The sequence below is a fragment of the Kineosporiaceae bacterium genome (assembly GCA_016713225.1).
GTDB lineage: Bacteria > Actinomycetota > Actinomycetes > Actinomycetales > Kineosporiaceae > JADJPO01.
The window spans coordinates 1-115,343 of sequence record JADJPO010000001.1 but is presented as its reverse complement, the minus strand read 5'-3'; the positions used below and the strand labels follow the sequence as shown (position 1 = coordinate 115,343).

General features: G+C 70.1%; 96 protein-coding genes, 2 tRNA genes and 1 pseudogene. 52 read left to right on the top strand and 47 right to left on the bottom strand.

Features of this window, described 5'->3' with window-relative positions:
• Window positions 1-258 precede the first annotated feature (258 nt).
• A pseudogene (locus IPK24_00495) lies at window positions 259-369 on the top strand (membrane protein insertase YidC).
• A 2,120-nt stretch (window positions 370-2,489) separates the two neighbouring features.
• Here the strand turns inward: IPK24_00495 and rsmG are convergent.
• Genes rsmG through rpmH form a run of 6 tightly spaced genes read right to left on the bottom strand, consistent with a single transcriptional unit; the run spans window position 2,490 to window position 6,099 of the window.
• Window positions 2,490-3,224: a 16S rRNA (guanine(527)-N(7))-methyltransferase RsmG gene (gene rsmG, locus IPK24_00490; protein ID MBK8074051.1), complete on the bottom strand. Its 735-nt coding sequence runs from the start codon at window positions 3,222-3,224 to the stop codon at window positions 2,490-2,492.
• A 32-nt stretch (window positions 3,225-3,256) separates the two neighbouring features.
• A complete protein-coding gene (locus tag IPK24_00485; GenBank protein ID MBK8074050.1) occupies window positions 3,257-4,069 on the bottom strand; it encodes an RNA-binding protein in 813 nt (270 codons plus the stop codon).
• On the bottom strand, window positions 4,050-5,087 hold the full coding sequence (gene yidC / locus IPK24_00480) for a membrane protein insertase YidC (GenBank protein ID MBK8074049.1): 1,038 nt from the start codon (window positions 5,085-5,087) through the stop codon (window positions 4,050-4,052). Before yidC ends, IPK24_00485 begins: the two co-directional genes overlap by 20 nt.
• A gap of 15 nt (window positions 5,088-5,102) precedes the next feature.
• Window positions 5,103-5,510, bottom strand: coding sequence for a membrane protein insertion efficiency factor YidD (gene yidD, locus IPK24_00475; GenBank protein ID MBK8074048.1), 408 nt, complete (start codon window positions 5,508-5,510; stop codon window positions 5,103-5,105).
• Window positions 5,507-5,941, bottom strand: coding sequence for a ribonuclease P protein component (gene rnpA, locus IPK24_00470; protein MBK8074047.1), 435 nt, complete (start codon window positions 5,939-5,941; stop codon window positions 5,507-5,509). The genes yidD and rnpA overlap by 4 nt, the downstream gene beginning before the upstream one ends.
• 20 nt (window positions 5,942-5,961) lie before the next feature.
• A complete protein-coding gene (rpmH, locus tag IPK24_00465; GenBank protein MBK8074046.1) occupies window positions 5,962-6,099 on the bottom strand; it encodes a 50S ribosomal protein L34 in 138 nt (45 codons plus the stop codon).
• Between the two features lie 634 nt (window positions 6,100-6,733).
• Here rpmH and dnaA point away from each other — a divergent pair.
• The 5 genes from dnaA to IPK24_00440 all read left to right on the top strand — a co-directional run bounded on the left by dnaA (window position 6,734) and on the right by IPK24_00440 (window position 13,280).
• The gene (dnaA, locus tag IPK24_00460) at window positions 6,734-8,254 is read left to right on the top strand and encodes a chromosomal replication initiator protein DnaA (protein MBK8074045.1); all 1,521 of its coding nucleotides are present in this window, start codon (window positions 6,734-6,736) and stop codon (window positions 8,252-8,254) included.
• 952 nt (window positions 8,255-9,206) lie between these two features.
• On the top strand, window positions 9,207-10,325 hold the full coding sequence (gene dnaN / locus IPK24_00455) for a DNA polymerase III subunit beta (protein MBK8074044.1): 1,119 nt from the start codon (window positions 9,207-9,209) through the stop codon (window positions 10,323-10,325).
• 136 nt (window positions 10,326-10,461) lie between these two features.
• Entirely contained in the window at window positions 10,462-11,382 is a 921-nt protein-coding gene (gnd, locus tag IPK24_00450) for a decarboxylating 6-phosphogluconate dehydrogenase (GenBank protein MBK8074043.1), read from the top strand.
• 58 nt (window positions 11,383-11,440) lie between these two features.
• Window positions 11,441-12,655: a DNA replication/repair protein RecF gene (gene recF, locus IPK24_00445; GenBank protein ID MBK8074042.1), complete on the top strand. Its 1,215-nt coding sequence runs from the start codon at window positions 11,441-11,443 to the stop codon at window positions 12,653-12,655.
• An 85-nt stretch (window positions 12,656-12,740) separates the two neighbouring features.
• Window positions 12,741-13,280, top strand: coding sequence for a DUF721 domain-containing protein (locus IPK24_00440; protein MBK8074041.1), 540 nt, complete (start codon window positions 12,741-12,743; stop codon window positions 13,278-13,280).
• 6 nt (window positions 13,281-13,286) lie between these two features.
• Here the strand turns inward: IPK24_00440 and IPK24_00435 are convergent, their stop codons facing one another.
• Window positions 13,287-13,748, bottom strand: coding sequence for a hypothetical protein (locus tag IPK24_00435; GenBank protein MBK8074040.1), 462 nt, complete (start codon window positions 13,746-13,748; stop codon window positions 13,287-13,289).
• Window positions 13,749-14,156: 408 nt separating this feature from the next.
• Between IPK24_00435 and gyrB the strand changes: the two genes are divergently transcribed.
• Window positions 14,157-16,238, top strand: coding sequence for a DNA topoisomerase (ATP-hydrolyzing) subunit B (gyrB, locus tag IPK24_00430; protein ID MBK8074039.1), 2,082 nt, complete (start codon window positions 14,157-14,159; stop codon window positions 16,236-16,238).
• Between the two features lie 86 nt (window positions 16,239-16,324).
• Complete coding sequence (gyrA, locus tag IPK24_00425) at window positions 16,325-19,006, top strand: DNA gyrase subunit A (GenBank protein ID MBK8074038.1); 2,682 nt, start codon at window positions 16,325-16,327, stop codon at window positions 19,004-19,006.
• 177 nt (window positions 19,007-19,183) lie between these two features.
• Here gyrA and IPK24_00420 read toward each other — a convergent pair whose 3' ends face one another.
• Window positions 19,184-19,636, bottom strand: a complete 453-nt coding sequence (locus tag IPK24_00420; GenBank protein ID MBK8074037.1) for a hypothetical protein — start codon at window positions 19,634-19,636, stop codon at window positions 19,184-19,186.
• On the opposite strand from IPK24_00420, the gene IPK24_00415 reads away from it, so the two are divergent.
• The 5 genes from IPK24_00415 (at window position 19,548) to IPK24_00395 (ending at window position 21,868) form a co-directional block, all read left to right on the top strand.
• Window positions 19,548-20,054, top strand: a complete 507-nt coding sequence (locus tag IPK24_00415) for a DUF3566 domain-containing protein (GenBank protein ID MBK8074036.1) — start codon at window positions 19,548-19,550, stop codon at window positions 20,052-20,054. The genes IPK24_00420 and IPK24_00415 overlap by 89 nt on opposite strands.
• A 161-nt stretch (window positions 20,055-20,215) precedes the next feature.
• A complete protein-coding gene (locus IPK24_00410) occupies window positions 20,216-20,965 on the top strand; it encodes a hypothetical protein (protein MBK8074035.1) in 750 nt (249 codons plus the stop codon).
• Between the two features lie 85 nt (window positions 20,966-21,050).
• A tRNA-Ile gene (locus tag IPK24_00405) sits at window positions 21,051-21,124 on the top strand.
• 244 nt (window positions 21,125-21,368) lie between these two features.
• Window positions 21,369-21,614 carry a type II toxin-antitoxin system prevent-host-death family antitoxin gene (locus IPK24_00400; protein MBK8074034.1) on the top strand — a complete coding sequence of 82 codons (246 nt, stop codon included), beginning with the start codon at window positions 21,369-21,371 and terminating at the stop codon, window positions 21,612-21,614.
• Window positions 21,611-21,868, top strand: a complete 258-nt coding sequence (locus IPK24_00395; protein MBK8074033.1) for a Txe/YoeB family addiction module toxin — start codon at window positions 21,611-21,613, stop codon at window positions 21,866-21,868. The genes IPK24_00400 and IPK24_00395 overlap by 4 nt, the downstream gene beginning before the upstream one ends.
• Window positions 21,869-21,923: 55 nt before the next feature.
• On the opposite strand, the gene IPK24_00390 is transcribed toward IPK24_00395, so the two are convergent.
• Window positions 21,924-22,214 (bottom strand): hypothetical protein, encoded by a 291-nt coding sequence (locus tag IPK24_00390; protein MBK8074032.1) that lies wholly within the window; start codon window positions 22,212-22,214, stop codon window positions 21,924-21,926.
• A 158-nt stretch (window positions 22,215-22,372) separates the two neighbouring features.
• On the bottom strand, window positions 22,373-24,598 hold the full coding sequence (locus IPK24_00385; GenBank protein ID MBK8074031.1) for a SpoIIE family protein phosphatase: 2,226 nt from the start codon (window positions 24,596-24,598) through the stop codon (window positions 22,373-22,375).
• A gap of 108 nt (window positions 24,599-24,706) precedes the next feature.
• Here IPK24_00385 and IPK24_00380 point away from each other — a divergent pair, with 108 nt between their 5' ends.
• Window positions 24,707-25,414 (top strand): HAD family hydrolase, encoded by a 708-nt coding sequence (locus IPK24_00380; GenBank protein MBK8074030.1) that lies wholly within the window; start codon window positions 24,707-24,709, stop codon window positions 25,412-25,414.
• 20 nt (window positions 25,415-25,434) lie between these two features.
• Here the strand turns inward: IPK24_00380 and IPK24_00375 are convergent, their stop codons facing one another.
• The 5 genes from IPK24_00375 to IPK24_00355 form a co-directional block, all read right to left on the bottom strand.
• Window positions 25,435-29,514, bottom strand: coding sequence for a DUF4062 domain-containing protein (locus IPK24_00375; protein MBK8074029.1), 4,080 nt, complete (start codon window positions 29,512-29,514; stop codon window positions 25,435-25,437).
• A gap of 172 nt (window positions 29,515-29,686) precedes the next feature.
• The gene (locus IPK24_00370; GenBank protein MBK8074028.1) at window positions 29,687-32,956 is read right to left on the bottom strand and encodes a tetratricopeptide repeat protein; all 3,270 of its coding nucleotides are present in this window, start codon (window positions 32,954-32,956) and stop codon (window positions 29,687-29,689) included.
• 322 nt (window positions 32,957-33,278) lie between these two features.
• Window positions 33,279-35,051: a hypothetical protein gene (locus IPK24_00365; GenBank protein ID MBK8074027.1), complete on the bottom strand. Its 1,773-nt coding sequence runs from the start codon at window positions 35,049-35,051 to the stop codon at window positions 33,279-33,281.
• Window positions 35,052-35,064: 13 nt separating this feature from the next.
• Window positions 35,065-36,234, bottom strand: a complete 1,170-nt coding sequence (locus IPK24_00360) for an FxsB family radical SAM/SPASM domain protein (protein MBK8074026.1) — start codon at window positions 36,232-36,234, stop codon at window positions 35,065-35,067.
• 636 nt (window positions 36,235-36,870) lie between these two features.
• Window positions 36,871-37,962: an AAC(3) family N-acetyltransferase gene (locus tag IPK24_00355; protein ID MBK8074025.1), complete on the bottom strand. Its 1,092-nt coding sequence runs from the start codon at window positions 37,960-37,962 to the stop codon at window positions 36,871-36,873.
• Between the two features lie 53 nt (window positions 37,963-38,015).
• Here IPK24_00355 and IPK24_00350 point away from each other — a divergent pair, with 53 nt between their 5' ends.
• The 5 genes from IPK24_00350 (at window position 38,016) to IPK24_00330 (ending at window position 43,248) form a co-directional block, all read left to right on the top strand.
• Window positions 38,016-40,832 (top strand): hypothetical protein, encoded by a 2,817-nt coding sequence (locus IPK24_00350; GenBank protein MBK8074024.1) that lies wholly within the window; start codon window positions 38,016-38,018, stop codon window positions 40,830-40,832.
• Window positions 40,833-40,872: 40 nt separating this feature from the next.
• Window positions 40,873-41,154: a DUF427 domain-containing protein gene (locus IPK24_00345; protein MBK8074023.1), complete on the top strand. Its 282-nt coding sequence runs from the start codon at window positions 40,873-40,875 to the stop codon at window positions 41,152-41,154.
• Window positions 41,155-41,244: 90 nt separating this feature from the next.
• Complete coding sequence (locus IPK24_00340) at window positions 41,245-41,472, top strand: CopG family transcriptional regulator (protein ID MBK8074022.1); 228 nt, start codon at window positions 41,245-41,247, stop codon at window positions 41,470-41,472.
• Window positions 41,472-41,903, top strand: a complete 432-nt coding sequence (locus IPK24_00335; GenBank protein MBK8074021.1) for a PIN domain-containing protein — start codon at window positions 41,472-41,474, stop codon at window positions 41,901-41,903. Before IPK24_00340 ends, IPK24_00335 begins: the two co-directional genes overlap by 1 nt.
• Before the next feature lie 52 nt (window positions 41,904-41,955).
• Window positions 41,956-43,248 (top strand): competence/damage-inducible protein A, encoded by a 1,293-nt coding sequence (locus IPK24_00330; GenBank protein ID MBK8074020.1) that lies wholly within the window; start codon window positions 41,956-41,958, stop codon window positions 43,246-43,248.
• On the opposite strand, the gene vsr is transcribed toward IPK24_00330, so the two are convergent.
• Window positions 43,249-43,671 carry a DNA mismatch endonuclease Vsr gene (gene vsr, locus IPK24_00325; protein MBK8074019.1) on the bottom strand — a complete coding sequence of 141 codons (423 nt, stop codon included), beginning with the start codon at window positions 43,669-43,671 and terminating at the stop codon, window positions 43,249-43,251.
• Window positions 43,672-43,948: 277 nt separating this feature from the next.
• Between vsr and IPK24_00320 the strand changes: the two genes are divergently transcribed.
• The gene (locus IPK24_00320; protein ID MBK8074018.1) at window positions 43,949-44,569 is read left to right on the top strand and encodes a hypothetical protein; all 621 of its coding nucleotides are present in this window, start codon (window positions 43,949-43,951) and stop codon (window positions 44,567-44,569) included.
• Window positions 44,570-44,618: 49 nt separating this feature from the next.
• Here the strand turns inward: IPK24_00320 and IPK24_00315 are convergent, their stop codons facing one another.
• Entirely contained in the window at window positions 44,619-45,836 is a 1,218-nt protein-coding gene (locus tag IPK24_00315) for a DNA cytosine methyltransferase (GenBank protein MBK8074017.1), read from the bottom strand.
• A gap of 603 nt (window positions 45,837-46,439) precedes the next feature.
• Here IPK24_00315 and IPK24_00310 point away from each other — a divergent pair.
• The 4 genes from IPK24_00310 (at window position 46,440) to IPK24_00295 (ending at window position 50,817) form a co-directional block, all read left to right on the top strand.
• Window positions 46,440-47,942, top strand: coding sequence for a hypothetical protein (locus IPK24_00310; GenBank protein ID MBK8074016.1), 1,503 nt, complete (start codon window positions 46,440-46,442; stop codon window positions 47,940-47,942).
• Between the two features lie 74 nt (window positions 47,943-48,016).
• Entirely contained in the window at window positions 48,017-48,607 is a 591-nt protein-coding gene (locus IPK24_00305) for a hypothetical protein (protein MBK8074015.1), read from the top strand.
• Window positions 48,597-50,105, top strand: a complete 1,509-nt coding sequence (locus IPK24_00300; protein MBK8074014.1) for a HAMP domain-containing protein — start codon at window positions 48,597-48,599, stop codon at window positions 50,103-50,105. Before IPK24_00305 ends, IPK24_00300 begins: the two co-directional genes overlap by 11 nt.
• A 34-nt stretch (window positions 50,106-50,139) precedes the next feature.
• Window positions 50,140-50,817: a response regulator transcription factor gene (locus tag IPK24_00295; GenBank protein MBK8074013.1), complete on the top strand. Its 678-nt coding sequence runs from the start codon at window positions 50,140-50,142 to the stop codon at window positions 50,815-50,817.
• A gap of 277 nt (window positions 50,818-51,094) precedes the next feature.
• Here IPK24_00295 and IPK24_00290 read toward each other — a convergent pair whose 3' ends face one another.
• Window positions 51,095-51,430, bottom strand: a complete 336-nt coding sequence (locus IPK24_00290) for a hypothetical protein (protein ID MBK8074012.1) — start codon at window positions 51,428-51,430, stop codon at window positions 51,095-51,097.
• A gap of 118 nt (window positions 51,431-51,548) precedes the next feature.
• Between IPK24_00290 and IPK24_00285 the strand changes: the two genes are divergently transcribed.
• From IPK24_00285 to IPK24_00265, 5 genes are all read left to right on the top strand, one after another.
• Window positions 51,549-52,067 carry a hypothetical protein gene (locus tag IPK24_00285; protein MBK8074011.1) on the top strand — a complete coding sequence of 173 codons (519 nt, stop codon included), beginning with the start codon at window positions 51,549-51,551 and terminating at the stop codon, window positions 52,065-52,067.
• An 83-nt stretch (window positions 52,068-52,150) separates the two neighbouring features.
• On the top strand, window positions 52,151-53,137 hold the full coding sequence (locus IPK24_00280) for an FAD:protein FMN transferase (protein ID MBK8074010.1): 987 nt from the start codon (window positions 52,151-52,153) through the stop codon (window positions 53,135-53,137).
• Window positions 53,127-53,933: a ferric reductase-like transmembrane domain-containing protein gene (locus tag IPK24_00275; protein MBK8074009.1), complete on the top strand. Its 807-nt coding sequence runs from the start codon at window positions 53,127-53,129 to the stop codon at window positions 53,931-53,933. The genes IPK24_00280 and IPK24_00275 overlap by 11 nt, the downstream gene beginning before the upstream one ends.
• Window positions 53,930-55,516 (top strand): proton-conducting membrane transporter, encoded by a 1,587-nt coding sequence (locus IPK24_00270; GenBank protein ID MBK8074008.1) that lies wholly within the window; start codon window positions 53,930-53,932, stop codon window positions 55,514-55,516. Before IPK24_00275 ends, IPK24_00270 begins: the two co-directional genes overlap by 4 nt.
• Complete coding sequence (locus IPK24_00265) at window positions 55,516-55,752, top strand: ferredoxin (protein MBK8074007.1); 237 nt, start codon at window positions 55,516-55,518, stop codon at window positions 55,750-55,752. The genes IPK24_00270 and IPK24_00265 overlap by 1 nt, the downstream gene beginning before the upstream one ends.
• A 21-nt stretch (window positions 55,753-55,773) precedes the next feature.
• On the opposite strand, the gene IPK24_00260 is transcribed toward IPK24_00265, so the two are convergent.
• Window positions 55,774-58,050, bottom strand: coding sequence for a hypothetical protein (locus tag IPK24_00260; GenBank protein MBK8074006.1), 2,277 nt, complete (start codon window positions 58,048-58,050; stop codon window positions 55,774-55,776).
• Window positions 58,051-58,420: 370 nt separating this feature from the next.
• Here IPK24_00260 and IPK24_00255 point away from each other — a divergent pair.
• Window positions 58,421-58,493 (top strand) — tRNA-Ala (locus tag IPK24_00255).
• Between the two features lie 60 nt (window positions 58,494-58,553).
• On the opposite strand, the gene IPK24_00250 is transcribed toward IPK24_00255, so the two are convergent.
• From IPK24_00250 to IPK24_00235, 4 genes are all read right to left on the bottom strand, one after another.
• Window positions 58,554-59,018: a hypothetical protein gene (locus tag IPK24_00250; protein ID MBK8074005.1), complete on the bottom strand. Its 465-nt coding sequence runs from the start codon at window positions 59,016-59,018 to the stop codon at window positions 58,554-58,556.
• Window positions 59,015-59,878, bottom strand: a complete 864-nt coding sequence (locus IPK24_00245) for a hypothetical protein (protein MBK8074004.1) — start codon at window positions 59,876-59,878, stop codon at window positions 59,015-59,017. Before IPK24_00245 ends, IPK24_00250 begins: the two co-directional genes overlap by 4 nt.
• 20 nt (window positions 59,879-59,898) lie before the next feature.
• On the bottom strand, window positions 59,899-60,615 hold the full coding sequence (locus IPK24_00240; protein ID MBK8074003.1) for a maleylpyruvate isomerase family mycothiol-dependent enzyme: 717 nt from the start codon (window positions 60,613-60,615) through the stop codon (window positions 59,899-59,901).
• Window positions 60,616-60,733: 118 nt separating this feature from the next.
• Window positions 60,734-61,810 (bottom strand): hypothetical protein, encoded by a 1,077-nt coding sequence (locus IPK24_00235; GenBank protein MBK8074002.1) that lies wholly within the window; start codon window positions 61,808-61,810, stop codon window positions 60,734-60,736.
• Between the two features lie 295 nt (window positions 61,811-62,105).
• On the opposite strand from IPK24_00235, the gene IPK24_00230 reads away from it, so the two are divergent.
• A complete protein-coding gene (locus tag IPK24_00230) occupies window positions 62,106-63,074 on the top strand; it encodes an SMP-30/gluconolactonase/LRE family protein (protein MBK8074001.1) in 969 nt (322 codons plus the stop codon).
• A 125-nt stretch (window positions 63,075-63,199) separates the two neighbouring features.
• On the opposite strand, the gene IPK24_00225 is transcribed toward IPK24_00230, so the two are convergent.
• Entirely contained in the window at window positions 63,200-64,666 is a 1,467-nt protein-coding gene (locus IPK24_00225; GenBank protein ID MBK8074000.1) for an acyl-CoA synthetase, read from the bottom strand.
• A gap of 50 nt (window positions 64,667-64,716) precedes the next feature.
• On the bottom strand, window positions 64,717-65,031 hold the full coding sequence (locus IPK24_00220; protein MBK8073999.1) for a MarR family transcriptional regulator: 315 nt from the start codon (window positions 65,029-65,031) through the stop codon (window positions 64,717-64,719).
• A 189-nt stretch (window positions 65,032-65,220) separates the two neighbouring features.
• Between IPK24_00220 and IPK24_00215 the strand changes: the two genes are divergently transcribed.
• From IPK24_00215 to IPK24_00180, 8 genes are all read left to right on the top strand, one after another.
• A complete protein-coding gene (locus tag IPK24_00215) occupies window positions 65,221-66,207 on the top strand; it encodes a TerC family protein (GenBank protein ID MBK8073998.1) in 987 nt (328 codons plus the stop codon).
• Window positions 66,204-67,394 carry a hypothetical protein gene (locus IPK24_00210; protein ID MBK8073997.1) on the top strand — a complete coding sequence of 397 codons (1,191 nt, stop codon included), beginning with the start codon at window positions 66,204-66,206 and terminating at the stop codon, window positions 67,392-67,394. The genes IPK24_00215 and IPK24_00210 overlap by 4 nt, the downstream gene beginning before the upstream one ends.
• An 84-nt stretch (window positions 67,395-67,478) precedes the next feature.
• Entirely contained in the window at window positions 67,479-67,739 is a 261-nt protein-coding gene (locus tag IPK24_00205) for a hypothetical protein (protein ID MBK8073996.1), read from the top strand.
• Between the two features lie 26 nt (window positions 67,740-67,765).
• A complete protein-coding gene (gene glmS, locus IPK24_00200; protein ID MBK8073995.1) occupies window positions 67,766-69,631 on the top strand; it encodes a glutamine--fructose-6-phosphate transaminase (isomerizing) in 1,866 nt (621 codons plus the stop codon).
• 230 nt (window positions 69,632-69,861) lie between these two features.
• Complete coding sequence (locus IPK24_00195) at window positions 69,862-71,046, top strand: hypothetical protein (protein ID MBK8073994.1); 1,185 nt, start codon at window positions 69,862-69,864, stop codon at window positions 71,044-71,046.
• A gap of 50 nt (window positions 71,047-71,096) precedes the next feature.
• A complete protein-coding gene (locus IPK24_00190) occupies window positions 71,097-71,630 on the top strand; it encodes a GNAT family N-acetyltransferase (GenBank protein MBK8073993.1) in 534 nt (177 codons plus the stop codon).
• Window positions 71,627-72,454 (top strand): nicotianamine synthase, encoded by an 828-nt coding sequence (locus IPK24_00185; GenBank protein MBK8073992.1) that lies wholly within the window; start codon window positions 71,627-71,629, stop codon window positions 72,452-72,454. Before IPK24_00190 ends, IPK24_00185 begins: the two co-directional genes overlap by 4 nt.
• 50 nt (window positions 72,455-72,504) lie before the next feature.
• Entirely contained in the window at window positions 72,505-72,687 is a 183-nt protein-coding gene (locus IPK24_00180; protein ID MBK8073991.1) for a hypothetical protein, read from the top strand.
• A 23-nt stretch (window positions 72,688-72,710) separates the two neighbouring features.
• Here the strand turns inward: IPK24_00180 and IPK24_00175 are convergent, their stop codons facing one another.
• A complete protein-coding gene (locus tag IPK24_00175) occupies window positions 72,711-73,010 on the bottom strand; it encodes a hypothetical protein (GenBank protein MBK8073990.1) in 300 nt (99 codons plus the stop codon).
• Between the two features lie 118 nt (window positions 73,011-73,128).
• Here IPK24_00175 and IPK24_00170 point away from each other — a divergent pair, with 118 nt between their 5' ends.
• The 4 genes from IPK24_00170 to IPK24_00155 all read left to right on the top strand — a co-directional run bounded on the left by IPK24_00170 (window position 73,129) and on the right by IPK24_00155 (window position 76,633).
• Window positions 73,129-73,611 carry a hypothetical protein gene (locus IPK24_00170; protein MBK8073989.1) on the top strand — a complete coding sequence of 161 codons (483 nt, stop codon included), beginning with the start codon at window positions 73,129-73,131 and terminating at the stop codon, window positions 73,609-73,611.
• A 497-nt stretch (window positions 73,612-74,108) separates the two neighbouring features.
• On the top strand, window positions 74,109-74,450 hold the full coding sequence (locus IPK24_00165) for an antibiotic biosynthesis monooxygenase (protein MBK8073988.1): 342 nt from the start codon (window positions 74,109-74,111) through the stop codon (window positions 74,448-74,450).
• 8 nt (window positions 74,451-74,458) lie between these two features.
• On the top strand, window positions 74,459-75,991 hold the full coding sequence (ilvA, locus tag IPK24_00160; GenBank protein ID MBK8073987.1) for a threonine ammonia-lyase, biosynthetic: 1,533 nt from the start codon (window positions 74,459-74,461) through the stop codon (window positions 75,989-75,991).
• Between the two features lie 198 nt (window positions 75,992-76,189).
• Window positions 76,190-76,633, top strand: a complete 444-nt coding sequence (locus tag IPK24_00155) for an isoamylase early set domain-containing protein (protein ID MBK8073986.1) — start codon at window positions 76,190-76,192, stop codon at window positions 76,631-76,633.
• Here the strand turns inward: IPK24_00155 and IPK24_00150 are convergent.
• Window positions 76,620-78,329: a heparinase II/III family protein gene (locus IPK24_00150; protein MBK8073985.1), complete on the bottom strand. Its 1,710-nt coding sequence runs from the start codon at window positions 78,327-78,329 to the stop codon at window positions 76,620-76,622. The two genes, IPK24_00155 and IPK24_00150, sit on opposite strands and share 14 nt — an antisense overlap.
• Window positions 78,330-78,661: 332 nt before the next feature.
• Here IPK24_00150 and purL point away from each other — a divergent pair, with 332 nt between their 5' ends.
• Window positions 78,662-82,666, top strand: coding sequence for a phosphoribosylformylglycinamidine synthase (gene purL / locus IPK24_00145; GenBank protein ID MBK8073984.1), 4,005 nt, complete (start codon window positions 78,662-78,664; stop codon window positions 82,664-82,666).
• Between the two features lie 148 nt (window positions 82,667-82,814).
• Here the strand turns inward: purL and IPK24_00140 are convergent, their stop codons facing one another.
• The 6 genes from IPK24_00140 to IPK24_00115 form a co-directional block, all read right to left on the bottom strand.
• A complete protein-coding gene (locus IPK24_00140) occupies window positions 82,815-83,420 on the bottom strand; it encodes a rhomboid family intramembrane serine protease (protein MBK8073983.1) in 606 nt (201 codons plus the stop codon).
• 101 nt (window positions 83,421-83,521) lie between these two features.
• The gene (locus IPK24_00135; GenBank protein MBK8073982.1) at window positions 83,522-85,339 is read right to left on the bottom strand and encodes a hypothetical protein; all 1,818 of its coding nucleotides are present in this window, start codon (window positions 85,337-85,339) and stop codon (window positions 83,522-83,524) included.
• Window positions 85,340-85,454: 115 nt separating this feature from the next.
• Entirely contained in the window at window positions 85,455-87,428 is a 1,974-nt protein-coding gene (locus IPK24_00130; GenBank protein ID MBK8073981.1) for a Zn-dependent oligopeptidase, read from the bottom strand.
• A gap of 43 nt (window positions 87,429-87,471) precedes the next feature.
• Complete coding sequence (locus tag IPK24_00125; GenBank protein MBK8073980.1) at window positions 87,472-89,190, bottom strand: GGDEF domain-containing protein; 1,719 nt, start codon at window positions 89,188-89,190, stop codon at window positions 87,472-87,474.
• 1 nt (window position 89,191) lies between these two features.
• Complete coding sequence (locus tag IPK24_00120; protein MBK8073979.1) at window positions 89,192-90,022, bottom strand: YwiC-like family protein; 831 nt, start codon at window positions 90,020-90,022, stop codon at window positions 89,192-89,194.
• On the bottom strand, window positions 90,019-90,234 hold the full coding sequence (locus tag IPK24_00115; GenBank protein ID MBK8073978.1) for a hypothetical protein: 216 nt from the start codon (window positions 90,232-90,234) through the stop codon (window positions 90,019-90,021). The genes IPK24_00120 and IPK24_00115 overlap by 4 nt, the downstream gene beginning before the upstream one ends.
• Window positions 90,235-90,395: 161 nt before the next feature.
• Between IPK24_00115 and IPK24_00110 the strand changes: the two genes are divergently transcribed.
• Entirely contained in the window at window positions 90,396-91,265 is an 870-nt protein-coding gene (locus IPK24_00110) for a hypothetical protein (protein ID MBK8073977.1), read from the top strand.
• A gap of 66 nt (window positions 91,266-91,331) precedes the next feature.
• Window positions 91,332-93,152 (top strand): DEAD/DEAH box helicase, encoded by a 1,821-nt coding sequence (locus IPK24_00105; protein ID MBK8073976.1) that lies wholly within the window; start codon window positions 91,332-91,334, stop codon window positions 93,150-93,152.
• Between the two features lie 129 nt (window positions 93,153-93,281).
• Here IPK24_00105 and IPK24_00100 read toward each other — a convergent pair whose 3' ends face one another.
• The 6 genes from IPK24_00100 to IPK24_00075 form a co-directional block, all read right to left on the bottom strand.
• Entirely contained in the window at window positions 93,282-94,511 is a 1,230-nt protein-coding gene (locus tag IPK24_00100; GenBank protein MBK8073975.1) for an inorganic phosphate transporter, read from the bottom strand.
• A gap of 235 nt (window positions 94,512-94,746) precedes the next feature.
• Window positions 94,747-97,839 carry a LysM peptidoglycan-binding domain-containing protein gene (locus IPK24_00095; GenBank protein ID MBK8073974.1) on the bottom strand — a complete coding sequence of 1,031 codons (3,093 nt, stop codon included), beginning with the start codon at window positions 97,837-97,839 and terminating at the stop codon, window positions 94,747-94,749.
• Window positions 97,836-98,297, bottom strand: a complete 462-nt coding sequence (locus IPK24_00090) for a hypothetical protein (protein ID MBK8073973.1) — start codon at window positions 98,295-98,297, stop codon at window positions 97,836-97,838. Before IPK24_00090 ends, IPK24_00095 begins: the two co-directional genes overlap by 4 nt.
• Window positions 98,294-98,755, bottom strand: coding sequence for a pilus assembly protein (locus tag IPK24_00085; protein MBK8073972.1), 462 nt, complete (start codon window positions 98,753-98,755; stop codon window positions 98,294-98,296). Before IPK24_00085 ends, IPK24_00090 begins: the two co-directional genes overlap by 4 nt.
• Window positions 98,756-98,757: 2 nt before the next feature.
• On the bottom strand, window positions 98,758-99,090 hold the full coding sequence (locus IPK24_00080) for a pilus assembly protein (protein ID MBK8073971.1): 333 nt from the start codon (window positions 99,088-99,090) through the stop codon (window positions 98,758-98,760).
• Window positions 99,091-99,173: 83 nt separating this feature from the next.
• Entirely contained in the window at window positions 99,174-99,362 is a 189-nt protein-coding gene (locus IPK24_00075; GenBank protein ID MBK8073970.1) for a hypothetical protein, read from the bottom strand.
• A gap of 307 nt (window positions 99,363-99,669) precedes the next feature.
• Here IPK24_00075 and IPK24_00070 point away from each other — a divergent pair, with 307 nt between their 5' ends.
• The 3 genes from IPK24_00070 to IPK24_00060 all read left to right on the top strand — a co-directional run bounded on the left by IPK24_00070 (window position 99,670) and on the right by IPK24_00060 (window position 102,558).
• Window positions 99,670-100,989, top strand: a complete 1,320-nt coding sequence (locus tag IPK24_00070; protein MBK8073969.1) for a class I SAM-dependent methyltransferase — start codon at window positions 99,670-99,672, stop codon at window positions 100,987-100,989.
• Between the two features lie 105 nt (window positions 100,990-101,094).
• Window positions 101,095-101,934, top strand: coding sequence for a Type 1 glutamine amidotransferase-like domain-containing protein (locus IPK24_00065; GenBank protein MBK8073968.1), 840 nt, complete (start codon window positions 101,095-101,097; stop codon window positions 101,932-101,934).
• 6 nt (window positions 101,935-101,940) lie between these two features.
• Window positions 101,941-102,558 (top strand): hypothetical protein, encoded by a 618-nt coding sequence (locus IPK24_00060; protein MBK8073967.1) that lies wholly within the window; start codon window positions 101,941-101,943, stop codon window positions 102,556-102,558.
• An 85-nt stretch (window positions 102,559-102,643) separates the two neighbouring features.
• Here the strand turns inward: IPK24_00060 and IPK24_00055 are convergent, their stop codons facing one another.
• Window positions 102,644-103,885, bottom strand: coding sequence for an AGE family epimerase/isomerase (locus IPK24_00055; protein MBK8073966.1), 1,242 nt, complete (start codon window positions 103,883-103,885; stop codon window positions 102,644-102,646).
• 234 nt (window positions 103,886-104,119) lie between these two features.
• On the opposite strand from IPK24_00055, the gene IPK24_00050 reads away from it, so the two are divergent.
• The 3 genes from IPK24_00050 to IPK24_00040 all read left to right on the top strand — a co-directional run bounded on the left by IPK24_00050 (window position 104,120) and on the right by IPK24_00040 (window position 108,155).
• The gene (locus IPK24_00050) at window positions 104,120-105,715 is read left to right on the top strand and encodes a hypothetical protein (protein MBK8073965.1); all 1,596 of its coding nucleotides are present in this window, start codon (window positions 104,120-104,122) and stop codon (window positions 105,713-105,715) included.
• Window positions 105,716-105,838: 123 nt separating this feature from the next.
• Window positions 105,839-107,734: a hypothetical protein gene (locus tag IPK24_00045; protein MBK8073964.1), complete on the top strand. Its 1,896-nt coding sequence runs from the start codon at window positions 105,839-105,841 to the stop codon at window positions 107,732-107,734.
• 217 nt (window positions 107,735-107,951) lie between these two features.
• Window positions 107,952-108,155 (top strand): cold-shock protein, encoded by a 204-nt coding sequence (locus IPK24_00040; GenBank protein ID MBK8073963.1) that lies wholly within the window; start codon window positions 107,952-107,954, stop codon window positions 108,153-108,155.
• Window positions 108,156-108,256: 101 nt separating this feature from the next.
• On the opposite strand, the gene IPK24_00035 is transcribed toward IPK24_00040, so the two are convergent.
• From IPK24_00035 to IPK24_00005, 7 genes are all read right to left on the bottom strand, one after another.
• On the bottom strand, window positions 108,257-108,979 hold the full coding sequence (locus tag IPK24_00035; protein MBK8073962.1) for a hypothetical protein: 723 nt from the start codon (window positions 108,977-108,979) through the stop codon (window positions 108,257-108,259).
• A gap of 235 nt (window positions 108,980-109,214) precedes the next feature.
• On the bottom strand, window positions 109,215-110,405 hold the full coding sequence (locus IPK24_00030) for an amidohydrolase (protein MBK8073961.1): 1,191 nt from the start codon (window positions 110,403-110,405) through the stop codon (window positions 109,215-109,217).
• On the bottom strand, window positions 110,405-111,433 hold the full coding sequence (locus IPK24_00025) for an ABC transporter ATP-binding protein (GenBank protein ID MBK8073960.1): 1,029 nt from the start codon (window positions 111,431-111,433) through the stop codon (window positions 110,405-110,407). The genes IPK24_00030 and IPK24_00025 overlap by 1 nt, the downstream gene beginning before the upstream one ends.
• The gene (locus tag IPK24_00020; GenBank protein ID MBK8073959.1) at window positions 111,430-112,332 is read right to left on the bottom strand and encodes an ABC transporter ATP-binding protein; all 903 of its coding nucleotides are present in this window, start codon (window positions 112,330-112,332) and stop codon (window positions 111,430-111,432) included. Before IPK24_00020 ends, IPK24_00025 begins: the two co-directional genes overlap by 4 nt.
• Before the next feature lie 76 nt (window positions 112,333-112,408).
• A complete protein-coding gene (locus IPK24_00015) occupies window positions 112,409-113,257 on the bottom strand; it encodes an ABC transporter permease (protein ID MBK8073958.1) in 849 nt (282 codons plus the stop codon).
• Between the two features lie 65 nt (window positions 113,258-113,322).
• Entirely contained in the window at window positions 113,323-114,321 is a 999-nt protein-coding gene (locus tag IPK24_00010) for an ABC transporter permease (protein ID MBK8073957.1), read from the bottom strand.
• Window positions 114,318-115,343 (bottom strand): ABC transporter substrate-binding protein (locus IPK24_00005; GenBank protein ID MBK8073956.1); only part of this gene is annotated, 1,026 nt, incomplete at its 5' end. The genes IPK24_00010 and IPK24_00005, both read right to left, overlap by 4 nt.

Sequence of the window (115,343 nt, the reverse complement as noted above, 5' to 3'; positions counted from 1 at the left end):
CGCAGGCGGGCACCAGCCTCGACCTCGGCGCGGCGCACCCACTGGCGTAGCGTCTCGGCCGGCCACGATCCCGCTTGGCCGCGATCGACCGGATTGCCTCGAAACTCACTCGGATACTCCCGAGCTGTCCCAGCACCAGCCCGACCGCACGCTGGCGGGACACTCCGGAGTACTCCGACACGCGTCCACGCCGCCACGACCTGCACCTCGAACTGGACATCGCAGCACCCTCGCCGAGATGCCTCGGCAGATGATCCGGCCACGGCCGGTATCACCTGGGCGCTGTCGATTGTCGGCCTGGTGATCGTCATCCGGATCCTGCTGATCCCGTCGCTCTTCCAGCAGATCAAGGCATCTCGCGGTGTGCAGCGCCAGGCCGGCTACCTCCCCCGTCCGGGCATCCAGTGCTGCGGCGAGGCCGCCTCACCACCGAACGCCGCAACCAACCGGGCTCACGACCGCCGGCTGGACGGGCTCATCCGGCCCTCGAGGACACCAGCCTGTCCAGGTCCTCGGGCCGACGATCGCCGCGGGTATCGATGAGCATCTCCATGACGTGCGGGCGCCGGATCGACGACCGACCCGACACGTTCGTCGCCGCGGACGCCCTCACCACGAGGGGCGCAAGCGAGGGCGCCAGGTCCGCACTGTCGCGGTCCTCGCCTCCGGCGTGAGACGCCGAGCATCACGGGCCGGGATCCAGGTCGCCACCGGGAGACCACCCTCGCCACCTGATCGGCCTTTCGTCCGCGACCGATTCTCCTGGGGTTCGACACCACGGGCCCGGCGCCCTGGTGACCCGGGACAGCCAACCGGCACGTTCGAGGTCATCGCGGTGACACTGCCCAACACGTCGCGGCAGCGCTGCCACCTACTGCGCCGCCGACTCGATGGCCGCCGACCCCCAGGGCGGTGTCGCCGTTGACCTTGGCGAACTCGGTCGCCGCCTGCTCGCACAACGAGAGCCACGCCGCACGGCTTCCACGATCAGCTCGACGCCGAGGCCGTCCACACCCAGAACCACAGCACCCGGAACCGCGGCGGCTGTGGTCGGCCCCGCGGTACACGACCCCTGCGACACCGCCGAGCCAACGACCTGGGGTGTCCTGGAGATCTGGCGTTCACGCTCCGCTCGGAAGCCTCGGCACATGATCCGGTCGGATGATCCACAGGTTCAACCGCGACGTCCGCCACCCCAACGTCATCGGGCTGTCTCGACCGCGAGTGGCTCATCCGCGTCCCGTCCCGTGCTCGCCGAGCGCGACGACGAATGGATACAGGCCAGCGCTGCCGCCGACGTCCACGTCCCACCCGGGATCGACGTCCACTCCACGCCGCGGACGTGACCGCTGGCCGCATCGATCTGGCCGCATCGATCGATCTGGCCGCATGCCCACTCGTTTCGAGTCACCACGTGTTCCACGTGAAACGGCGCCCACGAAATTGCGTAAGGAGAGGCGGGCAGCTCGGGTCGTGGGTCCGGCACAGACCGAGGAGTACGGACCGACACTCAGTCGGGTGCTGGCCCAGTCGAACCGTCCACCGATCAGCGGCACGACGCCATCCCGATTCCACAGTCACTCCCAACCCGCCGGACGTCGGGCAGCCATGCTCTGTCGCGGCCGCACGCCCAGGGGGCTCCAGCCGAGGTTTGGGGGATTCGAGCCATGAGGTCCGAGCGCGAACGTCCCAAGTTGCGAAGTCCAGGCTTGCGGAGTCCAGATCGCCGAAGTCCAGGTTCCAGAAGTCCAGAGCTGAGGACCTCCCGACTGACTGCGTGCGAGCCTGGCACCCAACGCCGTGGCTACTCCCAGCAGAAGCCATGGGTTCCTCGTGCACCTCCCACCACGTGCGGCGCGCAGAGTTCCCTACCCACAGCCGCACCGCGCGCGAGGTCGCCGCGGCCACGTCACCGCCTCGAGGCGAACGCCTCGGCTGGCGGCCACAGCCGCTTGCCGGCTCGAAGACCACCCTGCTGCCAGCGCCGTGCTCCCTGACTCCGGCCGTAGCCCAGCGCGTTTCACGTGGAACGAGTCGGCCTGGCTGGGGGACAAGTTCATTCGCTCGGAGGCCCGGGCCCGCGGGTCATCAGCGGGACGGCTATCTCCCGGAACAGAGCGGCGGTCCTGTGTCAGGGTGCCTGCTCATCGATCGCACAGGGGCACCGAGGAACAGTCTGGTCGTCGTCGCCTATCAGGCTCACTCAGGCGTTGAGGTGGTCGGTGGCCCGGGTGACGAGTCGACGGACGGCCAACCGCTGAAGTGGCGCGTGCCAGGTCCAGCGATGAGGCACCTGCCAGGTGACCTACGTGCAGTAGCCACCGACGACCACCCAGCTCGAGCCGGTCGCGTCCATGGGATGCTCGCTCGAGCCATGAGGCTCTGGTCAGTGGGAGTGTCGGAGCGAGTCATGTTTCACGTGGAACTGAGCCCACCCATCCTGCGCCGTCACCAGGCTGTCGATGCGCCCCACCCGAGGCACCGCCGTATCAGCGGCGACGTCGCTCACCCCTGCGGCGACGCCGTCCGCCACGGCCCACCGGATCTCCCGCCTCGATCTCCACCACCGTGGTCGGGACGTCGAGCACGTTCGCCCCACAGGTTCGAACCTGCCAGCGACGCGCACTGAGCCTGCGAAGAGCCGGCTCCGCCGTGGACAACTCCTCCGCGACGGCTTGACCCTTCAGCGCGAGGAGCACTCCCCCCGGACGAGCCAACGGGAGGCACCAGACAACGAGTCGGTCCAATGCGGCAACGGCCCGCGCCGTCACCACATCGGCGTCCCGCACCTCATCCGATGCCTCCTCAGCACGACCACGGCAGACCGTCACCGACGACAGTCCGAGTTCCGTGACAGCCTCGCTCAGCCAGTTGACTCGCCGCTGCAGCGGTTCGAGGAGCGACACTCGCAGGTCAGGTCGTGCGATCGCCAGGGCGATTCCCGGAAGGCCGGCACCCGAACCGACGTCCACCACCCGACTGCCCTCCGGAATCACCTCCGCCACGGCGGCGCAATTCAACAGGTGGCGATCCCACAGTCTGGGGACCTCGCGCGGCCCGATCAGACCCCGCTCGACAGCAGAGCCCCCCAGGAGATCTGCATATCGCACAGCCAGTTCGAGGCGATCACCGAAGAGTTGCGAGGCGGCAGCCCGGACAGCATTCACTGCGTGGATGCCGGGTGCTTCCTCGTCCGGGCCCACACCTGTCCCACTCCCGTCCATGGGATGGTTCTCTCCAGCGGCTCTCAGCTGGATCAGGCTCCAGCCGGGTGAATCACTACTCGCCGCCCCGGGTCCTCGCCCTCGGACTCGCTCACCAGGCCGGCGTCGGCCACCACGTCGTGGACGACCTTTCGCTCGAAGGCCGTCATCGGCTCGAGCCGCATGGCCTCCCCCGTGCGCTTGACGTCCTGGCATGCGCGGGCCGCAAGGTCCTCGAGCTTGCGCCGACGTGCCGCACGGAACCCCGCGATGTCGAGCATCATGCGGCTGCGCTCACCGGTGCGCGCCTGCACCGCCAGACGCGAGAGCTCTTGCAGCGCTTCGAGCACCTCTCCGCGGGAACCGACCAGGCGACGGAGCTCACGATCCGTGCCGTCCTCCCCCACGATTGCCACCGAGGCCCGTCCGTTCTCCACGTCGATGTCGATGTCACCATCGAGATCAGCAATGTCGAGCAGCTCCTCGAGGTAGTCGGCCGCGACCTCGCCCTCCTCCTCCAAGCGCCGGATGGACACCTTCGATCGTCCCGACCCAGCAGTGGACGACTCACCGGCCGGCTCCTCCTCACCCTCAGGAGTCACCTCATCACCTTCTGTGGTTTCTGGGGTTGAGTCGCTGGGCTCCGCCTGGGCCGCGTCGGTCTGCTCCTCGTGCTCGGGAGCATCCCCCGGGGCGATCGCCTCTGTTGCTGTCGTCTCGCTCACGATGTTCCTTCCATCAGGATGGCCTCGGCCATCTGGATTCGTCAGGGTGCCCCGGCCACATCGGGGCGACGCCCACCGGATCGCCCGAGCTGGGCGTGCGCGGCGAGCGTGATGCAGACGATCAGCCGCCGCCCACGGCATCGGCGTCCGGCCGCTTCCGGCCCTGACCGGACGGGCGACCTGTGGGGCGCTGCGGTGAAGACCGCTTGCTGCGCGGCTGACGCTTCGGCTGCTGACGTTGCGGCTGGCGATCTTCCTCGGCATCCGAGCCCTCGGCCGAACCCGGCTCCGACACGGTGGAGTCCTTGGTGCCCGGCGCACCCAGAGGCGCCTTACCGGCCTTCTGGCGACGCTCGTTCAAGGCCTTCTCGGCCAACGAGCCAGGGGCGGGCATCCGGCGGATCGTGTAGAACTGCTGCCCCATCGACCACAAGTTCGTCGTCAACCAGTAGAGCAGGACCCCGATCGGGAAGTTGATGCCCGATACCGCGAAGACCAGCGGCAGCACGTAGAGCATGATCTTCTGCTGCTGTGCGAACTGCCCTTCGAGCGCCGACGCGGGCATGTTCTTCATCATGAGCTGACGCTGGGTGGTGAAGGTGGTCAGCGACATCAAGATGATCAGGACGACGGTGAGGATCTGGGTCGAGATCGTGTCGGCCTTCAGGAACGTGTCCGACAACGGCGCTCCGAAGAGCGTGGCGGCATCCGCCTGGCGCACCAGCTCGGCGTCCAGCGGCCCCACGGTGCGCTCGTTGGGGATGCCGTTGAGCACCCGGAACAGCGCGAAGAAGATCGGTGACTGCAGCAGGATCGGCATGCATGACGACAGCGGGTTCGTGCCGTGGTGCTTGTAGAGCGCCATCATCTCGCGCGTCATGGCCTCCTTCGAGGCCTGATCGCTCTTGCCCTTGTACTTCGCCTGGATCTTCTTCATCTCCGGCTGCAGCAGCTGCAAACCGCGGGATGCCTTGATCTGCTTGAAGAACAACGGGATCAGCAGGATCCGGATGACGATCACCAGGCCGACAATCGACAGCGCCCAGGTGATACCGGCCGTGGCCGGCAGGCCGATGATGGTCAGGCCCTTGTGCCAGGCGACCATGATCCAGGCCACGACATATTCGAGTGGCGTCAGGATGGCGTCGATCAGTCCCATGGGGCTCCTTGCCGATCAGGCGGCACGCCGTGCAGGCGGCGTGGGGTCGTGGGGGTGGGCGCACGTCGCGGTCCCGGCGGACCCCTCGGTGGCCTCGGGAAGCCCGGCGTCGGTCAACCCAGGGCGCAACGGCCAGGGTGCCGTCCACGCGATCCGGCGAGACCGCGCGACCGGCACATCATCGATCCCGCCGTCGCTCCACGGATTGCAGCGAGCGATCCGCCAGAGAGTCAGCGCCGTGCCTCGGACGGCGCCGTGCGCCCGGACGGCGTCCAGGCCGTAGGCAGAACACGACGGGTAGTACTTACAGGTCGGTCCGTACAAGGGTGAGAGGACGGCGCGCCACAGGCGGATGAAGCCGATGAGAACGTTGCGCGGCACGTTCCACGTGAATCGTGCGACCCACAGCAACCGCCCGCTCATGGGGTGGCCTCGGTCGAGGGGGTCATCAGGGGCGACGTGCGAGACCCGGTGGCACGGCCGATGCGCCGCGTCACGGCGTCCAGCGCACCGGCGAGGTCGTGAGCCAGCTCATCGGAGGTCGCCGAGGCAGCGGCCGGCAGTGCCCGCACCACCACCAGGCAGCCGTCATCCAACCGACCCAGTCGTGCCTCCACCTGGGCCCGCAACCGCCGCTTCACGCGATTCCGAACGACAGCACCTCCGACCGCCCGAGACACGATGAAACCGACGTGCGCCGGGATGAGCGGCTTCGAGGCAGCCGTGAGCCCGCCGTCACCAGGCTGTGGACAGCACATGTGGACGACGAGGGTGCGTCGACCCGCCCGATGACCGGACCGCATGGCGCCCGAGAACTCCGACGGTCGACGCATGCGATGGCCGGCGGGTAGCACGACGAGGTGCCTGTCGTGCTTCAGGCGGAGAGCTCGGCGCGGCCCTTGCGGCGACGGGCAGCGAGGATGGCGCGGCCGGCGCGGGTGCGCATGCGCAGCCGGAAGCCGTGGGTCTTGGCCCGGCGCCGATTGTTCGGCTGGAAGGTCCGCTTGCTCACAGGAGTAACTCCACGCTCGTACGACCGCCAAGATGCGGATGCTGTAAATCGCCGCCGGATGAGCGACTGACGCCAAGGAGGAGCACCTGTCCGGGACCGTTGTCCAAGACCGTTGTCCTCGAGCTTCCCCACGGTACGGTGCCCGACGCAGCAGGGTCAATTCGGGGCGATCGCGCTGCGAGCAGCCCGGACACGACCGGGCACGTACTCGGCACCGACCACTCGATCCAGACTCGACTCTGACTCGACCTCGGCGGCGTCCGATGGTCTGGCAAGCGTTTCCAGTCGATGACACCCAGAGCCAGCTACGATCACCCACGGTAGCCGATAACAACTGAGAGTATGATTCGCGTCCGGCCACCGGGAGGATGGCCAACAGGCTATGGTCCTGTGGTGCTGGCCGAGGGAAGTCCCCGACACGCCGTTGGAGTTCGAAAAAGAACAGACAACGGAGCGACTGGGTGCGACCCCCTGAGGACTCGGACGTAGGCTCCGATTCCCCGGCGGCCCGCCGGAGGACGCAACCTGGGGGAGTCGCTCCGCCCGCTTGGCAACGGACGGCCAACTCTCGTGCACAGGCTGTGGACAACTGTGTGGACTGCTGTGGCCGTCCCCGAGCCAGGAGGGTGCCAGCGTGACGAGCGGAGCCGATTTCCCGTCCGTATGGCGTCGCGCCTTGGCCACCCTCGACTCCCTCGGCGTCAGCTCCCAGCAGCGCGCCTTCGTCCGGCTCACCCGCCCGGTCGGTCTCTTGGACGGCACCGCGCTGCTCGCGGCACCCAATGAGCTCACCAAGGAAGTGCTCGAGCATCGGATGCGCGACGCCATCACCGGCGCTCTGGCCACCGAACTGGGGCATCCGGTCCGTCTCGCGGTGACGGTCGACAGCTCGCTGTCCGAACAGGCCGGCGATGACGAGGACGACGAGCGCTCGGTGCACCACGCCGAGGTCATCGACGTCAGGGACGCCGGCGCACGCACCGCCCCGACGACCGACTCCCGCAGCGTCGAGAACGGCCGCTCCGACGTGCCGGACGTCGTCCCCACCTACGACGGCACCCGGCCCGATCTGCTGCGCACCAGCACCGGACGCAGCGCGGCACGCGTCCTCCCGGGCGAGCCGAGCCGGCTCAACCCGAAGTACACCTTCGAGAACTTCGTGCCCGGCGCGAGCAACCGGTTCGCCCATGCGGCGGCGGTCGCCGTGGCCGAGGCACCGGCCAAGGCCTACAACCCGTTGTTCGTCTACGGCGAGTCCGGTCTGGGCAAGACCCACCTGTTGCACGCCATCGGGCACTACGCCACAAACCTCTACCCCGGCGTCCGGGTGCGGTACGTGAACTCGGAGGAGTTCACCAACGACTTCATCAACAGCATCCGCGACGACAAGGCGAGTTCGTTCCAGCGCCGCTACCGCGACGTCGACGTGCTGCTGATCGACGACATCCAGTTCCTGCAGGGCAAGGTGCAGACGCAGGAGGAGTTCTTCCACACGTTCAACACCTTGCACAACGCGAACAAGCAGGTCGTGATCACCTCGGACCTGCCGCCCAAGCAGTTGGCCGGTTTCGAGGAGCGGATGCGGTCCCGGTTCGAGTGGGGCCTGATCACCGACGTGCAGCCCCCGGAGCCCGAAACCCGGATAGCCATCCTGCGCAAGAAGGCGATCGGCGAGCGCCTCGAGGTGCGTGACGACGTCCTGGAGTACATCGCGAGCAAGATCTCGACGAACATCCGCGAGCTCGAGGGCGCCCTGATCCGCGTGACGGCGTTCGCCAGCCTCAACCGGCAGCAGGTCGACCTGGCACTGGCCGAGATCGTCCTGAAGGACCTGATCCCCGCGGACGACACCCCCGTGATCACCGCAGCGACGATCATGGCCCAGACGGCCGCCTACTTCGAGCTGACCATCGAGGACCTCTGCGGCTCCTCACGCTCGCGCGTGCTCGTCAATGCCCGCCAGATTGCGATGTACCTGTGCCGGGAACTCACCGACCTGTCGCTGCCCAAGATCGGTCAGCACTTCGGTGGGCGCGACCACACCACGGTGATCCACGCCGACCGCAAGATCCGTCATCTGATGGCTGAGCGGCGCAAGACCTACACCGAGGTCACCGAGCTCACCAACCGGATCCGGCAGTCCTCGCGCTCCTGACAACCCTGGGTAACAGCTCAACCCGAGTTGTCCACAGGTCGCCGCTCGGTGTCCCGGCGGTCGACGACACTGATTCCTGTCCTTTCGACGTCATGCAGCCGGGCGCTGCCGTCGCAACCTGGATGCACTGTGTGGTCCCTCACGCCCGAACGGGGTGGCGCAACGCCCTGATACATGGCTTTTCGCCGCACTCGAGCACATATGGTCACCGTTCATAACACCATGTGTCCGGAAGGACCGAGACATCGTTTCATGCACAGTTTGGGGACAACCCTGTGGATAGTTTGCGGTCGACCGATAACTGTCCGTACATCGCACCCGTCCCGATCCGGCGTGCGGACCCTCCGCGCACCCGGTGGACAGACTGTGGACGCCGCGGGGACGACCAGGGTTCGGGTGTGGGCCCGCGTCCGAACGGTGTGCACACCCCGACGGCCCGTTGGGCAGGAGATGGAGTTCTCGAGCCGCAATCCACCGCCGAGACGTGGCCATCCACCGTCGGTCGACACCCTCATCTTCCGTCTGACCTGCGCCGATACCGGGTTACCCACAGGGCCCACACCCCCTATGACAAACCCGAGAGAGAGATGACTTGATGAATCGCCCGCCCACATGGACCGCTCCGTGATCCCGTGAGACCCCGTTCGAGATCCCGTGCCGGATCCGTGCGAGATCCGGTGCGCCCCCGGACGGTCACACCTACTCCGAGGACAACCGCCCTCCCCCGGATGTCCTGTCCTTCCGGCTCGGCTTCACCTGGTCGAGCCGACTCGCGTACTGTCGTGCCGAGCCGGCCTCCGGACCGCTGCAGCAGCATCAGCCCCCGGCCCACTTCCCCGAGGCACCGGCACGTCGAGCAGTCATCCGTGCGGACGACGTCATCCCCTGGCACCGGCCATCCGGCGCCGGATCAGGGATCGGCCCGTCGCAGCGGCGCAGAAAGGCGGAGGTCGTGAAGTTCCGGGTCGAGCGTGATGTCCTGGCCGAGGCAGTCACCTGGGTGGCCCGTGCGCTGCCGACCAACCCGCCCGTGCCGGTGCTGGCCGGTCTGCTGCTCGAGGCGTCCGCTGATGGCGTGCTGAGGCTGAGCAGCTTCGACTACGAGGTCTCGGCTCGCATCGAGGTCGCTGCGGACGTGGCCGATCCCGGCACCGTGCTGGTCTCGGGCCGACTGCTCGCCGACATCTCGCGCTCGCTGCCGAACTGGCCGGTGGACGTCGCCACCGACGGTTCCCGGGTCGAGCTCACCTGCGGCGCCAGCCGGTTCACCTTGCTGACCATGCCGGTCGACGACTACCCGAGCCTGCCCACCATGCCGGAGGCCGCCGGCGTGGTCGGCGGCCACGACCTCACCCAGGCCGTCGCCCAGGTCACAGTCGCCGCCAGCCGCGATGACACCCGCCCGGTGCTGACCGGCATCCAGGCCGTCATCGACGGCGAGAAGCTCACCCTGATGGCGACCGACCGCTACCGCCTGGCCGTGCGCACCCTGCCCTGGCGCCCGGCCACCCCCGGTGTCCAGGCGACGGCGTTGGTGCGCGCCCGCACGCTGTCCGAGGTCTCCAAGGCGCTCGGTGCCATCGGCGACGTCACCCTCGCCCTGCCCGCGGACGGCGCCGGCGAGCTGATCGGTTTCGAGGCCGGCGGACGCCGCACCACCTCGCTGCTCATGGACGGCGAGTACCCCCAGGTGCTCGGCCTGTTCCCCAGCGAGCACCTCGGCTCGGCCGAGGTCTCCACCTCCGCCTTGGCCGAGGCCGCCCGACGGGTCTCGCTGGTCGCGGGCCGCCACGCCGCCGTCCGGCTGCGGTTCGGGGACGGCGCCATCGTGCTCGAGGCGGGTCAGGGCGAGGACGCCCAGGCCTCCGAGGCCGTCGAGGCCGAGCTGTCCGGCGATGAGGTCGTGCTCGCGTTCAACCCGCAGTACCTGCTCGAGGGCCTGTCCGGCGTGGTCGGGGACGCCACCCGGTTGACGTTCACCCAGCCCACCAAACCGGTGGTCATCTCGGCCGCCGGTGAGCACGACGTGAGCTTCCGCTATCTCGTGCTGCCGGTCCGGCTGAACAGCTGAGGCGCGGCGAGCACCCTCGAGCCACCCCGACCCGGCACCATCGGCAGCACACGATTCCACTCGAGCCGCGACGCGTCGTCCGGGTCGGAACTCACAGCGAAGTTGACAGCAGAAGTCGATGAAGAGGGGCTCCAGCGTGCACATCGGTCTGGTCGGTCTGGGCAAGATGGGTGGCAACATGCGCACCCGGCTGCGTCGCGCGGGACTCGAGGTCACCGGCTTTGATTTCAACCCCGAGGTGCGGGACGTCGACTCGATCGAGGCCCTGGTCGCCGCGCTGCCGGCGCCCCGGATCGTGTGGATCATGGTCCCGCACGGCACGCCCACCACCGACACCGTGGCCGCACTGAAGCAGCACCTCGCCGAGGGCGATCTGGTCATCGAGGGCGGCAACTCCCGCTTCACCGACGACACGGTCAACGCGGCCTCGCTGGCCGAGCGCGGCATCGGCTACCTCGACTGTGGAGTCTCCGGCGGGGTCTGGGGACTGGACAACGGCTACGGCCTGATGGTCGGTGGGGACGCCACGCTGGTCGAGCGGGCGATGCCGGTCTTCGACGCGCTGCGCCCCGAGGGCCCGCGCGAGGAGGGTTTCGTGCACGCCGGGGCGGTCGGCGCCGGCCACTACGCGAAGATGGTGCACAACGGCATCGAGTACGGCCTGATGCAGGCCTACGCCGAGGGCTATGAACTGTTGGCCGCCAAGGACATCGTCACCGACGTGCACGGCTGCTTCCAGGCCTGGACCCGCGGCACCGTGGTGCGATCGTGGCTGCTCGACCTGCTGGTCAAGGCCCTCGAGACCGACCCGAACCTGGACGACATCAAGGGCTATGTGAACGACTCCGGCGAGGGCCGCTGGACGGTCGAGGAGGCCATCGCCAACTCGGTGCCGATGCCGGTGATCTCGGCGGCGCTGTTCGCCCGGTTCGCCTCGCGCCAGGAGGACTCCCCCGCGATGAAGGCGGTCGCCGCGCTGCGCAACCAGTTCGGTGGCCACGCGGTGACCACCGCCGGTCCGACGTCCGGCGCGGGCGCCGTCCAGAAGACCGAGTAGGACGACGGACGCGGCCGACGGCGCCGCACAGCCCGGCCGAGCGCGAGAGGATGGCGGGGTGCACGTCACCCACCTCTCGCTGAGCGACTTCCGGTCGTACGCGACGGTCGAGCTGCCGTTGGACGGCGGCGTCAGTGCACTGATCGGTCCGAACGGGCAGGGTAAGACCAACCTGGTCGAGGCGATCGGCTACGTGGCGGCGCTGTCGAGCCACCGGGTGCCCAACGATGCGCCACTGGTGCGGATCGGGGCCGGCCGGGCGGTGGTGCGGACGGCGATCGCCCGCGCGGGGCGCGACACCCTGGTCGAGCTCGAGATCGTGCCCGGGTCGGCCAACCGGGCCCGGATCAACCGGGCGCCGGTGCCGCGGCCGCGGGAGGTGCTCGGCATGTTGCGCACGGTGCTGTTCGCTCCCGAGGACCTCAGCCTGGTCAAGGGCGACCCCGACGGTCGGCGCCGGTTCATGGACGACCTGCTGGTGGCCCGGGCGCCGCGGTTCGCCGGGGTGCGGGCCGAGGTCGACAAGGTGCTCAAACAACGCAATGCGCTGCTGAAGTCGGCCGGCGCCTCGATGCGCGCCGGCCGCGGCGACGTCCGGACCCTCGACGTCTGGGACGCCCACCTGGCCACCGCGGGTGCCGAACTGCTGGCCGGCAGGCTGCACCTGGTGCACCTGCTGCAGCCACTGGTCGAGAAGGCCTACCTGGATGTCTCGGGCGGGCAGGGCGTGGCCCGCATCGACTACCGCTCCAGCCTGGGTGAGGACGTCACGGTCGACCTGCCCCCGGCCGATCGACATCGTGACCTGCTCGCCGCGCGACTGCTCGAGGCCCTGGCCCGGGTACGCCCGCGCGAGCTCGAGCGCGGCGTGAGCCTGGTGGGCCCCCACCGCGACGATCTGGTGCTCTCGCTCGACTTCGGCGGCAGCTCGGTCGGAGCCGGGGCCATCACCGGGGCCGGGGGCTCGACCATGATCGTGCCGGCCAAGGGGTATGCCAGCCACGGCGAGTCGTGGTCGTACGCGCTCGCACTGCGGCTGGCCTCGTACGAGCTGTTGCGCGCCGACACCAGCGGGGACGGTGACGGCGAACCGGTGCTGATCCTGGACGACGTGTTCGCCGAGCTCGATGCCGGACGCCGCACCCGGCTGGCCGAGTTGGTCGCCGGCGCCGAGCAGGTGCTGATCACCGCGGCGGTGCCGGACGACGTCCCGCAGTTGCTGGAGGGCGCGCGGATCGACGTGATGGGCGGCGAGGTGAACCGTGTCCGGTGACCAGCCTCCTCACCAGCCGAACCACCAACCAAACCAGCAGCCGGACCAGCAGCCGGACCAGCAGCCAGCGGCCGGCACCCCGGACATCGAGGACGACCCGGTCCGGCTGGCGCTGAACCGGGTCCGGGCCGCGGCCCGGGAACGGGGTCTGCGCCCGGGATCGCCGGGGGCACCACCCGGTTCGGCGGCGGCCCAGCGCGCGGCGTCCCGGGCTGCGGCCCGCGGCGACGGCGCGGGACCGCTGCGGTCCGGCGCCCGCCCCGATGCCCGTGACCCGCAGCTGATCGGAACCGGGATCGACCGGTTGGTGACCGACCGCGGCTGGCAGGCGCCAGTCGCGGTGGGCGGGGTGATCGGCCGCTGGGCGGCGGTGGTGGGTGAGGAGATCGCCGCCCACTGCCATCCCGAGACGTTCTCGGACGGCGTGCTGACGGTGCGCGCCGACTCGACCACCTGGGCCACGCAGTTGCGGCTGCTGGTTCCGACGATCATGCGCCGGCTCACCGAGGAGGTGGGCGAGGGCGTCGTCGACCGGATCGTCGTGCAGGGTCCGAACGCGCCGTCCTGGCGCAAGGGTGCCTGGGTCGCGCCGGGTGGGGTGGGCCCCCGGGACACCTACGGCTGAGTCGGCTCAGTGAATCGTCAGCGTGCCGGTAGCCGTCACGTTTCCTCGGGCGTCGTACCAGGTCACCGGGCCGGACTCGGTCGTCGCATCGACCACGGTGAGGGTGGCGGACATGCCGGTGGCCCCTGTGGTGGTGTTGTTCCAGTACACGAAGCGCTGGCCGGGGGCCTGCGTGCTCCAGTACTCGCCGCCCAGCCGGGTCGTGCCCCCCATGACCAGGTTGCCGATGTAGCCGCGCATCGAGCCGAAGCCGATGGCCCGCACCGCGGTGAACTTCGCCGTGCCGCTGGAACTGCCCTTGGTGTACGTGCCGGTCCAGTCGCGGCCCACGGTCGAGACCACCGTGGCGGCGCTCGAGACCACCGTGGCGGCGCTCGGGGCCGCCACCGCGGCCTCCACGGGGACGGCGGCTGCACAGCAGGCAGCGGACACGACGACGGAGGCCATGACGGCGCGCAGGGTTCTCATGAGGTGCTCCCCTTCTACGAGATCACCCCAGCGAAACAGTGATCACCCCCGCAGACCATGAGTCGACCATGAGAATCGTCGCATTCGGGCGGATGTACACCACAACAAGACCTGCGTTGTACCTGGCGTGGACGTGCCGTTGACCTCCGGCCACGACCTTTTCGTGCGGTTCTCGCCCGCCACGTGTGCGGCCTCGTGAGGCCCTGAAACGGGTAGGTACGTAGAGGGAGTCACAGCCCGATCTGTCGTCGCGTCAGTGGCAGCCAGACATGCTGCTCCAGGGCTGTGGACAACGCAGGCCGAGGGGCCCGGCCACGGTAAGATGACGGCAGACCGGACGGTCGTGTTCGGCACCCCTGGACGACGGCTCCGTGGCGTCCGACAGCGGTGACATCGACCGTCCCACCAATGCCGGGGGCTTCGTCCGAGATCTCGTCCCCGACGACCCCGTCAGGAGCCCGACCACCTGTGACCGATCAGATCAGCGAAACCACCCCGGCGAAGACCCCGGATTCCGCCGGGTCGTCCGGATCCAACGGCCACAGCGACTATGACGCCAGTGCCATCACGGTGCTCGAGGGGCTCGAGGCGGTCCGGAAACGTCCCGGGATGTACATCGGCTCGACCGGTGAACGCGGGTTGCACCACTTGGTCTACGAGGTCGTGGACAACGCTGTCGACGAGGCCCTCGCGGGCTACTGCGACACCATCGAGGTGAGCCTGCTCGCCAACGGCGGTGTCCGGGTGGTCGACAACGGCCGAGGCATCCCGGTCGACATCGTCGAGTCCGAGGGCAAGCCCGCTGTCGAGGTGGTGCTGACCGTGCTGCACGCCGGCGGCAAGTTCGGCGGCAGTGGCTACGCGGTCTCCGGCGGTCTGCACGGCGTCGGGGTCTCCGTGGTCAACGCGCTGAGCGACCGGGTCGACGTCGAGGTGCGTCGCGAGGGCTCGACCTGGCGGCAGTCCTACCGCACCGGCGTCCCGGTGGCGCCGCTGGCGCAGGGTGAGGCGACCGAACTCACCGGCACCACCGTGACGTTCTGGCCCAGCACCGAGATCTTCGAGACCACGGTCTTCGACTTCGAGACGCTGCGGTCGCGGTTCCAGCAGATGGCCTTCCTGAACAAGGGCCTGCAGATCACCCTGGTCGACGAGCGCCCCGACCACGCCGACGACGAGGGCACCGCGCCGTCCGCGAACTTCCGGTACGACGGTGGCCTGGTCGACTACGTGCGGCACCTCAACACGAGCAAGAAGTCCGAGGCGGTGCACGACGAGATCATCGACTTCGAGGCCGAGGACGCCGAGCGCCGGTTGAGCGTCGAGATCGCCATGCAGTGGACGACGGCGTACTCCGAGAGCGTGCACACCTACGCCAACACCATCAACACCCACGAGGGCGGCACCCACGAGGAGGGCTTCCGGGCGGCGTTGACCACGCTGGTCAACGAGTACGCCCGCGACCAGAAGCTGCTCAAGGAGAAGGACGACAACCTCACCGGCGACGATATCCGTGAGGGCTTGACCGCGGTGGTCTCGATCAAGCTGGGTGAGCCGCAGTTCGAGGGCCAGACCAAGACCAAGCTGGGCAACACCGAGGCCAAGACCTTCGTGCAGCGCGTCGTCCGGCAGCACCTCACCGACTGGCTCGACTCCCACCCGCGCGACGCCAAGATGGTGATCAACAAGTCGGTGCAGGCCGCCGCGGCGCGGATGGCGGCCCGCAAGGCCCGGGAGGCCACCCGGCGCAAGGGCCTGATGGGCGGTGGCGGCCTACCCGGCAAGCTGGCCGACTGCCAGTCGACCAACCCCGAGGAATCCGAGATCTACATCGTCGAGGGTGACTCCGCCGGCGGCTCGGCCAAGATGGGCCGCGACCCGCGCACCCAGGCGATCCTGCCGATCCGCGGCAAGATCCTGAACGTCGAGAAGGCCCGGATCGACAAGGTCATGGCCAACACCGAGGTGCAGGCGCTGATCAGCGCCTTCGGTACCGGGGTCGGCGAGGACTTCGACCTCGAGAAGCTGCGTTATCACAAGATCGTCCTGATGGCGGACGCCGACGTCGACGGTCAGCACATCACCACGCTGCTGCTGACGCTGCTGTTCCGGTTCATGCGCCCCCTCGTGGACGGCGGGTACGTCTACCTGGCCGCCCCACCGCTGTACAAGATCAAGTGGAACAAGTCCGAGCCGGACTACGTCTACAGCGACCGTGAGCGGGACGCCGTGGTGGCCGACGGCCTGGCCCGGGCCAAGAAGCTGCCCAAGGAAGAGGGCATCCAGCGCTACAAGGGTCTGGGCGAGATGAACGCCGACGAGTTGTGGGAGACCACGATGGACCCGGCGCACCGCATCCTGCGGCAGGTGACCCTGGACGACGCGGCCGCCGCCGACGAGGTGTTCTCGGTGCTGATGGGCGAGGACGTCGAGTCGCGACGTTCGTTCATTCAACGCAACGCCAAGGATGTCCGTTTCCTCGACATTTGATGGCTCAGGTCCGGATGTTTCCCGTGAAACATCGGCGCAGAACGACCGAATACTGCTGAAAACCCTTGCGCGAGTAGAGGATTCCCGTGACCGAGCAGCCCCCGCAGCCCCCGCAGGACCCGCCGGCCGGCACCACCAGCCCTGGCGGCATCGGCACCGGCGACATCACCAGCGACGCCGACGGCGGCAACCGGGTCGAGGCCATCGACCTGCAGCTGGAGATGCAGCGCTCCTACCTCGACTATGCGATGAGCGTGATCGTCGGGCGCGCGCTGCCCGACGTCCGGGACGGTTTGAAGCCGGTACACCGCCGGGTGCTCTACGCGATGTACGACGGCGGCTACCGCCCCGACCGGGGGTACTCCAAGTGCTCCCGCGTCGTCGGTGACGTCATGGGGCAGTACCACCCGCACGGTGACTCGGCGATCTACGACACCTTGGTGCGCCTGGCCCAGCCGTGGTCGCTGCGCTACCCGCTGGTCGACGGCCAGGGCAACTTCGGTTCGCCCGGCAACGACCCGGCTGCCGCGATGCGGTACACCGAGTGCCGTCTGGCCCCGCTGGCCATGGAGATGGTCCGCGACATCGACAAGCAGACCGTCGACTTCAAGCCGAACTACGACGGGCGCACCCAGGAGCCGGTGATCCTGCCCAGCCGGTTCCCCAACCTGCTGGTCAACGGCTCCACCGGGATCGCGGTCGGCATGGCGACCAACATCCCGCCGCACAACCTGCGCGAGGTCGCGGACGGCGTCCAGTGGTTACTGGCCAACCCGGACGCCGGCGAGGACGAGCTGCTCGGCCAACTGCTGTTGCGCATCAAGGGTCCGGACTTCCCGACCTACGGCCTGATCATGGGCACCCGGGGCATCGAGGACGCCTATCGCACCGGCCGCGGCGCGATCACGATGCGCGCCAAGGTCGAGGTGGAGGAGATCCAGGGCCGGACCTGTCTGGTGATCACCCAGCTGCCGTACATGGTCAACCCCGACAACCTGATGGTGAAGATCGGTGAGCTGGCGGTCAGCGGCAAGGTCGCCGGCATCGCCGACCTGCGCGACGACACCTCCAGCCGCACCGGCGGGCTGCGCATGGTGGTCGTGCTCAAGCGTGACGCCGTGGCCAAGGTGGTGCTGAACAACCTCTACAAGCACACCCAGCTGCAGGAGACCTTCGGGGCGAACATGCTCGCCCTGGTCGACAACGTGCCGCGCACCCTCAGCCTGGACAAGTTCGTCCGCTACTGGGTCGACCACCAGATCGACGTCATCGTGCGGCGCACCCAGTACCTGCTCAACGAGGCCGAGCGGCAGGCCCACATCTACCGCGGTTACGTGAAGGCGCTCGACGCCCTCGACGAGGTGATCGCGCTGATCCGGCGCTCGCCGTCCGCCGAGGCCGCGCGCTCGGGCCTGATGGACCTGCTCGAGATCGACGAGGAACAGGCCCTGGCCATCCTCAACCTGCAGCTGCGGCGCCTGGCGGCCCTGGAGCGGCAGGAGATCATCAACCGGTTGGCCGAGCTCGAGACCCTGATCGCCGACTACCGCGACATCCTGGCCTCCCCGTTGCGGCAGCGCACGATCATCTCCGAGGAGCTGGCCGAGATCGTCGACCGCCACGGCGACGTCCGGCGCACCCAGATCGTGCCCTTCGAGGGCGACATGGACGCCGAGGACCTGATCCCCGTCGAGGAGGTCGTGGTCACGATCACCCGCGACGGGTACGCCAAGCGCACCCGCAGCGACAACTACCGCGCCCAGCACCGCGGCGGTAAGGGTGTGCGCGGCGCGCAGTTGCGCAGCGACGACGTGGTCGAGCACTTCTTCGTCACCACCACCCACCACTGGTTGCTGTTCTTCACCAACCTGGGCCGGGTGTACCGGGCCAAGGGTTACGAGCTGCCCGAGGGTGGGCGCGACGCCAAGGGCCAGCACGTGGCCAACCTGCTCGCGTTCCAGCCCGGCGAGACCATCGCCCAGGTGATGGACCTGGAGAACTACGAGGCGGCGCCGTACCTGGTGCTGGCCACCCGCGGTGGCCGGGTCAAGAAGACCCGGCTGGCCGACTACGACTCCAACCGCTCCGGCGGTGTGATCGCGATCAACCTGCTGGACGGCGACGAGCTGGTCTCGGCTCGCCTGGTCGACGACGGCGCCGACATCCTGCTGGTCTCGCGCAAGGGCATGTCGGTGCGGTTCACCGCCCACGACGAGGCGCTGCGTCCGATGGGGCGCGCGACGTCCGGCGTGACCGGCATGCGGTTCCGCGGCGACGACCAGTTGTTGTCGATGGACGCCGTGCGCGACGCCGACGACGCCTTCGTCTTCATCGTCACCGAGCAGGGCTATGCCAAGCGCACCATGGTCGACCAGTACCGCTCGCAGTCGCGCGGTGGCCTGGGCATCAAGGTGGCCAAGCTGAGCGAGGAGCGCGGTGACCTGGTCGGCGCCATGATCGTCGGTGCGGACGACGAGGTGTTGGTGGTCATGGAGGGCGGCAAGGTGGTGCGCTCGCTGGTGGCCGAGGTGCCGGCCAAGGGTCGCGACACCATGGGTGTGGTCTTCGCCAAGCCGGACGCCGGTGACCGGATCATCGCCGTGGCCCGCAACAGCGAGCGTGTGGTCGTGGCCGAGGTCGAGGCCGACGCCGAGGCCGAGCCGGGCACCGAACCGGTCGCCGAGCAGGTCGGCGACACGGACGCGGTGGTCGATCAGACGGCCGAGGCGGGCGCTGACCGATCGGATGAGTCCACCGAGCAGGAGTGAATCCGACCCCGGCTACGGCTGGGGAAGGTCATCAGCAGCGGATAGCATCGGTGCCGTCACATGGCGCATGGCTTGCTGAACCGGGTGATCAGCGACGGCGGGGGCTCCCAGTGCCGTACCGTCGAAGACGTCAGCGTCGCGGAGGTGAGCGGTGAGTTCGTCCGATCAGGGTTCCCGTCAGGGGACGGCCCCCAAGGTCTCCCCACGTCCGGGTACCCCCGGCGAGGCCGCCAAGGACGCCACCAAGCCGACGCCGGGGGGTTCCCCGGGTTCTTCCAACGGAGCAGGGCGTCCGTCGTCGGGTGATTCCGGCTCGTCGTCCGCGGGGGCCACTGTTCCGATGGCTGCGGTACCCGCGGCGGCCCCCCCGAAGCCCTCGCCGACCGGCAAGCCCGGCGGGTCGGGCAGCCCGAGCACCTCACCCGCGCGTCCGGCACCGTCCCCGTTGGTGAAGGCGGCCACCGAGACGGTGCGGCCCGCGGCCACCACCACGGTGCGCGATGACCTGCCTCGCGTTGCCCCGGCAGCCCCGACCCGTCCGATGGGCGCGGTGCCGCCCGGTGCCGGATCGCCGGCCCCGTCGAGTGCGCCCCCGGTGAAGCCTGCCCCCGTGCCCAGCCCCGTGGGCATGCCGCAGCCGGCTCCCGGATCGCCCGTCCCGGTGGGTCAACCGGCACCGGTCGGTGCGCCGCGCACGGTGCGCCTCACCTTGGCTCGGGTCGATCCCTGGTCGGCGCTGAAGCTGTCGTTCCTGCTGTCCGTGGCGCTCGGGGTCGCCCTGGTGGTGGCCACGGTGATCCTCTGGCAGGTGCTCAACGGCATGGGGGTGTTCGACTCCCTCAACGGCACCCTGCGCGACGTCGGTGGCGTCAAGTCGCAGTTCGACCTCTACGACTACGTCGGGCTCAGCCGCGTGATCTCGTTCGCCACCCTGGTGGCCGTGTTCAACGTGTTGACGATCATGGCCCTGACCACGTTGGGGGCGGTGCTGTACAACATCGCCGGCAGCCTGGTCGGTGGCTTGAACGTCACCCTCGCCGACGACTGACTCGGTATCAGCTCATTCGCGCACCTGTTACTCAGCGCGATCAGTGGGAACCGGTAGTTCCAGCGTGGGTTCCACCGTGGGCGAAACATCACCGTAAACCCAGGTGAAGGCGCCTGAATCCCTACCCTGAGTCCTCCAGATCTCTTCGAGGAGGACTCTTCGTGACGGCTTCACGCCCCACTGCGCGCCGGGGGCTGCGGACCATGGCCGTGATCGCCGGAGCGATCGGCCTCGGCCTCTTCGCTGTCGGACTGTGGGGCACTCTCGGGGACTCCCCGACGTCGCTCGCTGACAACCCCGTGTCCGCCGTGTCGCATCACCCGACCGCCTCGGCGGGTCCGGGTGTTGCCCGCGGCGGCCCGATCGACGCCACCCCAGCAGGCGTCGCGTCGTCCGGAACCTGGGCGGAGTGTGAAACCGAGTTGCAGTCTGCCGCGCTCACGCTGGACGCCGGCCGGGCGGCGGCCCTGCACTGGGGGCGCCACGTGGGGGCGCAACAGGGTTTCGACCGCGGCACCGTCACCTCCGCCCAGGCCAAGGCCATCTGGAAGGAGACCAAGGCCGAGGGCCCGCAGGACCTGGTGCGGTGGGCCGGCGCCAAGACGCGGTACGACCAGGACGAAGGCGCCTGCGCCAGCGCTCGATCCCGCACCTCGTCAGGGGGGTCGGCCGGTCAGGGTGACGCGTGCGTGGCCGCGGCCCAGATCGTCGACCGAGCCGTGGGAGCTGCCGCCGCGGTGGTCGCCGACTGGTCGGCCCACCTGGACATGATGGCCCACGACGAGCACAACGAGGCCTACCTCGAGCGATGGGCCGGCATGGTCGCGGCAGCACCGAAGCACCTCGACGCCTTCGACGCGGCACTGGTCGAGGTCGACCACGCACCGACGTGCACCACTCCTTCCCCATAGCCGCAGGTGCCGGGCGGGCGACGTCGCTATCGGTTTGGGTGGTCTGCCGTGGCTGCGGTAGTCTCCAACGGCGCGTTCGCGCAGCGGGCCTATAGCTCAGGCGGTTAGAGCGCTTCGCTGATAACGAAGAGGTCGGAGGTTCAAGTCCTCCTAGGCCCACCCACATCACCCCAGGTCACAGCCATTTCGGCCAGTTGATCAACTCCGTTCGAGATCGCGCGTTGGCGCCAGGTCGGCAGTCTGAAACGTCAGGCGCCGGCGGACCATCCCAGCATGAGGGTGGACTCTGACGGCAACCCCATCCCGCGGAACAGCCCTGCGGCGGGACCGCGCCCCAGAGTCCTACCGCGGCCCAGGACCCAAGTGGTACCGTTTCTTGTACTACTCACGCGGAGGTGTAGCCGTGGCGATCACCGCCAGCGAGGCCCGCAAGAACCTGTTCCCGCTCATCCAGCGGGTCAACGACGACCGCACACCCGTCGAGATCACCTCCAAGCACGGCGACGCCGTCCTGATGTCCCGAGCCGACTACGACGCCCTCGAGGAGACCGCGCACCTCCTGCGTGCCCCCGCGAACGCGCACCGACTGCTCGAAAGCCTGCACCAGGCCATGACCGGCCAGCGCGAGGCTCATGAGCTCGCCGAGTGAGACTCGTCTTCACCCCCAACGGGTGGCAGGACTACACCTCCTGGCTCACCACCGACCGTGCCGTCCTGAAACGGATCAACCGGCTCATCGAGGACGCCCTGCGCGACCCCACCGACGGCATCGGGAAACCCGAACCCCTGCGCCACGTTCTCGCCGGCGCATGGTCGCGCCGCATCACCGAGGAACACCGCCTGGTCTACCTCGTCGACGGCGACGACCTCGTCATCCTCCAGGCCCGATACCACTACACATAGCTCCACCGAGCTCAGCCTGGTCGCCGAACCACCTCGACGGGCGGAAGGCAAGCTGTCAGGGAGTCGACTCGCCCAGGCGTTCGAGTCGCGTGCCGACGAGCCCGAACGACGCCACGTAGCAGGTGGGTTCGCACTGTTCGCCGTTGGGCACGAGTCTGGTGAGTTCCGCCTCGGCTGCTGTCTCCAACAGAACCGCGCTGTCGCGTTCGATCCGCACCGTGGTGGCGATCTTCCCCCCATCGGAGGTGAGTGACCTCGGCAGATCGTGGAGGACGAGGCGAGGCGCTTCGGCGCCAGTGAATTCGACGGCGGTGGTGGTGCATTCGCCATTGACGCAGAGGGTCACGTTCGCGGGGAGCCGGCCGAACCGGGCTCCGACCTGCGACAGGTCGACCGAGACCTGGGAGGAACAGCCGACGGCGGTGCAGCTGTGCGATACACACGCAGCCAGGACCGGCACCAGCCCGACAGTCATCAGCAAAGTCCGAGACCTCGTCACCTCGCTCAGCCGCCGTCGTCCGGGAGGGCCGCGTCGCGGAGGACGGCGGTGACGTGCGTGCCGTCCGCGCGCAGCTCGATCGTGGTGTGCTGGGCGAGTTCGCTGACGATGGCCAGACCTCGGCCGCGTTCGGAGGTGTCGCCGGTGGTGCGCCAGCGACCGCGATCCACGGCCCGCACGCGCACCCGGTCGACATCGACCTTGTCGATGGTGAGTTCGGCCCGGGGGTCGTCGGCGTCCCAGGGATGCTCCAGGGCATTCGTCGCGATCTCGGTGGTGACCTGGATCAACCCATCGATGGTGTCGGGCCGGACGTTGGCGCCTTCTGCCCAATGCCGGACACGCTCGCGGATCTCGCGGAGTTCCGCCACCGACGACAGGTTTGTCCGGAACACCGCACCGGCCTCGCCGATCGTCTCCCGTTGCAGCGCAAGGCATATCACGACCAGATCGTCCGCACCAGCACTGTCGGTACTGAGCCGGTCCCGCAGCCGCTCGGCCACGGTTTGCGGCGCAAGGCGCGAGAACGACGAGTCCTGCGCGATGTCGGTCGCCGCAGCCAACAGCTCCGCCAGGCCGTCCACCAGTGAGCGGTGCCGGCGTTCGATGAGTCCGTCGGAGTACCAGACCACCATCGCGTCGTCCGGCAGCACGAACTCGTGATCGCGCCGCGGCTCGACGGCCACCCCCAACGGAGGCCCGGGCGGCACCTCGAGGAATGCGGCGTGCCCGGGCGTGAGGAGAACGGCCGGGGGATGGCCGGCGCTCGAGATGCGCAACAGCCCGAGCGTCGCGCTGTAGTCCGCGCAGCCCACCGTGCTGCACAGCACTCCCGGGATGCGGTCGCAGGCGGCGTCCAGGGCCTCGAGCACCTGCGCCGGACCGGCGCCGGTCTGGGCCACGGATCGCAGCAGCGGCTGCAGTTTCATCATCACGGTGGTGGCTGCCAGATCGTGCCCGACGACGTCGCCGACGCACAGCCCGATCCGGTTACCCGGGGTCTCGAAGACGTCGTACCAGTCACCGCCGATCTCGCGCCCGGACGTCGCGGGCACGTAGCAACCACCGGCCCGTCCCCCCGGCAGGCTGTCGGGCAGGTCCGGGAGCAGTGCAGCCTGAAGGTGATGCGCCGTGCGATATTCCGCCTCGTACAACGCCGCCCGCTCGAGCGCGGGCCCGGCCAACGACGCCAGGGTCTTGGCGACCAGTAGGCGTTCGACACTGATCGGTCCCGGCTTCTCGAACCCGAACCCCAGGGCGCCCACCGAGCGATCGCCGATCATGATCGGCACGCACAGATGACTCCTGCTCCCGGTCGCCAGATACTCGGGCGCGAACTCCGGGTACTGAGCGGAGATGTCCTCCACGCTCTCGAAGGTCAGCGGTTGGCCGGACTGCGCGCACGCCGTCACCGGGGTCAGGTCCGAGTGATCCACCGGGATGACACCGAACCGCTCGACCACCGGTCGAGGCATGGTGCGCGAGGCATGGCGTCGCCAGACCCGTGCCTCGTGATCGAGGACGGCAACCACCCCGAGCGGCGCCACCATCCGCACGCCCCGTTCGACCAGGACGCCGGCGATCTCCTCCACCGTGGCGGCGGTCGCCAGTCCTGCGGTCACCTCCTGCAGCTTGCGCAGTCGCGTGAGGGCCGAATCCGCAGCCCGCAGCGACAGGGCGCGATCGAGCGCGATCGCGGAGTGCGCGGCGATGCTCGACAGGAAGTCGATGTCGGGCTCGTCAAATGCGCGCGGTGCATCCCAGCCGAACGCGAGGATGCCCACCAGGCGATCCCCCACCGTCAGAGGCAGGTTCGACCACGCCTCCTGCACGATGCCCTCGGCGACCAGATCGGGAAAGCGGCCAACCCGATCAGCAACGGAGGTCACCAGCACCGGTCGCCGCTCGGCCACGATGGAGCGGGTCACGGACAGTGCGGCATAGGCCCGGGCACCGACCTCGTCCTCGGGATCGGATCCGCCGAACAGGATCTCCTCGACGCCGGCGACCCCGACCGTGGCCAGCAGGCGAGGTGGGCCGACGCCGTCATAGATCGTGATCGTCGCGGCCGAGGCCCCGAGCATCGGGAGGCAGGCTCCGATGATCGCCGTGGCGACCTCGGTCGTGGATCCGGCGGCCGCGAGCCGGGTCGTCAGGTCATACAGGTCCGTCAGGCGTCGGGACAGCTGCTCGGCCTCGACGCGCGCGGCGTGCTCGGCCTGCGGGTCCACCGGTCAAGATTCCTCTCATCCCGGCAACGGCGGCAAGGGGTCGCGAGACTGGCCACGACGATGTGCGCCCGATGGCTCAGGAGGCCCGATGCCGTTCACGATCGACCCGTGCCGGCCGAGTCGACGCCGATGAGCGGGGACGACACAGCTCGGCTGCTGGTGGCGGCGGCGTCCGCCGTGCTGCTCGACTTCGACGGTCCGGTCGGCGAGGTGTTCGCGGGGTACCCGTCCGGCCGGGTCGCGGACGACGTGCGACGGGTGATCCACGCGGCCGGGATGCGGTTCCTCGACGATCTCGCTGACACCCAGGACCCCCTGACCGTGCTCCGGTTGGTGGCGCAGCGTCGTCCCGACCTGACCGGTGCGGTGGACGACGCGCTGACCATCGCCGAACTGCACGCCAGTTGTATGTCGCGCCCCACCGCCGGTGCCCGGGCCTTCCTGGTGGCATGCCGGACGGCGCGTCGTCCGGTGGTGATCGTCAGCAACAACAGTGCCGCCTGCGTGCGTGCCTACCTGGCCCGACACGATCTGGTCGGTCACGTGACGGCGGTTCTCGGACGCCCGCGGCACCGGCCGGATCTGATGAAGCCGCATCCAGGCCTGGTCGAGGCGGCGTTGGCGCGCGTCAGGGTCGAGCCGGCCCGCGCCGTCCTGATCGGTGACTCGGTGACGGACGTCGAGGTCGCTCTCGCGTGCCGGGTACCCGTGATCGGCCTGGCGAACAAGCCCGGCAAGCGGGACCGACTGGCCGCCGCGGGTGCCGAGGTGATCATCGAGGCCATGACCGAGCTGGTTGTGCCCGAAGCCGTGTGATGGCATGGCAACACTCGTGTTCAAGGGCGCCTGGCCGGGGTGTCGGCCGTGAGGGAGATCGTGGTCCGAAGGTCGATCTCGACCCGCGGCGGCTGGTGCAGGGTGAAGACGTAGGGGCCTCGGTCGCCTGCCGCGACGATGCGGTCCCCGCACACGGCGAGCCACTGCAGTCGGGCATCCACGCGGATCGCGGCCAGGGCGTTCCCGGTGCCGGGGTCCCAGATCCGGACGGTGCCGTCCTCGCCCGCCGAGGCGAGCCAGGCATCGCCGGGGCCGTAGGCGACGGCACGAGCGGGCCTGTCATGGCCGATCAACTCTCGCAGCAGGTCACCCGTTGCGATGTCCCACAACCGCACCACACCGTCATGCTCCGCCGTGGCCAACAGTCCCCGCGACTCGTCGAGGGCCGCGGCCACCACGCCAGAGTGGTGGCCGCGCGCAGCAGGTGGGGCAGGGTTCTCGGACTCGTTCAACGGATGGCTCGCCCATCCGTGGGGCCCCACCACGACCAGGGAATTCATCGGCACCGACACGGCAATCCCGGCGATGGATCCCACGGCGCACCCGACGGTTCGAGACTTCCGGAACAGATCGCTGACCTGCAGCGTGCCCTCGGCGTCGCCGGTGAGTATCTGCGGACCTGGTGTGCAGCGCAGCGCGGTGATGCGTGAGTGATTGCCGGCGAAGGTGTCCCGATCCCGTCCGGTGGTGGGGTTGACGACGTGGGTGACGCCGTCGGTGTCGGCCACGATGAGCCAGTTGCCGTCCGGGGTGACGGTCAAGTGCTGGGCCTGAAGCGGGATGTTGCTGGACAGGGCACCCTCGACCAAGGGCACGATCCGGGTCTGGCCGTCGGCGCCGGCGGTGGCGATCCATCGTCCGTCGGGTGAGGGTGCCATGGCCACGATGTCGCCGGCATGGGCGCGCAGCGCGTGACGGACGGTGCCGCTGACCAGGCCGCGGACGGCGATGACACCGGCCGTGTCGCCGGTGGCGACCCAGGTGCTCTGGAGGTCGGTGGCCATGGCGGTGACCGGGACGTTCCTGGTCGCCGCCGGACGTCGTGGGGCCGTGGTGGACTGGCCATCCTCATCGCGGGACGGGTAGTGGGTGGGTGGCGACAAGGGGTCCCAGAGTCTGATGGTGTGGTCGTCCGAGGAGCTGGCCAGGTGGCGGCCGGCGTCCAGGACGAGGAGGTCGGTCACCCAACTCGTATGACCGTCGAACGTATGGTCGAGGCGTCCCGAGACGACGTTCCATACTCGGATCTCGGACTGGTCGGCCACGGCCAGCCACCTGTCCCCCGCGACGAGGGTGACGCTGACCAGGGGGGTCTTGGGGTCGCGGCCGGGAAGGGCGAGGGTGTGCCTGATCGTCCAGGATGTGGTGTCCCAGATGGTGATCCGGCCCGAGGCGCACGCCACGGCCAACCAGGCGCCGGTCGAGACGGTGACGGCCACCGGCGGGCTGTCGTGGCCGGGCAGGTCCCGCAGGCGGCGTCCCGAGCCGTCCCAGATCCCGACCACGTCATCACCGGCCGGCGCGGCGATCCAGGCCCCTGCGGGGTCGACGGCCAGGGCGCGTGCGGGGCGAGTGGTGATCGCGAGGGTCTGAGGTGGCTGCTCGCCGCGGGTACGCCACAGCCGCACCGTGCGGTCGATGCCGGCACTGACCAGCCAGTCCCCCTGGGGTTCGGCGGCCAGGGCGGTCACGGGTCCGCGGTGGCCGATCAGGGTCAGGGGTGGCTCGTCCGTATCGGGGTGCCAGACCATGATGGCGCCGTCCAGCCCTGCCCCGGCCAACCAAGCACCCGTGCCCGGAACGGCGAAGGCGCTCAACGGTCGGGTGTGACCGGTCAGGGAGGTCACGCCGGCCGCGCGGGTGGCCGGCGCGGTCCAGAGTTCGGCGCGTCCGTTCTGACCGGCCACCGCCAACCACGCACCGTCCGGGTGAGCAGCCAGAAGTGAGACCCCGCGGCACTCTCCCTGCAGGTGGCCCAGTGTGCTGCCGGAGGTCGGGTCCCACAGCTGGAGTGCGCCGTCGCGGTCGGCGGAGGCCAGCCATCCGTCGCTGGGCGCGACCGCCAACGCCGAGACCTCCTCGGTGGCGCCGGCCAACACCCGCACCAACGCCGGATGCGCGAGATCGTCTGCGCGAGCCCCCGTGGGCCACAGATGGGTTGCCGGCATGCCTTTCATCAGTCGTCGGCGCAGATCCATCAGGGATGCCGTCACCGGTACACGCGAGGCCAGCACCACCCGCAACGAACCCTCGGGATCGAGGGGAGCCAACAGGCCCCCATGGGCGTTCTGTCGGATCACCCGCAGCAAAGCGGCGGCTTCGCCAACCGGGGACATCGCCAACTGGGACTCCAACACGGCAGGCCCCCGGTACTGCAGAACGCCCAGCACCCAGTCGAGATCGGTGACGGTCCGGGTCAGCTCCTGCGACCGCTCGGCGTCACGCAGATGATTCGGCAGAGCCGCCCAGAGATAGCGTTCGGTGGCCGGCAGCCGCCACCAGGCACTACCACCGTCGGCATCGGCCGGCACCAGTCTCCGGTGAGCATCGAGGAACGCCCGATGCCAGGTCACCAACCGGTCCTTGTGCTCCTGGCGCAGCCACGCCCGCGTCACGTCGTGCAGCCGCAACCGGGGCACCTCGCCCAACTCCAAGACCGCCAGGGCCAGATCATCGAGCTTGCCGCACAGATCCTTGATCCGTTGCGGCGTGAACCGGCTCTTGCGGCCCCAGAACCGCTCCAACACCGACAACGGGATCCGGGTGTCCTCACCGAAGATCGCCAACTCCAGGAACCGCTCACGCTCCGCGCGGGTCAGCTGCTTCAAGCTGGCGTTGTACGTCACCGTCAGGGCACGCTGCTGCTGCCCCACATCGGCGAGGTCCAGGATCGCCGGCCCCTCCTGGGACAGCCGTTCACACAGGTCGTTCAGGGTCCGTGTCGGGTCTTGACCACGGCGAATATCGGCACGTACCGCTGCGCGCACTTGGGCCAGGAGCAGCGGCCAGCGGCCGGTGACATCCAGGACACCGGCCACCGCACTCCGGGCGAGTGGAGGCAGGTCCCGCGTCAGCAGGGCGCCGGCCTCCGCCTCGCTCATCGCGCCCACCTCGATCTCGGCGGCCCGCTCGGGCAGGACGCTTGGCCGGCGGGTGGTGATCAACCGGATGACGTTCGGCGCCTCGTTCAGGAAGGGCGCCAGTTGGGTCTTCATCCACACGTCGTCGAGGACCAGGAGCATGCGCCGAGCGGCAAACCGTCGCGCAAGCTCGCTGCCGGCCGAGATCGGGTCCGTCATCGAGGGCGGGTCACCGCCGGTCAGGATCCCGGACAGCTCGTTGACCTTGCCCACCAGTTCGGCACCCTCGGCCTTGCCCAAGGTGACCCAGACGATCCCATCGGGAAACAACCCGCAGACCTCGGGGTCATGAGCCACCAGGAGCGCGAGCGTGGTCTTGCCGAGCCCGCCGGGGCCGAACAGCGCGGTGGTGATGCCCACGGCGGCCCGTGCCGAGCTGTCGAGGGAGGTGACCGGCGGGGCCGCGACGGCCTCGCGCAGGCTGCGCACCACGTGGTCCTGCAACTCCGTCCGATCCACCAAGGGTCCGATGAGTGGTGGCCGCGAGAACACCGGTGGACTGGCCGAGGGCCCGTGGATCCTCTCCTTCAAGTTCACGAGGGCCTGGTAGGCCGCCAGTTCGACCTCGTGCCACTCCTCGATGCGCGCACAGGTGAGCTCACGGCCGACACGGGAACGGAATGCCGACTGGGAACCCCGGTCGTCGTCCCACGCGAGGTGAGCCGTTTCGGCGAGAACCTCGGAGATGGAGATCGCCAGCCGAGGAATACCCATCTCCCCGGCCACATCGAACTCGAGCTCTGTGTAGGACCGGTCTGGTGATCCTGGCGGGCGACTGCCGTACCGCAGTCCGAGCAGGACCACGTAGACATCGCAGCCTTGGAGCTTCTCGCGGCAGGCGTCCTCGGGCGGCATGTCCATCGCCGACCACAACCCCATATCGACGGCGACATGACCTGCCCGGACGACCGCCTGCTTGACTCTCTCGACACATGACACGCCATCCGGGACGTCAGCAAGTTCACTGGTGTGACCCAGGAACACCTGCCACGGCACATCGTGTGGCGGAGTGCGTCTCTCCCGTGGCGGGCAGGGGTCGATCACGTCTGTCTCCTGGGCGCAGGACTCACGCCGAACGCACAGGGCGCACTGCTCCGAGCCCGCGTCATGGTCAGATTCGAGGCACCTCGATCGAGCTCTCGGACCGACGTCGGCGTTCGAAGTTCACCGTCTCTGGGTGTTCTGGCCCCAGGCGTTCCAAGAGACCCTGGTGGATGGTGGCACGGATGTCACCGGCCTCGTCGTGTCGGCCCATGGCCTCCAGGTCGAGTGCCAGGTTGGCGCCACACGCCAAGGTGAAGGGGTGGTCCTCGCCGCGGATCCGGAACGCTGCCGCATAGGTGGCCTCGGACAACGCGAGCGCTTGGTCAACCTCTTCCCGGAGGGCCAAATTGTTGCTCATGTTGCTGTCACTCACGAGTGAGTACGGATGGTCCGAACCGAGTCGTCGATGGAGGGCATCCTGGGTCACCCGGTCCCGTTCGTAGGCCTCGTCGATGCGATTCAACGCGCGATAGAGGACAGCAAGGTTGCTGGCACAGGCCAGGGTGAACGGATGTTCGGCCCCGAGGTGGGCCGTATAGGCATCGAGCGTCTCCTCGCCCAAGTTCTGCGCATCATCGAGTCGCCCGATGGCGCGCAACGAGTTGAACAGGGTGAGCGCGGCGGCCATCGTGTTCTCGTTGCGCGGGCCGAACCGTCGACTGAGGCGGTCGTAAACCGTCGTCGCGACGACAACGGAGTCGTGATAACTACCGTTGAGTCGCAACAGTGAGGCGAGATTGCGTCGCATGAACCACATCTGAGGATGCTCGGGCAGAGCCTGCTGGAAGCGGTCGACGGCCGCTCGGGCGTCAGCCAACCCCTGTTCGTAGTGGCCGAGGTAGGCGTGATCGCGGACGAGGTTGACCGCGGAGGCGAGCACCTCGAAATGCAATGGTCCAAGGACGACCTGGCGTCTCGCCAGCGTGTCCTCATCCAGCATGAGTGCGCGTGAGAAGTCTCCGAGGAGCCGGCAGTCGACGGCCAGGTTGCTGGCCGCTCGCAGAGTGAGTGGGTCGTCCTCGCCCAACGTCCGCAGGCACTGGGCCAAGTTCTGCTCGTCGATGTCCAAGGCCCTACGGAAATCTCCAGCCAGCCGGTGGTCTGCGCCGCTGCTGTTCGCCACCCGCAACATCAGCTCGTCGTCTGCAGAGCTGGAGGATTGCAGACGTTGCCAGGTATCACTGTTGATCTGCCGGGCAGCGAGGTACTCCCCCAGTTCGCGTTGAGCATTGCCCGCATGGAAGCACGCGGCGAGGGTCATCCGGTCGTCTGGCCCAAGACGCGCCTGCCAGTTCTCCACCGCCTCCAACGCAACAGCCGCGCTGGCTTCATAGTCGCCGGTGGCGTAGTAGTAGCGAGCCAAGTCCAGCACGATCCGTCGGACGTGGGGGTCGTCGGAGTGAAGCACACCTGAGGGGCGCACGTGTGGGGCGAGCTGAGCGAACTGGGACCAGTTTCGCCGGTTGTCCGGCTCTCCGGGGTTGGCCAAGGCGAGCATTTCGTGGGCGCACTGCTCTACCGAGGCCTTGCGCTGGGCTGGAACGTTGGCCCGCAGGACCGCCGTGATGAGCATGTGGATGGTGATGTAGTCGCGGCTCGGGTCCACCTTGGCCAAGGCATAGCGACCGATATCCCGAATAGCGCCACGCATCTTCATCTCGTCGCGCAGCGTCTCGGCCAGCGAGGCGGGCAGGGAGGCCGCACCTCGCCCGCGGGCGAGCATGGGTACCGAGATCGGGTTGGAGCTCATGAAGCAACAGACCTCGAGCAGTTGGGCCGCAGCCTCTGATCGCTCGGTCAGCTTCTCGAAGGCGAGATGAAGCGTCTTGGCCACCGAGGTCGGGTAGTACGGTCCCTCCCCCTCGTCCATCAATTGAGCAGGCTTGGTCTCGAGGAGGTGGAGGTACTCGGCCAGCGGCATTCCGGTTTCGGCGTGGACCGCAGCGGCTTGTTCGAGCGCCAGCGGCCAATGGCCCAGGCTGTCGGCAAGTTTCAGAGCATCGGATTCGGACAGGTCCTTCCACCGGTTCGCGAGGAAGTCGATGCTCTCCTGGCGGTCGAAGACATCGAGCTCCAGGGCATTTGAGGCGCCACTCCAGGTGCGATCGCGGGACGTGACCAGGACGTGCCCGGGCCCGCTCGGAATGTACGCCTGCAGATCAGCGGGCCGTTGAGCTGCGTCGAAGATCAGCAGCCATTTGGTATGGGGCTTCCCCTGGCGCAACCGGTCCAGCAGCGTGTCAACAGTCAACTGAACGTCGGCGGTCTCCGGCATGCCCAGTCGGCGGGCCAGGGAGACGAACGAACGTCGGACCGAGCGGGTGTCATCCGAGGGGATCCACCAGATCATCTCGTAATTCGACTGATAGCGATGGGCGTACTCTGCGGCGAGCTGGCTCTTCCCGATTCCCCCGAGGCCGTGGACCGCTGTCACCGTGGCTTGACCACGTTGTTCCAGCGTCAGTGCCAAGGCGGCGAGTTGATCGTCACGGCCGACGAAGAAGGGGTTCTGATGGGGGACGCCTCCCATCACCTGGGGGACGGACGCTCCTCGGGCCGGTGTTGTCCGGGTACCGGCCATTCCCACATCAGATCCCATCGATTCCTCGGTTCTCGGTTCCGCGGTTGGGTCGGAGTCCGTCTCATCGTCGGATTCCAGGGTGTGACCAGCTGCCGGTGACGACGAATCCAGTCCCGATGGTGGTGATTCGCCAATGATGTCCCGGCACAGCAAACGGGCCTCGTCGAGCAAGCCCAAGCGCCGGGCGAAGGGGAAGGAGACATCGTGGAGCAGCAGATTCTGGGCATCCCCGAGGCGGTGGGCAGCCATTTCCAGGAAGGTGATGAGTGCAAAATCCGCCCCGGGGTGGTGCCCGGCGCGAGATTCGAGAACGGCCAAGACCTCCTGTGCTGAAGGTCGTCGGTCCGGGGCGGTCGCGGCGATGACCTCTCTGAGGGCGTCGGCGAGTTCTCTGCTCTCGAGAATGTCGCTCAAAGCAGCCTCGGACAGCTCATCGAGGGCATCGGTGGCCTGCCGTCGCTCGGTCACGGTGAGCAGTCCTCTGGGGAGGATCTCGTCCAAGAGCGCACCGAGATCCTCGATATCCCGTGCGGGAGGCGCGACGAGGCGCAAGACATCGATCAGTATGTGAGGGTCTCCGCCCTCGATGCAGGCGGACAGGATGTCCCATGCAGGGTCAGCGGACTGCCCGTCGGGGGGCACGAATGCTCCGCCGAACTCGTGGACCAACTCGGTCACCAAGACATCACGAAGCGTGGGATGGCGCAGGGCCTCCACCCGCCGGACGGCGTCCTGAAGTTGCCGTCGCTCGCCCACCCCCAGTCGTGACGGCACGACCAGGCGGCGTGGCTCGTCGCCGCGTTCATGTCCCACGAGGCCCCCCGATGATCATCGAAAGGGGCAAAATGCCCTCAGCACAGCATGACTCTCGGTCACGCCGACGACAAGCGTTCGATTTGTGAGCTTGGACCGACCGGTTCTGTCGCGTCCAGTACCGGGCGCGCGCGCACGGGATTGCCTCGTGAGCGACAACCGTGCCTACCACCTGCGTCACCATACCCCTGTGATCATCGATGAGAGAACGGCTTGCGCAAGAGGACGGGCTTTATCGTTGGCTGCAGTTCTGCCGCAACGCTTCTCATGTCAACCTCCCGTGATCGAACCATGTGGCCAGCTCTGTTGGTGACGGCCGATTCGCGTGCTGTTCCCGCACAACCGACCACAGCGCGCGAACAAGTTCGGGTGCTCGGTGGAGAATCCGCTGCCCGGGAGCTCGCCGGCGAATCCTCGCCACAGCCAGCCCGGTCCACGATGGAATGTCGTCCTGTCCGCAGAGGATCTGCTGCTGGAAGCCAGACTCGGCAAGGGAGTAGTCACCATTGATCAGCGGCCACTGAGGGTCACCCGGGTCAACCTGGGTTTCATCCGATGACTGGGTGATAACGGTCTCTGCCAACTGAAGCCGCGGATCGTCACCGACGATCTCGGGTGTAGGTAGATAGCTCGACATCGTGGGCACGTCACGCGGGTATCGACCTGCTCTCCAGTCCTCCTCCAGGCAGGCGACCATCTCCGAGGGGACCCTGACATTGGTCAGACGCCACCGCAGCGCATGATCGAGCACGAGGTCCTCAGCGCATTCGAGCGTCCGTCCGGGCGTGTTCGGATCCACGTCGGCCGAGGCCACCGAGTGCGCCGCGGTCAGAAGTCCCTCACCAGCATCGGTCAACAGCCCGGTGGCCGCCAAGGATGCCCTTCCGACACGCAGCTGTGCTCGGCTGCGCGCCCAGTCGAAGGCCAGCCCCCGATTGTCCGGATCCCGAGTGAGCTCGCGGCGCCAGAACTCGGTGACCGAGATCCAGGCGTGGACACCGTGGAGCAGCCCCACCCCCGGGCGGGGGTCGTTGCGCCAGGGCGAATAGAACCGTTCGCCCTGACCATGACGGATCAGCGGCACCAGCTCTTGAAGTTCGTTGAGGGTGGAGTGCTCGAATTCATGGATCAGCCCACAGGCGTAGCGATCCGCGCGATTCGGCGGGGTGAGCGCGATGGCCCAGGACGCGGACCGCGTGGTGGTGCTCGCGGCCAGGTCGTGGCGACCGCTGAGCAACGGGGTGATGGCACGCAACCCGTACGCCAGCGCCTCGGCGCGCATCCGATGACGCGCGACGAGTAGGTGCCAGGTGGAGGCTGTCATGGCCTGCCAGTGGGCGACGTCCGCGCCGCTGAGCGGTTCGGCGACGGCCACCTCGTGGCAGCTTCGGTAGGGGTCGGCGTCGTCCAGCAGGACATCGAGGTCGAGCCCATCGTGGCACGCCCGGAGACGGTGGAGAGGGCGCCAGTCGTCAGTGGCGCCGTCCGCCGGTCGAACCCGGACGCACGCGTCATCGCCGGCCACGGTGAGGCCGCCATCGCCGGCTACCCGAGCCGTGGCGAGCCGTGCCTCGGGCCGGTCGTCCAGGCGAACGGTTCCGGTTCGGGGGATCATGACCTGGCCGTTGCGGATCGGCACGGTCACCTCGAGTGGGACGCCGGCAGCCAGCGCCACCGAGACCGCGATGGAACCGAGGTGGGCCAGATCTGGCCACAGCGGATGGGCTTCGGTGCCGGGCTGGTTCAGGAGCATCAGACAGGTCATGGCCCATGCGCCGACGTAGGGGTAGCCCACGGCGTCCACCACGAGCTGGCGGTGGTGGGCGTCGAGGTCGGCCAGGGCTGCGTAGTTGTGCTCCAGTCGGCCGCGTTCACCATCACCAGGTGCCGACTTCTCGACCTCGTCCAGGAGCCCTCGGAGTAGCACCAGGTGACGGCTGAACTGCGCAGATCTCAGCTCTGCCAGTGCCTGCGGGCCGGACGTTCCGGACAGCACCTGGGATATCCACGGTTCACGGATGGCGTGATAGCTGATCACCTGATGCTCCCGGTCAAGTCAATGATGCCGCGACGTGATCGAACAGGGCCTCGAGGTCGGCGCAGTAGACCGACGGGTTGAGGAACCCGGTGCCCGGGCGGTAGCGATGCGTGTAGTGACCCCCGCCGCAGGTACTCGCCAATCGGCAGGCTCGGCAGGTGGCGGACAGACCGTCGATGCCGAGTTGACGAGCCACGATCGCGGGGTGATCGAAGACGGCTTCGATCGGGTGCTCCAGGACGGTGAGTCCGGTCTCGGCAGCACCGGGGTAGGCCACCTTCAAGATGTCGACCTGTTGCATGCTGCCGTCGGTGTCGATGACCAGGTAGGCGGCCGGCGTCAGCCCGACCTGGTCCGAACGGCTCGTGCCGGTCAGGATCACTCTGATGATCTCGGTGAAGAGGCGCACCTCGACCTCACTGGTGGGGGCGGCCGCCCAACGGTTGAAAATGGTGATGAGCCAATCGGCATAAGGGGTCTTCGTATCGGCCTGCCGACCGGGAGGCGGTGATGACCAGGTACCGTGCGGCAGCAGAAAGTCGATCACGGGCGGGTCGAATCGCAGCAGTGAGTCGTACACCGCGAGCGGGTCGTTCGACAGGTTGATGGTGCAGAGCAGACCGGAGAACAGGTCGCGATACGCCGGGGCCAGCAGCCGGCGCAGCCCGGCAACGGTCAGCTCGTAGCTTCCCCGCCCGTCCTGGTAGCGGCGATGGGCATCGTGATGCGCCTGGTCGCCGTCGAGGCTGATGCCGATCCGCAGGCTGTGATCTCGGCAGACGTCGAGGATCCGGTTGTCGAGCAGGACCCCATTGGTCTGGACGGAGATCGAGACGGTCACGCTGGTCGGCACCGATTCACGCATGATCACCGCAGCCTCGGCCAGCAGTGCGGCTCCCGCCATCAGGGGCTCCCCCCCGTGAAGAACGATGGAGACCCCATTCAGCGCATGCTCCCGGGCATGTTCGGCGATGCGGCGGGCCGTCGCCTCGAGCACCGCTCGCGACATCGTGACCGGTCGCTCACGCCAACTCAGGTCGGCGCCGGTGTACACGTAGCAGTAGTCACACGCGAGGTTGCAGGGGCCGACCAGCTTGAGAACGAACTGGTTCATCGGCGTTGCGCGCCAACCGGACCCGCGCACCCGCTGCAGGTTCAGACCAGTGAGGGGCCACTCCTGCATGGCCGCCCTCAGATGGCAGAGGAGAAAAGGGATGCCGGCGCTTCACTCGCGGCGGTCTCGTGCAACACCTTGGCCACACACTCGCTGAGCTGGCCGGCCGGGAGACTGCGAAGTGCCCTGAGCGATACAAGCCGCAAGTCCAGCGGCGGCGGCGCCGTCCGAGACGGCTGGGGGTGCCCATCGAGGACAGCGACCACACGGTCCTCCGGCAGCATCGGCCCTCACAATCAGATTCTCAGATCGCCGAAGTGAACAACGAGATGAGCGCCTCGTGATCATCCGACTCGTCCACCACCTTCGCCGCGCACCGCGCCAGCGTGCCCGAGTGTAGGGAACGCAGTGTCGACAGAGAAACCTGCGTCAGATCGGGGCAGGGCGAAGGGTCCCCACTGGGCTCCGCCTCACTGAACACGTGTGGATTCGCGTCTCGGGAAACCGGCCCACGCGACATTGACCCTCCCAGCCCACCGTCACCACCTACGATAGAGCGTGAGGCAACCTTCCCCAACACGTTGAGAATCACACTCTCAGAGGACATTGAGCCCTCGAAGGAGCGAGCAAGAACTCTGACAATGCCTGAGTGCTGCTGCGGAGCCTGGGTCAGCAGGCGGAGGGTTCCGGTGTTGAAACCCGATGTCATCGGTGAACTCGGTTGTGGGTCATCCAGGTAAGGGCGAACTTCACGGCCTCCCGCAGTGGGAACCGGAGAGCGGTCGCCTGACCGGCCACTCCATGACGCACGGTGGTCCCGGCCGAATCGAAGGCGTGACCAAGCACGCCGAAGTCGCGGTCGTCAAGGCTGGCGTCGGAATACGTCATCCACCGGCGGTCGCGGCCGTGTCCAATGGCGCAGCCATATTCGGCGGGTTGCCACAACTCCGCGGAATACTCGGCCAGATGGAATGCGGTACAGACCTCCCAGCCGACGCCCAGGAGTAGGACGTCGGCACCCAGGTCGCGCAACCGTGCCAGTGGTGAGTCATCCCCCAGGTGGCAGTCGAGCGCGTGCCCCGAGGTGATGACCTCGGCCATGGGTCCCAGTGCGGCGAAAGAGGTCTGGGGATGGTCGCTGCGTCGGGCGCCGGGCCAGGTGCGCACCTGTTCAGCGAGAGCACCCATGCCATGGCTCGGCGTGATGCGCGGGTCGAATCCCGGGAACTCCTCGCGAACGGTGGACCACCACTGCCTCGGAACCGGATGGTCGGTCCATCGCGAGGGATCGCGGTTGTCCGCGGTGTGGGTGGGCACGGCGATCGTGCCCGCGGGACCGATCGCGTCGAGGAGCGCATCGACCACCGTGACGGCCCCGCCGCACACCCAGCCGAGCCGACGCATCGAGGAGTGCACGAGGACGACTTGACCCGGCGCGAGCCCGAGACGGGTCAAGTCGTCGGCCAGTGATCGTCGCGTGGCGAAAGATTGTCGTGTCACCTGTCGACCTCGCTCTGATCCGTGCGACGTTACCGAACAGAATCCAGGATCTGGACCACGAACACCAGGCCGAAGATCATCAAAAGAATGGCTGCAGCGGCCACCAGATTGACCAGCTGTCGCCAGAACGTCGCGCCGAGAACCATGACCAAGATCATGATCAGGGGATTCATGATTCCTCCTCTGCCCCGAAAACCTCCTGTATTTCGAGTCTGGAAGTCCGAGACGTGTGCACGTCAGGAGTTGTCGGTAAAGCTCACAACCTGACCGTGCTTGACGGATCTCGACACCTGCCATGCTGTGGTCTTGTCATGAGTTGACAGTCCTTGACAGCGATCGAAGGATGCGCCGTGCGGATTGCCATGCCCTCGGAAGAGGTCTTGCCCCCGGGGGCGTTGCGGGACATGGTGACGGCCCTGCATCACCTGTGGCGCGGGGCGGGAATGCCGTCGACACGCTCCGTCAGCATTGAGATACGCAAGCGCAACGACCTGCCGGATACGGTGAGCCACGAGGTGATCGCCATGCTGCTGCGTGGCGGTGGATTGGTCAAATGGCAGAAGTTCGAGTGCGTCGTCCGGCAGCTCGCCGACTGGAGCGTGGGCGGTACACAGACGGCGGACACCACGGTGAGGGAATTTCACCACCTGTGGCTGCGGGCCTTCGATGAGGGCCAGCCAACGGTTGGGGGTGCGCCATCCGCTGCTCGAGATACCGGGGCAGGTCGGACTACTTCCGGGTCCGCACCGATTCAGGTCGCTGAGGCCGCGGACAAGGAGTCGCTGCCTGCCGAATCGCTCATCCACAATCTCCCCGGCCGCAATGCACGCTTCTGTGGCCGGGAGCCCTCCTTGCGGCAACTCGGCGCTCTGCTGACGGCGGCGGCGACCAACCCGGTCGTGATCCATGGTTTGGGGGGCGTGGGCAAGACGCATCTCGCCCTCGAGTACGCGCACCGCCACCGTGGTGACTATGCGCTGATCTGGTGGATCCCCGCAGGTGACGAGTCGGGGTTGCGCCGTTCGGTCCGGGATCTGGCGGATCGACTCGGCCTGCGCATCGGGAGAGACCTCAACCACGTCGTCCGCGTGGTGGTGACTCGACTCGAATCGACGGCGCAGCGCTGGCTGCTGATCTTCGACAACCTCGAGGACGAGGTGATCGTCGATCATGCGCTGCCCGCTGCCGGCGGCGATGTCCTGATCACCACCAGGAACCCGGGCTTTGCCTCATGGGGTGAAGCTCTTTCCGTGCCCACCTTCACACGGACCGAGAGTGTCCAGTTCCTCGGCCGGATGAGTCGAAACATCTCGAGTGACGAGGCCGACCGGATCGCCGAGTTGCTGGGAGACCTGCCACTGGCGCTGGCTCAGGTTGCCGACGTCCAAGCGGTGACCGGTATGTCCTGGACGCGATACATCTCGCTGTTCGATGGCCACTTGCGTGACCTGCTGCGCGATCATCGCTCAGCCGATCACGCTGGCTTGACCGCGTCGCTGGACCTCACCTTCCGCCGTCTCGCGGAGAACTCCCCTGGGGCCTTGATGCTTCTCGAAGTGCTGGCACACCTGGGCCCCGCACCTGTGGCATTGGCGTTGCTCCGTAACGGCCGCAGTGGCCGTCTCACCCCAGCCCTGGCCCGATGCCTCAACGATCCTCGACAACTACAGCGCGCTGTCGGGGAATTGGTTCGGGTCGGGGTGGTCGGGCTGGAGGAAGATCAGGGATGGGTGACCATGCATCGCCTGGTTCGAGATCACGCCCGACAGGGGTGGGGTGCGACCCAGGAAGCACGAGGCCGCGAGAACGCTCGTGCCGTGCTGACGGCTGCCGATCCCGGGCATGCGGACGACGAGCGCACGTGGGGGCTTCACGCCCTGATCACTCCTCATGTCAGGACCACGGACTTGGTCTGCGTGCCAACTGTTGAGGCGCGTCAGTTGGTCCTGCATCAGGTGCGTTTCCTCTATCTGACGGGCGACTATGTTGGAAGCGCTCGACTCGCACAAGAGGCGATGGATGAATGGACGCCGCTCGATGTATCGGGTCCGGCGTTCCTCGATGAGTCCGTCGTTGGTCTCTCACGCCATCAGGCCAATGCGCTACGTGCATTGGGGGAGTACGAGCGATCACGCGACGTCACCCAATCGACCCTTGACCGACTTCGTGGCGATCACCAGTTCGGACGTGACCATCCAGTCACGCTCGATGTCGCAACGAGCGCCGGGGTAGATCTGCGTATCGCCGGTGAGTACCAAGCGGCCCTGGCTATGGAACAGGACACTTTGGAGCGAAGCATCCGCTCGCCCCACGTCAGCACCCTCAGGTCCGTGAGAGTGAGAGCAAATCTTGGCGTGAGCCGCCGGCTCTTGGGCGACTATGCCGCCGCGTATGACCACCACCGAGACGTTCTTGCCCACCTCAACACCCTGGTGGAAGTTGATGATCATCTTCTTCACACCACACAACTCAACCTGGCCTGGGATCTCTACGGTCTGGGTCGTTTCGACGAAATGCTGGCGCAGGCATCACAGGCCTGGAGCAACCTCGATCCGGGCTTGCGCCCTGGCCACGTCCTTCCCCTGCTCGCCGGACGCACGGTCGCGGTGGCACTGCGCTGCCTGGGCAGGCCCGAAGCGGCCGAGGCCAGCCGGCGCAGCTACGAGAACCACCTGAACTCGTGGGGCGCCGACCATGAACGCTCCCTGGCGGCCAGCATCAGTCACGTCAACTCGCTCCGAGCACAGGCGCGCTTCGGGGAGGCATGGAGCCTCGCTGTGGACGTTCAGGACACCTACCGTCGTCGCTTCGGGTGGAGGCATCCGGTCACGGCAGCCTCGTCCGTGGTGCTGGCCGGCACGCTGCGCGGCCTCGGGCGCTCCCGTGAGGCTCAGGAACTCGACGAACCCGCCTTCCACGACCTCACCTCGATCCTCGGCTCCGATCACCCCTACACCGTGGCCGCTGCCAATGGGCTGGCGTCCGACCGGCTCGCGACGGGGTCGATCGCCGCCGCGCGATCGCTGGCGGCACACACCGCGGACCGTGCGGCCCATCGATATGGCGAACACCCGATCACCTCCGCCTGCCGCGCCAACGCAGCTGTGGTGACCGCTGGGGTTGACGGCTCCTGGATCGAGCTCGATGTCGAGCCGCCACCTGCCTGACGGCGGGAAGCATCACCCTCCAACCGGCGTTGGCAGCCACATGCGTGCCATCTGGAACGGACAGGTCATTGCCGACAGCGACCAGACGGTCGTCGTCGAGGGCAACCACTACTTCCCGGCCGACTCGGTCGACCCGGCGGTGCTGCGTCCGTCGCAGACCACCACCGTGTGCCCCTGGAAGGGCACGGCGTCCTATTACTCCCTCGAGGTCGATGGTCAGCTCAACCCGGACGCCGCGTGGTACTACCCGAGCCCGAAGCCGGCAGCCGAGCAGATCACCGGCCGGTTCGCCTTCTGGCGCGGGGTCACCGTCACCGATTGACCACCGACTGACGCCGTTCAACAGGGGCCACTCCGGGCGCCGGCGCATGCGAGTGCGCAAGGATCCGCATTCAAGTGCTAGCTTTGGTGCATGCGAACCACGGTTGAGCTGGACGACGACACGGCAGCCGCTGTCCAAGCCCTGCGTCGCAGCGGCAAGGGCGTCAGCGAAGCGGTCAACGACTTGATCCGGCGGGGCATGCTGATCGAACAGCGGCGGGCACCCTTCACGCCCCGGACCCGTGCGCTGGGCCTGCGCATCGATGTCTCGAATGTGGCCGAGGCGCTCGATCTGCTCGAGGGGCCGACGGCCCGCTGATGCTGCTGGACGCGAACGTGTTGCTCTACTCGGTCGACGAGCAGAGCCCCTTCCATCACCGGGCCGTCACCTGGCTCACCGATGCCCTGAACGGACCCCACCGGGTGGGAATCCCCTGGCTGTCCCTCTGGGCATTCGTCCGCATCGTCAGCAACCCCCGGGCGCTGGCAACACCGCTGACCGGTGCCGAGGCGTGGGAGCACGTCGAGGATTGGCTCGGTGCCCCCGCCACCTGGATCCCGGAGCCTGGTCTCGGGCATGCGGCCATCTTGCGCGACCTGATCACGCGCTACGACCTGCGAGGCAACCTGATCTCCGACGCCGCGCTCGCCGCGTTGTGCATCGAACACGGCGTGCCCATGGTGAGCGCCGACAGTGACTTCGCCCGATTCCCCGAGCTCACCTGGATCAACCCCGTCCTGCCCGGCTGACCCGGCTCACTCGGCTGACCCATCCGACCGGGTCGGTGCGTACGGTTCGGGTATGGCACAGGGCACGACAGTCAGAGCCGGGATCCTGATCACCGGAACCGAGGTGCTCACCGGTCGGGTGGCCGATCGCAACGGCCCGTGGCTGGCCGAGCAACTCCGCGTACTCGGCGTCGACGTGGGGCAGATCATGGTGGTCGGCGACCGGCCGACAGACCTGGTCGCCGCGCTGGGCCACCTGCTCGCCGATCACGACCTGGTGATCACCAGCGGAGGGCTCGGTCCCACCGCCGACGATCTGACCGCCTCTCTCGTCGCCCAGGTGCGGGCCCGCCCGATGCACCTCGACCCCGCCCTGGAGCACCGGATCGCCGCCGCCGTCGCGGCCCTCCACCGTCGTCGCGGCCTTCCGTCCGACCCCGCGGCCACGGCGGCCGGGGTGCGCAAGCAGGCCATGGTGCCGGACGGCGCCGCCGTCCTGGAGCCGATCGGCACCGCCCCCGGGCTGGTCGTCCCCGCGGCCGACGGACACCCCGGGCCCCCGGTCGTCGTGCTGCCGGGCCCTCCGAACGAGCTACAGGGCATGTGGTCCGCCGCGCTCGCCGTCCCTGCCGTGCGCGAGATCATGGCCCGAGCCACCCCGCTGTGCGAGGACACCATCCGGCTCTGGGGAAGTCTCGAGGCCGACCTGGCCGCCACGCTGCGCCGGATCGAGTCCGAGATCAGCGATCTCGAGGTCACCACGTGCCTGCGCGACGGCGAGCTCGAGATCGTCACCCGGTACCGGCCGCAGACCCCCACCTCGCTCGACCAGCTCGAGCTGCTGCGCCGCACCGTGCTGGCCGACTTCGCCGCCACCGCGTTCAGCCCGGACGGCGCCACCATCGACGCGTTGGTCGCGCAGGGCCTGCTCGACCGCGGCTGGACGGTGGCCACCGCCGAGTCGTGCACCGGCGGCCTGCTCGCCGCCCGGATCACGGCGCGCGCTGGATCGTCGGACTACCTGTTCGGCTCGATCGTGGCCTACAGCAATGCCGTGAAGACCGCACTGGCGGCGGTGCCGGCCGACCTGCTCGCGGCCCACGGCGCGGTCAGCTCTCAGGTCGCCGAAGCCCTGGCCGAGGGGGCCCGCACCGCCCTGGGTGCGGACGTCGGGGTGGGGATCACCGGGGTCGCCGGCCCTGGTGGCGGTACCCCCGACAAGCCGGTCGGCACCGTGCACCTCGCGGTGGTCACCCCTGTCGGTCGGCGGCTGCGGGCGTTGTCACTGTCCGGTGATCGCGACCAGGTTCGGCAGCGAACCGTCACCATCGCGATGCACGAGCTGCACCAGGCGCTGCGCTCATGATCACGAGGCGCGGCGGGCTCGGACGACGTCCGTGATGTGTCGGGCGGCGGTCTCGGCGTCCTCGTGTTCCCAGACCCGGACGACGAGCCATCCCGCCGCGGTGAGCGCCAGGTCGGTGGCCCGATCACGGGCGACGTTGCCGGCGAGCTTCTCGGCCCACCACTGCGCGTTCGATGCCGGATACGTCGCGTGCACGGGGCAGCAGTGCCAGAAGCAGCCGTCGACGAACACCGCCACCTTGGCCGGCCCGAACACCACATCCGCTCGACGTCGGACGCCGCGTACCACGGGCCGATCGACCCGATAGCGCAAACCCCTGCGGTGCAACGCTCTCCGGAGCGCCAGCTCGGGAGCGGTGTCGCGGCGGCGCTGCCGCTGCATGCGCCGCTGCACCTCGGGCGAGGAAGCCGGCGGACGACTCATCGCCTCAGTGTGCCGCGACCTGCCGCGGGCCGGGTCGATCGGCTCACCGGGTGATCGCGTGGGCGGGCCGGCGGGGTGCCGAAGGGTGACACGGCGGCGTGCACCCCACGGGGGATGGCCGGACTCTGGCACACCCCCACGAACAGATGGTTCGGCCCGGTACGGTACGGCCACACAGTCGTGCCGAGCCCCACACCACCGGCCCCGATAGCCACCGTCGGGCCGACTCGGACCGGGTTCGCGGACCGTTCCCCAGCGATCGTCGAGGAGTCATCACATGTCCAAGGGCAAGGGCGCCAAGAGCAAGGACAAGAGCAAAGACAAGGGCAAGGCCGCTGAGAAGCTGTCCAAGAAGGCCAAGGACGCGCTGAAGAAGCAGGCCAAGGCGGCCAAGGTCGCGGCCGAGAAGGCCGCCAAGGCGGCCGAGAAGGTGGCGAAGGCTGCTGCCAAGGAGGCCGAGAAGGCGGCGAAGGCTGCTGCCAAGGAGGCCGAGAAGGTCGCCGAGAAGGCTGCCAAGCAGGCCAAGAAGGCCGCGAAGGCGGCCAAGGACGCTGCGAGCGCTCCCGCCGCGGCTGTCGCTGTCGAGGCCCCGGCCGTCGAGGACAAGGCGGCCGAACCCGTTGCGGCCGTAGAGCCAGAGCCGGAGCCGGAGCCGGAGCCCGAGCCGGAGCCGGAGCCCGAGCCGGAGCCCGAGCCGGAGCCCGAGCCCGAGCCGGAGCCCGAGCCGGAGCCGGAGCCCGAGCCGGAGCCCGAGCCGGAGCCGGAGCCCGAGCCGGCCGGTCTGGAGTCCCTGACGCGCGCCGAACTCCTGGCCGAGGCCCGCCGGCTCGAGATCCCGGGCCGGTCGGCCATGAACAAGGATCAACTGCTCGCCGCCGTCAGTCAGCACGCGGGCTGATCCACGCACCATCCGTCGTACGTCGTCGCGGACGGCAGCCGGTGGTGGATCACCTGCCACCCGTCCAGGCTGCCTCCGCGGCGAGTCCTGCCCCCCTCGGCTCGGTCAGCTCCACATGCCGGGCCACGTCCTCCCGGAAGCCGGGGTGACGCCCGAGGTTTCCGCGCTGCAGCCGCCCCAGGAACCCGGCGGCCGCCCGATGGCTCAGCGCGGGTGCGGTCTCGGCGTCCATCACGTCCAGCAGGTGGCGATACGGCTCCAGCCGCGGGTACTCCGACGCCGCCATGCGCCACACCTGCCCGCGTTCACCCCAGGCCGCGGTCGGCCAGGATCGACTGCCCGACCACGATTCGGACGGCAGCGGTAACACCTCGCCCGGCTCGGCGATCCGGCCGGCCAGCCACCTGGCCACCCCGACGGTCACCGCATTGCCGACCAACTTCCACCGCGGCCCGTTGCGGCGGGGGGCATCCTCGGCGGGCGCCGTCCAGCCGCGGGCGAACCCCTGCAGCGCCTCGGCGTCCTCGATCTGCGGGGTGACCAGGCGCCGTCCCGGCGGCGCGCCCGGCACCCAGACCGCCGGGGGTGAGGCGATGCCGAGCGTCGAACCGCCCTTGAGGGTGGGGACGGCGTCCCGCGCCCACCCGAGGCCGCTGCGGCCCTCGGTCCAGTAGAAGCCGTAGGCATCCTCGGCGTGCTGCCCCGTCTCGACCATCTCGCTCGCTTCGTCCGCGAAGAGCACCTCCCGCGGGTCGTGGTCGGCGGAGGCCACCAGCAGGACTCGTCGTCGACGCTGTGGCACCCCGGTGAAGCGGGAGTCGACCACGCGATAGGCCCAGCGGTATCCCAGCGCCTCGAGCTCACCGACCAGGTAGCGCATCGCCTGCCCCCGGTCGAGGGACAGCATGTTCGGCACGTTCTCGATCACCAGCCACGGCAACCGGCGGCGCCTGGTCGCGGTCAGACGCAGGGCCTCGAAGACGTGTCCGACCAGGCCCGACTGGCCTCCCGTGATGCCCGCCGTCCGCCCTGCCTGGGAGAGATCGGTACACGGGAACCCGGCCGCCAGCACGTCGATCCCGGCGGGGAGCTCACGCAGTTCACGCACGTCCGGATGCAGCGGCACCTCACCGAACCGCGCCGCCAGCACGCGTTGCGCGGGGGGCCACCATTCGCACAGCAGCTCGGTGTGGGCCGCTTCGCCGAGCGCGGCCCGAAAGCCGGTTTCGATGCCACCGATGCCGGCGAACAGACCGACGATCCTCATCGTGGTTCCCTCCCGCCGGTGACAGCCGAACGCTAGACGAGACGGCCCCCCGACTCGAGCCGCCACCCGGTGATCGGCGAGGTGGCGCCCAGGATGTGACCCGGCACGCCGGGCCTTCCGAGGATCTTCAAGGGAACCCTAATTATTCGCAAAGACGCTGGTCAGAGTCCGGTTGGGCGCCGCTGGTTCCGGGTCCGTGCAGCTCCGGCCCCTGGTAGCGTTTCGGTTCGATTGGGTGATTCGCAGTACTTGCCCTACGTGTTCAGATCACTACGTCATGTCATCTTCGAGCTGAGGTGAGTTGGATTGGGTGCAGAGCCGGACTCCGGCCGTCGCGCTCGACGCTCCCGTCGCGACACCTCGACGCTCGCCCTGCACCTGAGCTCGGCCGAACCCGCCTCGCGCTCCGGACGTCGGCGCGCGCGCAGCACGGCAGCCGAGGTCGAGGCCGGCCGTGTGGCTGACGCGATGCCCGTGCTGTTGGTCCCTGAACTGGCCCTCGAACCAACCTCTGCGTCAACGTCAACCTCTGCGTCCACGTCAACCTCTGAATCGGCAGGAACCGCTCGGTCGGCGGCTCCTCGTCGACGTGCCCTGACCCCGGTGGAGCCGGGCACGACCGCGATCATCGACTTCCGGTCCCCCGCCGCGTCACCGGCCGGCGCCCCCGCCGCCTCATCGACCAGCGCCACCCCGCCGACCCGTGCCTCGAGCCGCCCCGCCCCTCCCGGACCGCCGTCCAGCCGCCGTGCCGCGCGCACGGCCGCCGCCGGCGCCGTCGGTGAACTCGACCTCGACGCCCCGGTCACCCGAGCCGGACGCCGCACCCAGCGGGACACCCGGGCCGCAGGTCGACGCTCGCGCCGGATGCGCCTGGCGGCCGTGGCCACGGTCGGTGTGCTCACGGTCTCGGGGGCCGTGGTGGTGGCGCTCACCCAGCGCACGTCCGAGCGCGATCTGCAGACCGCTCTGGCCCAGACACCCCAGGCCAGCGTCTCGTCCTCGGTGCCGCCGCTGAGCCTGATCGGCGGCGCGACGCCCAGCGTCTCGGCGGGTGTGTCCGGCACACCATCACCCACGGCCTCACCCGGAGCCCGCACCAGTGGCAAGCCCACCGCGAAGGCGACCGGGACGAAGTCCGCGGCCAAGCCGGCCGGCCGGTCCGGCGTCGTCCTCGACGGACGCCGTATGGGTGGCTGGTACGCCGGTGCCGGTGGCGTCGGAGTCGCCGACGGCAGCTTCGCGGCCTGGCAGGGCGAGCCCTTGAGCATCGTGGGCACGTGGGCGGACGGCTCCGACGAGGAACAGCGCACCGTGTCCGGCCTGACCGCCAACTACTCCGGCTGGAAGGGCGCCATCGACATCGCCGTCGGCGGCACCGTGCTGGGCAGCGGCGAGAACTACTCCGCCGCCGCCGACGGCGCCTATGACGCGCGCTGGCGCCAGGCCGCCCAGACCATCGCCTCGGTGCGCAAGGGCGCGAGCGGGCCGACCTTCCTGCGGCCGTTCCACGAGTTCAACGGCACCTGGTTCCCGGAGTGGTCCGTCAACTCCGGCAATGTCGGTGACTTCAAGGCGGCCTTCCGGCGGTACGCCGGCATCCTGCGCGAGGCGCTGCCCGAGGCCTACATCGTCTGGTGCCCGAACTCCGGCGACCACTCCGGCGTCCCCGTCGACACCTATTACCCCGGTGACGACGTGGTCGACGTGATCGCGCCGGACTATTACCACGACGGGTACAGCGAAGACCCGAGCTCCACCAGCTGGCGCGGCGGCAGCCCACTGGGCATCGAGGCGTGGCGCCAGTACGCGGCCAAGCACGGCAAGCCGATGGGTCTGCCCGAGTGGGGTCTGAAGCCGGACGGCGGCGGCGACTCACCTGAGTGGATCACCGCGGTCCACACCTGGTCTGCCCAGCACGCGAACACCGCCACCTGGCAGATCGGTGCGAAGATCCCTGCGGCGGCGGCCGGCAAGATGCTGTACATGGCCTACTTCAACGTGGTCTTCGGTGGCGATCCCGCCTACACGATTCACGGGTACGGGGCCAACCCCCGTTCAGAGGCCGTTTACCAGAGCCTGACCTGGGGCAACATCCGCGGTTGATCGTGTCGGCACGATGAGAGGACTCTCATCGTGCTGTCACAGTCGCTGTCGAGTAGCTGGTCGAGGATGGTGTGATGCGTGGGTGGCAGGTCGGCGTCGTGGGAGCCACGTTGCTCGGTGCCGGCGTCGTCTGGGGCCCGGCAGCCTGGGCCTCGGTCATCACGCCGAAACCTGACGGCCGGATCGTCAGCCCCGCTCTGGTGATTCGCGCCGACGGCACGGTGATGATGGCCGATCCCACGGCGCCGCCGATGACGGCCGGGTCATCGACCGCCGAGACCGACCCGGATGCGGATCACACCGCCCCGGTCGCCTTCACCACCAGCTCTCCGGGCGCGACGTCGCAGCCGTCCTCGGGATCCACGGCCGTGATCATCGGTGACGCCGCGAGTCACGCGCCACCCACGTCGTCGACCGTCACCGGGGTCACCAGCACCTCCGTGGCTCGCCCGACGGGGCAGCCCACAACCTCGACCGCCGCGCGGCCGGTCGGGACGACCACCTATCCCACGACCCGACCCACCACCGGGCCCACGAGCACGCCGGCCCCGCAGACGATTCAGCCGACGCGCGTTCGGACCGTCAGCTCCGACGATGACGACGAGGACGACGACAAGTCCACGAGCTCGCGCTCCACCCGCAATACGGACAAGGATGACGACTGAGCGTCGGCTGACGATCGGTGTCCGTGCTCGCATCCTGGCCACGGTGCTGCTGCTCGCGGCCCTGGGCATGGCCTTCGCCGGTTCGGCCTTCACGGTGTTCGAGCGTCGCCAGCTGATCGATCACCTGGACTCGGTGCTGCTGGCCGACGTGGGCCAGTTCCGCCAGGAGGTGGACCAGAACACCAGTCAGTCGATGAGTGAGCTGTTGCAGGCGGTCATGGGCCAACATGTCCCGGTCGACGGCGAGGTGGTCGGAGGCTTCATCGACGGCAACCTGACCTTCGTCACCTCGGACCCGGCGTTCCAGATCACGAAGGAGCCGGACCTGCTGGCCCAGGTGGCCGCCCTGCCACCCGACGCCCCCACCCGCATCCGCCAGCTCGACTCCGTGACCGCCGGGCCGGTGCGCTACGTCGTGATGCAACTACAGAACAGCAGCAGCAAGCAGGTCGGCTCGCTGGTCGTGGCCATCAGCCTGAAGCCCGCCCTCGAACGGCTCACCACCAGCGCCACCCAGTTCGCCGTCCTGGCCATGATCGCCCTGGTGATCATCGGCGTTGGTGGCTGGCTCGTCGCGGGCCGACTGCTGCGGCCGCTACGGGTGCTGCGCGAGGCGACCCAGGCGATCTCACCGGGTGACCTGAACACGCGGATCCCGGTGACCGGGCGGGACGACGTGACGCAGTTGACCCGCACCGTGAACGCGATGCTCGATCGGCTGGCCGGCGCCTTCGACACCCAACAACGCTTCCTGGACGACGCCGGCCACGAACTGCGCACCCCGATCACCATCGTGCAGGGCCACCTCGAGGTCCTCGATCCGGCCGACCCGGCGGAGGTCGAAGCCACCCGCGACCTGGTGATGGACGAACTCGACCGCATGGGTCGCCTGGTCAACGACCTGATCGTGCTGGCCCAGACCGGGCGGCCCGACTTCGTGCGCTTCGAGAGTGTCGATCTCGACCGCCTGCTGCGGGACGTGTTCGACAAGGCCCAGGCGCTGGCCGATCGGCACTGGGTGCTCGACTCCACGATCAACGCCGTCGTGGTCGCCGACGCTCATCGCCTCACGCAGGCGATGCTGCAGCTCACCGACAACGCGGTGAGGCACACCCAACCGGACGACGTGGTCGCCGTCGGGGGCGTCCTCTCGCGCGGGCAGGTACAACTCTGGGTCCGCGACAGCGGCCCCGGCGTGGCCCCCGAGGACGCCGAGCGGATCTTCGCCCGGTTCGGTCGGGCCGGGGTGTCCCGGGGTGAGACCCACAGCTCGGGGCTGGGTCTGTCGATCGTCTCCAGCATCGCGGCGGCCCATGGCGGCACGGTCGAGCTCAGCAGGCCGACCGAGACCCCGCCCGGTCGGCAACCAGGAGCCCGGTTCACCCTGATCATGCCGCTGACCGTCGTCGCCCGGACGCAACCACCCTCTCCCTGGCCCGACAAGCAGAGCGGGCACCAGAACGGCCCACCGACGTCCAGCGTGAGGATGAGATCGTGACCTGCACGGCCGGACCCGAGAACGGAACGCTGGCATGAGCCGCATCCTGGTCGCCGAGGACGAGGCGCGCATCGCCTCGTTCATCGACAAGGGCCTGCGCGCCAGCGGCTACACCGTCACCGTCGTCGGTGACGGTCAGGCGGCCTACGACGAGGCGGTGAGCGGCGACCACGACCTGTTGGTGCTGGACATCGGACTCCCGCTGCTGGACGGCTTCGCCGTCCTGGGCAAGCTCCGCCGCGGCGGCAGTGCGCTGCCGGTGATCATCCTCACGGCCCGCACCGGCGTGCACGACACCGTCGCCGGCCTCGAGAGCGGTGCCGACGACTACATGCCCAAGCCGTTCCGGTTCGAGGAGCTGTTGGCCCGGATCCGGTTGCGGCTGCGTTCGGAGGGCCGCGCTCCCGAACCCTCGGTGCTGCGCTACGGCGATCTGGCCCTCGATCCGAGCTCCCGGCGGGTGCTGGCCGCCGGACGGCAGATCGACCTGTCGGCCCGGGAGTACTCCCTGCTCGAGACCCTGATCCGCCACCCGGGGCAGGTACTCAGTCGCGAGCAGTTGCTCAGCCAGGTCTGGGGATACGACTTCGACCCGGGCTCCAACGTGGTGGACGTCTACATCCGGTACCTGCGGCGCAAGGTGGGTGCCGAACGGATCGAGACCCTGCGCGGCGCCGGGTACCGGCTGCGGGACGTGACGCCGTCCGCGTGAAGAGGACCGCTTGATCGGACCATGAGAGCCCTCTCATGGTCCTCTTCGCGGATTCCTCATCCAGCCCTCCGAGGGTATGAGGTATGTCGATGAATCACTCACGTCGGGTCGGTGCAACCGCCGCCGCGACCGCCGCACTACTGGGCGGTGCGGGGGTGGCACTGGGCCTGACCACAGGAACGGCATCCGCCGCGTCCACAGCCGTGACCTCGCAGTCACTCGGAGGGTCTGCGAAGGGCGCCTCCACCGCGAGGTCCGGGCTTCAGAAGGCCCTCGATCAGCTGACGTCCGAGAACGCCAAGCTGGCTGCCGAGGCCGACCTGCTGAAGCAGGAGATCGCGCTGGCCAAGGCCGAGGGTGTGGCCGGCGGACTGCCCGGTACGTCCACCAGCCCGTCGCCGAGTGCCTCCGGGCCTGCGGTGCCGGGCTCCGACCACGAACACTCCCACGAAGGGGGTTGGTACCAAGAGGACCACTCGGGCGACTGGTCCGGCGGTCCCGGCCAATCGAGCCCCGCGACCGCTGCTCCCTCGACGCACACCAGCACCGGGGCCAGCGGATCGTCCAGCGGATCGTCCCAGACCACCCCCGCGACCACCGCCCCTCGACGCACACCAGCACCGGGGCCAGCGGATCGTCCAGCGGTTCCACCGGTGGCGGCTCCGCGACCGGCAACACCTCCCACGATGACGACGATGACGAGAAGCGCGACAAGAAGGAGTCTGGCGACGATGACTGACACCACCACCCCCGAGGTCGGCCGCCACTCGCGCTGGTCTGCCGCGGCGTTGTTGGCGCCGGCTTCGGCCGCTGTCTTCGCCGGCACCATGGGCTGGACGGCCGACCACGACCCGGTGCTGCCCTCGACTCCTGCTGCCGCCACCAACACGGCGCTGACCAGCGCCGCGGTCCAGGGGGAGCACAAGAGCTCGCCCCGCGACAAGGACCTCGAGCGTCAGATCAGGGCCCAGGTGGCTCAGGTCCGCACCATGCGCCGTCAGGTGGCCGCGCTGCGCAAGGACGTCGCCGCGTTGCGGGGCAAGGCGCCCGGCACCGGCACCACCACCCCGCCGACCGGTGGCGCGACCACCCCGGCACCGGCACCCACCGGAACCGCTCCGGCTCCGGCGCCGACCACCACGAAGCCGGCTCCTGCCCCGACCACGACGAAGCCGGCGCCCGCGCCGACCACCACGAAGCCGGCGCCTGCGCCTGCGCCGACAACCACCGCCAGCACCGGTGGGTCGTGACGGACCTGGCGATGAGTCCTGGCATCACCTCGACCAGCCCCTCTCCGGAGGGGCTGGTCCCCCTCGTCCGCAGGTTCCGGGCCATGAACACCGACGTCACCCTGCAGGTGGTCGGGCCCGGGGCGCGGGCGGCGGCGCTGCTGGCCGAGGCCGAGCAGGTGTTCGTGCGCGTCGAGCGCACCTGCACCCGGTTCGACCCGACCAGCGCGCTGATGCAGGCGAACGCCGCGGCCGATCAGTGGTGCGAGGTGCCGCAGGAGTGCTACCTCGCGATCGCCGAGGCGGCGGGGGCTCACCTCGAGACCGAGGGCCTGTTCGACCCTCGGGTGCTGACCTCACTGGTCGCGATGGGCTACGACCGGACGCTGCCGTTCGGGGATGGCCCGGTGCGGCTGTCGGCCGGCCGCACCCCGGACGACATCCCCTCGATCGTCCCCGTGACCTCGGGGACGGCCGGCGGGACAGCTCTCGGGACATCCGCCCGGACCTCCACCGGGACGGCGCCGTGGGCACCGGGCCTGGATCGACACCACCGCGCCGTGGCGGTGGGACCGGTTCCGATCGACCTCGGCGGCATCGGCAAGGGGTTGGCGGTGCGCTGGGCCGCACACCTGCTGTTCGAGGCCGGCGCCGGCTACCTGGTCGAGGCGGGTGGTGACTGTGCCCTCAGCGGGCCCGGGCCGGACGGCGGGCCATGGCGGGTCGGCGTCGAGGATCCGCTCGGCGGTTCCGAGCCGGTCGCCGTCCTCGAGGTCACCGACATCGGCTGCGCCACCTCCTCGCTGCGCAAGCGCACCTGGCAGGTCGACGGCCGCCAGGTGCACCACCTGGTCGATCCTCGCACGGGGATCAGCGCCGACACCGGGCTGCGATCGGTGACCGTGCTCGACTCGGACCCCGCTCGGGCCGAGGTCTGGAGCAAGGCCCTGCTGATCGCCGGACGCCACCGGATCGCCGAGCTCGCGCACGCCAAGGTCCTGCCGGCGCTCTGGGTCGACGAATCCGGTCGGCTCGAAGCCAGCGAGGCCATCCGCGACGACATCATCTGGAGTGCATCCCATGTCCATTGACGACCCGCGACGGCTCATGAGCCGCCCTCGGCGCGGCCGCACCGGACCTGCCACGCCACACCAGGGGTTGCCGCGCCTCGCCGTCCCCACCCCGCGGTCCACGACCGGCGGCGAGAGGCCACGACTCGACCTGGGCACCCGGCGCCCCGCGTCCTGGCGCACCATCGCGTTGATCGCCGTCTCGACCGGGCTCTCGGGTTGGCTCGCGGGCACCGCCGCCCAGTCCGTGGCGGGGGACAAGAACGCGCCCTGGATCCTGGGACGCGCCTCGGGGATCTGTGCCTACCTGCTCATGGTTGCCCTGGTGGTGTTCGGCTTGGTGCTCTCGCACCCGTGGCGCACCAAGTGGCGTCGTCCGGCCACCATCGTCCGGATCCGGATCCACGTCAGCCTGGCCGTGTTCACCCTGGCCTTCCTCGTGCTGCACATCGTGGTGCTGGCCACCGACGACTATGCCAAGGTCGGGTGGGCCGGTGCCTTCCTGCCGATGGCCTCGCAGTATCGCCCGGTCCCGGTGACCCTCGGGGTGATCGCGACCTACGCCGGCATCCTGGCCGGGATCACCGCCTCGGCGGCCGGTCGCTGGGCAGGCAAGGTGTGGTGGCCGATCCACAAGGTGTCCGCGCTCAGCCTGGTGCTCGCCTGGTTGCACGGCGTCTACACCGGCATCGACACCCGCACCCTCGGCTGGCTGTACGCCGTGACCGCGGTCGGGGTGGTGGTGCTCGCGGCGTCGCGCTATGTCGTGCGCACCCCCGCGGACCTGGTCGCCGAGTACACCCAGGAGGTCGCGTGACCACCGCCTTCGAACGTCAGGACCTGTCCTCGGCCCCGGAGGCGGCCTTCGGCGATCTGCTGGACGGCTTCCCGCGGACGCGCACCCTGCGCTTCGCCCCCGACCAGACCCGACCGTTGTCCCTGGGCGCCCAGCTGTCCTCCGATCGCCGGATCCCCCGGGCCTCGGTCACCCCACCACGATCCGCCGACGTGCCGATCGGCTCGACCGAGGCACCCCGGACGCCGACCTGGCTGGCCCCCGGTCACGCCCTCCTCGACGAGGAGGCGGTTTTCGGTGCCGACCACCGCGACTGCGTGTTCGGCCCTCCCGTCGATCTGCTGGCCGACCACGTGGCCCGTTACGGCCCACGCCCGATGACCACCGGTCACGGTGGCGCGCTGCTGCTGCGCATCGTCGAGGAGAGCGGCCTGGCCGGTCGCGGTGGTGCGCAGTTCCCGGTGGCAGCCAAGTGGCGCACCGTCATCAGGGCGGTGCACGAGCTGGCTGCGCGCAGCAGCACCGGCCGCCCGCCCGGCGACATCGTCGTGGTGGCCAATGGTGCCGAGGGTGAGCCCGCCAGCGCCAAGGACGCCGCGTTGCTGCAGCATCGTCCCCACGTGGTGCTCGACGGCCTGGTCTGTGTGGCCGAGGTCATCGGTGCCACCCGCGCGGTGGTGTGGCTGCACGACAGCGCCTACGCCACCCGTGCCGCGGTGGCTCGGGCCTTGGCCGAACGGCGCGACGCCGGGCTGGCCGAACTGCCCATCACCATCGCCACCGGGCCCGACCGCTACCTGACCGGCGAGGCGAACTCCGTCGTCCGGGCACTGGACGGCGGCCCGACCCTGCCGTGGTTCCGGGCGATACCCGTGGCCGCCGGCGGCGGCATCGGCGGCATGCCCACGCTGGTGCACAACGTCGAGACCCTGGCCCGCACTGCCCTGTTGGCCCGCACCGGAACCCACGCCCCGATGCCCGGAGTCCTGGTGACCGTGCTCGGTCGCACCCCGGCCGACCAGCAGGTGCTCACGGTGCGCGAACTCGCCCCCGAGCGCACGGTCGCCGACGCGGTGCTCGACCGCTACGGGCACTGGACGGCGCCGCGCGCCGTCCTGATCGGTGGCTACGGCGGCACCTGGCTGCGCTGGGACGAGGCGGCCGGGTTGCACCTGGGTGGGCTCGACCGCCGCCGCGCGCCCGGGGCCGGTGTGGCGCCCCGCGATGTCACCCTGGGCGCGGGAGTACTGGCCCCGCTGCCGGTGGACGCCTGCGGCGTGACCGAGACCGCGGCGATCGCCACGTATCTGGCCGATTCCAGCGCGCGGCAGTGTGGACCCTGTCTGTTCGGCACCCGTGCGCTGGCCGACACCTGGACCCGGATCGCCCGAGGCACCGCCCGGCGCAGCGACGCCGAGCACCTGGCGCGGATCTCGGGCGAGGTCGCCCGCCGCGGTGCCTGCGCCCTACCGGACGCCGCCGTGAACCTGACCCTGTCGGCACTGCGGGTCTTCGCCGACGACATCGACGATCACCTCGCCGGTGCCGGGTGCAGCCACACGAACATCGCGGTGATGCCGATCCCCGGCCGGGAGGTGGCGTGATGAGCGGACGCCGTCGACTCGGGGATGCCACCGACCGGGTCAGGATCGACCCCACTGCCTGCGAGGGCATCGGGATGTGCGCCCACGTCGCCCCCGGGGTGATCGGGGTCGATTCGTGGGGCTACCCGGTGCTGCCCCCGACCGAGGTGGGCGGCCGCGATCTGCGGGCGGCCCGCTCGGCGATCAGCGCCTGCCCCCGGCGGGCGCTGTTCCTGGCCTCGGAGTACGCCGGATAGCCCCTCAGCGGTTGAGCATTCTCACCGGTTGAGCGCGGCGAACGCCACCCCCACCTGGGCCTGGCCGGCCTTGGCCCGCTCGGCGTAGCGGGTCTCGGTCCACGTCGGCCAGGTGAACCGGGTGCGATAGGGCACCGAACCACCCACCGAGAAGCTCAGCGTGATGCCCGAGACGGTCTGGGTGGTGGCGGGATCGCCGGCACCGAGCACGGTGCGGCTCGACGGGTCGGCGAAGCCGAGCATCGCCCACGGGATCCGCATCCGGACGGTGTCACCCCCGGCGCGCCAGGTGGCCAGGGAGTTGTAGCCGGGGTCGGCCGGGTCCCAGCGGCCCCGCACCAGCGTGCCGACGTCCTGGTATTCCATGGTCGAGTCGGTCACCCCGGCGTACGAGCGGTTGGTGATCAACCGGTACAGGTGCCACGGCTCGCCGTCCTGCGGCAGCGGCTCCCAGGTGTCGAGCCGGGCCGGGTCGAGCGCTGCGCGGACCAGGGCCCGGCCGTTGCCGGCCCGCGGGTCGATCTCGACCCGGTAGTCGCTCTCGCCGTCGCTGGTGCGCCCGGTGTTGCCCGGCACGACGTCCGCGCTGACGATCAGGGGTTCCCGGGCCGCGGACGCGTAGGCGACGTCGACGTAGACGAAGGACGCGTCGGCGTCCAGGGTCACCTTGGCGATCTTGCCGCCGTCCGGGATCTGTTCGACGTGAGCGCCGGGCAGCCGCTGCGGGTCGGTGGCGACCAGGCCGAAGTACTGCTCGTTGGTCATCACGTCGTGCCAGAGTTGCCGCCGATCGCGCGGGGCCTGGTGCTCCATGGTGTTCCAGGTGAACTTGAACCACTCGTCGGTCCAGGCGAACAGGAAGGCTCCCGACAGGCCCTGGCCCTTGACCAGGCGCAGCAGCGAGGCGTTGATCGCCATCGCCTCCTCTTCGGAGTGCCCGCCCTGATCGCGGCCGCGGGTTCCGGTGTGCGCCGACCCGAGGGACGACGGCACGCCCAGTTCGGTGATCATCACCGGCATGGGCGCGTGGTGCTTCTTCAACGCGCTCAGGTAGGCGGCGTACGGGTCGACCGTGCCCACGGCGGGGCCGGTGAGCTGCGGGGTCTGCAGCTCGGGCTCGTAGCGCAGGAAGTCCGGGTAGTACGGGTAGGCGTGATAGCTGGCGAAGGTGCCGCCCGGCCAGGCCAGCGTGGGCAGCACGTGGTTGGCGTCGACCCCGGGCAGGTCCTCCTCGGGGTTGGGCTCGGCGGGGTGGTGCAGCGGGTCCATGGTGGGCCAGTTGGCGAACGCGATCGGCATCGACCGGCCGTGGGCTGCCTCCAGTTGGGCCAGGGCGTTCATGTGCTTGGCGATCCAGCGCTCGGTCGGCGTCGCGCCGGCGGTGGAGCGGAAGTAACGGCCGTTGACCGGCGGCGCGTCGGTGTGCCGGGCGTCGGTGCGCTGGGTGGCGTGGGGGTCCCACTCCACGCCGATGATCCACGACATCACCCAGGGCGAGGCATCCGCGGTCCAGCGGCCCCAGGCGCGCCCGGGCAGCCGGTTGCGGTTCAAGGTGCCGTGGACGGCGCGGACGGCGTCCGCGATCTCGCCGGCGAAGCCGTCATCGGTGACCGGGTCGTACAGCGTGCCGCCCTTCAGGTAGGTCTCGTCCGGGATGTAGATGCCCTGCACCAGGTAGATCGGGTCCTTGGGGTGAAGCTGGTTGTAGCGCACCAGCTCGGCATAGAACTCGGGCCGGTGGATGGTGTAGATCCGTACCGCGCGGATGCCCAGCCGGCCCATCTGGTCGAACCAGCGCCGGTAGTCGGTTGCCTCGGGCGACAGCTCGCCGGGCTGATGGCCGGGAGTGGTGACCCCGAGGTCGACGCCGGCGATGAAGCTGCGGACGCCGTCCTTGGTGAGCAGGCGCAGGCCGCGGCTGTCGGTGGTGGCCAGGGTGCGCAGCCCGGTGAGGGTCGCCGGGGCGGGCGCCCAGTTCGCGCCGCCGCGCGTCGCGGCGTCGTTGATCCCCGCCCGCGACACGGTGGCCGGGGCGATGCCGGGGCCGGCCGCTGCGCCACCGACCGCTGGGGCGTTCGGGGCGGCGTCGGTCTGGGTCATCGTGGTGAGCAGCCCGAACAGCACGATCGGCACGCCGCCGGCGACCGCGGCGCGGTGCCGCCAGCGCCGCCGACCCGCCGAGCCGGACGACGCACCGGATGACGAACCGGACGACGCGGAGAGCGGCGCAGGGCGCGAGGTGGGCGCGGGCCGCGACGTCGTCGGCCGGGGTCGGGGGGTGGATCCGTCGCCTGTCATGTCGTCTGAGTCGGCTGCCCCGCCTCTCGCCTTGACCCGACCGGGGGACGCCCGTTCGGGTGGGGCGCTGGATCGGACATCTCGGCGTGGGCGCGGTACGGTCGGACGCGTCGCCCCTCGCCCACGCCGGGCGGGCATCGTGACCTGAGGGAGTTCCGGTGAAGAAGATCGTGACCGTGGCACTGGCCGCCGCTGCAGCGTTTGCCGTGTGGCGCAAGGTCGAGGCCGGCAAGGCCGAGCAGGAGCTGTGGGCCGAGGTCACCGACCCGGTCAAGTAGGCCTCACGCAGCCGGACGAGCACCGACGAGCACGGACGAGCACAACGGAGTCGCTCTACGGCGTCTCGACGCCGTACGCTGATTCCTGCCTTGGGGCGTTGGCGCAGTTGGTAGCGCGGTTGCTTTGCAAGCAACAGGTCACCGGTTCGAGCCCGGTACGCTCCACCCTTCTCGTTCCACCTCGTCTCTTCTCGGTCTCTTCTCAGTCTCTTGTCGGTCTTCTCGTCAGGCGACGAGGTCACCCCACGGCCAGGCTCGCATGGTCGTGACGATCTCGTGCAGACCGACGATCACGATGCCCACCGCGACGACGGCCACAGCCCAGCGGCGCGCGGCCACCAGGCTCACCCGAGGTGATGCCGTCGCCTCGAGCGTGCCGTAGAGCGCCCGTTGGAATCGCACCCGGCCCCAGGCGGTGGGGCGATACGTGAGGATCTCGCCGCCCTCGAGCGCCTCGCGCAACGCCAGCTCGGGCGGCGTCAGGGTCGCGTCGTCACCCGTCACCAGTCGTTCGACCGCGGCCTGCTCGCCCACGAACACCAGCCGGACGCCGCCTGCGCCCAGCTCCCGGACCTCCCAGAGCAGGGCCTCGGAGGCGGCCGAGACGTCGAGCAGGAGGGCTTCGGCCGACCGGGCGAAGGCGAGCACCGCCTCACGCCAGATCGCCGACTCGACCGTGACGACGATCAATCGGGGGCCAGGGCGGCACGGGAGGCGGTGGCGACGGTCTCGGACACCTCGGCGAGCCCGGCCAGGGTGGCCACCTGTTGCCGCTTGTGCTGTTCGGCCGCCCGGACCCCGGTGCCGACGGACCCGGCCGACATGATCAGGGGCAGTAACAGCATCAGCACGAGGGTGACGGCGACGAAGGCCAGGAGCCCGACGAAGAACGCGATCCCTGCCCCGGCGAGCAACCGTGCGGCACCGGTCGTCCAGGGCACCGGCCACTGCCTCCAGTCGCCGGCCAGGGAATCCAGCACCGTCAGCGGCTCGCCCTGCCACACCGTCCACCCGATCAGCACCACCCAGGCTGCGGCGTATCCCCGCGCCACCCAGACCCCCCACACGGAGGCCCACCTTTGTCCTGCGGTCACGGCCCGCTGGACGACGGTCGCCGCGGAGACACCCAGCCGCAGCCCCGCGGCCGCGCCGTAGGGCTGAGCGGTGGCGTCGTCCAGGGTGACCACGCGCCAGGAGTACCCCAGGTGATCCAGCGCGCTGGAGACCGCCCGGATGGAGTCCGTGTGCCGAAACCGCCTCAGCCACAAGACCATGCGACGGGGGGTGTTCCGCAGGGTGCGGGCCGAGACGCGCGCCGAGATGGCCACCGCGGCCACCCACAGCCACACGGTCAGGATCTGGGGGCGCAGCTGCGGATCGAGCCCGGAGCTGGTGTCGAGCACCACGAAGAAGGCCAGCACGCCGCCCAGGAAACCGAGCCACATCGCGACACCGCCCACGAGGACCAGGACGCCACCGGTCAGACCCCGGACGCGCCGGCTCCAACGCCGCAGCCGGTAGCCGTGGCGGGCGGTGGCGCGCGTCGTCACCGGCATGCGGTCGGGCGAGGTCAGGCGGGCCGCGGGGGCACCGTGCCGGCGCGGACCCCGTCGGTCACGCCGCGGGCCAGCCAGGCCAGCAGGGCTCCGGGCGATCCCTCGATCAGCTGGCCGCCGTCCCCCGCCGTCCAGGTGCTGCCGTCGTCGGCGCGCAGCTGGACCCCGGTGGCCGTGCCCGACCGCGCCGCGTCGTCCCAGAGCGTGATCTCGAGCTTCGTGAACCGGTGCAGCAGAGCGGGTTCGAGGTCCTCGAAGCCGAACCCGGCGGCCAGATCGGCGTGGTGGTAGACCACCTCGCGCAGCCGCATGGCCGGCACGTTGCCGATCCTGACCCGCTGGCCGCCGGGGGTGCGTTCGACCTGCAGGTCGGCGTGCTCGGGGCGCAGCCGGCGCAGCGCGCCGTCCAGCGTGGCGGCGGACGAGGCGATGTCGGCGAGCTGATCGACCATCGGACGCCGTGCCCCCGTCTCGATGTCGAGCTCGCGCTGCTCGACGCTGGCGTACATGGTCTCGCCGGTGCCGTCGAGGGCGGCCCGGAGCATCGTGGTCAGGCCGTCGGCGTTGCGCGCGATGTGGCTCAGCACGTGGCCGCGGGTCCACCCCGTGCACAGCGAGTCGGCGCCCAGGTCGTCGTCGGTGAGCGTGGCGACGGTGGCGAGCAGCGCCTGGGTGTGCCGGTCCAGGTCGGGGAGAAGGTCGCTGAGAAGGCCGGCGGTCGGGTCGGTCATGTGCCGAGGCTACGTCCTGCCCACCCGGGTCCCCCACCCCCACAACCATGATCACCGTTGGATCGCAGTCTCCTCCGCTTCACCGGGGGGATTCTGCGATCCAACGGTGATCTCGGGTTCAGCCTCGGACGCCGACGTGGGTCAGCGCCACCACGGTCGGAGCCTTGCCCGACTCGAACGCGCCATTGGTGAGGTAGAGCGTGGCGCGGTCACGAGCTGTCACGCCGAACACCACCTGGGTCGGGTAGTCCAGCCAGCTGGTGTGTTCGGCCACCAGCCGCACCCGGCCCGTCCGGTCGACGGTGAGCAGTGCGCCGCTACCGACGGTGCCGCTGCGGGTAGCAGTCACCCACAGCCGGCCGATGGCATCGAACGTGATGCCGTCCGCGGTCTTCAGCAGGGTGTTGCGGGCCATGATGCTGAGCGGTCCCGGGGTGCCGCGGCGGGTCACCGGCACCCGCACGACCAGGCCGGAGTCGTAGACCACGCCGTACAACACGTCACCGCGGAAGGTGATGCCGTTCAGCCCGAAGTGCCCGGCGCTCGCGGTCAGCACGGTCGAGCTCAGCCACGGCCGGCTCGGCGTGACGACGCGGCGGGCATCGGTCCGGGTGCGCCAGATCTTGCCGACGCTGTCCGCCACGTACAGGTAGCGGCCGTGGACGGCGAGGCCGTTGGGGAACGCCGCCGTGCCCATCGCCCCGTTGGGCAGCGTGAGCACCCGGGTGGCGCGCCCGTTCGGGTCGATCCGGAACACCCCGGGGTTGATGGTGGGCAGACCGGGCTCCTGCCAGGCGGCCAGCCCGACGAACAGGTGGCCGGTCTGATCGAAGGCCAGCCCCGTGATCAGGCCACCGGTGATCGCCGGACCGAACGGGGTCCGCCGTCCGGCCGGGGTGACCCGGTACACCTGACCGGTGTTCCAACTGGTGGCGCTCCAGGTCGTCACCGCGACGTAGAGCGTGCCGTCCCGAGCGACGGCCATGCTCTCGGCGAAGGCGCCGGCCATGCCCTTGTCGAACGTGGTGACCAGGCGCGCGGTCGGACCATGTTGTGCCGGTGCTGCCGGTGCAGCCACCCGACTCACCGGCACGGGATGCGCCGGCCCGCTCGATACGGGTGCGGCCGAGGCGGGTGCCACGGCCAGGCTCATCGCCAGCGCGGCACCGAGGGCGAGGATGGATCGGACTCTCATGATGAACTCCCCCCACAGCAGATGCCGCTCGCCAGGTTCGCCGAGGCTCGACGGATCGAGGACAGGCCGGAGGGTGGACGCGCCGACGGAGCGGCAGTTCCAGGCCTACGCCCGTGATCGCGGTGGTGACAGTTGCCAACGTCCCGGCCGATGGGCGCCCAGCGTCGGCTCGGACGGCGCCGGTGCGTGATCGCGCTCCGACAAGGCGTGATCTACATCACCCGTTCGTGCTAGCTTCCCCCTCAGCCGATCATCGACCGTGCGGCGGGCAGCGCCGCGAGCTCCGGGAGTGGCCATGAAGGTTCTGCGTCGCATCGTTCCGCTGGCGGCCGTGGCATCGCTGTCCCTGGGGATGGCCCCGAGTGCCCCCGCAGCGGTGGGCACCAGCCCGTCGCGTCCGACCCCGGACATCGTGATCAGCGGGATCTTCGATCGGCCCGAGTCGGTGCTGCACGACACCCGTCGCGACGTCTACCTGGTCTCGAACATCACCAACGGCCCGCGTGACACCGACAACACCGGCTTCATCTCCCGGGTGGCGCCCGACGGTCAAGTGCTGGCCGCGCGCTGGATCGCCGGCGGCGTCCGGGGGGTCACACTCAACGCGCCCAAGGGCATGGCGATCGCCCGGGGCCTGCTGTACGTGGCCGACATCGACCAGCTGCGGATCTTCGATGCAGCGACCGGGGCGCCCCGCGGCAGCATCGCCTTCCCGAACGCCACCTTCCTCAACGACGTGGCCAGTGACGAGCACGGCACCGTGTACGTGACCGACATCGGGTTCACCACCGTCCCGGCGTTCGGCCCCAGCGGCACCGATGCGGTCTATCGGGTCTCGCCGCGTGGCGCGGTCAGCGTGGTGGCGGCGGGCAATGCGGTGCTGCATCACCCCAACGGGGTCACGGTGCGCCCGGACGGCCGGTTGCTGGTGGTCACCTACGACCCGTTCGACGGCACCCGCGAGATGTTCACCCTGGACGCCGCCGGCCGGAAGTCGAACGTGATCACCCTGCCGACCGGTCTGCTGGACGGCGTCGAGATCACTCCGCGAGGCGTGCTGGTGTCGAGCTGGGTCGACTTCTCCAACGCGACGGCAGCCGTGATCTACCTGGTGCGCCGCGACGGGTCGATCGTGCAGGTGGCGGGCGGGTTCCAGAACGCCGCGGACATCGGTTACGACCTGCGCCGCAACCGGATCCTGATCCCGGCCCTGCCCGATCCGGGCACCGGTGGCCGAGTGGTGATCCGTTCACTGGGCCGCTGAGGCGCCGCCGAGGGGTCGCTGACCGCCCGCTGACCCATCCGTGATCATGCAATCCGTGCACGTTTTGTGCACGGATTGCATGATCACGGGATCACCTTTCCCGAACGGGGGGGATGATCCGGCGATCAGCTCGTGAGTCGGCTCTTGACCACCTTGCCCATGGCGTTGCGCGGCAGGGCATCGACCAGCTGGACGACGCGCGGCCGCTTGTGCACCGACAGCCGCTGGGCGACGAACGCACTCAGCGCCTCGGCCCCGACGCCGTCGGCCACGACGAATGCGGTGACGGCCTCGCCCAGGTCGGGGTGCGGTGTCCCGATCACGGCCGCCTCTCGCACGGCGGGGTGGGCGAGCAGGGCGTCCTCGACCTCGCCGGCGCCGATCCGGTAGCCGCCGGAGGAGATCAGGTCGGTGCTGGCCCGCCCGACGATCCGGTGCATGCCGCCGGCGTCGCGGACGGCGATGTCGCCGGTGTGCATCCACCCCTGGGCGTCCAGCACCGCCGCGGTCGCCTCGGGCCGGTGGTGATAGCCGGAGAACAGCATGGGGCCGCGCACCCAGATCTCCCCCGGGGTGGTGCCGTCGTCCGGCACATCCGCGCCCTCGTGCACCAGCCGGGTGCTCACGCCGCGCACCGGCAGGCCGACCCATCCCGGACGGCGCTCGCCGTCCGCCCGGGTCGACAGGGTGATCATCGTCTCGGTCATGCCGTAGCGCTCGACGGCGCGGTGGCCGGTGAGGGACTCCAAGCGGTCGAAGACCGGAATCGGCAGTGCAGCGCTGCCCGAGACGAGTAGTCGTGCACCCCGAAGTGCCTGTGCTGCAGCGGGTTCGGCGACGAGCCGGGACCAGACGGTGGGCACGCCGAAGTAGAGCGTGCCAGCGGACTCGGTGGCGGCGTGGGCATAGGCCTCGGGGGTCGGTCTCCCGGTGTGCACCACCGGCGACCCCACCCGCAGCGCGCCGAGCACCCCCAGGACCAAACCGTGCACATGGAACAGCGGCAGGCCGTGCACCAGCCGATCGGCGGCGGTCCACTGCCAGGCCTCGGCCAGCGCGTCGAGCCCGGCGGCCAGCGCCCGGCGTCCGAGGATGGCGCCCTTGGGTGCCCCGGTGGTGCCGCTGGTGTAGATCAACAGCGCGGCGTCGTCCGGTGATCTCGCCGGTGACCAGCCGGCCGAGGGCGCCCGCGGCAGGTCGGCCACGGTGATCACCGGCAGGCCGAGGTCGGTCGTGGTGGTCGTGGTGGGCGTAGTCGTCTCAGTGGGCATGGTCTGCCTGTCCTCGCCGGTCAGCACCAGCTCGGCGCCGGAGTCGCGCAGCAGATGGGCGCGCTCGGCCGGCCCGGAGTCGGGCGGCAGCGTGACCACGGGTACGCCGGCGAGCAGGCCACCGACCACCGCGATCACCGTCTCGAGGGTGGGCGTGGCATGGACGGCGACGGTGCCCGCCCCGGCGATGCGCTCGCCGACCGCGCCCGCGCGGTCGAGCAGGTCCGGCGACGCCAGGGTGCGGCCGGCGATCGTCACGGCGTCCGGGCGCTCGACGGCGTCCGGCGCGGTCAGGGCGGCGAGCAGGTCGGGGGACGACACCCTGCCACCCTGGCACAGCGGCGTCCGGTCGGTCTGGGGTGAGCTGTCGGTCAGCTGTCGGCCAGGGCGTGCCGAGCCCGAGATCGCGACGCCGAGAAGAGCGCGAGGAGGTCGTCCACGCTGCGCCCTGCCTCCAGTTGGTGTCGGAACGGCCGACCGGACAGGAGCTGGTAGTGCGTGCGCCGGCCGATCCGGTGCCGGGCCAGGTATCCCTCGTCCTCCAGCTCGGCGACGATCGTCTGCACTCGTCGCTCGGTGACCCCGACCTGCGCGGCCAGGTCTCGGACCCGGATCTCGGGCTCGCGGGAGACCGCGAGCAACACGTGGGCGTGGTTGCTGAGAAAGGTCCAGGTCGCGCTTGACACCTGAAAGAGATTACCTGAAACTCATATCACTGGTCGAGATGATCCTCGGCCACGAAGGGGAGTATCCCGAGACGTCCCGGTCGTCAGTACGGCGCGCTGACAGAGCACTGTCGAGCAGGCCCGGCCGGGGTGGGCGCGGTGGCGTCGGGAGAGACCTTCGGTCAGCACCTGTCGACCGGAGGTTTGCCGATGGATGTTCCGCTGTGGCTCTGGCTCACCGTGCTCGCCGTCATCGCCGTGATGCTCGCCGTCGACCTGCTCGCCCATCGCCGGGCCCACGTGGTGCCGGTGCGCGAGGCCGCCGTGTGGAGCGGGGTGTGGGTCGCCCTCGGCCTGGCCTTCGGTGGCGTGGTGTGGGCACTCTTCGGCGCCCAGGCGGCCGGGGAGTACTACGCGGGGTATCTGATCGAGAAGAGCCTCGCCGTCGACAACGTCTTCGTCTTCGCCCTGATCTTCACCGCTTTCGCCGTGCCGCGGGAGTACCAGCACCGGGTGCTGTTCTACGGGGTGCTGGGTGCGCTGGTGATGCGCGCGGGCTTCATCGCCGCCGGCGCGGCGCTGATCGATGCCTTCGCGTGGGTGCTCTATCTGTTCGGGGCACTGCTCGTGGTGACCGGGGTGCAGATGTTCCGGCACCGGAACGATCACGGCGACCCGGCCAACCATCGCGTGTTGCGGCTCACCCGACGGCTGATCCCCAGCACCCAGACCTGGCACGGAACCCGGTTCTGGGTCCGAGAGAACGGGCGCTGGGTGGCCACGCCCCTGTTCACCGTGTTGATCCTGATCGAGACCACCGACCTGATCTTCGCGGTCGACTCCATCCCCGCGATCTTCGCGGTGACCCGCGAGCCGTTCCTGGTCTTCACCAGCAACGCCTTCGCGATCCTGGGGCTGCGCGCGATGTACTTCCTGCTCGCCGACCTCATCCACCGGTTCGTCTACCTGAAGCTGGGCCTGGCCGTGGTGCTGGTCTTCGTGGGCGTGAAGATGCTGCTGCTCGACGTCTACAAGGTGCCGATTGCCCTCTCGCTGGTCGTGATCGCCAGCGTGATCACGACGTCCGTCGTGGCCAGTCTGGCCCGAACCCGAACCCGCACCGGTGATTCCGAGAACCCGTCCGATCCGTCGTCCGATCTGTCATCCGCTTCGTCGACCCCTGGAGGACCGTCATGACCACTGCCGACCTCGATCGCGCAGGCACCACCTCGTCCGGTGACCACCCGGACGCGCCGACGCCGCAGAGTTCGCCCGCGGTGCCGGTGAACGGGGTGACGCCGCGCCTGGTCACCGCTCTGCAGTCGGCGACCGGTCACCCGTGTGTGTCCCTGCTGCTCAGCACGACACCGGCTGCCCGCATGCTCCGCGAGGACGCTGCCCGACTGCACGGCCTGCTGCGCGAGGCGGAACGCCGACTGGTGGAGGTCGAGGCCCTGCCCGGGGTGCGGTCGACGGTGGTGAACCCGTTGCGCGACCTGGTCGAGAGCGCCTGTCGTGGTCCGGCCACCCAGGCCCTGGCGGTCTTCGCCTCGGCGGCCGTCCATTCCGTGGTGCAGCTCGATCTGCCGGTGGTGGAGCGGGTCGTCGTCGACCCCACCTTCGCCACGCGCGACCTGGTGCGGGCGCTGCACCGGACGCCGCGCCACGTCGTCCTGGCGTTGAGCGCTCACGAGGCCCGGCTGTTCGACGGAATCGGCGCTCGGCTGCACCCCGCGCAGACCCGGGCCTTCCCGGTCGCGACCGCTGAGCACGACGAGCGCGGACGAGGTCGTGGCGGCCGTCGATCCGGCCGCCGGCCCACCGGCCCCGAGGCCCGCAAGGCCTTCCTGAGGCAGGTCGACCGGGCGCTGGGTGCCTACCTCCGTATCCAGCCGGCGCCCCTGGTCCTGGTGGGCACTGAGCGGGTGGTGGCCGACTTCCGTCGGATGTCGGTCAACCTGGGTCGGTTGGCCGGGTGGGTGCCCGGCAGCCTGGTCACCTCGCCCACCACCGAGCTGGTGCCCCGGATCCGGGTGGTGCTCGAGCAGTACCTGGTGTCTCGGCACCAGGAGGCGATCGAGCTGCTGCACCGTCGGGCGGGCGAGGGCCGGGTGGCCTCGGGCATCCAGGCGGCCTGGCGTGCCGCGCACGCCGAGCGGCCCGAGATGCTCGTGGTGGAGGAGAGCTACGTCCACCCGGCCCGACTCGGCCCCGACGACACGGTGATCGACCCGGAGCCGCACGGCCTCGACGCACCTGACGTGATCGATGATCTGGTGGACGAGCTCATCGAGGCCGTGCTCCGCCGGGGTGGCTGGGTGGCCTTCGCCGAGGACGACGCGTTGCAGGCGCACGGCCGGGTGGCGCTGTCGTTGCGGCCGTGAGCAATCCCCCACTTGGTGAGGATTCCTGCCCGAATTCGGGCAGATCTTTGGTGATCACCGCACTGAGCGTGCACAGTGGGTTGGGTGTTGACCCCTGAGCTCGTCGACCGCGTCGCGGCCAGCACCGGGCTGACCCCCGGTGAGGCCGCGCGGGTGATCGACGATGTCCTGGCGTACTACCGCGAGGACGTCGAGGGGTACGTCCGGCGCCGTCACGCGCACCTGCAGGCGCACGGCGTCCGGAACGACCAGGCCTTCTCGATGATCGCCGAGGAACTGACCCACCGCCTGGTCGCCCCACCGACCCTGTCGCTGCGCCAACTGCGCCGCATCATCTACGGCTGACCCAGCCCTTCAGGAGACCTGCCCCCATGTGCGGAATCGTCGGCTACATCGGCAGCCAGAACGCCACCCCGTTGCTCATCGAGGGCCTGATGCGCCTGGAGTATCGCGGCTACGACTCGGCCGGGCTGGCCGTGCTGACCGGCGCGAAGGGGTCGTCCAAGGGCGAGCCCGCGGCCGAGATCACCACCGTGCGCCGGGTGGGTCGGGTGCGCGACCTGGCGAACGCCGTCCCGAAGCGGTTGAGCGGGGTGGCCGGCATCGGTCACACCCGGTGGGCCACGCACGGCCCGGCAACCGAGCCGAACGCGCACCCGCACGCCAGTGCGGACGGCCGGATCAGCGTGGTGCACAACGGGATCATCGACAACGCGCCCCAGTTGCGGGCCCGACTCGAGAAGGACGGCGTGCCGCTGGCCTCCGACACCGACACCGAGGTGATCGCCCACCTGATCGCGCGCTCGAGTGCGGACACGCTCGAGGCCAAGGTGCTCGACGCGCTGACGAAGATCGAGGGCACCTACGCCATCGCCGTCCTGGATGCCGCCTTCCCGGACCGGATCGTGGTGGCGCGCAACGGGTCTCCGCTGATCCTGGGCGTGGGCGCGAAGGAGATGTTCGTCGCCAGCGACGTCTCGGCCCTGGTGCGGCACACCACCTCGGTGATCCACCTGCACGACGGCGAGCTGGCCACGGTGTCGGCGACCGGGTATCGCACCTTCTCGCGCGAGAGCGACGACACACACCGCGAGCCGGTCGAGATCGAGGTCGAGGCCGGCGATCTGGAGCTGGCCGGGTACGCGCACTACATGGCCAAGGAGATTCACGAGCAGCCCGACGCGGCCGCCGCGGTCATGCGCGGCCGGATCGACGAGCGCTTCGGGACGGCGCGGCTGGACGGGCTCAATCTCGGCCCGCGCGAGCTGCGGGCGTTCAAGCGGGTGAAGATCCTGGGCTGCGGGTCGGCGTACTACGTCGGTCAGATGGGCGCCTCGATGATCGAGGAGCTGGCGCGCATCCCCGCGGACGCCGAGCCGGCCTCGGAGTTTCGCTACCGCAACCCGATCATCGAGCCGGACACGCTCTACGTCGTGGTGTCGCAGTCGGGTGAGACCGCCGACACCGCGTTCGCCGTCGCCGAGGTCAAGCGCAAGGGTGGCACGGTGCTCGGCGTGGTCAACGTGGTGGGCTCGACCATCGCCCGCGAGGTGGACGGCGGCATCTACCTGCACGCCGGGCCGGAGGTGGCGGTGGCCTCGACCAAGGCGCTGACCACCATGGCGATCGCGTTCGCGCTGCTGGCGTTGTTGCTGGGGCGGGTGCGTGACCTGTCGGTGGCCGACGGGCAGCGGATCATCGCCGGGCTGCGCAAGGTACCGGCCCAGATCCGCGAGATCCTGGACGGCGAGGCGCAGTTGGCCGATGTGGCCAAGAGCCTGGCCGAGGCGCAGAGCTGCTTCTTCATCGGGCGGGTGCGTGGCTACCCGGTGGCGCGCGAGGGGGCGCAGAAGCTCAAGGAGGTCAGCTACATCCACGCCGAGGCGTATCAGACCAGTGAGCTGAAGCACGGCCCGCTGGCGTTGATCAGCCCCGAGATGCCGACCATCGCGCTGATCCCGGACGACGAGCTCACCGACCGCAATCTGGCTGCCGCCGAGCAGGTCCTGGCCCGGCGGGGCCCCCTGGTGGCGATCACCCACCCCGGCGTGGACGTCGCCGGGCTGGGCTCTGAGGAGCACCACGTGCCCACGGTCGTCGTCCCCAAGAACGAGCCGGAGCTGGACCCGATCCTGCTCACGATCCCGCTGCAGGTGCTCGCTTATCACGCGGCGTTGAACCGGGGGTTGGACATCGACAAGCCCCGCAACCTCGCCAAGTCCGTCACCGTCGAATAACCCCACCAAACCCGCTCATGCTCCGTGGGTGACTGCTCGTGATCCGCGGCTGACGCGTTCGAGGCTTGTTTCGAGTCCCGGGCTCGTCACCTGAGGAGCATGAGCGCACCACGGGTGGGCGCTCGGGGTGGGCCCGCACCTCCGAGTAGGGCGCTTGTCGGCCCTGGGGCTGAACCTGCCCGGCGGCGACACAGTTGATAACGACAACGCTTTTCATTTAGCCTGACGGCATGACGCGACCTCTCATCTCCCGTTCCGCCGTCCTCGTCGGTCTGTGCGCCGCTCTGGTCAGCTCGGTCGGGTCGGCCTCACCGGTCTGGGCCTCACCGCGACCCCCAGCGGCCACGCCCGCATCTGCGGGACGCCTCGTGGTGTCCCATGCCGGAGGCGCAGTCATCCTCGATGCCGGCACGTTGTCAACGGTGGGCTCGGTGTCGACGACTGCCCGACCCGGGGTCTCACCTCTCGGCACGGGACACCACGTGGCGCTGACCCCGGCGGCCACCGGTCAGGTGCTCCTGCTCGACACCGGTGATCCCGCCCGTCGAGGCAGGGCCGCCCAGCCCCACCTGGAAGCCGGCCGACTGGCGGGCAGTGCCCCCGGGCACGTCGTCGGGGAGCACGGCAAGACAGCGGTCTTCGACGACGGCAGCGGCGTGATCCAGGTCTTTCGGGACGATCAGGTGGAGCGCCGCGCACTGGCTGTGAACGTGCTGGCACCCTTCGCGGCTCACCACGGCATTGCCGTCCCGCTGCCGTCGGGCTACCTCGTGAGCGTGCCGGCCGTCGGCTCCACGGCCAGGGTCGGCCTGGCGCGGATCGGGGAGGACGGCCGGGTGATCTCCCGCTGGGATACCTGCCCAGGCCTGCACGGGGACGGGCCGGCCAAGGGGGGTGTCGTGGCGTTCGGTTGTGATGACGGCGTGGTGCTCTATCGCACAGGATCGGTGCGCAAGGTCACGGAACCGGCCGGGGCTACCGGACGGGTGAGTGCCCTGGCGGGAACGGAGGACTCCCCGGTCGTGGTCGGCAACTTCAGCTCCACCGAGTTGGCCCTGATCGACACCCGATCCGCGGCCATGCGGCTGGTGGACCTGGGCCGGGCCTTCGGCTCCTTCACCCGGGATGACTCCGGGGATGTGGTGGTGCTCGGTGTCGATGGTGCCGTACACCTGATCGACGAGGTGAGCGGACGGGTCACCGGGTCCGTGCCGGCGATTCCCGCATGGACGCCGCCGACCGATTTCACGGTGGCCCGGCCGACCATGACCCTGGTCGACGGAGACGCAGTGATCTGCGATCCGCGTACCGATGAGGTGCTGGTGGTCGATCTGGCCGAGCGCCGCGTCGCTCGCCGCGCCACCCTGCCGGTGGATCCCTTCGCCGTGTTCTCGGTCACGGGGCATCAGCACTGACCATCGCGTCCACGCCGACCGGTGACAGGGATGATCAGAGTGGGTGACCGATGAGCGTCACTCTCGCGTGCCGAGAAGACCTGGCACCGGCGGGGCGGGTAATGCGGTCGGTGCTCGATTCCGATCTCGGCGGGTACCGGTCCCACTGGCATGCCGACCTCGACGACTTGGGTGCGGCGTACCTCGAACGCCCCCGCCGCGCACTGTTCGTCAGTCGCGATCACGATATGGTCGTGGGAACGGCTGCGGTACGTCCCTGTGCCCTGCTCAGCCCACCGAACCCGGACTGGCTTGCCGCCGAATACAACCGCGACGACACCTGCCAGCTGGTGCGGGTCTGGGTCGACGCGGCCGCCCGCCGCGGTGGCCACGGCCGAGCACTGGTCCGTGCAGCGGCTGCCTGGGCGGTCGGAGTCGGCGGATACCGGCGGATCTACCTGCACACCGACGCCCGGGTGCGTGGGGCCGAGGCATTCTGGAGGGCGATGCCCACCCGCCTGGTGCACGACGCCCGTGATGCGGTCGGCCGCTGTGTCCACTTCGAGCTCGAGGCCCGGGCCTGGGTTCGCGAGAAGGCCCGGTGATTGTCGAGCAGCCCCTGGCGCAGCGCATCATCTCGCTCTACCACCTGCTGCGGGCACGCCCGAATCTCGCCCCCTCGCCCGTGGTGAACGCGCTGTTCGCCGAGTTGGTCAGGTGTGTGACCGATCCCGGAGAGTCCGAGGCCGCGGTACTCGCGCACCAGCAGGTGGGTCGGATCCGTCCGCACCTGCTCGAGCTCTGCGCCCTGGGTGAGGGACTGCTCGAGGCCCACTGGGCCAGACAGATCATCGGCAGTCCCCATGCGGCGGAAGAGCTCGGCAGGTTCCCCTACGTCGAGAACTACGCCCAGCTCACCCGCCTCGAGTTGCACGCGCTCGCTGCCAGCGGACTGGACGGCGCCCTTCCGCGGCGGGTCTGTTTCATCGGCGGCGGGCCGCTGCCGCTCACCGCACTCGAGCTCGCTCGGGCCGGGGTCGCGGTTCGGGTCCTCGACAAGGATGGGCCGGCGGTCGACCTGGCCTGCGACGTGGTGCGCCGGCTCGACCCGGAGCAGCCGGTCGAGGTGGTGCTGGCCGATGCGCGTCGTCGGGGCGATCTCGGCCCTGGCGTCGAGGACTGCGAGGTGGTCATCGTCGCGGCGTTGGTCGGCCTGACGCGGGCGGACAAGCACGCTGTGCTGCGCTCGCTCGCGGCCGTGATGCCTCGTGGCGCCCGGGTGCTGATGCGCAGTGCCCATGGCCTGCGGGCACTTCTCTACCCGGTCGTCGAGGTGGACGACGTCCGCGCAGCAGGGTTTCGTCCCTGTGTCCTGGTGCATCCGTTCGGTGAGGTGGTCAATTCGGTGCTGGTCGCGGGGCGTCCCTGAGCACCCTCTGCCCGGCGGTCACCGACACCCGGGCTGGAGGACGGCAGGGAATGAAAACGGTAATCGTTACAAAATGGGTCCCCAGCATCGACCAGCAGCAACTCCGGCGGATCCGGCTCGCCTTCAGCGGGCTGGAGCTGACTCCGTCCGAACATGCTCGTGGAGCCGACTGGTGGGCGGCCCAGGGGGACGACGTCGACCCGTGGCTCGGAGACCTGGTGGACTGCTCGTGAGTCGGTGGTGACTCCTACACCGGTCAGGACGAGCCGTCGGCGGGTTCGGCCGCCTGTACCAACCGCCGATTGATCCGCAGCCGCGAACGACTGAACCAGGCGACGGCCAGACTGCCCGCCAGTAGCGGGATGGCCAGGGCAAGGGTCACCGAGCCCGTGCTCAGATCGGCCCAGTTCGCGATGATCACGACCAGGCCGACCGCCACGAACACCAGCGAGCCGGCGAAGGTCTGCAGCGTGCGGCGGTAGCGTCGGCGCGCCCAGGGCAGGAAGTCTGTGCCGGTGGGTACTGGTCGCCCGCCGCGAGTTCGTGGCTCCGGCATCTCACCTCCCCGATGATCAGGCAGACCCTACCCGCCCCCTACCCGCCGTGACCGAGCCGGCTCTGGGTCCTCTCGGGGTCCCCCTGCACGGAGATACCCCAGTGGGTATGTTGTGCAGATGTCCGCGCTCCTCCTGCTCCGTGGTTGGCCGGCTCGGCGGTGGTTGGTGGCTCTGGCGACCTCCGTCGCCACCGTGGTGGTGGTCGGCGTCCCGACCGTGCTCGTGCCCAACCCGGTGTTCCATCGCGACATCGCGGTGACGGGGTGGGCCTGGCCGGTGCTGCTGCTGACAGCGGTGCTGTCGGGGCTGCTCACGGCCACCTATGTACGGGTGCCCGGTGACCCCGGCCACCCCGGCGATGTCACCGCCACGCAGGCCCCGGGCTCGCGGTGGGGGGCAGCGGGTGGGCTGCTCACGTACTTCGCCGTGGGCTGCCCGGTGTGCAACAAGATCGCCCTGCTGGCCCTGGGCTATACCGGTGCCCTGCGCTGGTTCGCCCCGGTGCAGCCCTACCTGGCCGTCGCCGGCCTCGCCCTGCTCGGTTATGCCCTGCTCCGCCGCCTCCAGGGCGAACTCGCCTGCCCGGTCCGACCCGCCTGAACCCACGACGTCCCCCGGCGCTCGCCAAAGACCCGAAATGGTCGCCATGACGGCTGAATAGCGACCATTTCGGGTCTTTGGGTGGCTGGCGGGCGCACCACTACCGCAGCGCCCGGGGAGACGAGATCGACCTGGTGTTCGTTCGGGGTGGGCGTCCGCAGGTCGCCGTGGAGGTGACGCGCTCCACGGCGCCGTCGGTGAGCGCGCGGGATACCGTCGGGCGATCAGCGATCTGGGTGTCGAAGCCTGCTACCTGGTGCGACCGCAGGCAGGCGGTGAGCCCTATGTGACGGACAGCGTCACGGTGATCGGCCTGACCGACCTGGTGCACCGCTTCCGCGTCGCCCAACCCTGACGGGGTAGCCCGCCCCGATCAGGGCATCACCGGGTAGCGCCGGGTTAGCCCGCGTCTGCGAGGGCAAACCCGGCCCTACCCGTGGCCGAGCTCGCCGCGGATCACCTGAACGCTCCTGTGACGCCGGGGCTAGCCTGGCTGCATGGTGGTGGAGCAGGTGGAGCTCGTCGTGTCCGGCGGGCAGGAGGCCGCCTTCGAGGCGGCCCTGTGTGAGGTGCGGCAGCGGGTCTTCGCCTCGCCCGGCTTCCGCGGATTCGCGGTGGCCCAGGGCCTGCAGGATCACCCCGCCACCTACCTGGTCCAGGTGCGCTGGCAGACGCCGGAGGAACTGGCCGCCCACATGGACACCCGGTCCGTGCGCTGCTGGGCCCCGGTCGAGCCCTACCTTGCCGGGACGCCCCGGGTGACCCACTACCTCGAGCGTCCGAGCCTGGACCTGAACGGCCCAGGCGTGATCACGGACCTGGCCTGGCTCACCTCGTGACGAGCGCTCTGCCCCGGCCGGACGACGTCGCCACCGACTACCTCAAACGCATCCTGACCTCGCGGGTCTACGACGTCGTCGACGAGACCCCGCTGGACGCCGCGCCGCTGCTCAGCGACCGCCTCGGCAACACCGTGCTGCTCAAGCGCGAGGATCTGCAGCCGGTGTTCTCGTTCAAGATTCGCGGCGCCTACAACAAGATGGCGAACCTGCCCCCGGACGCCCTGGCCAAGGGCGTGATCGCGGCCAGCGCGGGTAACCACGCCCAGGGCGTCGCGATGGCCGCTCGTCGCCTCGGCTGCAGCGCGGTGATCGTCATGCCGACCACCACCCCCGAGGTGAAGATCGAGGCGGTGCGCGCCGGCGGCGCCGAGGTGGTGCTGCACGGTGAGTCCTACAGCGACAGCTACGCGCACGCCGTCCGGCTGATGGCCGACCGCGGCCTGACCTTCGTGCACCCGTTCGACGACCCGGACGTGATCGCCGGCCAGGGCACCATCGGCATGGAGATCCTGCGTCAGCACGCCGGCCCGCTCGATGCCGTCTTCGTCGCGGTCGGCGGCGGCGGTCTGATCAGCGGGGTCGCGGCCTACATCAAGGCGTTACGGCCCGACGTCCGGATCATCGGGGTGCAGACCGACGACTCCGATGCCATGGCGCAATCGGTCGAGGCGGGCCATCGCGTCGAGCTCGACAACGTCGGGCTGTTCAGCGACGGCACCGCCGTCCGGCTGGTCGGCGAGGAGACCTTCCGGCTGGCCGCCACGCTGGTCGACGAGTTCGTGCGGGTCGACACCGACGCCGTCTGCGCGGCCATCAAGGACGTCTTCACCGAGACCCGGGCCATCCTGGAACCCGCTGGGGCACTGGCGGTTGCGGGCGTCAAGGCGTACACGGCGCGGCACGCAACCCGGGGGCAGACCTACGTGGCGGTGGCCTGCGGCGCCAACATGAACTTCGACCGGCTGCGCTTCGTCAGCGAACGCGCCGAGATCGGCGAGCAGCGCGAGGCCGTGTTCGCGGTGAGCATCCCCGAGCAGCGCGGCAGCTTCCGGCGGTTCCTGGCCACCATCGGCCCGGGCCGGGCGATCACCGAGTTCACCTACCGGATCGCCGACGAGGTCGCTGCCCACGTCTTCGTCGGGCTGCAGGTGCGCGACCGCGCCGAGGCCAGCCAGATCGCGAACGCCTTCGACGCCGCCGGGTTACGCGCGCTGGACCTGACCGATGACGAGCTCGCCAAACTGCACCTGCGCCACCTGGTCGGCGGCCGCACCCCGCTGGCCGACGACGAACGCCTCTACCGGTTCGAGTTCCCCGAGCGCCCGGGCGCGCTGGTCCGGTTTCTGGCGGCGATGTCGCCGGACTGGAACATCTCGCTGTTCCACTACCGCAACCACGGCAGCGACGTCGGCCGGGTGCTGGTCGGCATGCAGGTGCCGGCCGACGACCGCGCGGCCTTCGAGGACTTCCTGGCCCAGGTGGGCTACCGGTTCACCGAGGAGACCGACCACCCCGCGTACCACCTGTTCCTGCGCTGACCAGCGACCGTACGTCCACGAGGTAGGCGGCCGGCTGACCGCGCAGACTCGTGATGCCGGATCACCCAGCCCGAACCGCCGGAAATGTCATGATCACGCACCGTGCGGAGTACCTTGGGTGCCTCGAGCCCCTCACCTCCCGGCCGCACTCCTGCGCTGTAGTCCGCCCGGCGTGAATCCCGTTGGAAGAGAGATCACGTGCACAAGCACAGGCTGGACGACGGCAGCGTGCTGGTCGCCTTCGAGTTGCCCGCCGCGGTGGCCGCGGATTCGGTGAGCCTGGTGGGCGATTTCAACGACTGGTCACCGGCAGCGAACCCGCTGGCCCGGCAGGACGACGGCTACTTCCGCACCGAGTTGCGGCTACCGGCCGGGCAGCGGGCCCGGTTCCGCTACCTGCTCGACGGCCGGCGGTGGGAGAACGACTGGGCCGCGGATGACTACGTGCCGAACGGGCTGGGTGCCGACGACTCGGTGGTCGACCTGACCGATGTGGCCTCGATCGAGCCCCTGGTCACTCCGACCCCCCAGCCCGAGGTGCTCGCCGAGATCGAGGCAGACGCCGAGGCCGAGGTGACCGAGCCCGAGGTGACCAGGCGCCGTCCGTGGTGGCAGTTGTGGCCCTTCTTCACCCGACCGTGAACACCGTCCTGGCCGAGGCCCCGCCGTACACCAGCACCTGATAGGTCTGCACCCGGTGGCCATAGGCGGGAAAGGTCCAGCCGAGCACCGGTGAGGTCGACCCCCGGTACAGGGCCAGCGGGTAGGTGGATGTGATGATCAGCGTCCTGCCGGTGGCCGCGTGGCCGAAGCGGGCCGTCTTCCGGTCCGCGCTGCGGGCGCGCAGCACCCACCCGGAGTCGAGCTGAAAGGTCTGGGTGGTCTTGGAGAACGCCGAGGAGTCGGCGACCGTCAGGCTGCGGGCGGTGTTGTTGATGACCAGCGATCGGGTGTGCGCGGCGCCGTACTGCTTGTCGCTGAGGACGACGGTGTGCGCCGGCCCCGAGAAGCGTGCCGTCGCGACGGCCACGGGAGCCGACGGGACGAAGGTGGCGCCGCCGCGGGGGATGAACGTGGTGTGCGCCAACGGTGACTTGGCGAACGTGGCGTAGGCGCCGGGGTCGTAGCTGAACTTGCCCGGGTCGATCAACACCGGGACGCCGCGGGTCTGCCACACGATGCTGCCCCGGTCCTCGTGGCCGTGAGCCCAGCGCCGACCGCCGTAGCGGATCAGGTAGAACGAGGTGGACGGGTCGGACCAGGCCCAGCGCCCGGTGATGAGTCCCGCGGCATCGTCCCGGAACACACCGAGGCGTTGCGGCGTCGGCTCGTTCGCCATGGCGTTGGAGTCCCCATAGGGCACCAGGACCCCGGTCGGGGTGGTGGCGTACGCCAGCGCCGAGGTCACGGTGACCAGGCGGGCACGGATGGCGGTGGCGGTGGTCGTCGTCTCGGGGGTGTCCTGCGCCTCGAGCAGATACGCGACCGCGCACCAGGCGACGCTGTTCGCCTGCCAGTACTCCGAGGCCTGCTCGATCGAGACGCCGGACGACGTGAACGCGCCGGCCGAGTCACGGGTCAGCCGGGCGACGGCGAACTGTCGCCAGCCGGGCTTGCCCAGCAGCGTCCCGGACTCGAGCAGCGCCAGGTTGGCCATCAATCCGTGATTGTGGGGCGGGGTGTTGGGCAGGCCGTAGTAGCGCTTCATGTCGATGTTCGCCGCCGCCGACATGGTGATGGCGGGAATGAGTCGCGGGTCCTGCGTCAGGGAGTAGAGGCAATTGAGTTGCTGTTCGCGCCGCAGGTTCGTCCCCTCGTCCCACCCCCGGGCGCTGACGCCGGTATCGGGATTCGCTGCGATGAATTCGAGAGCGAGGTCGACCAATCGTGTGGTGACCACCGGATCGTCCTGGGTGTGGGCGACATATCCGACCCACATGAATCCCTGGAAATACAGCCGCCAGACGGGTGAGGTCACCGGCGGATTGGCCCACCACGACGCCGGAATGGACTTCAGGGAGAAGGTCCTGGCATCCCCGGTCAACGAGATCGTGGTGTCCAGGCCGGTACCCGAGATCGAGCTCACCACCTGCATCGACGTCAGACCGCACGGGACCGCGCCGGCTGCCGCCCCGCGGCGGGCAGAGCCTTCGGTGGCTTGCAGGTGACGCACTGCGGCGAGCAGTTCGGCGGCGTCGTTCGGGGTCGAGGCCCCCGGGGTGATGGTGGCGTTCGGAGATGTCGATTCGGCCCGAACCGGCGAGCCCGCAAACAGAAACGCGGTGATCAGCAATGCCCCGAGAACGACTCGAACCAACCGTTTGAGCGCCATGGTCACGAATGGGCCTCTCAGTACCGGACACGGGCATTCAGCACATGTCTCACCGGTCACCAACTCACCGTCACCGGTGAGTCACTCCAGAGAACACCTTCGGTGACGAGATCGTGGCCGGAATGGCATCACATTCACCCTCCGGACACGAAATTGGACACCGCGATGACGAATGTGTCCCAATCCATAACCCTGGGTAGTCCAAGGTGACCCAGCGCTACCCTCGGCGATCATGCAATCCGTGCACGTTGGCGTCGGCGATCACGTCCCGTGCCGGTTCCGGTGCCCCGGTAGCCTGGGACCCGCCGTCCAACCCCACGTCGGGAGCACGACCTCTGATGCAGCATGTGCTGACCAGCTTCGAGGGCGGCACCGCCCTCTCCCCGTTCCGGGCCGCGGCCCTGCTCGATCGGCTGCGGGACGTCGCGCCGTCCGTGAGCGGGTTGTCGGCGCGCTTCGTGCACTGGGTCTCGACCGACGCCGCCCCGGACGACGCCGCGCTCGGCCGGCTGGCCCGGCTGCTCGACTACGGCGATCCGTTCGAGGGCGACTCCGTCGAGAGTGGGGCCGCCGGCAGCACGATCGTGGTGGGGCCGCGGTTGGGCACCATCTCGCCGTGGGCGTCCAAGGCCACCGACATCGCGCACAACTGCGGCTTCGCCGTGCACCGGATCGAGCGGGTCACCGAGTACCACCTCGCGTTGGACGGCGGCGAGCTCACTGCCGAGCAGTGGACGGCGTGCGCCGCCGTGCTGCACGACCGCATGACCGAGACCGCGCTCGACTCGCGCCAGGGCGCCGCCGCGCTGTTCGCCGAGCGGGACGCCGAGCCGATGGAGCACGTCGACGTGCTGGGAGCCGGCCGCACCGCCCTCGAGAAGGCAAACCTCGCGTTCGGGCTGGCGCTGTCGGAGGACGAGATCGACTACCTGGTCGAGGCGTTCACCAAGCTGCGGCGCAACCCGACCGACGTCGAGTTGATGATGTTCGCCCAGGCGAACTCCGAGCACTGCCGGCACAAGATCTTCAATGCCGACTTCGTGGTGGACGGCGTGCCGCAGCCCCGATCGCTGTTCGCCATGATCCGGCACACCGAACAGGTGGCCGGGCAGGGCACGATCGTGGCCTACAAGGACAACGCCTCGATCATGCAGGGGCACCGGGTGCAGCGATGGTTGCCCGAAACCCCCGACGGCCCAGGGCGTTACGCCGGCCGCCAGGTCGACACCCATGTGTTGATGAAGGTCGAGACGCACAATCACCCGACCGCGATCTCACCGTTCCCGGGGGCGGCGACCGGGGCCGGCGGCGAGATCCGCGACGAGGGTGCCACCGGGCGGGGGTCGGCGCCGAAGGCGGGCCTGACCGGGTTCGCGGTCTCGAACCTGAACCTGCCAGGCACCGACGAGCCCTGGGAGCGCGAGACCTACGGCGCGCCAGCACATATCGCCTCACCGTTGCAGATCATGCTCGAGGCGCCGATCGGTGCCGCCGCGTTCAACAACGAGTTCGGCCGCCCCGGGCTGGGCGGGTTCTTCCGGGTCTACGAACAGAGCGTGGACGGCGTCCGCCGCGGCTACCACAAGCCCATCATGAGTGCGGGTGGCCTGGGCACCATCGATGCTGACCAGACCGACAAGATCGCTTTCCCCCCAGGCACTCTGCTGATCCAGCTGGGCGGACCGGGGATGCGGATCGGCATGGGTGGTGGCGCCGCGTCGTCCATGGCCGCGGGGGTCAACGCCGCCGACCTCGACTTCGACTCGGTGCAGCGCGGCAACCCCGAGATCCAGCGGCGGGCGCAGGAGGTCATCACCCACTGTTGGAGCCTCGGCGCGGACAACCCCATCCTGTCGGTGCACGACGTCGGCGCCGGCGGCCTCTCGAACGCCTTCCCCGAACTGGTGGACGGCGCCGGCCTGGGTGCGCGATTCGACCTGGACGCGGTGCCGCTGGAGGAATCGGGCCTGGCGCCCAAGGAGATCTGGTGCAACGAGAGCCAGGAACGCTACGTCGTCGCGATCGACCCCATCTCGCTGGACCTGTTCGCCCGGCTCTGTGAGCGGGAACGCTGCCCGTATGCCGTGGTAGGCGTAGCCACCGCCCAGCCGCACCTGGTGGTCACCCCGAACACCGAGCGCAATGTCACATCGCGCTCGCTAGATGAGCGCGATGTGACATTGCGCTCGGGCGGGACGAGCGTTTCGGACGCCGCAACGCCCGCGGCGGCGGACATCCCGATCGACATGCCGATGAACGTGCTGCTCGGCAAGCCGCCCAAGATGACCCGCGAGGTGGCCCGGATCGCCCGGGCTGCCGGCGATTTCGACGCCGAGGGCCTGGACCTGCGCGAGGCCGCCTACGCCGTGCTGCGGCACCCGAGCGTGGCCAGCAAGCGGTTCCTGATCACCATCGGCGACCGCACCGTCGGCGGGCTCTCGCACCGCGACCAGCTGGTGGGCCCCTGGCAGGTGCCGGTGGCGGACGTCGCGGTGACCCTGGCCGACTACACCGGCTTTGCGGGTGAGGCGATGGCGACGGGCGAGCGGATGCCGATTGCGGCGGTCGATGCGCCGGCCTCGGGTCGGATGGCGGTCGGCGAGGCGATCACCAACCTGCTCGCCGCCCCGATCGAGCTGGCCGGCGTGAAGCTGTCGTGCAACTGGATGGCCGCCTGCGGCGAACCGGGTGAGGACGCCGCGCTCTACGACACCGTGCAGGCCGTCGCGATGGAACTCTGTCCGGCGCTGGGCATCTCGGTGCCGGTCGGCAAGGACTCGCTGTCGATGCGCACCCGCTGGAGCGAGGCGGCATCAGGTGAGGTCAAGCAGGTCACCTCACCGGTCTCGTTGGTGGTCAGTGCCTTTGCCGCCCTGGATGACGTGCGCGGCACGCTCACCCCGCAGGTGCACGGCACCGACGCGCGGCCAACCGAGCTGATGCTGATCGAACTCAGCGATCGGCCGGCACGTCTGGGTGGCTCCATCCTGGCCCAGGTTTCGGGGCAGTTCGGGGGGTCGACCCCTGACCTCGACGATGCGGCGAGGCTGGTGGTGCTCGTCGACACGGTGAACCGGTTGCGGCGCAAGGGAATGGTCCTCGCCTACCACGACCGCTCCGACGGTGGGCTGTGGGCCACGCTGTGTGAGATGGCCTTTGCCGGCAATCGCGGACTGGACATCTGGGGCGGCGGCTGGGCACGGCTGTTCGCTGAGGAACTCGGTGTCGTGCTGGAGATCGCGGCAGATACCCGGGACGAGGTTGTCGAGGTCCTCAACCAGACCGGCCTGATCCACAACACCGTGCACGTGGCCACCGTGCGCAGTGAGCGGCGCATCCGGGTGCTCGAGCAGGGTGAGGATGGCGCGAGGACGCTGCTGGACGAGTCGCTGCACGACCTGGCCCAGGCCTGGGACGAGGTGTCCTGGCGGATCAGCCGATTGCGCGACAACCCCATCTGCGCCGACGAGGAACACGCCGCGGTCGGTGCGGACGACGACCCCGGGCTGGTCGTCGTCCCGAGCTTCGACCCGGACGACGACATCGCGGCACGATTCGGTGCGAACCTCGCGCGGGGCGTCCGGCCGACGGTGGCGATCCTGCGCGAGCAGGGCGTGAACTCCCACGTGGAGACCGCGTTGGCGTTCGACGTGGCCGGGTTCGACACCTACGACGTGCACATGACCGACCTGCAGTCGGGCCGGTTCGACCTGAAGGACGCCGTCGGCCTGGTGGCCTGCGGTGGCTTCTCCTACGGCGACACCCTCGGCGCCGGGGAGGGCTGGGCCCGGTCGGTGCTGTTCAATCCCGCGCTCAGCGAGATGTTCTCGACGTTCTTCCACCGCGGCGACACCTTCGGGCTGGGCATCTGCAACGGCTGCCAGATGTTCGCCGCGTTGGCCGACCTGATCCCGGGAGCGCAGGCCTGGCCGCGGTTCACCCGCAATGTCTCCGAGCAGTACGAGGCGCGCCTGACGCTGGTCGAGATCCTCGACTCGCCGTCCCTGTTCACCGCAGGCATGGCCGGTTCACTCATCCCGATCGCCGTCGCCCACGGCGAGGGCTTCGCCAACTTCGCCGCCCGAGGCGATGCCGGCGCCGTCCAGAAGGTGGCCCGGTTCGCCGACCACCGCGGTGGACCCGCGACCCGCTACCCCTTCAACCCCAACGGATCCCCCGAGGGCCTCACCGCGGTCACCACGACCGACGGCCGCTTCACCGCCATGATGCCCCACCCCGAACGCGTCGCGAGAAACGCCCAATTCTCCTGGACCGACAAACCCCCGACCGCCGACAGCCCCTGGCTCCGCATGTTCCGCAACGCGAGAACCTGGATCGCCTGACCCCCGCGCCGACGCGCCACGTCAACCCCCACCCAACCCGCTCATGCTCCGTGGGTGACTGTTCATGCTCCGCGGAAGACGCGTTTGTGGCCCGATCCGGACGCGCAAGTCGTCACCCGCGGAGCATGAGCAGGTTGGGTGCCCGATCTCAGGATCGTCCCCGGCCGACCAGACCCGGACGGCGAGCCGCCCGCCCCGCGCGCCGGTGCAGCAGCCACGCCGCCAGGACCCCGGCGACGGCACCGAACAGGTGCCCCTGCCAGGAGATCCCCTCCTGGGGCAGCACCCCGTTGAACACCGCCCCACCCCAGAGCACCAGCACCACCGCGCTGACGGCGACCTCCATGGGCAGCCGGGCGAACACCCCGCGAGCGATCAGGTAGGCGGCGAACCCGAACACCACGCCGCTCGCCCCGATGTGCACCGTGGACGGCGCGCCGGTCAGCCAGGTGCCCAGCCCGCCGGCCACGACGACGATCGCGCTGACGGCCACCAGCCGGGCCAAACCGGCGAGTGCGATCGTCACGCCGAGCACGACGAAGGGAACCGTGTTGGCCATCAGGTGGCCGAACCCGGCGTGCAGGAACGGGGCGAAGGCGATGCCGTCCAGCCCCGAGATCTCCCGCGGCACGATGCCGAACCGGTCGAGCGCGCCACCGAGCACGGTGTCGATCGCCTCGCTCACCCACATCGCAGCAGTGACCACCGCCACGGCGATCACGCCGGATCGCCGGGATGCGGAGGTGACGGCCATGTATCGAGCATCGCTCACAGCCGGGCCCGCGGCACGCCGAACACCGGTGGCGCCGACCCAGCCGACGCCGAACCAGCCCGCGTCGACCCGTCAGCTCCCCGTTAATTCCCGGGCGCGATCCGCCCCGCGATCGGCGCCGTCCCGAACAGGGTCTTCAGCTCGGTGGCCGACACCGCCGGACGCGACAGCGACGGGTACGTGGCCCCGGCCCGCGGTTGGGCAAAGGCCTGCGCCACGTTCAGCGTGATCCGGTCGACCACCCGTAACGTCGCCGGCCCGATCGGCTGGTCGGGGCACGTGTTGTCCACATGGCAGGCCCAGTACGTGGTGCCCGCGTCGAACACCCCCGCCCCCGACGGCACCGAGTAGTACGAGGTGGTGAACGTCGGCGAGTTGAACGTGCCGCGACCGCTGAACATCCCTTGCAGCACGACGTCCACATTCGGGGGGTCGGCGGCGGTGGGTGCGCCCGGCCGCGCCGAGTTCACCTCGTTGCCGGCCATCCGCGCGATCACGGCACCCTCGGTCAACCCGGTGCCCCGCAACAGCCACGAGTCGGCGTGCATCACGCGCGAGGGTCCGTAGACGCTGACCCCAGAGAACCGCGACCCGGTCAGCTGGCTCTGATCGCGCCGCAGTGGTGGATCGGTCCAGCGGACGGTGGCCGCCAGTGGATCGGACGCCGCCAGCGGGTCGAGTGCCGCCTGCCGGTAGACCGTCTGGGTCACCGCCCGCCCGGCCAGGTCGCGCTCGATCCGCAGGTGCCAGTACACCTGGTTGCCGCCCAGGAAGGCGATGTTGACCCCGGCATTACGGGCCGCCTCGACCCCGTCGTAGAGCCGCGTGGTCCAGTACTCGCTGTGCCCCGGCACGATCAGGCCGTTGTGGTTCAGCAGCGTCGAGGGGTGGGCATCGGCCTCGGTCGTGGTGGTGAAACCGACCGGCAGGCCGTGCCGGGCCAGGTAGCGCACCAACGGCAGGTCCATGGTGGCCAGCTGCTGCAGGCCGGTACCGATCAGCGGCCGGTTCACGGCCACGGTGTAGGCCCGGTCGTCGAACTCGGTCTCCTCGTCGGCGTGGCGTCCGCCGTACTGGCTGGCGCCGCCCATGCCGTTGTACGCCTGCCACGTGGTGTCACCGGCCAGGAACAGCAGCGGGGACGCCGCGGCGTCGGCGCGCACCACCAGCGGCGCCACCTGCCCGGACGTCGCCCCCTCGGGGACGGCCGCGATCAGGTAGAACCCCGGCGTCCAGGACGGCGGGATGGTCAGCGATGCGGTCACCGGCCAGTCGAGGGTGATACGGCGATCACTGCCGGACGACGCGGCCGGGTCGGTCTCGACCTCGCGGGTCGGGGCCACGATCGGCTGGGACTGCCAGACCAGCCGGGCGCCGCTGCTGCCGTACCAGCCCACGCGGTAGGCCCGCAGCCGGACGACGCCCCCGTGGCCGCCCAGGTGCACTCCGACGCGGCCGCCACAGCTGGTGCTGCCGGAATCGAGGTAGATCTGCACTGGCCAGTGCGCCCGCCGGTCGAGGCTGGGCTGCCAGGTACCGGTGCCGGGGAGGGCGTTCTCGGCCCGTACCCCGGCCGGGGTGAGCGCCCGGTCGGCGGCTGCTCGGCAGGCTGGGCTCACAGCGGGCAGCGGGTCGAGATCCTCCGGCAGCGGCACGGTGAGCGAGCCGGCGTAGGTGTGCACGCCGGCCCGCGCCCCGCTCGGGGAGGGATGCGCCGTGGCGCCGTCCCGAGTGTCGGGGCCGTGCGAGGTGGATGCCGGGCTCCGACCCCCGAACCAGAGCTCGCTGGACACCAGAGCCGCGACCGCGCCTCCGGCTCCGGTCAGCAGGACCGCCAGCACTGCGGTGACCCAGATCCGCTTCGATACCCCTCGGGGGTGTTGGGCATGATCGGTCACCATGGGGGACAGTCTCTGGCCTTTGTCCGGTTCCCTGGCTGAAGCAGGGCTCAACAATGTCTGGTGTGGCGAGGTCGACACCGGTGCGGCTGCACCCGCTCGGTGTTTGATCGGCTGGTTACTCGGCCAGCCACAGCCGGAACGCCGTGACCGAGTAGGGCCGGCCGAGGAAGTCGGCGACCAGGTCGGCGGCGTCCCGCGACCCACCCGGTACCAGGACCCGGTCGCGGTAGCGTGCCGCGACGTCCGGGTCGAACAGGGTGGCCCGGTCGAAGGCGCTGAACAGGTCCTTGGCGATCACCAGCGACCACATGTACGTGTAGTACGCCGAGCTGTAGCCGTCGAGGTGCCCGAACGAGCAGGGCATGTGGGTGCCCTCGAGGTAGGGGAACACCGAGTACCGGCTCTGCAACTCACGGGTGCGCGCGGTCAGGTCGTCGGGCTGCTCGACGTGGAACCAGTACGACATCGCGGCATAGAACATCTGGGTGCGCGCGTGATACCCCTTGCCGAAGTCCTCGGCCCGGCGCATACGGGCCACGAGGTCGGCCGGGATCGGCTCGCCGCCGGCGTCGATGGCGAACGTGGCCAGCACCTCGGGGTCCCAGGCCCACTCCTCCAGCAGCTGGCTGGGGGCCTCGACGAAGTCCCACTCGGTGGCCACCCCCGAGAAGTCCACCCACGGGCCGTGCCCGGCGAGCACGTGGTGCAGCAGGTGGCCGAATTCGTGGAACAACGTCACGACCTCGTCGTGCTCCATCAACCCCCGGGCGAAGTTGCAGACCAGAACCCCTTCGGGCAGCAGGGGGTCGGTGCCGGCATGATCGCCGGAGACTCCTCTGACCAGGTCGAACTGGGCGGCGTGCTTGAACTTGCCCTCGCGCGGGTGCAGGTCGAGGTAGATCCGTCCGATGCGCTCGCCGTCCGTGCCATTCGTGCCATTCGTGCTATTCGTGCCGGCCCGATGCACGTCGAACGCGGTGACCTCCTCGTGCCAGACCACGGCATCGGTGGCGGGCGTGTAGGTCAGCCCGAACAGCCGCCCGGTGACGTCGAGCAGCCCCTGGCGCACCCGGGTGACGTCGAAGTAGCGGCGCACCTGTTGCGCGTCGACGTCGAACTGCTCGCGGCGGACGGCCTCGGCGTAGAAGAACAGGTCGGCGCCATCGATGGTGGTGGCCTCGGGCCGGTCACGGCGCAACCGGTCGAGCAGCACCTGCCGATCGCGCTCGGCGGACTCAGCGGCGGCTTCTGCCACCTCGTCGATGAACGCCGGGATCGCCTCGCCGTGGCGGATCATCTTGACCTCGGCGTCGTAGCTGGGCCAGTCCGGGTAGCCCAGCAGACAGGCCAGCTCGGCGCGTAGGGCGAACAATTCGCGCAGCCGGGCGTCGTTGTCGGGCCAGCCCACGGTGAGCGTGGCCATGGTCAGGTCGCGGCGGGCCTGGGTGTCGGCGCAGAAGGTGCGCAACGGGATCGCGTCGGGGTAGTCGGTGGTCACGGTGACCAGGCCGTCGGCGTCCGGGGGGTGCGCGTCGATCCAGTCCTGCGGCAGCCCGGCCAGTCGTTCGGGGGTCAGACGAATGCTGCGGACGTCGTCCCGGATCGTCTTGCCGAACTCCTGGCCGACCTCGACGAGCCGTTCGCGCACCTGACGCACGCGTTCCCGGGTCGCCTCGCCCCGATCGACGCCGCTGCGCCGGAAGTCGCGCAGCGTGTGCTCGAGCAACCGGGCCGCGGCGTCGTCCAGCGAGGTGGGATCGAGCTGCGAGAAGACGGCGAACAGCTCGGCGTCCAGAGTGATCTCGGTGTAGGCGCGTTGCACGTCCTGGGTGGCCTCGTCGGCCCGATTGCGCACGTCCTCGTCCGGGTGGACCTCGCTGAACAGCGACCCCCACGAGGCCACCGTGCCCAGCGCGAGCTGGGCCTGGTTCCACCGGTGCAGCACGTCGAGTGGCTTCGCCGGTGGGTCGGCCTTCAGGGCCTCGATGATCTCGCGCCCCGTCGTCAGCTGAGTGGTGACCTGCTCGTCGAGCCAGGCCAGGGCGGCATCCGGCGCCGGCAGGGTGAGGGGTGGGGGGAATCGGGGCAAGGCGGTCACCGCAGCACTCTACGACCCACGTGCCGGCGATGCCTCAGCCGGTCCGTGCCGCCTCGAGGTCGCTGATCACCCGGTTACGGCCCGCGGCCTTGGCGGCATAGAGGTGGGCATCGGCCCGGCTCAGCAACGTCTGCTGGGTGTCGTCGGGGCGGGCGAGCGCCGTGCCGATCGAGATCGTGACCTGCAGTCGCGGGGCCAGCTCATGCCAGGGATGACTCTGTACCGCGCGGCGTAGCCGCTCCAAGGCGGCGGCCGCCGCCGCCGGCGAGTCGTCCCAGCGCACGATCACGAACTCCTCGCCCCCCAATCGGGCGGCGAACGACGGCAGATCGCCGCTCCCGTCGGCGGCAGCGGTCAAACACCCCGCCAGCCGACGGAGAACCTGGTCACCCACCTCGTGCGAGAAGGTGTCGTTGACCCGCTTGAAGTGGTCGACGTCCACGACGGCAGCCACCAGGATGGCGGCGGCGGCGGCGGCGGCGGCGCCGTCGCCCGGGGCACCGGCCGCCCGGCTCAGATAGTGCGGCAGCCGCTCGTCGACGAAGCGCCGATTGGGGATCCCGGTCAGGGGATCGGTGCGCGCCTGGGCGCGGAAGCGCTCGGCCTCGCGTCGTGCCTCGGCCGTCTCGAACAGGGCCTGACGGGCCCGGGCGGCTGCCTCCTGCTGCCGCGACCGGCGCAGTTGGCCCTCGGCGTGAAACGTTCGGTGCGTCCGGTAGGCGGATTCGAAGTCACCTCGGGCAGCGAACACCTCGGCCTGGACGGCGAGCGCCTGGACGCGTAGCCCGTCCAGCCCGCGCTCGCCGCAGATGCGCAGGCATTCCTCGACGCGCTCCCCGGCCAGGTCGGGCTCATCGGCGGCCAGCAGGACCTCGGCGTGGGTCAGGGCGAGTTCGGCCGGGGTGGACACCTGTGAGTCGCCCTGTTCCTGCAGCAGCCGACGGCCGAGGTCGATGATCGAGAGCGCGTCGTCCAGGCGGCCCGCCACCAGATAGGCGCGGGCTACCGTGTCGGCGATGTCGGCATTGAGGGCGTCATCGGCCTCGGCTGTGGTTCGAAGCCGCTCCGCCGCAGCGACGGCCGCCGCGGCCTCGCCGAGGTCGCACTCCAGGAAGGCCAGGTTGTTCAGCACGGTCACCCGCATGTATTCGTCACCGACCTGGGCGAACACCCGCTCCGCCTCGAGGTAGCGCTCGCGAGCCTTCTCGACCGTCTCCGTGGCGGCGAGTGCATCGGCCAGCCGCAACAGGTGGACGCCGCGTTCCCTCGTCGGTTCCGAGTCGTCCAGTAGGTCGATGCTGCGGACGGCGTGGTCGAGGCCCGCTGCAGTGTCACCGATGCCCTCGAAGACCGAGGACAGCACCAGGTGAGCCCGAGCCTGCAGGCCCCGATGCCCGGTGGACTCGGCCCAGGTGTGGACCTCGGTGGCGAGCTGGGCGGCCTGCGCCACGTCACCCTGGCGGTGGAGCATGTCCGCGACGATCAGGCGAGCTCGCCGATGCGGCGGGCCACCGGTCGAGGCGGTGGCGAGTTCGATCTCGCGGGCCCGGGCCAGCCGACTCTCGACACTGCTCGACCGCAGGCGTTCGAGGTCGGCGAGTTGTGCCTCCAAAGTCGCCTCGTCCCCGGCCGGCGAGTCCGCCGGCCGCTGCTCGGGGATCGGGGCCACATCGGTCTCGTCGGCCCGACGCCTGCGCCCCTTGAGCCTCGTCGCCCGGTGCGGCGCGGCATCGTCGGCGCGGCGGGCGGCCACGTCACGCCGCCAGGGACGTCACGGCCACCGCGAGCGTTGCGGCGATCTCGCCGAGGCCGATCCGGGCAGGACGGGGTGGCGGCGTCAATCGAGGGACCCAGGCAGCCCGGACGGCGAGCACGCCGAAGACGGCCACGACCCACCAGGAGACCCCGAGGTGCCCGATGTCGGTCGCTCGGGTACGGGTGCCGAGCACGACTGCGGCGGCTGCCAACACCGCGAACCCCACATGACAGCTGATGCTGAGGCGTCGGAAGGATGCGTCACCGCGCTGTCGGATGAGCGACTTGACGTAGAAGACAGTGCCCGCGAAGTAGGCGGCCTGGGTCGCGGCCAGCAGCCCGGCACGCCGCCAATCGGTGCCGCCGCCGGCGTCGTAGGCGACGAGCGTCATCAGAGCCGAGCCCATCGAGGTCGACAGGCCGCTGAGCAATGATCGGTCGGTGCGCCGGGCCGAGGACCACAATCCGACGGCCAGCGGCACGACGAAGGCGGGCACCCACCGGATCAGCCGCGGCTCGACCAGGACGACGATCACGCCCAGCATCGCCGCAGCAGCTCCGTAGGCGAGCACCGGTGGGCGATGGCGTGCCCGCCGCGAGGCCTTGAGCCACAGCCCGGCGGCGAAGAAGGCGAAGTATCCGACGAACCAGAACAGCGTCAGCGGCAGGTGGGCCCACGCCGGTCCAGCGGCGAGGATGCCGACCAGCAAGGGACTGGCCAGCATCGCCCAGGCCCCGTGTTGGTTGGGGATCCAGCCAGGCGATCGGCGGCGGGCCGGGCGCTCCAGGGTCACCCGAGGGCGGTCCACCTCGGATGCCTGCTCGCTCACCGACTCACCGTAACGCCGCCGCGCGCCGGCGCGACCGCTGCGCCGTCCAGTCGTCCGAGTGCCACTTCGACCGCTCGCCCCAGGGCCTGGGCCGCAGGGTGCTCCAGCGGGCCGGCGGCCAGGGCGCCGATCAGGGTCAGGGGGTCCCCCGTCAGAGCGGGCTCGGGTCGCCGGTGGCGTGCGGTGCCGATCGGTGTGGTCATGGCGGGCATGTCCCCTCCTGTCTCGTGGTGTGATCTCGTCTGAAGAAGGCGGTCGATTCCTCGGCCTGTGACCGACGACAGGCACCCGATTCGGGGCATCAGGCAGTTCCGCGGCCTGGGCAAGACATCGGGCAAGGGATTGGGCAAGGGTCGTTCGAGACGGTCCTGGCGTGCTCACCCACGAGACGGTTCACGCCCCTGCTCCCTATCGGCGTCACGATGACGCCGAGGGTCGGTACCCCACCCGGCTCGAACGCCGGTTGGCCGAGGAGTGGGTGCGACTCAACCGCGACCCCGCCAGCGTGCTCGTCGTCCAGAGGTGGGCGCGGCGCTGTCCGGTCCTGGGCGAGCCGGTGCGCCCCGCAGACCTGGTCGATGCCATCGATGCCGGTACCCCACCGGTCAAGGACGAACTCCTGGGTGCCCTGGTCGGGTTGTTCCTCGACGGTCAGAGCCTCGCCGGCCGAGTCGTGTTGCAGGCCATGCTGCCCAAGCTCGCCAGCTTCGCCTTCCGCGACGTGGCCTGCTCGGGAGCACCTCTCGAGGAGCGGTTCCAGGTGGCCCTGGCCGAGTTCTGGCAAGCAGCCAGCGAGTATCCGCTGGCGCGACGCGGTAGCAGGATCGCCGCCAACCTGGCCATGGAGACCCTGCACCGGCTGCTCGCCACCCGGCCCCCCGCAGACGTTCCGGTGGATCCGCTGACCATCCTCGACGGTCGCCGCGCCCTGCTCGAGGGCGGGGCGATGCCGCCGGAGGCCGCCGTGGTCGTCGCGGACCTCGACCCGGACTGCTCCCTGGCCGAGCTGCTGCGCTGGGCGGTCGAACGCCGCGTGATCTCGCCGGACGACGCCGGGCTGCTGCTCGAGGTCTACGCCCCGCCGACCCGCCGGTCCGGTGGTCACCGCACCTACCGTGACGTGGCTCGCACCTATCGCGAGCTGGCCGAGTGCACCGGAACCAGCGTGGCGGCGCTGCGGCAACGCGTTCACCGGGCGCGGGCACGCCTCGGGGTGGCGGCCCGGCTCGCGGTGATCGGATGACCTTCCGGTGGAAGGCAGCCGTCTGGTGCCGGTCTCGACCGAATGGCCCGTAGCCTGGTGAGCACGATGACGACCGCACCGGACGACGACCCGCTGATCACCTTCTCCGCCCTCGGCCTGGACGAGCGCGTGCTGCGCGCCCTGGTCGATGTCGGCTACGAGAACCCCTCCCGCATCCAGGCCGCGACGATCCCGGCGCTTCTGGCCGGCCGACACGTGGTGGGCCTGGCCCAGACCGGCACCGGAAAGACCGCGGCCTTCGCGGCACCGATCCTGTCTCGCCTCGATCCGACCCAGCGGACGCCGCAAGCCCTGGTGCTGGCCCCCACCCGCGAGCTCGCGTTGCAGGTCTGTGAGGCCTTCGCCCGGTATGCCGCGCATCTGCCCGGCGTGCACGTGGTGCCGATCTACGGCGGCGCGAGCTACGGCGCCCAGCTGTCCGCGTTGCGCCGGGGTGCGCACATCGTGGTGGGTACGCCCGGTCGGGTGATCGATCACCTCAACCGCGGCACGCTGAACCTGCACGAGCTGCGGTTCCTGGTGCTCGACGAAGCCGACGAGATGCTGCAGATGGGCTTCCAGGAGGACGTCGAGACGATCCTGGCGACCACGCCGGATGCCAAGCAGGTGGCGCTGTTCTCGGCGACCATGCCGCCGCAGATCCGACGGATGGCCGGGCGGTATCTCACCGACGCCGAAGAGATCACGGTGCGCGGCAAGACCATGACCGCCGCGAACACCCGGCAGCGGTATCTGCTGATCAGCCACCACGAGAAGCTCGACGCCCTGACCCGCGTGATCGAGATCGAGCCCTTCGAGGCGATGATCGTCTTCGTCCGCACCAAGTCGGCCACCGAGGACCTCGCCGGGCGGCTCCGCGCTCGGGGGTTGTCGGCTGCCGCCATCAACGGTGACCTGGCCCAGGCGCAGCGCGAACGGACCATCGGCGAGCTCAAGAGCGGCGCGCTGGACATTCTGGTGGCCACCGATGTCGCGGCTCGTGGCCTGGACGTCGACCGGATCACCCACGTCGTCAACTTCGACATTCCGCAGGACAGCGAGTCCTACGTGCACCGCATCGGGCGGACCGGCCGCGCCGGGCGCTCCGGCGACGCGCTGCTGTTCGTCACCCCGCGCGAGAAGCATCTGCTCGCCTCGATCGAGCGGGCCACCCGGCAACCGATCACCGAGATGCCGTTGCCCTCGGCCGAGGACGTCAACACCACCCGGGTCACCCGGTTCGCCCAGTCGCTCACCGAGCACCTGAGCGCCGCGGCGTCCGGTCACGGCCCGGCCCAGGCCGAGCTCGCGACGTTCAGGACACTGATCGCCGAGTACGCCGCCGAACACGACGCCGACCTGCTGGACGTCGCGGCTGCCCTGGCCGTCATGTCGCGCGATGGGTCCCGGTTCCTGCTGCCCCCCGACCCACCGCGGTCCGTCCGCAAGGAGTCGCTGCGCAAGGACGGCCCCCGCGCGGAGGGGCGGCGCAAGGAGGCCCCCGCCCGGGTTGCCGGGGTCAAGCGTCCCCGTGGCGAGGTCGCCCTGGCGATGTACCGGATCTCGGTGGGTCGCCGGCACAAGGTGCAGCCCGGCGCCATCGTGGGGGCCATCGCCAACGAGGGTGGCCTGAGCCGGGCCGACTTCGGGCACATCGACATCCGTGCCGACCACTCCCTGGTGGAGTTACCTGCCGCCCTGCCGGAGGGCACCGCCGAAGCCCTGTCCGCCACGCGGATCTCGGGCAAGTTGATCGGCCTGACCCGGGTGGACGAACCGTCTGCCGGCGCTCGGCCGCCGCGGCGTCCGAGCCGGTCCTCACCACAGGGTCGGCAGCCCGCTCCGGCGCGCAAGCCCCGCCACGGCCGACCACGCCCCACCGCGTAGTCCACGCCCTCGTCGGGGGTGGCCCGGACCGTGGCCCGGGGGAGGTCGCAGACAGCGATAGGGGCGCTCGCGGTGCGAGCGCCCCTATCGATGGGACTGTCAGGTGCCGGTGGCACCTGGGTGTTTCGGTCAGTCAGCTGCGACTGCGGCGACCTTGCCACCGTGGACCGGGGCGATGTCGTTCTCGAGGACGTCGAGCTCCATGACCTCGGTCTCGATCTCGTGTGCGGTGGTGCGGTGCAGCATCGCCCAGGTGATGGCGGCCAGCAGCAGCCCGACCATGACGACGTCGGCGACGTAGTTGAACGGCTGGGCCAGCTGGGTCAGCTTGAACAGGATGAAGCCGATCGCGGTGGTCGTCGGGATGGTGATGACCCAGGCGGCGACCATCTCGCCGATGACCCGCCAGCGGGTGTGACGGCGGGCGGCGACACCGGCGCCGACGACCGAGGAGGCCGCCGCGTGGGTGGTCGAGATCGGCACGCCCATGGCGGTGGCGCCGAAGATGGCGGCGGTGGCGCCGATGTTGGCGGCCACACCGGTCTTGGCGTTGAGCTTGGTCAGCTTCATGCCCATGGTGTGGATGATGCGCCAGCCGCCCCAGACGGTGCCGAAGGCGATCGCGGTGTAGGCGGCCAGGGCCACCCACTCGGGAACCACGGGGTTGCCGTTCTTCATCGCGACCGAGCCGACCCCGGTGCCGACCATGAGAGCGGTGATGATGCCCATGGTCTTCTGGGCGTCGTTGGCGCCGTGACCGACGGAGACCGCCGCCGCCGAGAGCAACTGGCCGTACTTGAACGGTGCTGCGTGGTCGTCGAGCTTGGTCAGCTTCTGGAAGCCGATCACCAGGCCGGTGGCGATCACGGCGATGGTGAAGGCCACGGCGGGCGAGGCCACGATGGCGATGAGGACCTTGCGGACGGCCTTCCACGAGATGGCGGCGGTGCCGCCGGCAGCCAGACCGGCGCCGACCAGGCCACCGATCAGGGCGTGGGACGAGCTGGACGGCATCCCGAAGAACCACACCAGGAAGTTCCAGGCGATGGCCGCGAACAGGGCCGCGAAGACGAGGGCCACGACCGTGTTGTTGTTGGTCGAGCCTCCGATCTCCTTCATGTTGACGGTCTTCGCGATGGTGGTGGCCACCGGCGTACCGGCGATGAAGTACGCCGCGAAGTTCATCAGGGCCGCGAACCACACGGCCTTGCGGGGCGACAGAGCACGGGTTGCCACGACGGTCGCGATCGAGTTGGCGGCGTCATTGGACCCATTGGAAAAGTCGAAGAGCAGTGCCAACGCCACCACGGCGATGACGCTGACCACGAGAAGACTCACGATTACCTCCCAGGACGGCAGGTCATCAGGATGTCAGCCAGAACACATGCCCCGACAGAGGCCGTTTGTCCTGCCGAATCGCCTAGATAGCGCGTTGTTCATGTTGATCATCCGCCGAAACCTCTTGGGGCACAGGATGTCCGGCGCCATTCCCGCCGGAGTCGTTAACGCACAATTCATCTTTCGTTCAGTGATTCGCGCGGGGCGTTCACCATGCGCTCACGGCAAGCGCGGTCCTCTGTAAGCCGGACGGTCGTCACCCGTTCGGACGCACCGCCGCCAGCAGGGCCAGGGTCTCGGGCTCCAGGTCCGATCCGAGGGCCTCGGTGATCGCCAACAGCCGGTCAATGGCCTCGGTGACAGCTGCTCGATTGCCCGCCTGGTGAGCGGTCAGGATCCTCAGTCGCCACAGCGGCTCCCAGCCGGGCTCCACCGCCAGTCCGACGGCCAGAGCCGCTTCGGCCGCCCGGTAGCGGCCCTCGGTCAGCCGGCGGCGGCCGACTTCGTGGGCGGCGTCCACGATCTCGGTGATCATGCGACGGCGGATTCGATCGGCCCAGGCGTAGCGCTTGGGATGCACCCCGTCGAACGGACGGCTGCGCACCAGGGCGAGGGCTGTCTCCAGGTCCTGGGTGGAGGTCGCCTGCGCGCCATCGGCGACCAGGTCGAGCCAGAGCTGCCAGTCGGTGCGCACCTGCGGCAGCAGCCGGTACTCCCGCTCGGCGGCATGGCGCGGCAGGTAGTCCTCGTCGTCGTCCGTGCGGCCCAGCCAGGAGCGGGCCTTCGAGGTCGCTGTGTGACGGGTGTTGAGATTGTCCTCGGTGCGCCGGTCGGGCCAGATCGCCTCGTCGATCTCACGATGCGCGGCGCCGGGGTGCAGTGCCAGGTACGTGATCAGCTCCGTCAGCCGGGCCCGACGCGACGGTTCCACCGATCCCCGGGCGCCGTCGATGCGCACGGTCCCGAGCACCCGCACCACGGGGTGAGTGGTGTCGGGCGCCGGGGCGGGGGCCGCCACCGGCACCGGCGCGGCGAGATCCTCCTCGATCGCCACCACCGTCGCCAGGTCGGTCAGGGTGGGCTCGGTCGGCATCGCCACATGCCGGCCGCCGCTCGGCCCACCGTCGCCCGGCCCACCGTCGACAGGTTCGTCGGCCGGCCGGTCGGGATCGGCGAGGGCGATCAGCTGCAGCACGTCGTGGCGCACGGCGTCCTCCAGCACCTGGGGACGCAACGTCACCCCGATGGGAGCCAACAGACCGGGCCGATCGTCCGCGGGAATCTCCAGCGACCAGGGGCCCGGGGCCTGACCCGCCACCACGACGGCATGGGCGGTCCCCGCCAGCGACGGCAACACGTCGGCGATCTGGCGGTGCTGCTCGGCGTCCAGCGGCCCGGCGATCAAGAGGATCTCGGGGATCCAGGTATCGGCGGCGCTCGCCGCGGCGCGGGCCGAGCGGACGTCCGGCAGGCCACACGAGGCGAGCAGTTCGCGATCCCGGCTCGCCCGAGCGGCCAACTGCTCCACCACGCGTCCCAGGGCCGGTTGGTAGCGGATCCGCCCAGTCGACAGCACGTCCTCCAGACCGGCGAACTCCCCCACCACGGTCAGCCGGACGTCGTCCGCCCACGACGACGTCGCCAACTCGACGGTGATCGCGGCCAGCGCCGCCCGGGTGCGGTCGGGGGGACCGGTCAGGCCGAGGCCCCCCAGGTACTCCAGGTCGACCAGGAAGTGCGCGTCGTCCGGGTCGTGGCCGAGGGTGACCAGAGCCGGGTAGGGCGCCGGGATGTCCGCCAGTTGGCGGGCGTCGGCCACCGGGGCCTCGTCGGGCTGCAGCCGCCAGACCGTGCCCTCGCCGCTGCCGGCCGGCGTGGTCCAGCCCGAGGGCAACACGGCCGGCTCGGCCAGGTACAGCTCGAGATGACTCGGGGTGAGCCGGACGGCGCGCACGGCGGGCAGGTGCCGACCGGCGGCATGGCAGTCGCGGGCCAGGGTGCGCAGCGCCATGTCGACGGTGGCGACACCGAGCGGATCGGCCACCACGTGGAGGGCGTTCTCGGTGGACGAGATCGCGGGTGGTGTGATCAGCGAGGCCGCCCGTTGCCCGGGGCGTCGCCGCAGGTCCTGGAGCCGGCGCCGGGCGCCGAGCGTGCCGACCAATCCGGCGGCCAGCAGCGCTCCGACCCCACTGCCCGTACGCACCAGCCAGGGAGCGCCGTCGGCCAGGCCGTCGTCCGGGAGCACCGAGCTCGTCACCACAGGCGGAGTCGGCACGGGCGGAGTCGGCACGGACGGAGCCGGCGCGGGCAGAGCTGCTGCCGGTGTGGCACCCCAGGCGGGATCGACCACGGCCGTGGGTTCGGCCGTGGGTTCGGCCGCGTCGTCCGGCAGCGTCACGATCCAGCCCGGTCGCAACAGATCGGGGTCGGTCAAGTGCCCGCCGTCCGGCTGCACCGTCGCCTGGGAGGACTGGAAGAGCCGCGGCCACTCCTGTCCGTCGCCGAGGCGGTCCTCGGCGATGTCCCACAGCGACTCACCGTCGGCCACGATGTGCGGCGGCGTGGCGACATCGCCGGTCGCGGTGTCGCTGTCCGGGCGTGCGGCCGGCGTCGGGGTGGCCCGACCGGTCTGACGTGAGGGCACCACCAGCCGCCAGCCCGGTGTGATCCAGTGCGAGTCGGTGAGTGCCTCGCCATCGGCCTGGACTCGCCCGTAGTTGAGGCGGGCGATCTCGCCGAAGCGCGCGCCGTCCCCGAGGTAGCGCTCGGCGATGGTCCACAAGGTCTCGCCGTGCGCCACCACGTGCACGGCCTCGTCCCGGCTCGCCGACATCACGGTGGCCGGCGCCGTCGGCGGGCTCGCCGGCCCGGCGCGATGGGTCACGGCGACCGTCACCGGGGCCGGCGCGGCCATCGATGCCCGCAGCGGCCCGGTCGCTCCGACGGACAGGCTGATCGAGCTCAGCGCCGGCTGCGGCATCGGCGCGGCACTCGCTGGTTGGGCCACCAGGAACGTGGCGGCGGCCGCGGTGACCAGGGAGCGTGCCAGACCCTGCGGCACGGACAGTGCCGGCCAGTGAGGGACCGGCAACCCCCGCAGCCGCGACCCGATCTCGACCACCAGGGCGGCGGTGAGCACCAGCCAGGCCCCCCACGCGACGAGCCGAGCCAGGGCGAGCAGCAGCGTGCCGTCGTCCGGGGCGGTGAGGGCGGCACGGGCGCGCGACCAGGACGTGAACAGGTCCGGCACCGGGCCGGCCCCGATCGCGATGAGCAGCAGCGGAACTCCCGCCACCACGGCGATGATCGCGAGTACGGCGAAGGCGCCGGTCAGGCGTCGTCTCATGGTTGAACTCCTTGCTGTACTCCCTGCAGTGCCTGGGTGATCCGAGCGGTCGAGGTGCCGTTCAGTGACCGGGGGCCGAGCCCGACCAGGCCGAGGATCACCGGGCTGTACGAGGCACTCGCCGAGACCGTGACCGTGTCGGCCGAGACCTGCACCGTGCCGGTCATCCCTGCCGTGCTCAGATACAGCTGGCCTGCCTGGACGGCGCGGGCAGAGTCGACCGCCGGGCCCTCACCGCGCATCGCCCGGGGCGCGTCGGCGGCCTCCGCGGCGGCCCGTGCTGCCTGCCGGGAGACGTCCTGGGCGCGTTCGAGGGTGTGCACCAGTCCGCTCAGGTCGACCGCCACGCCGACGAACATCACCAGGATGGTCGCGGCGATCACGGCGAACACGCTCACCGCGCCTGCGTCGTCGCGGTCGTCGCGCGCAGGGTCCGGCCGGTGCTCGTTCCGTCTCATCCGCGTTCCCGGAAGGTGTCCAGCGGACTGGTGACCGTGGCGACCACCTGCCGACTCCCCGGGACCCCCGGAGCGACCAGGTCACTCAGGTCGACGGTGCAGCTGACGGTCGCCGAGACCGTGGCCGGCGTCCCCACCGCCACCGCGAACCCTGCGGTGTCGAGGTTGACCTGCAGCGCCGTGCAGCGCAGACCCTCGGCGGCGAGCGTGGCAGTGGCGGACACCTGAGCGGTGCCCGTGGCCGCGCTCTGGGTTCGGGCGATGGACGCCGTGCGGGCGGCGTCCGCCGCTGCGGCGTGGACCGCCTGGCGTGCCATGGCCACCCGTCCTCCGTAGATCGTCAAGGTCAGGAACATCAGCAGGGCGGGAGCGAGGATCACCGTCTCGACCGAGGCGGAGCCCCGCTCCCTCGCCCGCTCCCTCGCCCGCTCCCTCTGCCCGGCCCATCGCCACGTCATGGTCAGCTCACCCGTTCCACCGGGGCCGAGGCCTGCTGGCTGATCGCGAAGCCGGGGTAGCCCGGCACCAGGCTCAGGGACGTGCCGGTGACGGTGACCGTGACGGTCTGGGCGGTCCGGTCGGCGCTCACCTGGCTGCCCGCCAGCAGGTCATCGGCGACACGGGCGAGGAACGCGTCGGCGGCGGCCTGGCCATCAGCGGCCGTGCCGTCCTGCACCGCGGCTGCCCGCACTCCCTCGCGTGCGGCCGAGAGGGCCACGCTGCGGGCGTAGTAGTGCAGGCCGGCCTGCACCACGATGAAGATCAGGGCGAGCAGTGCCGGGAACAACACCACCAGTTCGACGGCGGCCGAGCCTCGGTCACGCGGGTGAGCCCAGCCCGGCGCCCGGCGTCCGGAGATCGTGATGGCAGCCGCCGTCAGATCTTGCCTGCGTACTTCGTCACGCCGGCGATCAACGCGGCGATGGCCACCACGGTGACGGTGACCAACCCCGCCGTGATGATCACCTGTTCCACACTGACCGAACCGTCGTCCTGGACCCGCTGATCGGTCAGTCGCTGACGCAGCGTTGACCACACGGCCCTGAAGACCTCGATGTGGAGCATGTGAGACCCCTCTCGGTGACGCCCTGTATCTCGAACTGCCCATCAAAGGTGATGTCCGGGATGATCCTGTGACAGCTTGGCGGAAAACTTCGCCCCATCTCCCCCGGTTTGTCGGTTCTGTGTCATCCATCCGATCCGTGCCCGAGGCCTCTGTCGGCCGCACTCCCGCACGGGTGATGTCCGGGCAGGGTGTCGGGCGCATTTGTCCGATGGCAGGGCTCTGACCTGCGACATAGAGTGTCGTCGCCCTCGCTTCTGAGCGGTTCCGACGATCTCTGGTTACTGTATGCAACCACGGGAGTACTACATGGCAACGCTGTTCAGTCCGTGGCGGACGGCACCCACCGCCGCCGACCTACGCCTGGCCGACATCGTCGATCTCCTCACCGAGACCCCGGTCGCCTTCCGGTTCAGTGCCTATGACGGCAGTCGCACCGGACCCGAGGATGCGGCAATCGGTCTTCACGTCACTTCGCCGCGCGGCGTCGCGTATCTGGCGACCGCGCCCGGGTCGCTGGGTATGGCCCGGGCCTACGTAGCCGGCGACCTCGACGTGCTCGGTGTCCATCCCGGCAACCCTTATGACCTGTTGGTGGCCCTCGGTGAGGGACTGCACTGGCGTCGTCCCGACCCGGTCACCCTCGCCCGGGCGGCTCGGGCGCTCGGCGTGGCCCGCCTGGTGCCGCCCCCGCCGCCGCCGCAGGAGGCGCTGCCGGACTGGCGTCGCGTCCTGTACGGCATGCTGCACTCGCGCACCCGGGACGCCGAGGCGATCCACCACCACTACGACGTGTCCAATGCCTTCTACGAGATGGTGCTGGGCCCGTCGATGACCTACACCTGCGCCTGCTATCCCACCGCCGATGCCACCCTCGAGCAGGCCCAGGCGGCCAAGTACGACCTGGTCGCGCGCAAGCTCGACCTGAAGCCGGGCATGCGGCTGCTCGACGTCGGCTGCGGCTGGGGCGGCATGGTGCGTCACGCCGCGCGCGAGTACGGCGTCTCGGCGCTGGGGGTGACCCTGTCGCGCGAGCAGGCGAGCTGGGCGCAGCAGGCCATCGAGCGAGACGGCCTCGGCGAGCTGGCCGAGGTGCGCTACGCCGACTATCGCGACGTCGCGGAGACCGGCTTCGACGCGGTGAGTTCGATCGGGTTGACCGAGCACATCGGGGTGGCCAACTATCCGGCGTACTTCCGCTTCCTGCGGCAGCGGTTGCGTCCCGGTGGCCGGCTGCTGAACCACTGCATCACCCGGCCGGACAACGATCACGTCCCTCGGGTCAAGCGCGGATTCATCGACCGGTACATCTTTCCCGACGGGGAGCTCACCGGTGCCGGAAAGATCATCACCGAGGCGCAGAACGCCGGGCTGGAAGTGCGCCACGAAGAGAACCTGCGTGAGCACTACGCCATGACCTGCGCGGCATGGTCGGCCAACCTGGTCGCCCACTGGGATGCGTGTGTGGCCGAGGTCGGATTGGCCACCGCGAAGATCTGGGGCATGTACATCGCCGGATCGCGCCTGGGCTTCGAGCGCAATCAGGTCGAACTGCACCAGGTGCTGGCGATCCGCCTCGGCGACCACGGCGAGTCCGGCATGCCCCTCCGCCCCACCTGGCTCTCCTGACCAACCCACCCCCAACCTGCTCATGCTCCGCAGGTGCCCGCTCATGCTCCGCAGCTGACGCTCTCGCATGGCCTGTAAACGTTTCCACCTGGTCACCTGCGGAGCATGAGCGGGTTGGTGGGAGGCGGGCCGGTGGCCCTGGTCGGGTCCGGGGAGTATCTGCCGGTGATGGACGACGTCGAGCAGGCGCTGCTCGCGGCCGGCAGTTCGGCAGTGGGCACCCCGGCCGGCACGCGTCCTCGCTTCGTGCAGTTGGCCACGGCGGCCGCCCCGGAGGGGGCGTCGTCCCTGGCCCGCTGGCACGCCCTGGGCGCGGCGGCCGCCGAGCGCGCGGCCGCCGAGCAGGTCGTCGTTCCCGTGGTCGATCGGGCGAGCGCGGACGACGCGCGCCTGGCCGCGCTGCTGGACGGCGCCGCGTTGATCTACCTTTCCGGCGGCAACCCCGGATTCCTCACCGAGACGCTGGCCGACACCGCGGTGTGGCGGGCGATCGTGGCGGCCTGGCAGGCCGGAGCGGCACTGGCCGGGTGCAGCGCCGGGGCGATGGCCCTCGGCGCGCGGGTGCCGCGGATCCGTGACCTGCACGCCCCACCCATCGCCGGCCTGGGGGTCGTGCCGGGAGTCGAGGTGATCCCCCACTTCGATGCCTTCGAGCGCCGCTTCCCGGGCCTGATCGCCGCCCGCGCCGCCGACCCGGCGCCCGGCGTCCAGTTGCTGGGGATCGACGAGGACACGGCCCTGGTGACCGGCCTCGGTTCGGTTATCGACGTCCCAGCTGGGACGTCCGAGTCGTCCGGGACGCCGTCGTGGACCGTGATGGGACGTCGCTCGGTCTGGTTGCTGGACCCCTCCGACGCCACCGGAGCCTTACGTCAGGAGTTCCCTGTCGGGGCCACCGTGCTCGCGCGGCAGGTCCTGCCGCCCGTCATGCCAGCGCCGTGGTGAGGCGAGATGACCGCCGAGGCACTCCTGGGGACTCCACCGACAGGCGAGTGCATCGTGATGTCGAGTGGCCGCAACGCCTATCGCGCCGCGATTCCTCCCGGTCTGGTCGGCATCGCCTGCCTCTACGGGGCGATCACGGTGGGGGATGCGGTGTTCTTCGCCGGGGCCGTGGCGTTCTTTGCCTTCGGTGCGGGTCGTGCCGCGCTCTGGTACCACTGTCGCGACGACTCCCTCTGGGACGACGGCACGCACCTGCTCTGGTCGCGGGGCAACCGGGTGGTGACCGCCGTGGCGTGGGCCGACCTCCCCCTGGTCTGGGTCGATCGGTTGTCGTGGCCGCCGGAGTGGAGAATTGGCGGACGCCGGCGCCTGCCCGACCCCACCCTGCCCGAGCTCTGGGTGCGCGCGACCACCCCTCCTGTGGGCAATCAGATCGGACTAACGCCGGACTTCCGCTTCGCGACCCTCGTGCTCATCAGGCGTCGAGACCTCGACAGTGCCTGTACTGCTCTGGCTCGTTCGTGCGCGCGTCACGGCGTCGAGTTCGTGTCGGAGAGCAGCGGCCGGTGGCTCGGCACCCGCCGCGATGCGGTCCCGTGGCGTCGACCTGACCGCAGCCCCTGACGCCGGGCGAGGCTTCGTCGAGTTGACCACCGTAGTCGGTGGACAACTCGACGAAGCCCAGCGCGATCAGGGTTCGATCAGCCGGTCAGCCCGCCAAGGAAGCGGCGAAGCACGGGGTCAGCGGCAGCAGCGGGATCAGCACCACCTGCAGCGCGTGATAGGTGTCCGGACGCCCGTCCCACGTCACGGTCGACGGGCTGCCGTCGGGGTTGACCTCCATCTGCCACCCCGGCCGACCGTCCAGGAAGTACCGCTGCGCGTAGTCCCACATCCGCTCGTACCAGTCGGCGAACCGCTGCTCGCCGGTCACCCGGTGCAGTACGGCCGCCGTCGCGATGCCCTCACACGTCACCCAGTGAAAGTGCTGCTCCACCACGGGAGTTCCGTCCCAGTCGGTGGTGTAGCAGATGCCGCCGTTCGCCTGGTCCCAGCCGTCGGCCAGCGCCCGGTCGAACAGGCCGACCGAGGCCTCCCGCAACCAGGCGTGCGTCCCGGCGTCGAACATCCCGTCGGCGATCAGACTCGCCTCCAGGTGCAACAGCAGCCGCGCCCACTCCAGCCCGTGCCCGGGCGTCGCCCCATACGGACGGAACGGGTGCGCCGGCGCATCCCGGTTGTACTCGGGCTGCTCGCTCCAGTCCGCGGCGAAGTGCTCCGGCACCCGCCACTCGTGGCCCCGCGCGCCGGCGTCGATGATCCGTGAGGCGATCCGCAACGCCCGATCGCGCCACAGCCGATCGCCGCTGGCGTCCGAGGCCGCCAGGTAGGCCTCGACGGTGTGCATGTTCGCGTTCGCGCCGCGGTACGGGTCGCAGTCTGTGAACGTTCGATCCCACTCCTCGCGCACCGCGCCCGCCTCCTCGTCCCAGAAGAACCTCTCCTGGACGGCGAGCGCCTCGGCCAGCAGTTCGCGTCCCCCGGCGCGGCCGGCGGCCGTGGCGCTCGCCCCGGCCAGGACGACGAACGCGTGCCCGTAGGCGCCCTTCGGGGCGTTCACGTCTGCCGGCGACTCGGCGTCCGGGTCGGTGAACCAGCCGCCGTTCTCCGCGTCCCGGTACAGCCCGCGCAGTGCCGCCACCCCGTGGTCGATCAGCGCGGCGTCCTGCTCGCGGCCCAGCAGGGCACCCAGGGCGAAGCAGTGCGTCATCCGCGTGGTGATCCACAACGGCCGGCCGTGTTCCGGAGCGAGCCGGCCGTCGCCGTCCAGCCAGCCGAACCCGCCGTCGGCCCGGCGCGAGGCCGTGGCGCCGTCCAACAATCGCGAGGCCTCCGTGAGCAACCACTCACGCGAGGGCCCACCCAGTGTCTCGAGCGGTTGAACCGGCAGGTGGGAGGGCAGCTGGGTCGACACCGGAGGGGCTCCTTTTCACACGATGGGGCGTTGGAGGGACATGTGCACGCTTGCGCCCAACGGGGTGAACGTGTCCTGATGGGGGTGCGGCACCAGTCGCAGCGGGTACGTCCTGCTGCGGGGCGAAGTTCATGAAAACACCGCTGGCGGGCTCTATGTGCAACAACGCGAAGCGCGATACCGTCTGCGCGGGGTGACTGGAGGTTGTCCGTGAGTAACAAGGCGCGCGGGCCAGACGACGTCCCTGAGGGCGCCGCGCCGGTGCCGGACGACCGAACCACGGACCTGACGGACGCCGACCGGCCCGGGCCGGACGTCACATCGGACGTCACCTCGGACCAACCGACCACCTGGCTGTACCCCCTCGATCTCACCTCGGCCATCACCGTCGAACAGTCCGGCAGCTCGTTCATCTGCCGCCCCGAACACATCTTCGCCGCAGCGACCCCGGCCTGGGGGTTGTCGCAGAACGACCTGGCCGCGGCCCGCACGCTGGTGCACGCGCGGGCAGGTTCGACCCGCAGCAGTACGACCACCGCCACCCCGGCCGAGCCTGCTGAGGACGGTATCGCCGAGGCGTTCGTCGACCTACTGCGGCACGAGGTCATTCCCAAGGTCGACGGCTTCCGGGTGGTGCGGTTGGTGCCGCCGCCCGAGGCGCGTGGCGAGCGGCCGATCACCGAGGGCCGAGCCTCGGCCGTCGTGGTCGGCGAGCGGGTCGTGGTCACCTGGGTGCGCCACGTGGTCGATGCCCCCCACGAGGCCCCGACCACGCTGGCCCATCTCGATGCGGTCAACCACTTCGAGGTGCCCGAGACCCACGGCATGTTGCTCTGGACGGCGCCCAGCGGCCGCGAGGTGCCGGTCGCCTGGGCCACCAAGTACCTGCCCCGAGCCCGCGACGGCTGGGACTGGTGCATCGATCTGACCCAACGCGCGCTCGGCGTCGACCCGGACGACATGCCGCGTCCGCCGACGTCCAGCGGCCCCAAGGGCATCGCGGTGGACTCCTGGGTGCACGACTTCCCCGCCCGCCTGGCCCGGACGGCGGCCAAGTTGCACCTCGCCCTGGCCACCCGGTCGACCGTCGTGCCCGAACCCACCGCGTCGGCGTCGGCCGATCTGGTGCGGGCCTGGCACTCCGCGGCCACCGAGCGGCTGGCCGCCGCGACCCAGGTGGCCCGTGACGGCCTGCTCGAAGGGGTGGCCGATGTGCTGCTGCCCCGCCTGGAGGCCCTCACCGCCACCGTGAACCGACTCGCCGAGGTGGCCGATGCCGTCGAGGCCGGGACCGGCCCGCCGGTGACCATTCAGCGGGTGCACGGCGACCTGCACGTGGGCCAGGTGCTGCGCTGGCCGGGCGGACTGGTCGTGGTCGACTTCCACCCCAACCCGGTGGTCGAGTTGGCCGGCCTGTCGGTCAGCCAGGCGATGGCCCCGGCCGCCCGCGACATCGCGCGGCTGTTGCGCAGCCTCGACCACGTCGCCCGGGTCGTCGACAAGGGCACCGGCTTCGCGATGACCCCCGCCGTGGACGCCTGGAGCGAGAGCGCCCGGACGATGCTGCTGGACACCTACCGCCTCGAACTGGAGTCGGCGGGTCACCCCGAGTTGCTGGACGAGCGGCTCATCGCGCCCTTCGAGGCCGAGCAGCTCTGCCACGAGATCGTCTATGCCGGCCAGTACCTGCCGAGCTGGGTCTACGCCCCGCTGGGTGGGCTGTGGCAGTCGTTCGAGGTCACCCCCCAGGCCCCGGACGACGCCCCGTCGACGAGCGCCCGCCGAGGCCGTCGCGCCAAGTCGTGATCACTGTTCGATCGCGGTTTCCCACCGCTCGACCGGGGTGGACGGTGATCCAGCGGTGATCATGAGGCCGGATGGGACCTCGGGCTGTCTCCAGCACCTCCCAGTTGGGGCCACACTCGTGGCATGAGCACTCCCGATGCACCGGGATTGACCTGCCCCACCTGCCACCAGGGACACCTCGTCACCGGCTCCGATCCGGTCGCGACCTGCCCCACCTGTGGTCACCGAGCCGCAGCGGCGCTGGTCGCCGAGGCGATGTGGTTGCGCGGCGAGCAGCAGCGGCTGGTCAACCGGCTCACCTGGGTCGAACAGCAGATCGCGGCGGGGCAGACGAGCGTGCCACCGGGTACGGCAGCACCCGGGACGGCGCCGGCCCCCAGTGGCGCGCCCCTGCCGACCCGCGCCCCCGTGACCGCGCAGGGTCTGTTGCTCGGCGGCGGCGCCCTGTTGCTGGTGGTCGCGGCCATCGTGTTCACGGCCGTCGCCTGGAACAAGATCGGTCCCGCCGGTCAGGTGGTGACCATGCTGGGGGTGATCGGCCTGCTGAGCGGCGTCTCGCACCTGATGCGCCGCCGGTACCGCTCGACCGCCGAGGCCCTCGCGGTCGCCGCTGCCGCGGTCGCCGCCGTCGCGCTGCTCGCCGCTCCCGGCCTGGGGCTGGGGGCCGAGTGGATGCGCACCCGGGATGCCGCGTGGGCCACGGTGGCTCTCCTGGTGGTGGCGGCGTTCTCGGTCGTGATGGCCCGCCTCGGCGGACTGACCGCCTGGCGGATCGCCGCGGTCGTGGCGATGGGTGCCTCGGCCGTGGCGGCCACCTTCGCCATCGACGAGCCGGACGGCGGCCCGCAGCCGCTGGCGGTCGCGGTCCTGGCGGCAGTCTCGGCCGGCGTCCTGCTCGCCTCGAGCCGCCGACCCGACCTGCCTCGTGAGGCCGTCTACCTCGGCGGCGGACTGGCCGTCATCAGCGTGCTGTTCGGGATCGGTGACCTCGAGCGCGGGCTGAGCTGGGCGCTGACCTGGGCCGTCATCGGCGGTGCCGCCACGCTGGTGGCCCGCACACCGGCACCTTCGGGCCTGCCTCGGCCGCTGAAGGCGATCTGGGTCTGGCCGGCGGCCATGGCTGCCGGGATCGCCGTGGGCCAGGTGGCCGCTCGGCTGGCGGCGCACTCGAACCTGACACCCGACGTGGCCCTGGTCCTGCTGGGCGTCCTGGGCTGCGCGATCTTCGGCACCGGTCAACTGGTCGTCCGTCGGTGCCGTCCCTGGTCGATCGTCGCGGGGTCCGGCGCGATCACCTGCTGGCTGCTCGCGCTGCCCGCGGCCGAGTCGCTGATGTGGTCCTCCCGGAACGCGGCGAACCCGGGGAACGCGGAGCCGGTGTCGAGCCTGCATGCCGGCGCGGGCAGTCTGTTCTTCGCCCTGATCGCGATCACGCTCGTGCTGGTGGCCCTGCTCGTTCCCGTGGCTGCGGTGCGCGAGGCGCTGCTGCTGCCCTGGGCCGGGGCGATCCTGGGAATCGTCGCGCTGTGGATCCTCTGGGTCGACCGCGATGTCGACCTCCTCGAGAACTGGACCCTGCCCGCCGCGGGGTTGTTGCTGCTCGCCGGGCTGGTGAGTGCTCGCGGCGTCCGGCGCCTGCCCCTGGGTGAACTGGTGCGCACCACGCCCTCGCTGTGGCTGGTCGGCCCCGCCCTGGCGATGGCACTGCTGCCCTCGGCGGTGGCGACCTGGCCCGATGTGATCGACCGCCATCACCTGCTGCGCACCCTGGTGGTGTTGGTGGTGGCCGCGGTGATCGCCGTCGCCGGCGGTCTGGGCAAGGTGCTGGCCCCGCTGTTCGTCGGGCTGGCCGGACTGCTGCTCGTGGCCCTGGGGCAGGTGTGGCAACTGGCCGACATGGTGCCGCGCTGGGTGACGCTGACCCTGGTGGCGCTGGTCCTGCTCGCGGCGGGCTTCTCCCTGGAGGAGCTCACCCGTCGCGGGCGCCAGGTGCGTCGGGCCGTGCACGAGTTCCGCTGACGGGGACCCGAATTGATCTCGGGTACCTCCAGGGGTGGCGCGATCGGCTGATCGTGCTAATCTCGTCCCGGTTGCAGCTGCAGTTCCCGTACGTTCTCGAACGCCCGCGGAGTTGTCTCCGACGGGCGTTTTCCCGTTGGGGGAGGCCTCAACTGGCACCGGTCACCTGACCGGGCCGCATCACCCCCAGACAGCAGTCGCATGAGGAGAACACAGCATGACCCAGGGAACCGTGAAGTGGTTCAACGGTGAGAAGGGCTTCGGCTTCATCACCCCCGACGGCGGCTCGGCCGACGTCTTCGTCCACTTCTCCTCCATTCAGACCGAGGGCTACCGCTCGCTCGAGGAGAACCAGCGCGTCGAGTTCGAGGTGACCCAGGGCCAGAAGGGTCCGCAGGCGGCCAACGTTCGGCCGATCTGACCCTCTGATCCAGAGGTAGTCCCGCTTCATCAGCAGTGGCCGTCACGCTCCGGCGTGACGGCCACTGCTGCCGTTTGGAGTGTTGTGCGTGCGGTCTGCGCTCAGCCGCGCAGCGACCGCAGCGGCCGCAGCACGGTGGCCACCAGCTCGCCCAGGGTCGGCAGGTGATAGCCGCCCTCCTGCACCAGCACCATCGGGACGGCGCGTGCCACCTCGGCGAGCAGCTCACCGAGGGCGCCGAACCCGGTGGCGCTGACCTGCAACGGGCTCTCCGGATCGTCCGCGGCAGCGTCCACCCCGAGTGAGACCACGACCGCCTGCGCCCCGAAACCGCCTGGCCCGCAAGCCGAGGCCTGTGCGATCAGGTCGCGGACGGCGTCCAGGAAGGTCTGATCCCCACTGCCCGGCGGTAACGGCCGGTTGTGGTTCGTGCCCTGCCCCGCACCGCTGCCGGTCTCGTCGGCGAAGCCCACGTAGTGCGGGAACCAACCTGCCCCGGGGTCGACGTGCACCGAGCCGTACCAGACATCGCCGCGGTCGTAGAAGATCTGCTGCGTGCCGTTACCGTGGTGGGCGTCCACATCGAGCACGGCGACGCGCTCGAATCCCCTGGCCCGCAACGCCTCCGCGGCCACCGCAGCGTTGTTGAGGTAACACGATCCCCCGTAGGCGGACGCCAGCAGAACAGGCCGGTCAGTCCGTGCGGCGCCACCGGACGGCGTCCGTCGTGGTGCCCCGAGCCGTCGAGCAACCCGGGAATGGGGAACACGTACGGAACCACCCGGTCGGCCTGGGCCCAGTCCGGGTACCCGGCGTCCTGCCAAGTGGTCGCCGCCGTGCGCAGGAAGTCGAGCAACTCCGGCGTGTGCACCCGGGTCAGCAGGGCGTCGAGCCCGACGAACGATCCCGGCTGGTCGAGGCTGAATCCGTTGTCCACCAGAGCCTCACGCATGGCGGACACCCGGTGGGGCACCTCGGCGGCAGGCGTGCGTCGTCCGAGCCAGATCTCGGCCCGGGGGTCGTGGTCGGCGGTGGCCGGGTCGGTGAGAATCAGCATGGTCACGTCTCGGTGGAGTGCGCCAGCACGGCCGGGTCGCGGCCGATCTGTACCGCGGTCAGCACCAGCGCGGCGACGGCGTCCAGCAGCATCTGGATCCCTGGCTCGGCCAGGCAGTGCGCCACGAACTCGGCCTGGTGGTTCGAGATCGGCCAGGAGTGCACCGACATCTCGGCGTGTAATCCGGGCAGCCGCTGGCTGACGTTGCCGAAGTCGGTCGACCCGCTGATCCGCTGGGCCTCGGGCTCGACGGCCCGCCGCCCCAACGCCTGGCAGGCCGCGGTGAAGGCGGTCACCAGACCCGGGTGAGGCCGCAGCGGTTCGTACGCATGGCCGTGCTGGGTGATGGTCACCGTGGTGCCGGTCGCGGTGGCGGCCCCCTCGAGTGCGGCGCGCACCCGCTGCATCAGGTCGTCCAGGTCGTCGACCGAGGCCGCCCGCAGGTAGTACATCGCCTCGGTGTGGTCGGGCACGATGTTCGGCGCCGCCCCACCGTGGGTGATGATGCCGTGCACCTGCTGGTGGTTGCGCAGGTGCTGGCGCAGCAGGCCGATCGCGACGTACCCGGCGATGAGGCCGTCGAGGGCATTGCGACCCAGGTGTGGCTCGCTGCTGGCGTGCGCGGTGCGCCCGTGCACGCTCACCTGCCACTCGACGATGGCCAGGGCCTGCGGCCCGTAGTCGTCGTACGGGCTGGGGTGCACCATCAGCGCGGCGTCCGCATCGTCGAAGGCGCCGGCGGCGAGCAGGTCGATCTTGCCGCCGCCGGTCTCCTCGGCGGGGGTGCCGAGCACGGTGACCCGCACCCCCAGGTCGTCGGCGAGTTCGGCCAGCACCAGGCCGGCGCCCAGTGCCGTGGCAGCGATCAGGTGATGCCCGCAGGCCTGGCCGACCTCGGGCAGCGCGTCGTACTCGGCGCAGAACACCAGGTGCGGCAGCCGGCGTCCGTCTGGCCCGGTGCGCGGCCCCGCCGTCGCGGTGAACGCGGTCGCCAGGCCGTACGCCGGGTGGGTCACCTCGAGCCCGTGCCGGGCGGCGACCTCGGCGCAGCGCCGCGACGAGGCGAACTCCTCGTAGGCGAGCTCGGGCTCGGCGGCCAGCCGTCGGGCGAGGTCGACCAGCTCGCCGCGATGCCGGTCGACCGCCGCGCGAACCCGACTCACCCAGACGGGCGAGAGCACGTCGTCCGACATCACGCCTCGGTCGACGGTGCCAGCGGGGCCGTCGCAGCGTGGCAGGCGGCGACGTGCCCCTCGGCGTCCGACGCACTGATCACCGCGGGCGAGGTCTGCTCGCACCGGGAGCGCAACGCGGCGCCGTCCGGGGCGTCGGCCGCCGAGGCGTACAGCGGGCAGCGCGGCCGGAACCGGCACCCGCTCGGCATCCGCGCGGCGTCCGGCGGCTCGCCCACCAGCACCTGGGGTGCGGTCTGCGAGACCTCGGGGACGACGGACAGCAGCGCGCGCGTGTACGGGTGGCGCGGATCGCCGAGCACCTCCTCGACGGTGCCGATCTCGACGATCCGGCCCAGGTACATCACCGCGATCCGGTCGGCGATGTTCCAGGCCAGGCCGAGGTCGTGGGTCACCACGAGGACGGTCAGTCCCTGCTGCTCGCGCAATTGCAGCAGCAGCGCCAGGATCTCGCCGCGCACCGAGGCATCCAGCGCCGACACCGGTTCGTCGGCGACCAGCACCTGCGGGTTCAGGGCCAGTGCCCCCGCGATGACCACCCGCTGGCGCTGACCACCGGACAGCTCGTGTGGATAGCGCAGCAAGAAGCGTTCCGGTGGCCGCAGTCCCGCGGTCGACAGTGCCGTCGAGACCAGCTCGACCTCGTGGCCCGGCACGTCGTGGATGCGCAGGCCCTCGGCCACCGCCTCGAACACCGAGTGCCGTGGGTTCAGCGCCCCGGTGGGGTCCTGCAACACCAGCTGGACGGCGCGCCGGTAGGCCTTGACCGCGCGGCGTCCGGTGGGCACCGGGGCGCCGTCGTGGCTGACCGTGCCGGCCGTGGGATGCTCCAGCGCCAGCAGGCAGCGGGCCAGAGTGGTCTTGCCGCACCCGGATTCGCCGACCAGCGCGAGGATCTCGCCACGACGCAGGTCGAGATCGACGCCGTCCACGGCGCGCACCACGTCGTGGCCGCGGCGGAAGTGCACCTGCAGGTCACGCGCGCTCAGGGCCGGACGGCCGGTGGCCTCGTCACCCGGACCGGTCATGACGACACCTCCTCGATCACGCCGGAGGCTTTGCGCGGCAACGGGTTCAGGCAGGCCAAGCCGTCGGCGTCGAGCCGCACGTCGGTGGTGGCACAGGCGTCGACGACCCGCGAGCAGCGCGGCGCGAAGGCACAGCCGGTCAGCTCGGCTGCCAGATCGGGCGGGTCGCCGGGCACGCCGCGGGGGGCGAACCGGGACGCGGCGTCGCCGATGGTGGGGAAGGCCGCCGACAGCCCCTCGGCGTAGGGGTGGCGCGGCCGGTCGAACACCGTGCGGGCCGGGCCGTGCTCGACCACCCGCCCGGCGTACATCACCTCGACCCGATCGCACTCGGTGCCCAGCACCGACAGGTCGTGGCTGATCACGATCAGGCCCAGCCCGCGCTCGCGCACCAGGGAGCGCAGCAGGTCGAGGATCTGCGCCTGCACCATGACGTCGAGGGCGGTGGTCGGCTCGTCGGCGATGAGCAGCGCCGGATCGCAGGCCAGCGCCATCGCGATCATCACCCGCTGGCGTTGCCCACCGGACAGCTGATGTGGGTAGGCCGAGGCTCGCGAGGCGGGGATGCCCACGCTGTCGAGCAGCTCACCGACCCGCGCGTCCGCCGCCTCGCGACTCACCCGGCGGTGCAGCATGATCGGCTCGGCGATCTGGCGGCCCACCCGCTGCACCGGGTTGAGCGCGTGCAGGGCACCCTGGAACACCATGGACGCCGTCGCCCACCGGGTCCGCCGCAATGCGCCCCAGGTCATGTCGAGCACGTTCGCGCCGTCCAGCAGCACCCGCCCGGTGACCTCGGTGCCGGCGGGCAACAGCCGCAGCACCGCCTGGGCGACGGTCGATTTGCCGCAGCCCGACTCGCCGGCCAGGCCCACCACCTCGCCGGCGGCGACCTGCAGGTCGACCCCCGGACGGCGTGCACCGGGCCACCGCGGGTGGCGTAACGGACGTTCAGATCCTCGAGCTGCAGCAGGGTCACGACCGGCCTCCGCTCCGGGGGTCGAGCACGGCCTCGGCCGCGCGGCCGATCAGCATGAACGCCAGCACCACCGCGACCACGCACAGGCCGGGTGGCAGCACGTACCACCAACTGCCCGAGGTGATCGCGCCCGAGGCCTGGGCGCCGTCCAGCATGGTTCCCCACGACGGGCGGTTCGGGTCACCCAGGCCGAGGAACGACAGCGTGGTCTCGGACAGGATCGCGATCGCCACCACCAGCGTGGTCTTGGCCATCACCAGCGGCATCACGTTGGGCAGCACGTGGCGGGTCATCTGATGCCAGTCACCGCCGCCCAGCACCCGGGCCCGCTCGAGGTAGGGACGTCCCTCGACGGCCAGCGTCTGAGCGCGCACCAGCCGGGCGGTACCGGGCCAGGAGGTCACCCCGATCACCACGATGATGTTGAGCAGCGATCCCCCGAGCACCGTCGCCAGCACGATCGCCAGCGGCAGGAACGGGATCACCAGGAACCAGTCGGTGAGCCGGTTGAACACCTCGCCCAGCCAGCCGCGGTAGTGCCCGGCCGCGATGCCGATCACCGCGCCGAGTACGACCGAGATGGCCGTGGCGGCCAGTCCGACGAGCAGCGAGACCCGACTACCCCAGATCAGCAGGGTGAGCACCGAGCGCCCGGTCTCGTCGGTGCCCAGCGGGAACTGCCCGTCGGGTGCGGCCAAGGCCTTGCCGGTGGCCTTGGTGACCGCGAGGCCGTCGGCGTCGGCCAGCAGCGGGGCCGCCAGCGCGATGAGCACGAAGACGATCAGGATCGCCAGGCCGGCCAGCCCACCGCGATGGGTGCGGTAGCCGTCCCAGAACTGGCGCATGGCCCGGAGCCGGCGTTGGCGCCGCAGGGCGCGAGCCGACAGGGTCGAGAGGGCCGACGAGGTGGTCACGACAGCCTCACCCTCGGGTCGAGCAGGCCGTACAACAGATCGGCCACCAGGTTCGCCAGCACCACCGAGACCGAAAAGATCAGGAACAACCCCTCCAGCAGCGGCACGTCCGGCCCGGTCAGTGCCTCGTAGGTGAGTTGGCCCAATCCGGGCCAGGAGAACACCGTCTCGATGGTGATCGCCCCCGAGATCACGTAGCCCAGGTTCATGAAGATCAGCGTGATGGTGGGCAACAGCGCATTCGGGACGGCGTGCCGGCGGCGTACCAGCGCATCGCGCAATCCCTTGGCACGCGCGGTGTTCAGGTAGTCGGCACCCATCTCGTCGAGCAGCGAGGAGCGCATCACGGTGACGTACTCGGCCAGGTAGGCCAGGGTCAGCGCCAGGCAGGGCAGCACCAGGTGGGCGATCAGGTCGTCCAGCTGGGCCCAGGTGCCGGCGCTGTCGGTGACCGAGCTCATCTGCCCGCTGGGGAACAGCCCGGGCAGGCCGCCCACCCCGGAGGAGAAGACGATCAGCAGCAGCATGCCGAGCCAGAATTCGGGCATCGCGTACAACGCCACGCTGGCGGTGGTGGCGAGCTTGTCGAAGGTGTGCCCGCGCCGCCAGGCGCTGCGGATGCCGATCCAGATGCCGAACACCGAGGCGAGCACCGTGGCGGTGCCGACCAGCAGCAGGGTGGGCCAGACCCGGTCACCGATCACCTCGAACACCGGCTGACGGAACTTCAGCGACAACACGTCGGGGTTGAACGGGTTGCGGACGTAGGCCCAGAACTGCTCCCACTTCGACCCGTCCAGGTGCATGCTGCGCCGCAGCGCCGCCAGCTGCTCCGGGTCGACCTGACGGCCGCGGGTGTAGCTGCGCAACGCGTCGCCCGGCAGCATGCGGAACAGGAAGAAGTTGAACACCAGCACGAAGATCAGGGTGAGGATCGTGGTGCCGACCTGACGCACCGCCCACGGCACGCGAACGGTGCCGATCCGGGTGCTCACTCGCGCACGTCCTCGAGCAGCCGGTTGCGCCGTCCCAGCCCGTAGCCACCACCGAACCCGGCGAGCACCCCCAGGACGCCGAGCACGACCCAGGTGGGCGACACCCCGCCCGAGCCGGTCGCGGTGGCGGCCGGCGCCTGGCTCGCGGCGGCAGCCTTCGCCGCCGCGGCATCGGCGACCGTCATCACGGCACGGTAGGAGTGGGTGCCCTGCTGGAAGAGCAGGACGCCGTCCGGGTCGGGCTGGTGCACGAAGCCGGTGAACTTGTCGCTGCGGTAGGCCTGCAGATCGTCGTAGTAGTAGGTCACCAGGTAGCCCATGTCGTCGTAGAGCATCTTCTGCATCTGCTTGACCGTCGCGGCGCGCTCGGCCGGGTCGACCTGGGTCTTCTGCTGCGCGTACAGGGCGTCGTAGGCGGGGTTGCAGTAGAAGCTGTCCGACAACCCGGCGAGGATCTTGCCGTCCTCCTTGTAGGAGCGCTGTTCACAGGTGAAGGTCGACAGCTGGTAGTCCGGGTCGGGCTCGACCCCCCAGCCCCACTCGAACAGATCGAACTCGCCGGTGGCGACGGCCTCGGTGAGCTGGTCCTCCGAGATCGTCTTCACGGTGATCTTCAGGCCGATCTGGTTCAGCCACTCGGCGACGAATTGGGCGGTGGTCTTGGACCCCTGCGACTCGCTGCGCGCGAACAGGCGCAGCGCCAGCGGTTTGGTGCCGTCCGGCATGGTGCGGATGCCGTCGGCGCCCTTGCGGTAGCCCGCGTCGTCCAGAAGTTGGTTGGCCTTGGCCAGATCGAAGGCGTACCGGTCGGCGCCCGGGTCGTAGTGCAACGAGGTGTACATCGGCGGGATCACCCCACCGCCCGGGCGGCCATGGCCGCCGATCGCCCGCTTGACCAGGGCGTCGAGGTCGACCGCGTGCGCGATGGCCTGGCGGACCCGCTTGTCCTTCAGTGCCGGGTGCCCGTCACCGATCGGCGTCCCGTCGGCCAGCGCCGCGCCCTGGTTGAACGCGATCTCGTC

Bases quoted from the DNA above. Each gene is read 5' to 3' on its own strand.
- rsmG (MBK8074051.1), bottom strand. From the start codon at position 3,224: ATGGACGGGAGTGGGACAGGTGTGGGCCCGGACGAGGAAGCACCCGGC.
- IPK24_00485 (MBK8074050.1), bottom strand. From the start codon at position 4,069: ATGCCGTGGGCGGCGGCTGATCGTCTGCATCACGCTCGCCGCGCACGC.
- yidC (MBK8074049.1), bottom strand. From the start codon at position 5,087: ATGGGACTGATCGACGCCATCCTGACGCCACTCGAATATGTCGTGGCC.
- yidD (MBK8074048.1), bottom strand. From the start codon at position 5,510: ATGAGCGGGCGGTTGCTGTGGGTCGCACGATTCACGTGGAACGTGCCG.
- IPK24_00435 (MBK8074040.1), bottom strand. From the start codon at position 13,748: ATGAGAACCCTGCGCGCCGTCATGGCCTCCGTCGTCGTGTCCGCTGCC.
- gyrB (MBK8074039.1), top strand. From the start codon at position 14,157: ATGCCGGGGGCTTCGTCCGAGATCTCGTCCCCGACGACCCCGTCAGGA.
- IPK24_00415 (MBK8074036.1), top strand. From the start codon at position 19,548: ATGGGCGCGGTGCCGCCCGGTGCCGGATCGCCGGCCCCGTCGAGTGCG.
- IPK24_00420 (MBK8074037.1), bottom strand. From the start codon at position 19,636: ATGCCCACGGGGCTGGGCACGGGGGCAGGCTTCACCGGGGGCGCACTC.
- IPK24_00360 (MBK8074026.1), bottom strand. From the start codon at position 36,234: ATGCAGGAGTGGCCCCTCACTGGTCTGAACCTGCAGCGGGTGCGCGGG.
- IPK24_00355 (MBK8074025.1), bottom strand. From the start codon at position 37,962: ATGGCAGGTGTCGAGATCCGTCAAGCACGGTCAGGTTGTGAGCTTTAC.
- IPK24_00345 (MBK8074023.1), top strand. From the start codon at position 40,873: ATGCGTGCCATCTGGAACGGACAGGTCATTGCCGACAGCGACCAGACG.
- IPK24_00340 (MBK8074022.1), top strand. From the start codon at position 41,245: ATGCGAACCACGGTTGAGCTGGACGACGACACGGCAGCCGCTGTCCAA.
- IPK24_00335 (MBK8074021.1), top strand. From the start codon at position 41,472: ATGCTGCTGGACGCGAACGTGTTGCTCTACTCGGTCGACGAGCAGAGC.
- IPK24_00330 (MBK8074020.1), top strand. From the start codon at position 41,956: ATGGCACAGGGCACGACAGTCAGAGCCGGGATCCTGATCACCGGAACC.
- vsr (MBK8074019.1), bottom strand. From the start codon at position 43,671: ATGAGTCGTCCGCCGGCTTCCTCGCCCGAGGTGCAGCGGCGCATGCAG.
- IPK24_00320 (MBK8074018.1), top strand. From the start codon at position 43,949: ATGTCCAAGGGCAAGGGCGCCAAGAGCAAGGACAAGAGCAAAGACAAG.
- IPK24_00315 (MBK8074017.1), bottom strand. From the start codon at position 45,836: ATGAGGATCGTCGGTCTGTTCGCCGGCATCGGTGGCATCGAAACCGGC.
- IPK24_00305 (MBK8074015.1), top strand. From the start codon at position 48,017: ATGCGTGGGTGGCAGGTCGGCGTCGTGGGAGCCACGTTGCTCGGTGCC.
- IPK24_00300 (MBK8074014.1), top strand. From the start codon at position 48,597: ATGACGACTGAGCGTCGGCTGACGATCGGTGTCCGTGCTCGCATCCTG.
- IPK24_00295 (MBK8074013.1), top strand. From the start codon at position 50,140: ATGAGCCGCATCCTGGTCGCCGAGGACGAGGCGCGCATCGCCTCGTTC.
- IPK24_00285 (MBK8074011.1), top strand. From the start codon at position 51,549: ATGACTGACACCACCACCCCCGAGGTCGGCCGCCACTCGCGCTGGTCT.
- IPK24_00280 (MBK8074010.1), top strand. From the start codon at position 52,151: ATGAACACCGACGTCACCCTGCAGGTGGTCGGGCCCGGGGCGCGGGCG.
- IPK24_00275 (MBK8074009.1), top strand. From the start codon at position 53,127: ATGTCCATTGACGACCCGCGACGGCTCATGAGCCGCCCTCGGCGCGGC.
- IPK24_00265 (MBK8074007.1), top strand. From the start codon at position 55,516: ATGAGCGGACGCCGTCGACTCGGGGATGCCACCGACCGGGTCAGGATC.
- IPK24_00260 (MBK8074006.1), bottom strand. From the start codon at position 58,050: ATGACAGGCGACGGATCCACCCCCCGACCCCGGCCGACGACGTCGCGG.
- IPK24_00240 (MBK8074003.1), bottom strand. From the start codon at position 60,615: ATGACCGACCCGACCGCCGGCCTTCTCAGCGACCTTCTCCCCGACCTG.
- IPK24_00235 (MBK8074002.1), bottom strand. From the start codon at position 61,810: ATGAGAGTCCGATCCATCCTCGCCCTCGGTGCCGCGCTGGCGATGAGC.
- IPK24_00230 (MBK8074001.1), top strand. From the start codon at position 62,106: ATGAAGGTTCTGCGTCGCATCGTTCCGCTGGCGGCCGTGGCATCGCTG.
- IPK24_00215 (MBK8073998.1), top strand. From the start codon at position 65,221: ATGGATGTTCCGCTGTGGCTCTGGCTCACCGTGCTCGCCGTCATCGCC.
- IPK24_00210 (MBK8073997.1), top strand. From the start codon at position 66,204: ATGACCACTGCCGACCTCGATCGCGCAGGCACCACCTCGTCCGGTGAC.
- glmS (MBK8073995.1), top strand. From the start codon at position 67,766: ATGTGCGGAATCGTCGGCTACATCGGCAGCCAGAACGCCACCCCGTTG.
- IPK24_00195 (MBK8073994.1), top strand. From the start codon at position 69,862: ATGACGCGACCTCTCATCTCCCGTTCCGCCGTCCTCGTCGGTCTGTGC.
- IPK24_00190 (MBK8073993.1), top strand. From the start codon at position 71,097: ATGAGCGTCACTCTCGCGTGCCGAGAAGACCTGGCACCGGCGGGGCGG.
- IPK24_00180 (MBK8073991.1), top strand. From the start codon at position 72,505: ATGAAAACGGTAATCGTTACAAAATGGGTCCCCAGCATCGACCAGCAG.
- IPK24_00175 (MBK8073990.1), bottom strand. From the start codon at position 73,010: ATGCCGGAGCCACGAACTCGCGGCGGGCGACCAGTACCCACCGGCACA.
- IPK24_00170 (MBK8073989.1), top strand. From the start codon at position 73,129: ATGTCCGCGCTCCTCCTGCTCCGTGGTTGGCCGGCTCGGCGGTGGTTG.
- IPK24_00165 (MBK8073988.1), top strand. From the start codon at position 74,109: ATGGTGGTGGAGCAGGTGGAGCTCGTCGTGTCCGGCGGGCAGGAGGCC.
- purL (MBK8073984.1), top strand. From the start codon at position 78,662: ATGCAGCATGTGCTGACCAGCTTCGAGGGCGGCACCGCCCTCTCCCCG.
- IPK24_00140 (MBK8073983.1), bottom strand. From the start codon at position 83,420: ATGGCCGTCACCTCCGCATCCCGGCGATCCGGCGTGATCGCCGTGGCG.
- IPK24_00135 (MBK8073982.1), bottom strand. From the start codon at position 85,339: ATGGTGACCGATCATGCCCAACACCCCCGAGGGGTATCGAAGCGGATC.
- IPK24_00115 (MBK8073978.1), bottom strand. From the start codon at position 90,234: ATGCCCGCCATGACCACACCGATCGGCACCGCACGCCACCGGCGACCC.
- IPK24_00105 (MBK8073976.1), top strand. From the start codon at position 91,332: ATGACGACCGCACCGGACGACGACCCGCTGATCACCTTCTCCGCCCTC.
- IPK24_00095 (MBK8073974.1), bottom strand. From the start codon at position 97,839: ATGAGACGACGCCTGACCGGCGCCTTCGCCGTACTCGCGATCATCGCC.
- IPK24_00090 (MBK8073973.1), bottom strand. From the start codon at position 98,297: ATGAGACGGAACGAGCACCGGCCGGACCCTGCGCGCGACGACCGCGAC.
- IPK24_00085 (MBK8073972.1), bottom strand. From the start codon at position 98,755: ATGACGTGGCGATGGGCCGGGCAGAGGGAGCGGGCGAGGGAGCGGGCG.
- IPK24_00075 (MBK8073970.1), bottom strand. From the start codon at position 99,362: ATGCTCCACATCGAGGTCTTCAGGGCCGTGTGGTCAACGCTGCGTCAG.
- IPK24_00070 (MBK8073969.1), top strand. From the start codon at position 99,670: ATGGCAACGCTGTTCAGTCCGTGGCGGACGGCACCCACCGCCGCCGAC.
- IPK24_00065 (MBK8073968.1), top strand. From the start codon at position 101,095: ATGAGCGGGTTGGTGGGAGGCGGGCCGGTGGCCCTGGTCGGGTCCGGG.
- IPK24_00060 (MBK8073967.1), top strand. From the start codon at position 101,941: ATGACCGCCGAGGCACTCCTGGGGACTCCACCGACAGGCGAGTGCATC.
- IPK24_00045 (MBK8073964.1), top strand. From the start codon at position 105,839: ATGAGCACTCCCGATGCACCGGGATTGACCTGCCCCACCTGCCACCAG.
- IPK24_00040 (MBK8073963.1), top strand. From the start codon at position 107,952: ATGACCCAGGGAACCGTGAAGTGGTTCAACGGTGAGAAGGGCTTCGGC.
- IPK24_00030 (MBK8073961.1), bottom strand. From the start codon at position 110,405: ATGTCGGACGACGTGCTCTCGCCCGTCTGGGTGAGTCGGGTTCGCGCG.
- IPK24_00025 (MBK8073960.1), bottom strand. From the start codon at position 111,433: ATGACCGGTCCGGGTGACGAGGCCACCGGCCGTCCGGCCCTGAGCGCG.
- IPK24_00015 (MBK8073958.1), bottom strand. From the start codon at position 113,257: ATGCGCCAGTTCTGGGACGGCTACCGCACCCATCGCGGTGGGCTGGCC.